The following is a 115,343-nucleotide window of genomic DNA, read 5'->3' as shown; positions in this document are numbered from 1 at the left end:
ACGTGGGGATCGCCGTCGCCCTCGACGGTGGCCTCATCGTCCCCGTCCTGCGGAACGCCGACTCGCTCGGCTTGCGAGAGATCCGCACCGGGAGCGAGGCCCTCGCCCAGGCGGCCCGGAGCAACAAGCTCACGCCGGAGCAGATGTCCGGCGGTACCTTCACGATCAGCAATCTCGGGATGTACGGCGTCAAGCAGTTCGACGCGATCCTGAACCTCCCCGAGGTCGCCATCCTCGCCGTCGGTGCCGCCGAGAAGCGTCCGGTGGTCGTCGGGGATACGCTCACGGTCGGGACGGTGATGACCGTCACGCTCACCGCCGACCACCGCGCCGTCGACGGCGCCCTCGCCGCCGAGTTCGTGCGGACCATCAAGGGGTTCCTCGAAGAACCGACCTCGATGCTGCTCTGAGACCGGTCGCGCGAACAACACACCCGTCGGTCTTCGATCCGTCGAGGGTGTCGAGAGACTCAGGTAATCTTGTTTATCTGTCTCTCTCCACTCCCTCCGCGGATCCTCCCTTTTTTCTCCCAAGGCTCCCATGGCATACGACTACGATATCGTGGTGATTGGCGGCGGTCCGGCGGGATATGCGGGGGCGATCCGGGCCGGGCAACTCGGCAAGCGCGTGCTCTGCGTGGAACGCGACAAGCTCGGTGGGATCTGCCTCAACTGGGGCTGTATCCCGACCAAGGCCCTCCTGACCAACGCCCACCTGGTCGAGTTGGTCAAGAACCACGGCCCGGCGTTCGGCTACAGCGGCGAGGCCAAGTGGGACTTCGCCCAGATGATCGGCCGCAGTCGGGCGGTGGCCGGCAAGCTCAACAAGGGTGTCGAAGGGCTCTTCCGCAAATACAAGGTCGCCTCGAAATTCGGGACCGCCAAAGTCATCGCCCCCCATACGATCCAGGTCGGGAACGAGAAGGTGACGGCCGAGTCGATCGTCATCGCGACCGGCGTCCGTCCCCGTCCTCTCCCCGGCGCCGAGTTCGACGGCAAGGTGATCATCTCTTACAAGGAGGCGATGAGCCTGCCCCAACAGCCCAAGTCGATGGTGATCATCGGCGGGGGCCCGATCGGGCTCGAATTCGGCTACTTCTACAACGCGATCGGCACCAAGGTCACTCTGATCGAGCTGATGGACCGGATCCTCCCCAGCGAGGACGAGGAGGTCTCCAAGGCCCTCCTCGAGAGCCTCACCAAGCGTGGGATGACCATCCACGTCAAGACGAAGACCGGCAAGGTCGAGAAGACCGCCAACGGCGTGAAGCTGGCCGTCGAAACGCCGCAGGGGGCCCTGACGATCGAAGCCGACACGATGCTCGTCTCGATCGGCGTCCTCGGGAATGTCGAGGGCCTTTTCGACGACAAGATGAAGGTCGAGATCGTCAAGAATCACATCAAGGCCGACCCCAAGAACGGTTACAAGACCAACGTCCCGGGCATCTACGCCGTCGGTGACATCATCGGGCCGCCCTGGCTCGCCCACGTGGCGCACCATGAGGCGATCTGCTGCATCGAGCGGCTCTGCGGGCACGCCGACCGCACCGTCGACTACACGACAATCCCGGGCTGCACCTACACCGACCCCGGCGTCGCCAGCGTCGGTCTCACCGAGAAGGCCGCCCGAGAGGCCGGCCACGAGGTGCGCGTCGGACGTTTCCCGTTCTACGCCAGCGGCCGGGCTGTGGCGTCCGACGAGATGGAAGGCTTCGTCAAGCTCGTCTTCGACGCGAAGTACGGCGAGCTCCTCGGCGCACACCTGATCGGGTCGCAGGCCACCGAGCTCATCGCCGAATTGGTCATGGCCAAGAAGCTCGAGGCCACCGAGGAAGAGATCATCCACGCCATGCACCCCCACCCGACCTACTCGGAGGCGGTCATGGAAGCCGCGGGGCAGGGCCTCGGCGAATCGGTCCACATCTGATGGGCCGTGGATCAGCATGGTAATCCCCGTCTCTCTCTCGCGAGGGACGGGGATTTTTCAGCCACGGATTGAACACGGATGAAACACGGATGAGAGAATATATATCTCTAAAATTCAAAGATTGATTTGCTGATTTTCATGTCTTAATCTATGAAAATTTGTGCCATCCGTGGAAAAATTGGTCTTCCCTGATCTGTCTTCTTCCACTCCCCAATCCTCCTCTCGTTCCCCCGTTTCAGTCGGTTTTGAGCTGTGGTGGCTCGGCGGCCGGCCTCACCTCTTGGGCGGGTGCCGGTCTTTGCTTCCCGTCCGTGAAGCGATCCTTGGCGAGTTGCGGGGACTCGGGCGGTTTGCCGACAGGGGTGATAACACGGTCGGTCACGTCGATGAAGTTGAATGGCTCGATCCAGGTCGAGAAGAAACAACGGTCGGGGAGCAGGGGAAGCTCGGCGGCGAATACGGTGTTGAAGAGGACACGGAATGAATTCACGGGAGAGATTCGATCGTAGAGGCGGTCGTATTTCTTCTCGGGGAAATAGTAGGCGTTGAGGATGCTCATCCGCTCCTTGACGTCGCTCCCCTCGAGGCTCTCGGTGTCGAGACCGGAGCCCGAGCCGTGGTCCGACTGGAGGATGATGATCGGGGGCTCGGGCGAGCGGGCCAGGATGTCGTCGATCACCGCCTGGACACGCTTCACCATGTAGGCGGCCTGTTTCCGGTAGCCCGTGATGTAGTTGTTCAGCCCCCCGTAGTGCGCTTTGTAGAGCCGGCCATCACTCAGATAGAACTGGGTCCCGTGCGGGCTGATGTCTTCGCCATCCTCCCCGAAGACGAACGGAGGGTGTGGGCACAGGATATGAGCGAACGTAAATGTGGGGGCGGGGTCTGCGGTGATGTCGGCGATCGTGTCCAGGATGTAGAGCGTTCGTTTCCGGCAGATGAGGTACGAGTCCAGGCCTGCCAGTGGATTGGAGTGGAGCCCCGAGAACGGGGTCATGGTCAGCAGCATGTGGTGGAAACCGCTGATGTAGGGGGTGAGCGACCGGTACTCGTCGGCCGAGGGGTTTTCGGTCTGTTCGAATCCGCTTGAGTAGCTGACCGACTTGTATCCGTAACCTTGGAACGTCTTGCCGACGGCTCCTTTGGCGATCCAGTCGGTGAGCTGGGACGTGTCCTGCGAACTCGGCGGGATGAGGCCTTGGAGGTGGCGTCCATTCAAGGACGACGTCAGCGAGAGCGGGGTCTGGCAGTAGTTTGACGTGCTCCGCCTGGCGACATAGAAACCTTTGCCCTCGAGGTGCTCGAGGAAAGGGTCGAGGTCGTATGCGAACATCTCGCGGAGGATATCACCGCGGGCGAAGCCGTCGAGGATGATGTAGTAAACGTCGGGTCGTTTCCGTGGCGGCGACCCTTGGACGAGTGGCGTAATCGCCAGGTCGGCCTTCTTCGGCTCGTTGGCGACGACCCGGACGATTCGGATCGTCGGGAGCACGATCAGGATGATGGCGAAGATGTTGAGGTAGTGGTTGAGCGCCGTCGGATTCTTGAGCTTGACCAGGGCGAAATAGGCGAAAATCGCGAAGAGGATGCATTCCGGGACCATGACGTACGGCGGCCAGATGTCGAAGAGTTGCCAGACCCAGATTCCACTCAACACGCTCAACACCTCGTTCACCACGCTCGTCGCCTGGTAGATCGTGACGAACAGGATCACGATGATCGAGGTGAGGAGTCCAGCCCTCGCGTTCTCTCGCACGGCGAGTCGGGACGCCATCCAGAGGAGGGCGGTAACGGCGAGGGCCAGCCCGACCGGCCAGATCAACTCGACGGCTCGGGTTTCGATGGCGACCCGCGCGTAGAGTGCGATGATGGGGTAGATCGCGAACACGAACGGGTGGATCACCCACGACCGTTTCATCGGCGGTCCTTCCGTCTCATCAAATAAAGGACACGCCCGCAATCGACGAGCCGTTCCGAGATCTGGATGTGGAAATAGGATTTGAAACTTTGTTCGAACGCCTCTTGGTCGTACGGGTGACGGCCCGAGCTCGACCGGCTTCCCGCGAGCCTCAAGGCCTGGGGATCGTCGGGGGGTACGAACTCGATGACGAGCCACGGCGTCAGCTCGTCGAAGAACGAGGCGATTTCGGGGAGCGGGAGGTTGCCCGAGATCGCCAGATGATGGACCAGCGCGAGGGCCAACACAAGGTCGGCGGGCCCACGTCCCAGGAACGACATCCGTTCGTTATTCCGCCACCCCGAAGCCGGGCTGGGGTTCCTCAGGTCGAGGAGGAGAGGCAAAAGATTCAGATTTTTTGATACGAGTGTTTGTTGGTAATTCAACTCGACGCAGGCGGGATCGAGGTCGAACGAGAGCGTCGGGATCCCTCGCCCGGCCGCGAGCCGGCTGAAGTGGCCGGTGTTCGCCCCCAGGTCCCACAAGGATCTGGGCTCGGTCCGGGCCAGGAACTCGAGGACGAGCCGTTCCTTCTGCGCGAGGGCCTTTGGTGTGTAGAGGTGATCCTGGGTGTAATTGGCCCATTCCGTCCCGGCCGGCTTCCATCGCCGTCGACTGACGGCGCCCCGGAGACTCTCCAGGAGGCCCAGCATGGCCCTCTGGCTGAAACCGGCACGGGCCTGGCCTTGCTTCGAGGGTTGGCCGCCTCGGGACGATTGGAGTCGGGCGTGGGCGTGGAGGTGGAGCGCGAGCCCGAAGTCGAGGAACGATCGTTTCGGCAGCAATCGGCTGGCGAGGTCGAGCGGGACGCCGTCGATATTCGTCCGGCAAAGCTGGTTGAGCCGGATGTCGACCGTGCTCATCAGCGCGAGCGGGGCGAGGAAGTGCTCGCAAAACTGCCGATAGGCCACCCAGGGTTCGCCGGGGCGGTAGGCCTCGAATGAGAGTGTATCGATAAAGATCGGCTTGCCGCCGCGGAATTGCACGTTATAGGCGCTGGCGTCCTTGAGCGACAGCCCGCGCTCGATGGCGCGCCGTTGAATCTCGAGGGTGAGAAGGGCCGCATCCTTGAGCTGCCCGAAGCTCCATTCGTAGGGGTAGGAGACGAAAGGGATGACCTGGGGCCGAAGTACCCTGTAGGCCAGGGGGGCGTCGTAAGGCGCCTCGGAGTCCTCCTCATGAGGGATCAGCAGGTCATCATCGACGAGTGACCGGTAGAGCCCGGAATCGATAAGCCGGTCGTAGTCATCTCGCCCCGAGTGGTTGACCTGCCGGAGCAAGTCCTCGCCACGTCGGAAGATAAAGCCCGCCGGGTCGCGGAACGACCCGGCCGCTTTCAACGGTTCGATCATCGTGTGCCGAGCCCTTGATCCGTCTTCGAGAACGTCCTGAGCGCGTACGCCTTGATCGAGGCGATCGAGGTACGCAGGAAGAACATCCCGCTCAGCAGGCTCGCGATCATGATCTGCAGGAACATGCTGCCCGAACCGGGGTCGAGATAACCCAGGAGCACGGACGGTTCCGTCGTGCCTTGGCCGAGAATCGTCGTCAACTGCGGGAGGAGGTCCAGCGAGTATCCCATGGCGAATCCCTATTCGATGTGATAGCTCCAATGATTGCTACGAGCAGTGAGAGAACCTAGCGTCATCCGGTCTGTGGCCGTCCCCGTTTTTTTGCCGTATTCCCGATCTCGACGAGGACTTTACCAACCCCAACTCCCTCTAACACCGCAGGCGACCCGAGGTATCGCGGTCGATGGAGCGACTCGACTGGGAAATCCGTTTTAAGAAAAGTTTACGAGAAAACGCTTGTGCATTTGAATTCGAAATAACCCTCGACCCTACGCCCCCAATCGAAGAAGTCAAGGCTCACCACCCAATCCTCGTCTCTTGACATGCAGCCAAATGGTTGCATAATGGGGCGATGTCCAACGACGTCGACAAGGTGTTCAAGGCGCTGGCGGATCCGGGGCGTCGACTGCTGCTCGACCGCTTGTTCGCCGAGAACGGCCAGACCCTGGGTCAGCTTTGCGAAGGCCTGGACATGACGCGCCAGGCCGTGACGAAACATCTCAAGGTGCTCGAAGACGCCTCGCTCGTCGTCCCTTTCTGGAAGGGGCGTGAGAAGCTGCACTATCTCAACCCGGTGCCGATTCACGAGGTTGCCGAGCGTTGGATCGGCAAGTTCGAACGAGGGCGACTCCGCGCGCTCGCCGAACTCAAGAAGAAGCTCGAAGGAGAGGATCATGGCTGAATCGCGATTTGTGTATGTCACTTATATCCGCACGACTGCGGAGAAACTCTGGGGGGCCCTCCTCGACCCGGAGTTCACTCGCCAATACTGGGTGGCGACCTGGCAGGACTGCGAATGGACCCCGGGGGCGTCGTGGACCCTCATGCTCCCCGATGGCCGCGTCGCCGATCGCGGCGAGGTCGTCGAGATCGTCCCCCATCGGAAGCTCGTCCTCTCCTGGCGCAACCACCTCAGGGAGGAGCTCAACCAGGAAGGGGTCTCTCGCCTGACCTATGAGCTCGAAACCCAGGGAGAGAACGTCAAACTCACCGTCGTGCATGTGATGGACCGGCCCGAGTCGAAGTTCATCGAAGCCGTCTCGAACGGGTGGCCGATGATCCTCTCGAGCTTGAAGAGCCTGCTCGAGACGGGCGAGTCCCTCGAAGGGACTCGCGAATGGCCGAAAGGTGCGTGAGGACCTCCCGGGGCCCTGCCGCAACGTGACGCAGACCGGGCGAAGGTGCAACCTGCTCTCTTCGCTCGAGTTCTCATGTTTGGAAATTAGCAGATAAATCACAATTATTGTTGGGCGTACCTCGAGAGATACTCCTTCTCGCAGACGACATCCCTCGGGCTATCGAGACGGTCCAGGAAGACGATCCCGCGGAGGTGGTCGTCCTCGTGCTGAAAAACGCGGGCGACGAAGTCGCTGAATTCTCGCTCGACGACCCCCCCGTCGACCGATTGGTATCGGGCACGGATCTGGCGATGTCGGGGGACGAGCCCGCGAAAACCGGGAATGCTGAGGCACCCTTCCCAACCTTCGACCAACTCGTCCGATCGTTCGACGATTTCGGGGTTGATGACGACCTCGGGCTCCATCAGGGGGGCGTTCGGGTATCGTGGGTTCGGGCGAGACGCGACGATGAAGATCGCCGAGGACTGGTAGATCTGGGGGGCGGCGATGCCGACGCCATTCGCGTCGCGCATCGTGGCGATCATGTCCTCGATCAGGATCCGGGTCGCTTCGGGGGCTGGTAACTGCACCGGGTCGACGGCGGCGCGCAGGACGGGGTGTCCGAGTTGGGCGATCTGTCTCAGCAGGGCCATCGTGGTCTTCGTCCTTCTGGCAAATCTTCCAGCGGCCTGGGCCGCAATCCGTTTGGGATCGTAGGCGAGGTTACTCGGCCGGGGACTCCGCGGACTTCGAGGGGGACGCTTCGGCAGCATCCTTCGAGGCGGGGGCCGGAGATGCGGCGGGTGACGCCTTGGGAACCCCCTTTTTCGCCGGCTTCGATTTCGCCTTGGCGGCCTCTTCGCGAGCCCTCTGGACGGCGTCGGCGTAGCCTCGGATCAGGTCGTCCTCGAGATACCGATCGATCAGGGCCTGGACGTCCGCGATCTGAGCTTGTGCCGTTTTGGTCAGGATCGGAGTCTTGTTCTTGGCCTGCTGACGGGCGGCATCTTCCTTGAGCCGGGCCACTCGGTCGGCGAATTTGGATCGAGGGGGCAGGGTCGCGAACTCTTTCAGGGTTTCCTCGACGCCATCCCAATCCTCCCCGTCGCCTCGGGCCTTGAGCCTGGCCTCGAGTCGGGCACGGATGGCGACCAGGTCGAGGATCGAGTCGCGGATGGCGTCGAGCTGGGCCTCGAGCGCCACGGTCTCGGGTTTTGGCTCGAAGGGGATCGTTCGTTCCTCGCCCCCCAGGCCTGGCATCATCGGGAGCTCGACCATCGGCTCGACGTTGCCGGCGAGGAGTCTCAAGGCGACGAGCCCGTCGGCGAACCCGGATTCGAGGGTGATCCGCCCTTCTCGGTCGGTGGTGCCGATCTCTCGAGGAGGACCGTCGGGGATCGTCCGGGCGGTCAGCAGGTAGCCCGCGGCGGGGGCCTTATCCGCCCGGGTGACGAAACGGAGTCGGGTCGGTTGGATCCCCGGCTTGATCCCGAGGGCGACGAGGGACGTCTTGCGGGCGATCCGCTTCGTCAGCGGATCGCGTAAGGCGCTGACGATGGCGCAGCGGGCATACGCACCGTCGATTGCGACGACGCGGAGGTAAGAGAACGGAATGCTGAGGGCCGTGGACTTGCCGTCCTTAAGGACCGTGATTCTCAGCGGCTCGAAGACCGTCCCGGGGATGGCGATGCGCCCGATCGGGCTCGCCGGTTCGAGCGAGGCCCCCTGGATGGTGATCGAGACATCGCCACCGATCGACTCGCCGATTTCCGCCATCGGTGCGAAGAGGTCGAGCGCGAGGTTGAGGAGCGTTCGGGGGAGGTCGTCCACGACGGGTACGGGGGCCCGTCGGATCGGTCCGAGACGCTTCACGCTCGTGTCGAACTCGCGACCCAGGACTTCGAGGGTCGCGCGGTTGCGGCGTATCTGGAGGATCCAGAACTTGTCTGGGCGACCTTCGAGGCTGGCGAACGATTCGACCGTGAGAAGGTCAAGGGGGACGAGGGCCGTCGCGTCGTCCCCCTTGGCGATCGACAGGTCCCAGGGAGCGCCGACGAACCGTTGGACGAGTGTCATCCAGTCGTCGATGAGGGATTGGCGCATCCTCGGGTCGATCCTGGTCTCCGGTTCGATGCCGAGGTGGACCTGGATCTTGTAAGGCCGGCGGTCGAAGGACGTTGTCGACCGGGCCGGCTCCGGCTCCGCAGGGGCCGCGCCGGTCGCCGACGCAGCCAGGGCCAGGACGAGTGCCAGGTGGAGGGTTACCAGGGATCCTTGGCGTACCACGGCGCGATCTCCCAGGACTCGATCCCCGGATAGAGCGACTCCGACACCTCGGAGGGGCCTTTCAGTCGCGTCCGCCAGGCGTAGTGATCTTCCAGTTGCCAGAGGGGGAGGACGGGAAGCTCATCCCGGCTCTCTCCATCGATTTGGGTGGCCAGGGCCTTGGCCGAGGGCCATTCCGGCGCCTGTTCGAGGAGCATGAGGAGGCGGAGGATCTCGGGGCTCGCCACCGCCGCCAGGGCGTCAACGCCCGGTGACGCGTCGAAAGCCGGGCAGAGGAGCTCCCCGGCCTCGAGGATCGGCTCCCGACATTTCCCGACCCTGTAGGCCAGGTCGAATCGACGACCCGCCTTGAGGGCGACCTCGAGGTCGGACTCCGGTCGTTGTACGGCCTCGATCTCCAGGCCGATCAGACGATACGCTTCCACGAGCTTCGGGACGACGATTTGGGCTTCGTGCAACGCGGGGTATTCGAGGGTTAACTTGATGGGCGCACCGCCGAGCTCCTTCCGAGCGGCGGCGACCAGCATCTTGGCGAGGATCGGGTTATACCCCAGCGGTTCGATTCCGACGGCGTCGGCATACGACCCTTTGGCGAACGGGCCGTCGGACGGGAGGTTTTTGGCGTCGATCGGCCGTTTCAAGATCGACTCTTCGAGGAGCGTCTTTCGATCGATCGCATACGAGAGGCCTCGACGCAGCGAGCGGTTGCGGAGGACCGGATTCCGACCGTCGATCGCGATCCGGTGGAGGGCAGGCTGGGCATATCGGCCGACCCGGATCTCGGCGGACCCCGACGCCAGGCCGGCGACCCGGTCCGGAGGAATGTGCTCGACGAGGCTAACTTCGCCGCGACCCAGGGCGGCCAACATCGCCTCGGTGCCGTCGTAACGGGTCTCGCGGATCCGACGGAGCGTCGACGCGGTCGGGGACGACAACGTGAACCGATCCCCTTCGGACGACTCCAGGCGGAATGGCCCGTCGCCTACAAGTTGGCGTCCCTGGTCGGCCGTGATGACTCGACCGTCCCAACTCGCGTGCGCAGGCCCGATTGGCGCGGTGAGCCAGAAGCCGGGCTTGAGGAACGCCCGCGACAACCGGACTTCGACTCGAGAGTCGTCCGGGGTCTCGACCCGCTCGAGGACCCCCGCCCAACGCGCGTTGTAGAGGGGTGAGGATGATTCGGTCCGGTCGGTGAAGAGCCGTGCGACGTCGATCGCGGAGACGGGGCGCGAGCCGTCGGACCACATGACGCCGCCCTTGATCTTGAAGATCAGCTTCCTTCCCACGTCGCTCAGCTCGATCGAGCTGGCGAGCTGCCCCGGAGCCTTGCCCCGGAAGGCGTCCTCGTCGTCGCGGGCCAGAACCGGGACGTATAGAAGTCGGTTCGTACGTTCGTCCGCGGGCGAGTGGACCCAGGGGCCTAATGGGCGAGGGATGTCGGTCACGGCGACGTCGAGAGTGGGCATTGCGGCGAAGGCGATGTTGTACTTCGCCACGGCGTCGTCGAGCTTCGGCCAGACCCGGAGGGCTTCGGTGAGAGAGTCGATGCGCTTCGGAGCGGGTTGGCTCGCGGCAGCCTCAGTTAGGGTCCTTGCCTTGGTTATGAAGAGGTCGCGCGTGCCGATGTAGGCCGAATGGTCGGGGGCGAGGGTCTCGAGCTCGTGGAGGATCGATCGGCCCTTCGCGAATGCGCCGACGTCGAAGGCCTTGCGAGCCCGGGCGCTGTAGGCGGAAGCGAGCTTATCCGCGAGTCCGGGAAACTTGGGCTTGCGCTGGAATAGCTCGCGAAGGAGCCTGAGCCCTTGTTCGCCGTTCCCATCGACCAGGGCCATACTCCCTTCCTCGAAGAGGAACCGGTCGACCCTGGATTCGAGCCCCTCCCAGCCGGGTTGCCGTGTCTGGACACGCAGGAGGCATTCGAAGGCCTTGGTGAAGTCCCGGGAGAGCGTCCGGCGCTCCCCTTCGGCGATGAGCATGTCCTCGAAGTAGTCGACCTTCCTGATGCTCGCTCGTCGGAGTCGAAAGTCGCGCATATCCCCTTCGAGAAGGTGGACGAAGACGTCGGTCGACTCGGGTTTCTCCATCTCGTCGGGCAGGCCGAGCTTCTCGCGTTCGCCGGGCAGGAAGATGTTTCCCTGCCGAGGCACGCTGGCGGGCTTCTGGTTCTTCGGATCCTTCTTCGGGTCGTAGGGGGGGAGCGGCCTCGGGCTGATCGGCTCGACGAGGATGACCTTTCCGTCGATCAGCGTAATCCGATCGAAGGGGGTAGATCGGAGGACATCCATGCCGGTCTTGTCGACCCCCTCCTGGGCCGACGCGAGCCCGGCGGGGATGAGCGCGAGCAAGAACGCGAGCGAGACGAGGCGAGACCCTCGTTCTCCCATACCCTTCCCCAAGTCGGCCATCCGAGGCTCCCAACGATTCCTCACAGCGCTAAAGCCCCTTTAGTTCGAGGGTGACGAGAGGTTGAGGAGCTCGACAGTCCCTCGAGCGACCGGGATGACGAGGTCTCCACCCAAGGTGAGGAGCTCCCCCGTGGGGATGATGCCCAACTCGACACGGTCGAGCGGCGAGCCGTCACTCAGTGATCGTCCTTCGAGGGAGCCGTCCTTCGCGAGGAACCAGGCGGACTGGTCGAGGATCGCGGGAGGGGACACGCTCGAGCCACCTCGAAGCGTCGCGGCCCAGAGTCGCTGCCCGTCGGGGCTGATCGCGACCACGCCCCCGGCGCGGTCGGCGAAGAACGCCCGACCGGAGACGACCGAAGGAGCCGAGGCCAGTGGAGCCTCGAACGGCCAGGCTCCCACCGGGCTCAGGTCACGCGCGACGAGGGAGCGGATCCGATGGTCGTTCGTCAGCACGACGACCGCACCTCCCGTCGAGACGGGGTCGGTCAGAAGCGCCTTCTCGAGCTTCGCTTCCGCGGTCAAGTTGAGACGGGGCCGGGGTTCTTTGGCGAGTGTCAGTCGACGCACTCGCCCCGATTCGTCGACGAGGGCCACGGCATCGCCATCGATCGGGAGGGCGGCCTTCCATTGAGTCTTGTGCTCTCGATCGAACGGGGGGACATAAGGCTCGGCCCGAGACTCGCCCGTGGTCGGGTCGATCAGGTAAGCGCGCCCGTCGGTCCCGGGCAAGAGGAGGTCGCCTGCCCAAAGCAATGGGGCGGCGCCGAACGCGACCGGGAGGTCGACGCGACGGAATTCACCTCCTCGCGTCTTCACGAGCAAGTAACGTTCATTCAATGGTGGGATGAGGATCGTCAATGCGTCGGACTCGAGCCTGCGGAGCGGGCCTTCCGGCAGTCGGAGCGTGCCGGCGCGGGGCAAGGGGGCCTCGACGAAGCCTCCCGACGCGAGGAGGGCACGAGAGAGGACCAAGGGGCTTCCGTCCGCGGCGAGACTCGAGAGGTCTTCGCTCCGCGGAATGGCGTCGAGGTCGACGATCCAGGGGCTGCCGAGCACGGTCTGCCATCGGACCTTGCCGTTCTCCGGGTCGACTCCCCAGAGCATCACACCCGGACGGTCGAGATCCTGCTGCGTCATCACGACGAGCGGATTGGCGAGCTGAATCGGAGCGAGGGAAGGGCCTGCGCCGGCGAGAGCCCAGGCCCGGTTGATTTTGGCTTCCTCGGGATTGAGGTCGTAGCGGCCAGGGCGGCCCGACCCGAGCCAGAGCTCGTTCTCCGAACGTGCGTAACCGAAGGCGGGGCCCGTCGACTTCGCTTCGGGGGTGAGGGTGGCAATCGGCCGGAATGGGGTCTTGGCCTCGTAGGCCCCGACCGCATAGGCGGCGATCCGACCGCGGTCGCCGTCGGCCCAGATGACCGAGCCCGATGTGGCCGGGGTCGCCCATGTCCAGCCCGAGATCGCGACCTCCTGCACCGGCCGGACCCGCGCACCCTGGTCATCCAGGACGCAGATCCTCCAGCGCCCATCCGTCAGCGTGTGGTTTTCGGCGATGACGAGGAATCGACCGAGTCGTGCGGGGGCGCACGGGATCGAGCCTTTGGCGTGGCCGAGGTATTCGACCCCGACGCAACCGAGTGGGTCGCGTGCGAAGATGAACAGGCAATCCCGCTCCCCCAGGACGTACAGGTACTGCCCGGCCTCGTCGCTGACCGCGGGCCTGTTGAGGCGCGTGTGGGCGTCGACCGTCGCCTGGAGCTCACCGGAGGCGATGTCGATCAACAGCAGCTTGCCCGTCGGCGTCGTCTGGATCGCCTGGTTCCCTAGCAACAGAGGAGGGTCATCGACGGCCTCCCCGAGCGGCTGGCGCCAGATAAGGTTCCCGGTCCGCGCGTCGAGTCGGAGCAGTTCGTCGTGGCGGGCGTCGAAGACGAGGGCCCCGGCGCCCCCAGGGATGCTTTGGGGAGGGAAAGGGGACGATTGGCCCACGTCGACCTGCCAGAGGGGGGCACCGGTCGAGCCGTCAACCCCGAGGGCGAACCCCTCGGCGAGTGCAAAGACGACCGTGCCGGTGGGGTTAGGCTTGGCGGACGGCGAGGCGCGGAGCACGAGGCTGGTCGGCGGCCCGAGTGGCCTCGGCAACGGGGTCGTCTCGGCGGGTCGGTGGGAGGTATCGATGCGGATGCCCTTGCGGATCAATTCATTGGCCCGGGTCAGTCGCGCGACGACATCGCGGTCGGTGGCCAGGTCGGCGTACTGGCGGACCAGGTCGTCACGCGAGAGATAGACCTTCGACGACGAGCCGGCCTGGAGCGCCGCGTCCATCGTCGCGAGGGCGGCGGTCCGGATCGAACCCTTGCGGACGGACGCGCGGGCGTCGGCGAGCTTCGAAGGGAGTTTCGACCGCAGGAGATGGGCCTGGGCCGACGATCCTGCCACTCGTGCGTGGAGCGCGAGGGCCGCCTCGGCTTCGCCCAACGTCCGGGCATCGGCGGTGGACTTGGAGCGATCCGCCAGCGCCTCGCCTGTCTTGATGACCTCGTCGGCCAGGTCGGAGCTCGAATCGCGATAGGCGGGTTCCTGCGACACCTTCTCGAGCATCTCCCGCTCGGCCTCGAGGGCGTTCGTCCACGAAGCACCCGTCGACGAGGTGAACTGCCTGACGTTGGCGAGGGCCTTGAGGACTCGAGCCTGGCTCGTCGACTTCGGGTCGTTGGGATTGTACGCGAGGTATTGCTCGAATTGGACGACGGCGTTGCGATAGTCGCCGTTGTCCAGGCTCTCGATCGCGCGCTGGTAGAGTCGCGTGGCGACCGTCTTCGCGATGATCGACTTGAGTACGACCCCGGAGATCACCAGGATCACGAGCGAGGTGACCAGGCCGATCACCAGCGGCGAGGTCAGAATCTTTTCCTGGCCCGGAGCGTCCCGGTTGAAGTTCAGGAAGCCGGGGAGCTTACGCGGGGTCTTCTTGGGACGTCCTTTGGGTTGCTCGGCCTCCGGGGGACGGTCCCAATCCCAGGCTTCGGATCGGGGATCTTCGAGCGAGACCTCGACCGAAGGGGGAGCGACTTCGAGATCCTCGAGGTCGACTGGTTCTTCGCGCCTCCGGCTCCGGTTCCGCTTCCTCGGCTCGGGCGGAGTCTGGTTGAAAACCGGGGCGGGCTGGACGCGGGTCGCGTCGTCCTTGGCCGGGGGGATCGGGTCGTCGGCATACAGCATGAAGATGCGGCAAGGGCCGACGGTGATCTCGTCCCCCTGCCGCAAGCTCGACGACGTCATCTTCGTGCCGTTGATCTCGAGGTATTCGGCGTCCGGGAATGCGTCGGCCTTGTAGCGCGACGACTTCCACCGCAGCCGACCGTGATAGGGGAGGATACCCGGCCCCTCGAGCACGATGTCGCACTTCGGGTTCGAACCGAACAAGACGGCCTGGTCGCGCGAGATTTCGACCCGCGAGACCCTGCCTTCACCGTCGTGGACTTCGAGTGTGGCCATGCGGGCAGAAGGACCTCGAGGAAGAAGAGTACTGATGTCGCACGGGACGTCGGATCTGTCTCGTCAGCAGGCGTGCTTTCCTCGACGATGGATTCGGGACCGCACCGAACAGGCAAGATCGACGATGGGGTTCCGAGACTCTTGCGGTCTCCCGACTCGGACGATGGTGCCGAGGGTCGACCACCGAAAGGACTAGCGAAGCGTCTGTTGCGAGAGGACGACGAATCCATAACCGTCATTCTGAGGGACCACGCTGAATCGGGTCACGCGGATCTCGGCGGGACTTCGCCCTTTGTATTTGACCTCCAACTGGGCGAGCGTGGTCTCGACCTTCTTGGGGTAGAACTGGATGACGATACCGTCCCCCACCTCGACCCCCGCTTTCGCGAGGAGCGCGAGGTCGGCAGCCTTCCGCACTCGTCCTTCCCAGAGGAAATAGAGACGTTCGTCTCCTTGGCCCGAGCCGAACCGCTTGGTCGGGGTGTCGGCGGAGAAGTTCGAGACGTAGGTGAGCTGGTTCTTGCCGGAGATGACCGCGAGCTCGACCCCGAGGCCGTCGAGCTGTCGTGCGTATTCGTCGGGGGTCTGTCCCTGGTCATAGACGATCGTCCAGCGCTGCTCTCGAGGGACACCGCCATCACCGGGGCCCAACCCGAGTCCGGGGCCGCCGGTCCCGAGCTTGGACGCTCGCCGGCCGCTCGCCACGACCCCGCCGCTTGGCATCACGGCCCCGAGATCCACTTCCGCGAGACTCTGCCCAGCCTCGGCGACCGTCTCGAGCATTGCGGCCGGGGTCTCCTGGACTGAGGGCTCCTCGAAGTCGCCGGCGACCTCTTCGTTGTTGGAGGCCTGGGCCGAAACGTCCGCTCCGGCAATATCGATCTTCTCGGTCGAGCCCGGCGTGCCGTCCGGGCTCCCGCCCCCCCCGCCGAACACGTCGACGATTTCCAGGGGGGCCGTGACCCTCGATGCGTATGCCTGGTTCGTCTGGTAGATCAACCAGAGCCAGCCGACGACCAAACCGGCTCCCACGACGAGGGCCATCAGGAACGAGGTGACCTGGTCGTACCGGGATTCGCCCCGGATCGTGGGCTCCGGGGGCTTGGCCGGCGCGGCCTTCGCGGCGGTGGTCGTGGTCATCGATCGCCCCCGGACTTGGGGGCGGGAGGACTGCCCTTGCCGTTCTCGCCGGAATTCTTGGTCGTGTCTTCGCCCCGCCCTTCGACTTCGAGTGGTCGGATGGACTCATACCATTCCTGCCACTTTCGCGCCGCCTCTTTGCGTTGTTCGGGGGTCGAGTGTTCGGGGGGGCCCAAACCTTTGATCTTTCGGCTGAGCAACTGGAGACCGACCTTCGCGGTCGTGACGACATCCTCATCCGGGTCAGAGAGTGCCCCGATCAATCCGGGAACGACGTCGAGGTCGGCCGTCCGGCTCAACGCCCAGGCTGCAACGCGTCGGAGGCCTGGGTCGCGATCGGTGAGGAGCTTCCGGAAACGATCCTTGTACGGTCGGAGGATTGCGGGCCCTTGGGTCTCGTAGCGGGAGACGAGTCCGGCGAGGGCCGACGCGGCATTCTCCGCGCGGGGGTCTTCGAGCACCGCGAGCATCCCCTCGACCGCCCCATTCATCGGGCGGCTCACCACGCGGCCCGCCGCGACGGTCATGGTCGTAAGGTCCTTCGGCAGGAGCCGACCGCCCAGGAGTGTCCCGGCGGCGAGCCGCTTGACCTCGATCCGGCGCAAGGTCTTGGCCGTCGACCGGGTGAGGAAGAAGATCGACCAGACCGTGTTCACCTCCGAGCCATGAGCACTCGTCCACGATCCGTTCGCGCTCTGCGTCGAGTGGATGAACCGCTTGCCTTGCTCGAACCAGTCGATCCGTCCGAGCGTGTCCTTCTCGGCGAGTGCGCCGAGACGCTCGATGCCGTAGAGCGCGTAATACGGCGTCGGGCCGACGGAGGGCGAATTCGAGGCCGAGAAGTTGGACCCGAGCCAGCTCAAGCCCCGCCTGACGGCCTGATCGATCTTGGTCCGCGAGGTCTGGATCTCATATGGGGCCTTGGGCCCTTCGACCGTGAGCGGGATCAACAATGGACTGGGGACCTCGGTCGGCTTCCGATAGTTCCCGAGTTGACGACGGCAGATCAGCAGGCTGCCCACGCCCGCCGCCGTCATCGCGACCGTCTCCTGATAGCTGGGCGTGTCGCGGTGGTAGTTCCAACTCCCCGCCGAGCTTTGGACCGAGAGGAACCACTGTGCGGCGCGGTCCCAAACCCCCGGCGAGATGGGGACCCCTGCATTCTCGCATTCCCAGAGTCCCAAAACGGCATACTGGGAAATCGAGGTATCGCCCTGAATGCGACTGTCGTAGTCCCATGAGCCATTGGGCTTCTGCTTGCTCATGAGATACTGGGCGATCATCCCGAGTTCGGACTGCTTTGCCTGGTCGGGGAAATTGGCGAGCATCATCCCGACGACGGCGGCCTCGTAAACGTCGGCGCCTCCGGTTCGCTCGGGGACATACGAACCGGCGAGTCTGGGGATGACCTTGGCGAGGCAAGCCGCCACCGTGGGGTCTTCGGGCGGGTAGTCCGCCTTCAGGAGGGCCAGGCCGATCAGTGCCGCTTCGCCGACCTGGACACGTCCAGCTTGTCCGCGGAGGAATTGCACGCCACTCTCGACCGCAGGCTCGTTCACGCCGAACGCGATCGAACTCCAGGCGGGCGCGAGAAACGTGGCGACGATGGCGAGGGAGAAAAGTCTGCCGGGACGCGACATGACCTGGAAATCGCTCCGCTGAGGTGTCCGAGAGATGACGACCTTCATTCTATCGGATCGAAGTTGCGGAGGAAATGCCTGGATCCATCCAATCGTTGGCCGACCCGAAACGAAGGTCCGTCGACAATCGTTGACCAATCAAGCGTGAGCCCGATCGGCACGCTCGCAACCGGGAGGGACTGATGTCACGCCCGGTCGACGAGGCACACTCGCGGATGTCCGTCTCCGAAGACTTTGGGACTGGACATCCGGGTTTTTGGGAGCTCATTTCTCGAGCGGTCGGATCTCGATCTTGCGGAAGAAGAGCTCGGCCCCTTCCGACTGGAAGAGGAGTTTGCCCTTCGTGAGGGAGGAGCCGGTGCCCACGTTGACGACGTAGCCGTTGACGAGGTTCGTGATCGTATCGCCGTCGCAGATGACTTCCATCCGATTCCACTCGCCGGTGGGGCTCTCCACGTCTTGTTTCCCGCGGAACCCGATCTCATCCTTCCACGCGAGGTCTCGGCCCCACCAGTTGAAACGCCCGGAGTTATGAGTGACGGGCGTCGCCCCTTTCTCGTAGTAGAACTGCTTGTCCGTGCCGATTCGGGTTTCGCAAGTGAGTTGGGGACGTCCCTTGCCGGCGACCATGATGAAGTCGCCGCAACCCCCTTCGATAATCTGACATTCCTGCGACTCCATCCACCCGCTCCCCGCCGCGCCGTCGGCCCCGACGCAATGGAGCAGGATCCCCGAGTCGCGGGCGGCCTTCACGCGAGGGGGCCAGGTCTTCGTGCCCCAACGCCACTCGACGACCAACTGGTAGTCGTGATACTCCTCCTTGGTCGCGAACCCGCCCCACTCCTCGCCCGAGACTCGGATCTGGCCGTCCTGGACGGTAAAGACCTTCTTGGGATCCTCATACTGGTGATCTTTCGTGTAGACGTAGAACCCCGCCAGGTCCTTGCCGTTGAACTCGAGGACGGGCTTGCCGACCTTCACACGGGGCACCTCCTTCGCGAACGGGGGAGGAGATCCATCGGGCCCGGCCAGGGCCAGGGATGTCGTGCCCATTGTAAAGGCGAGGCAGAGCAGGGAGGGGAAACTTCGGAGACGAATCATCTCGGTTCCTCGAGCATCATTCCAAAAGGAGGGCAAGGAGCGCCGGCGGGTCGTCCCCGACCGAATCGTCGCGAGGGGTGATCCGACCAGGATCTTGACCGAAACGACGGGGCACCAGTCCCGGGATCCTCGAGAGTTTGACGGCGAGGATAACCCGACGCAAGGCTCGACTCCGCCGGGAATCGCTCCATCACAGCGTTATCGAATCACTTCAGTTCCCGATCGCTCGTCCTCCGTACACGCTGAACGCCATGTCGAGGAAATGGGTTCGCTTCCGCAGGCGAGCAAACCGAGCACATCCGGCACTTCAAAGCCGACCGACGCCGTAAACCTAATCTCAATGAACAAGCGTTAAAAATATAGAATTTGTAATAATTTATAAAAAAATAAATGAACGAATTGGTTGCGCTTCGGCGAAATTCGCAAGGGTCCGAGATTCCCATGCACCGAGCAGGGGAAGTCGGCATCGATTCAAGCGATTTCGTCGTCGAGTGATGCGGGATCGATCTTCTTGCTGTCCACGAGGACTTGTGAATCCGCATCGCCCGAGGCGGCGATCCCATAGCCGAACCCGACCGACATGATCAATCCCGGGCAGATGATCACCATCCCCGCTCCACCACTGAAGCCTTCTTGATTCCGACTGACTGCGAGACGTAGGCAGGTGATGATGAGCATCGGCAATAGGATGCACAGGGTTCCCAGGGCGATGCTTCGAGCATCCTTTCGGCTTTGGGCCCCGACGATCAGGAGGGTGAGAAATCCCAGAATCACCGTGCCCACGGTCAATTGAAAAGATAAGAAATCGAGGCTCATCGTTGTTGGGCCCTGGTCGCATATACGAACGAACCTTGTCTCGCTGCGTAACCCATGGCAATCGAGTGTACGAAAGATGGATGTTTGTGAAAACCGGAGGCGATTGCGACCCTCGCGTTACTGGTGAGACGTCCAGGCTACATATTCCGGACCGTTTCAATGGCCGCGGACCACCCTCGGGAAGCTCGAATCGAGCCTCCCGAGGGTGGTCCTCAAGCGTTGATGAGATCCTATGAGCCAAAAAGCGCGAGGGACTCGCCCTCAACGGGAACGCCGGAAGGGGTTTGCCCGGAGCCATTGGCTGCCGACGAAGGCTCTGCTGGAAATGCCGGTTCGCGATGGAACGGGGCCAAAAGTTCCCAGGTAGTCTGCGGGGCGACCTTCGACGTTGGTGAGGGGGTGGCCCTGGATGTCCCTCAGGCCAAAGCGTGACGTGGTGATGATCCGGAACTGCCCGGGTCGTCCGAGGTCAAAGCGGCGGCGCAGGATGAGTGTGACGGCCAACGTGTTGGGGTCGTAGATCGCCCAGCGGACGGGGACTCGGACGTAACGCCCGCCCCCTCGGGGCCCTTGTATGAAGATGGCGACGCGGTAGTTGCGAGGAAAGGATGCGGTCGCGGGGTTGAGTGCACGGTCGAAGTTGACGACGACTCGGGTCGGCCCCGTCATCGTCGGGTTAACGGCCTGGATCGAGATCACATTGGGGCCGATCGTCTCGACAGGCTTCGGGCTAACGACTGCGTTAGCGGTCGAGGTCCCCAGGCGTCCGGTTGGGCCGCGTGTTGTGTCGATCGCCGTGACGGCAATGGCGAAGGAGCCCGGCGACCCATAGTTGTGGGAGCCGATGACCTGGAATCCGCCGGAGGGCAGGGCTGTGACGGTGCCAACCGTCGGGGAGGACCCATCGCCCCAGTTGATCGTCACGGAGTATCGGCTCGCCGTGGCGGTCGGGTCGGCGTCGACGATCGTCCCGACAACCCCAGAAAACGGAGTGCCGACCGTCGTCGTCAGCGGGTTCGCGCTCACAGACAGCGGCCTGGACGCATAGATGTCGGGGACGGTCACGGCGCGGGCCCACAGGAGCGAGACGCCGTCGGTATTCGCCCCGAGGTCGAATGGGATCGCCGAGTCGAACTCGCCGCTCGAGTTGAGCGACCAGGCTTGCGCGTCGCCTGTGGTCGCGTTCTGAAGCAGGATCTCGGCTGAGGGGCCGCCGGTGATGTCGAGGGCCCCGGCGACCTCCCACCCCTTCGGGAGCTTGCCGACGATCCGTTCCGACAACCGCTGCCCCGACGAACCGAGGAGTGTGGCGACGAGCGTCCCGTCGTCCCGCCGCCAGAGGAGGTCGGGGTTGTCGTCGCTATCGATGAGGGCTACGTCAACCAGAGCACCCTGGACATCCGCGGCCGGGAGCGGACTGGTCCGAATCACCTGGTCGCGGTCCATGAACAGGACCTCGACGTTGCCCGTCCTGGTGTTCTGGTAGAAGAGGTCGGAGGAGCCGTTGTGGTCGAGGTCGTTGATCGCGGCGAGCTTCGAACCGGCCGGCACGGGGATGTCCAGGGTCGAGGCGCGGGCGATCCGAGGATTCGCCCCGCCGATCATTTCCCAGAGGATCACACCGCCCGTCGAGTCGTTGGTGAGCAGGACGTCGGGGGTGGCGTCGTCGTTGAACTGGCCGACGCCCGCGACGCGCCAGCCGGGGCCGGGGAGCGTCCCGATTTCGCTCGACCAGAGCCGGCCCGAGTCGTTGCGGTACTGGACGTAGACGTCGCCTGTGGAACGGTCGGTGAGGACAAGGTCGTTGCTCCCATCGTTGTTGAAGTCGGCCGAGCTCGAACCGATCTTCACGCCGTAGTCGGCACCCGTGATCGTGGCCCCCAGCGCATTGAATGTGGCGTCGGTGTTGGCAGCCTGATAGGTGACGCTCATGTTGTTCGCCACATTGTTGACGCCAAGGGAGAGCCGGACGTGGTAGGTGATAGGAGCCCCCGTCTTGTCGAAGACCGGTAGGCTGGCGATGCTGAAAGCGCCCTGGGGCGAGGGTGTCTGGCTCGGCTCGCCCGGGTCGAGGTGATTGTTGTTGTTCAGGTCGACGTAAACGAGCACGCCGACATCGAGGCCCGGATCGGTCGCCTCATCCCATTTGCCGTCTCCGCTGGTATCGAGGAATACGGTCCCCTGGATGACCCCGGTCTCGGAGCCGGCGATGTGGACCCCAATGTCCTGGCCGCCCGAGGGGGTCCCGGAGGTGAGGCCCATGAGGAGGGTGCCGCCGGTGACGTTGTGCCAGGTCACAAGGGTCCCGTCGGCGGTGAGGGTAAGCAGGTCGCTCTGCCCGTCCCGGTCGAGGTCGGCGGCGATTGCACCGACGTTGTTCGAGGTCGCGGTCAGGTACATAACCTGGCCGTTGGCGAGCTGCGCGGAGCTCGAAGAGTAGATCGGGCCGGAGTTGCCAAGCGCCCCTTGCATGCTGAAGAACTGGGTATTGGATGGGACGAGGAAGACGAACGCCTGCCCGGGCGCGAGCTGGTTCAGCGCGACCGGGCCCGAGCCTCCCCAGTCCGGGTCGTTCGCCAGGCCGCCCCTGAGGAGACCTTGCAGGAACCCGTCCGCTCCGGCCCCGACCTTGGGAACGGAGATGGTCGAGCTCGAGAGGTTCACGAGCATTACCTGGTCGAATCCGTCGAACTGGTTGCCTCCCAGGGTCGTGTGCGTGCGGATGAGGGCGGCGAAGGCGCCCAGGGGCTGCCCGCTCGTGGCGATCGAGCTCGGCAGGTTCACGATCCCGTAGGAATAGGCCCCGCCGACCAGTCCGGGGATGGTGGGTACGGAGGGCGCCCCCGAGACGAAGGGGTCGGTCACGCGCACGCCCTCGGTCTGGGTCGTGGTGCCGGTGACGGACCAATCCGACGTCGAGACCGTCGAATTGCTCCCATAGATGAAACGCCCCGCGCCACCGACGGCAGTCGGGTTGCTGTCGCCTCCAGCCCCGCCGGCCGCGTTCACGGTGACGGAATTGACGTCGAGGACCGACCCGGAGATCCAGATGGTTCCTCCGGCGCCGCCACCGCCTGCGCCCCCCTGGCCGCCGGCTTTTCCGGCTCCGCCGGAGCCTCCGGTACCGGCGGTCCCGCCATCGCCGCCGGCGTTGGCCTGATACTTATTCCCGAGGCCGTCGTGACCGATCTGGCCGGGGTGTCCGGCCGTCGGCCCGACCGCTTGCGGTGAGCCGGGCTGACCCGCCGTTTCGTCATTCGGCGCGGTCCCACCGGCCTGGCCCGCCGCGCCCTGGGTGGCGAAGTCGGCCTGCGTGATGTGGACCTCACCGAAGGCGAGGATCTCGAAGGCCCCTCCGCCGCCGCCTCCATTTCCACCGAGACCGCCGGTCCCGCCGTTGCCGCCGTTCCCTCCACTACCGCCGGTCCCGCCGGTCCCTCCGCCGCCTCCGGTGAGGTTCGGCACGGTGGCGCTACTGCCGACCCCGCCGCCGCCACCACCCGCGCCCCCGGCACCGGGACCGCCGCCACCCGAGCCACCGCCGCCTCCACCACCACCCGAGCCGCCCCCGGCCCCGCCGGTCAGGATCAGCCCTGTCACGGCATTGGTGCCGCCGAGGCCGGTTTGACCCGGGGATCCCTGCTGCCCATCCTGGCCGTTGGGGGCCGTCTGCGAGGGGTTGCCTGTATAGCCGGTATAGTGGGTGTTGAGGCCCCACACACCGCCGCCGCCCCCCGTGCCCACGTCGGTGTTCGCCGTCGCTTGTCCGTTGGTCCCAGCTTGACCGTTCTGTCCCGCGGCACCACCCCCCTGGGGGTTGTTGAGACCACCCGAGCCGGCTAGCCCGATGGTCCCCGCGGTGCCGCCTGTCCCCGGTTGGCCACTGCCTGCCGTGTTGCCGCCGTTACCGCCGGTCCCGTTGCTAAAACCGGAGCCGGAGCCGCCTCCTCCACCGCCACCAGTGCCCCCCGCGCCAGAGGCTCCGCCCTGACCTCCCGTCCCACCAGTCTGACCCGCGGCGCCCACTCCTCCCCCTGACCCGGCAGCCTGGCCCGAAGCCGAGACGTCGAAGACGGCACCCGTGGCGACGGTCAGGTTGCCTCCGACGACCAGCCGGACCGGTGCGGCTCCGACCGTGGTGATCCGAGTCGCGGGGACGCTCAGGTCTCCCTGCACGATGAATTCCGCGACACCGTTCACGACGCGTGCAGTGAACGCTTGGCCGAAGATCTCGTGCGGGTTGTCATCGCCGTCGCCCGTGACGGTGAAGTTGGTGGTGTCGATCACGACCGTCGCGTCCACCGACGTTGGTGGTGTTGCCGGTGGTGTCGTTGTTGTCGTAGGTGTTGTGTCGATGGGCTCGGTGATGGTGCCGATCGTGGTCGACGAGCCGAAGCGAGGCCCTTCGACCAGGGCGAAGTTGGGGCCGAACTGCGCGGCCGGGTTGGTGAAGAGGATCACGTCGCTGCCGACGCCGACCAGCACGTCCTGCACGAGGCTTCCGCCCCCTCGCAACGAGGTGGGCATGGCGAAGGCCGGCCCTCCCGACGTCGTGAAGGGAGAGGACGCTTTAAGCGTTGCCGTGCCGTTGAGCAAACCGCCGACGACCACCGTGGAGTGCGTTGCGTCGACCGCGGCGACGTAGGTGATCTGGCTGTAGACGTCTCCAAACAAGTTGCTCACGCTCAATCGAGATTTGGGCGGAGGGGCCGCGACGGAAACGAACTTGGTCGTGAAGGCCGGCCCGAGGTCGATCTGGAGCGTGTTGCCCTGGGTGAAGAGGGCCAGGTCGGTGATGCCGTCGCCGTTGAAGTCGCCCAACGCCATGTCGGTGAGGGCTGGGGGAGCGGTGACGACCTTCGGTGGAGTCGGCTTGCCGGCCGCCGAGTCCCAGGTGAACGAATATACGTTCGTGCCGGAGGCGGAGGTGTCGGCCGAATAAAAAGTGGGGGGACTCGTGCTGTTGTCGACCGAGAGCAGGGTGTCTTTGCCGGCGAACTGCGTCCCGAGGACATGCACGGGTGCCTCGAAGCGACCGAATCCGTCGCTCAGGACGACCACGACGCCGCCGTTGGCCGCGGCCACCAGGTCGACGAGGTGATCGCCGTTGATATCGGCGAGGAGCAGGACGTTCGAGCCGGGAGCCGTCCCCGGTTTGAGCCCCGTCGCGATGCTGGTGACCGTCGACGTGCCGTCGGCCTTGGCCAGGCGGAGGATGATCTTGTCACCGGTGAACACGGCGACGTCGGTCAGGTTGGGATTCCCCTGGAGCGATCCCACGCGGATGTCAACCGATTGTCCCGGTGCGATTCCCAGCGAGCCCAGGTCGAGGGAGGGGACGAACTGCGTGGGCGCGTCGGCCGGCGTCGTCCCCGAGGCGTTGCTGGGGAGGAGCGTCCGCAGGAAGGTGAAATCGGAGGCGCTCGTGAAGTGGAACTCGCCGGGGTTGTTGAGACTTCCGCTGGTCGTGGTCTGCCGCCCGCCGATGCCGGTCAGTTCGACGGTGTAGCCCGGCAAGCCGGGCTCGCCGGGGTCGTGGATCCCGTTGGAATTAAGATCGCTGAAGAGCACGCCGCTGACGCCGGTGCCCGATGGGGTCGCGACGCCCGTGAGGCCGAACGACAGGCCGCCGAAGTCGGTGCGCTGAGACGTATCGACCGAATACGTCGGGGCCGAGTTGGTGACGGCCACTCCGGCCGGTGCATGGACGGCGACCCGGTAAGTGTCCGGTGTCCGGAATTGCGCCGACCAGTACCCCTGGGCGTCGGTGACGACGGAGGTCACGCCGATGACCTGGGAGAAGCTGCTGGTTCCCTGGAGGTAGACGACCTGTGTCCCTTCAGGCGCGGCCGGGTTGCCGGCGGTGAAGGGACTGTTGTTCGAGGAAATACCCGATGTGCTGCTGAAGCTCCATGATGTGCCCGGTGGGGCTTGCTTAAATGTGCCCGGTGCGAGCGTGGGCTGCTCGAAACCTTGGTCGTCGGGGGCGGGGACGATCAGGGCGACGTCGTCGAGGAACGCGGTGTTGTCGCCGCCCGCGTCGTCCAGTCCTTTGAAGGTGATGACGTGCGTCCCGGCCGCGAGGTGCAAGGCGGCGGTGGTGACCGTTTGATACGAGCCGCCCGTCGGCGTCACCTTGTCTGCGACCACGACCCCGTCGATCAACACTTGGAAGTCTTGACGGCTGCCGGCATTGGCACGTTGCGCGGCCTGGAAGCGGAGTTGGTAGATCCCGGCCGCCAGGGTGGTGGTCGTCTGGGTGATGGTGCCTGTGTCCTGGAGGAACGCGACCTGGTCCCCTTCGGGGGCGGGCGGGTTGCCGTTGGTGAACGCGCTGTTGTTCGCGGAGACACCCGAGTGGCCAAGGAAGGTCCACGGGGTGCCGGTCGGATTGTATTGGAAATTGCCGGTCCCGACCGACGGTTGGTCGAAGCCTGCGTCGGACACCACCGTCGCGACGATGGCAATATCGTCGATGAATGCGGTGTTGTCGCCTCCGGCGTCATCCAACCCCTGGAAGGTAATCGTCGGGGTCCCCGCCGGCATTGCGAAGGCGGGAGTGATGTAAGTCTTGTAGGCGGTCCCCGTCGGTGTCACCTTCGCGTCGACGACCGTGCCGTTGACCAGGATCTTGAAATCCTGGTTGCCCCCACCATTCCCGCGCTGGGCGGCCTGGAAGCGGATCTGATACGTCCCGGCCGGGAGTGCCCCGAGTGGCTGGCCAGAGGTTCCCGAGGCGGTCGTGTCGGTGATATTCACCACCACTCCGGGCAGGCCGGGCTCGCCGGGGTCTTGCTGGCCGTTCCCGTTGAGGTCGTCGAACACGACGCCCGAGAGGGTGACCGGATGGATGAGGAGGAAGTCGTCGTCCGTGGCCCAGGGGTTCGCGTGGTCGATCGAGACGGGGAAGCTCGTCGCGGAGTTGGCCGACAGCGCGTCGGGGAGGACGTAGCGGACGGTCGTCTTGTAGGACGCTCCCGGGCTGGGAAAGTTGTAGAGGAACTGGTAACTGCCGTCGGAATTGGTGAGGACGTGCGCCTCACCCGGGTCGTACTTGTTGTTGTTGTTATCGTCGAGGTACACCATCACTCCCGGGATGCCCGGGTCTGCGAGGACGCGCGTCCCTGTCGCGTCGAGGTCGCGGACGACTTGGCCCTGGATCAAGCCGGTCTTCTGATAGGTGAAGAGCTGGTTCTTGTCGTCTCCGGTGATCTCGACATACGTGGTGAGGGAGCCGTCGTCTCCTCGTTGTTGGAGCGCCCCGGTGATGGGGATGAAGCCGGGTTGCTTGTCCCAGATCTTCACCTGATACCATTGCCCCTTGGGCAGGTTGTAAAAGTTGGCGTGGCCATTGGCGTCGGTCAGGAGCGAGACCGGGTTCGCGATTCCCGACGTCACGAAGACGTTGGCGCCGGCGGCCGTCTGGCCCGAGATGGCGGGTTGCGACGGGGCCGTTGCGAAGGTGAACGTCGTGGGGCTGAGGACGGCGACGACGTAATACGTCAGGCCGTCGGCCAGTCCGCTGGTCGCGTCCGCCAAGGACTGGAAGACGAACGCCTGGCCCGGGGCAAGGTTGTGGGGCGACTGGGTCGTGACCACCGAGGTGCGATCGGTCGCCGAGGCCGCGGCGATCGACTTGGCCACGGTCAAGTTCACCGGGGTGGCCGTGATGAGCCAGTTGGGGAGGTCGTTGGCCGTCACCGCAGGCTCGGTCGTCGGATTGACCACGTCGACCTCGGCGATGAGCTCGGGCTGCGGCAGGAGGGCCTGGCTGACATAGGCCGGCGCGGTGGGCGAGTGGGTGCCGTCCGTCGCGACGACGTAAGGATAGACGGCGAAGTCGGGCAGGCCGTTCATATCGAAGGTGACGGTCGCCGTTTGCCAGCCGTCGGCGTCCGCGACCGAGGCGGTGGACAGGTCGGAGGCGCGCACGGTCAGGAACCTCAGGCCATCAGCGCCGGTCTTGTCGTAGTCGTAGGAGAAGTTGAAGAGCGTATTCTTCGGGTCGGTCGTCCGGTACTTGAATGCGAGGGTGACGAGATTCGGGTCGGCGTCCGTGAGGGGCCTTCCCAGAGCGTCGGTCGGCGCGGTGATCGCGTCGACCGCGGCCACCTGGGGAGGCGGCGAGCTGAACGTGGCATGCCAGCCCTGCGTCGGGTCGTTCGGGTCATTCGCCTGCGGCGGTTGACTGACGTCGCTGGTGAGCGTGAATGTGATCGGCTGCATCGGCAACGGGTCGTACGGGTCGAAACCCGAAGAGTCCGGGACGGGGCTCGCCTGGAGGATCAGGTTGTCCGGTTGCGAAAGGTCACCGGAATACGAAAACCTCACGCCCCCGACGTCGACCGAGGAGTCCTTGGCCGTCTTGCTGGTCCAGATGACGGCCGTCTGGCCGTTGACTGTGGCGTAGACGCTCGTGGAGTCGCTGTTGGGGGAGATCGGGAACTGGAATGTGCCCGAGGAGGCCGTACTTTGGTCCTGCCGGACCGCCGTGGCCGCCGGAGCGGGAGGGGTATAGGTGGAGTTGTAGGTGTAGGTTTGCTTGTCCACTCCGGAGGGAGTGTCGTTGATGATTTGCTGGATCGCGTCGGAGCCGAGCAAGGTGAACTTGTTGGCGAGGAAGTCGTACTCGACGCCGACCTCCCAGAACAGGAACTTCGCCCAACCCGCGATGATCTGCGGCCCGGGATTGATCTGGCCCCCGGTGGCGTTCAGGTCGGTGATGGGCGCCCCGCCGGCGGTGGTCGAGAAAGTGAACTCGGTCCCCGCATCATTGACGCTGGTGACGTAGTAGATCTGGGTCGTGTCGAACGTCGATGGGGCCGGCGTGTTCAAGTAGGTGAATTTGAATGGGTCGCCGACCCTCAGATACTCCTTGTCCTTGGTGGTGACCTCGCCCGACTGGATTTTATCGATATCGGGGCGTTCGGTAGTAAGCTCCAGGGCCGCCCCGACTTCACCGAGGTTGTAGCCGCCGATGATGGGGATGAAGTCGGGGACGTTCAGGTCGAGCGTCGCGAGCGCGTCGATCCTCCCCGGCGTGATCAGGGCGCGGATGTGTCCGTCGAGGAAGTCCTGGTAGAACTTCAAGTCGACGTCGATCTGATACCGGCCGATGGCGTAGTTGGCGTCGAGCTGGGCCGAGCCCGACGCGAGGCCCCCGGCCAGGAGCATCGAGCCGGTGATGTCGACGTCCCCGGGGGTGTATTTGCCCTCGGCCGTGACCTGGATCAGCGAGTAGGAGTTGCCCGCGACCTGGATGCTCTCGCCGAACGAGGCGCCGAGGACGGCGTCGATCGAGACGTTGCTCTTGTTGAGGTTCTCGGCGTCCAGGCCGATGTCGGTGATGAAGCCGCCCGTGTCGAGGATCGGGATGCCCGGGTCGAGGCCGCGGAGGTCGACCGCGAACCCCTGCACGATGAAGTTGCCGGCTTCTTCGCCGAGTTCCAGCTTCACCGTGATCCTCGTCCCCTGGAACGAGCCTTCCTTCAAGAGGACGATCGTGCCCCCGACGAGGAGGTCCCAGTCCTGGGCGCTCTTCTCGGAGAACCCGATCGTCACGTCGTCCAGCTCGATCGGGCCGACGACGATCTCGGGGATGACGAGCTTGAAGCCGTCGAGCTCCCAGTGGCCGGTCTTGGTGAAGACCTTCAGGCCGTCGCCGTCGCCGCCTTCGCCCAAGGTGACCGAGACCCCCTTGAGCTGCGGCAGGGTGACCGTCCCACCGATCAGGAAGTAGTCGTCGGAACCGTCCCCGCCCCCCTTGTGGTAGCGGAGCACGAGGTTCTGCGCGGCGAGCTGGAGCGGGCCGATCTGGAACGTGCCGGAGGCGGTGAGCCGCACGTCGGTGTTGTCGGGGAAGGTCAGGCCCTGGTCGGTGATGATCACCCCCCCCTGGGTGAGCGCGACACCGACGAGCGAAACCCCCGACGACCATTTCCCGTTCGAGTCGGGCGTCTGGTCGCCCACGGCGAGCGAGGCATTCCCGGTGACCTGGATTTGCAGGATCGTGCCGTCCGAGTGGAACGAGCCCCGGAGTGTCAGCGCGAAGTCGTGGAGCTTGAGTTTGTCGGCGAAGGTCACGTTGTCGGAAGGTTTGGTCCCAACCTGCGGAGTGACCGTGACTGAGGCCCAGAAGGATTGGACGTGGTAATCGCCCGCGGCGTCTTGCTTCATCACCAGGCCGTCGTGGGTGGACCCGTCGCCCAGCAAGGCCGAGAACTTCGAGCTCCATCCCGCGACCGCCAGGCTCACCCCGCCGTTGATCTTCAGCGTGCCGAGGTGGGTGATAGGATCGAAGGTGTTCGCCACGGCGAGTTGCGACACCGTGAGGTCGACGAAGCTGTCGACGGGCCCTCCGCCGTTGGATTTGCCGAGCTTCAACTCGCCGGTGATGTAGAACGCCCAGTTCGGGATCGTGACGACGCCGCGACTATCCTGGGTGATCTCGATACCGGGGACCGAGCCGTCGGAGGAGCCTAGGATCACCTGAAAGTTTCCGGCGATCGTCGAGCTCGCCGTGAACACGCCTTGAAGTTGGCCCGAGATCTTGAGGTCCCAGCCGTCCTTCGGGTTCGGCAGGGAGCCGGGGGCCCCGGCGTTGAAGGAGAACGTGACCCGGGCATCGCCCGACAGCGAGAAACCGCCGGCCTTCACGGGAGCGCCGGCCGTGACCACGCTCCCACCCGCGTCGGCACTGGCGTCCATCACGGGGACGATCGCGTCGGGGTCGGTGGAGAACTGGAACGTCTTCGAGTCGATCACCTTCTGGACGTAGTACACGACGCCGTTCTGGACGTGCTCGGGATTCACCAATCCCGAGAAGGTGAAGGCCTCGCCCACCGTGAGTCCGTTGTCATTTGTGGTCTTGACCTCGGAAAAGACGACCGGATGGATTGAGGCCACGGCGAAGGTCTGATCGCCACCGAAACCGACGGTGGCGGTCACCGAGTCGGTCCCTGTGGTTTGATTGACGAGCCCAAGCGACCCGGTCTCGTCGATCGTGAGGGCCGTGGCCGCGTTCCCCATGTTGCCGCCGAGGCCGAACCGGAAACTCGATCCCTTGTAGGCGACCGACTGGAAACCCTGGAAGGTCAGCACAGATCGGCTGATCGAGGTCTCGGGGGTCATGGACATGTACGTCGGCGTGAAGGCGGCGCTCAGGCCCGAGCCGCTTCCGTCGGCGACCATGCCGATCGGGAGCGAACTCGTGAGGCTCACATTCGCCGGGGCGTCCTCACTGCCGGGGATGCCGGCCAGGCCGTCCGCCGACATCGAGCCGGCTCCGTTGAGTAACTGGTAGCTCCCTTTGATCGTGTTTCCCGACGACGTGTCATTCCGAATGATGTAGAGCCCGACCGACCATCCGAACGGATCGGCCTGGAGTGCATCCGGGGTGACCGTCACGGCGCCGCGCGCGACGAGTTGAGGTTTGAACGGTTGCCCGGGCGTCTCGAGCCCGATCGCGGTCCAATCGTCCGGGTTCGTCCCGAAGACTTTGCTCTTTCCGTCGTCCGACGCGCTCCAGGTGTTGTTCGAAACGAAGAGGAGATTCCCGAGTTTGGCGGTGCGCTTCGGGTCGGAGGCGCTGGGGAGGGTATGGTCGAATCCTTCGATCCAGCCATCGTCGCCCAGGCCGGCCGTGGGTTGCGGCGTCGGGCTGAGTAGTGTCGATACGGCCGCCGCCCCTCCGGGAGCGTCCAGGACGATCCGGCGTTCCAACCCTTCGAGAAATGGTCGACGACCTCGAGTGACCGGACGGGCCTGCGACGGCGACTTGGCGTGGCGTCGTCGCCGACGATCTTGGCGGCTGCTCATGGTTGGCTTTCTCGACGAGGTGGACTCGTGGTGTCGGCGTCCGGGGACGAGGTCGCATGTTTCGTTTCGACAACGGGGGCATCGCGGCCCCGGGGCGAGGGCGATCGGGCTCCTCGTCGTCGTCGACCCTTCAAACGACGCGGAAACCCCGCCGAGCCGCGTGGCAACGAAATCGTTCGTTGAACAGGTCAAGCGAACTGGGATGCGTTACCCCGGGGAACTCAGCCTTGCGTCTCGCACATAGACATCCGAGAATGACCTCGATGGACTGTCACGTTTTTTGATGTTCCTTCGATGGACGACCGGGTCGGGTGGTATGACCGATCAGGGGAGTGCTGGGGACGAAGAAGAATCGCGCCCGGCGGCGGAATACCTGCCGGTCGTCTATGCGGAGCTGCGCCGCCTGGCCGCCTCGATGGCGGTCCGGCTTCCCCCCGGCCAGACGCTCCAGCCTACGGCCCTCGTCCACGAGGCCTATCTCCGCCTCGTGAGGCATGAAGATCCGGGTTGGAACGGTCGTCGCCACTTCTTCGGGGCCGCCGCGCGGGCGATGAGAGATATCCTGGTTGAGCAGGCGCGCCACAAGGGGGCGCGCAAGCATGGAGGAGGCTCGCGTCGCGTCGAGTTGACCGACGGCCTGGCCGTCATCGAGCCCCCCGCCGACGACCTCCTCGCGGTCGACGAAGCCATTCGGAAGCTCCAGGCGGAGAAGCCTCACCTCGCCGAGATCGTCATGCTTCGATACTTCGCCGGGCTCGGCGTGGAGGAGACGGCCGCCGTCCTCGGGGTCTCGGCGAGCACCCTGGCGCGCGAGTGGCGATTCGCGCGGGCCTGGTTGGCGCGTCGGCTCGGCGATACGACGCTCCGGCCGGGGGAGGGCTGATGGGCGAGGGGACGGAGGACCGCCTCCAGGAACTGTTCGACCAGGCCGTCTCGACTCCGGCTTCCGATCGGGCGAGCTTCCTGGACCTGGCCTGCGAAGGGGATCCAGGCCTTCGGGCCGAGCTCGAAGCCTTGCTCGCCTGTGACGCGGAGTTTGACGATCGAGGTGAAGCCGAGGGGCTCCTCAGGAGTCCTGTCCTCCGACTTCCGCGGACGGAGGTTGGTGAACTGCCGAAGACCTGGAACCCGGCTCCTCCCGTTCGGATCGGGCGATACCGCATCGGCCGCCGGATCGCCGAAGGGGGAATGGGGGCCGTCTACGAGGCGGAGCAGGACAATCCCAGACGGGTGGTTGCCCTCAAGGTGGTCCGACCCAACCTGACCTCGTCCGAGGTCCTCCGGCGGTTTGTCCACGAGGCTCGGATCCTCGCCAAGCTGCACCACCCCGGCATCGCCCAGGTCTACGAAGCGGGACTCGCGGACGATGGGAAGCCATTTTTCGCGATGGAGTTCGTCCGCGGCTTGCCCCTCGATGAGTTCGCCAATCGCAAGGAACTCGACCTTGTCGCCCGAGTCGCTCTCCTGGCGCGTGTTTGCGAGGCGGTGCAGCACGCCCACGATCAAAATGTCATCCACCGCGATCTCAAGCCCGCGAACATCCTGGTGGAGGATTCCGGCCAACCGAAAGTCCTCGACTTCGGCGTGGCCCGCGTGACCGGGGCCGACCCGATGACCGGGGTCGGACTGACACAGACCGGCCAACTCCTCGGCACCCCAAGCTACATGAGCCCGGAGCAGATCGCCGCGGATCCCGCGTCGATCGATCGCCGAGCCGATGTCTACGCCCTGGGCGTCATCCTATTCCAGTTGGTGACCCATCGCCTCCCCTACCGACTGGAGGATCGACCGCTGGTCGAGGTGTCCCGCCTTATCCTCGAGCAGGATCCCCCACGACTCAGCTCGATCGATCGCGCGTTGCGCGGCGACCTGGAGACGATCGTGGCCAAGGCGCTCGAGAAAGATCCCTCGCGTCGCTACCACTCCGCGTTAGCCATGGCGGAGGATCTGCGTCGCTGGCAGGCCAACGAGCCGATCCTGGCGAGACCACCGTCGACTCTCTATCACCTGGGAAGGTTCGCCCGGCGACACACCGCCCTGGTCGGCGGTGTGTTCGCTACCGCCCTGGCCTTGCTGCTGGGAATCATCAGCACCTTGGTTTTTGCGATCGGCGAAGCCCGCCAACGCGGCGAGGCCGAGCAGAACGCACGAGCGGCCCTCGTCGAGAAACGCGAGGCCCTGTTCCAGGCCTATTGCGCCCGGATGGCGGCCGCGGCCGCGGCTTTCTCGGTCCATGACATCGTCGAAGCCGCTCGAGAGCTCGACGCGGCGCCGGTGGATCTGCGAGGTTGGGAGTGGCGTCAACTCCACAGCCGGCTCGACGACAGTACGACGGTCATCCCATTGGCCGATGGTTCGGGCGGGGTCCTCGTCCCTGGCCAGGATCGACTGCGATTCGGCGTCGTGGACGTTACTGGGTTGCGACTCTTCAACATGGGCGGGCGTGAAGAGTTGTCCCTTCGCTTCGAAACACGAAACAAATCGCTCGTGAGTGCCGTGGACGGTCGCCAGGGGCTCCGAACGGCCGTTTGGTCGAAGGAGGAAACGTTCGACCTCTACGACCAGGGCAGCCATCGGAGCGCCCGTATCGACTACCGGGAGCCGATCTCGGTGCGCTCCGCGCTGAGTCCGGATGGCACTCGGCTGGTCCTACCCAGGAACGAGGGTGGTCGGATTCGACTCGGTGTCTACGACGTGGCCTCCGGCCGGGAGATCTCCCGGCTGGACGGACATCCCGCGAACATTTGGGCCTTCGCCTTCAGCGCTGACGGCACCCGGTTGGCGTCGGCCGGCGAGGACCGATTGGCCCGAGTCTGGGATCCGTCCTCGGGCGCATTGATTCAGACCTTCCAGGGGCATGAGAACAAGGTCCTTGGCGTCTCCTTCAGCCCGGACGGCGCGCGACTCCTCACGACCTCGGCCGATGGAACGGTTCGTCAATGGGATGTCGCGACAGGCCGAGAGCTTGAGTCGCCTTACGACCGCCATTCCGGGTATGTGACCGCGGCCTCGTACAGCCCGGATGGTCGACAAGTGGCCTCGACGGGAAGCGACCGTACGGTCCGAGTCTGGCAGGCGAAGGGGCGGCGGGATGTCGCCGTCTTGCTCGGACACACCGGGAACATTACCGACATCGCGTTTGACCCCGATGGCCTCCGGCTCGCCTCGCTCAGCCAACCGTCGATGCTGAACTTCGCCGGAGACCAGACGATTCGCACCTGGCTCGTCGACCCGAACGCGACTCTCCCGGTCCTGCGAGGACATACCGGAGACGTCTACCCCGTGGCCTACAGCCCTGACGGTCGCCGGATCGCCTCGGGAGGCTGGGATCAGACCGTCCGACTCTGGGACGCAACGACAGGAGAACTTTGCGCGACGTTGACCCACCCGGGACCAGTCCATGACCTCGCCTTTGCCCCGAATGGGACGTGGCTCGTGAGCGCGAGCCTCGCCGACAGCCGCCTGAGGATCTGGGATGTCGTGACCGCTCAACTTCGTCGCGAGATCGAACTGCCACCCGGTAGTCTTCGCTTCCTCACGATACGTCCGGACGGTCGAAGGATCGCTGCGACGTTGACACTGCCGAACTCCGAGGAGGCCGTCATGTACGTCTCCGACCTGGAGTCCGGCAGATGCCTCTTCTCTGGCACGATGGTCAGTATCGAATACAGCCCTGATGGTCGCTGGCTGGCCGTTCGAGAGAATGATCCGAAGATCATCTCCCTCCTGGACGGCGAGAGTCACGAAGTGGTCAGGCGACTGACAGGTCATGAGGAACGGATCTCGTCGGCTTCTTTTAGTCCCGATGGACGTCAACTTGCTTCCTGCGGTCACGATCGGACCGTACGCGTTTGGCATCTCGAAGATGGCGGATGCCAGGTGCTCCGAGGACACACCGATGACGTTTTCGCGGCCGCGTTTCACCCCGATGGGACGCGCCTCGCGTCGGGGGGACGCGACCGCGTGATCAGGATCTGGAACCTCTCGCGAGGCCAGGAGGTCGCGCAACTGCAGGGACATACCAGTTATGTTTGGTCCCTGGCATTCAGCCCCGACGGCGCGACCCTGGCCACCGGCTCCGGCGACTTGACCGTCCGGCTCTGGGATACGGCTCCGCTCAAGGTCCGCTATCAGGCTCGCCGAGATGCCGAGCGATTGCGACCCGAGGCCGAAAGGTTGGTCGACGCCTTATGGCGAGAGTCGCCTGATCCTTCCCGAGTCGTGGACGCCATCAAGGCAAATCGCGGACTCGACGAGTTGCGTCGAGATGCCGCGCTACGTGCCGTCTTGAAGCGATGTACGTCGCCCGAATCCATCACGAGTCCTCCCCACTGACCCGCACACCCTTCCAGGACGGCCGCGGAATGGCCAAGACCTTCGGGCTTCTGTTACCATCGAGTCCTACCGTGTCTTGGGGAGGGATCGGTTACCCATGGTTGCGTCGCATTGGATCGTCGTCCTGGCCCTGCTCGGGGGCGACTCGCTCGAACCCTTGGGGCGGCTCGAGCACACTCCGATCCGTGAGGCGTCGGGAATCGTCAAGAGCCGACGACATCCCGGGATTTACTGGGTCCATAACGATTCGGGAAATCCGCCGGCGATTTTCGCCGTGAGGCGCGACGGCACGTTGGTCCGTGAATACTCAGTCGCGGCCCCGAATATCGACTGGGAGGATATCGCGACCGACGACCAGGGCCATCTGTACCTCGGTGAGATTGGCAACAACGGGGGACGTCTCCCGTTGCGGGCGATCCATCGGATCGATGAGCCCGACCCGAAAGTCGCTTCCGACAAGTCGCTCCCGGTCACGCTCACGAGCGTCTACCGATTCTCTCCGAAAGACGAAGGCCCCGGCCGGTTCGACGCCGAGTCGTTGTTCATCGACGGGGGCCGGGCGGTCCTCGTCGCGAAGACCTTCGACGGCCGAGACGCCGAGCTCTTCTCCCTCCCCCTGGAACCTCCCGCGTCCCTCTTGAAGCCCGCGACTCCCGTGCTCGAGGGACGCCTGGAGGGCTTCACGGAGCCGGCGACGGGCGCGGACCTCTCCGCTGACGGTCGACGATTGGCCGTCTGCACGTACCGAGCCGCTCGGGTTTACGAGCGAACGGGCCGAGGCCCGTGGGTGCGGGTCGCCACCGTCTCGTACAACGCGGAAGGAATCGAGGCGATCTGCTGGGATGGAAACGACCTGCTCGTCGCGGGCGAAGGGCGGGGCCTTTTCAAGATTCACGAGGCTGCCTGGCGAACCAAAGGCGCTCCGGCGCATGACGATCCCGCCGGTCCCCGCTAGGCCCGGCCGTCCCTTGCTGAGCATCCATGTCGAACCCTGACGTCATCATCGTCGGCGGCGGAGTTATTGGCCTGTCGATCGCGTACGTACTCGCCCGAGAGGGCGTGCGCTCGACGGTGCTCGACCGTCGCGAGTTGGGACGGGAAGCCTCCTGGGCGGGGGCGGGGTTGATCCCCCCCGAGTCCGAACGTCCCACGACCCTCCCGATGGGAATTCTCCGATCCTGGAGTGCCCGACTGTACCCCGAGTGGTCGTCCGCGCTGAAGGATGAGACCGGGATCGACAACGGCTATCGTCGCACCGGTGGAGTCGATGTCGCATTCACTCCCGAGGAAGACATGGAGCTGAAGACGTCGGCCGGGCGTTGGCGAGTCGAGGGGATCGCGTACGAACGACTCGCGCCGAGTGACTTCGGTCGCGTCGAGTCGGCACTCAGTCCCGAACTTCGCGTCGCCTACTTCCTCCCCGATCGGGCCCAGATCCGCAACCCGAGGCACTTGCGCGCCCTGGCCGCCTCGGTGCTGAAGCGCGGGGTCTCGCTCCGGCCGGGGAAAGCGATCCTTGGGTTCGACGTCGAGGGAGGACGCGTCACGGCCGTGAGGACGGCCGACGGGCCGTTGGCTTGCGGTTACGTGATCCTCGCCGCGGGTGCCTGGTCGGGGCACCTCCTCGAGACGGTCGGCGTACGGGCCCCGACTCCTCCGCTCAAGGGACAAATCGTCCTCCTGCGAAGCCAACGTCCGCTACTCTCGAGGATCGTCGAACACGGCAAGAACTATTTGGTCCCTCGCGACGATGGACGGATCCTCGTCGGGGCGACCGAAGAAGACGCCGGCTACGACTCCAGGACCACGTCGAGTGGCGTCATGGAACTCCTGGGTGAAGCGATTCGACTCTGTCCGAGTCTCGCGGGGGCCGAGGTCGAAACCGCCTGGGCCGGCCTCCGGCCGGGAAGTCTCGACTCCCGCCCTTACGTGGGCCCCGTCCCGGGTCTCGACAACCTGATCGTCGCCACCGGCCACAAACGCGCCGGACTGCAACTCTCCCCCGCCACTGCCGAGGTCGTCGCCGACCTCGTCCTCGGGCGCACTCCTCGTGTCGACCTCTCGCCCTTCCGGCTCGATCGAGAGCCGAGTGAATTCGTGGACGAGGCCTTTCGTTCCTGAGGAGCGTGGCATAATTTTGACTGGCGAAGTCGGACAGAACTCAGGCTTTCGCTCCGCTCTAAGCCTTCGATACGGGAAGGGCCCGATCTGCTTCGGGTGCCTCTTCGTCCGCGCCTTGGAAGCCCGGAAAGCCGGCGACTCGGAAAAGCACGGTTTGGACACGTCAGAACGTCAACTCAAACTGACGTCGAAGTCCATCGAACGTGAATACGCAGTATTTCAATAAGTCTCTACCTATCAATACGTCGAACTCATCGCCCGAGAAATCGCACCCTACCACGGGCAGATTCGCGACCAAGGGGCTACTCGTACTTTCACCGATGACGAGGCAAGCATCATAAGCATTCCGAACGACTGGCGCGACGCCCGTAGTCGGCGTTCGAATCGAGATCCTGCCATGAGACGCAAGCCTGAGTCGACCAACGACCTGAGAGTTAACCGCAGTGCAAGCGGCACCGGTGTCGATCAGTCCGAGGACCCGCTCCGGAGCTGAATATGGGAGGCCCGCCTGCTTTAGGAGGTTGACGCGTTTATTTCCCAGCATGTTCGTAATGCTTAGTATGGCGCCCTGTTTGGTGATCGCTCCATTTATGTTTGGCATCATCGGACTTCGCGGGAGAAATGATTAACTGGCTCCGACTGCTGAATTTTTTTCACCAGGAACGGTTCAAGCCCATACTTGTGATAACCTGCCTCCAACGCGTCTTGATAAGAATCCCACATGCCCAGGATTTCATCCCCTTTGATGACGACGAAACGGCCTTCGCTCGAGAGAATTTCCATGAGATTCGCTTGCTAGGTTGCCATCTCATGTTCGAGTGCCATGTCTCACCTGCCATTTCTGTTGGAACATGTTGAACCTCCCTGTGATGGAGCCGACGCTCAACCTTTGCATCGGCCGAATCTTTCTTTGGCTCTATCTCAATTCTTCAGCATGGTCGTGGTATGCAGGGATCGTATCGCAATTCTAGGCGCGGTTGGTTAACTGGAGGTGGTTGAATCCGCATCCGTTGTCGAGGACCCAACCAACCGATAAATCAAAACAGGTCATGATCTCTTCATGTCGAGACGACTGAGCTCGGATCTCCATCCTGGGAATCCGGGAACTGGCTCGATCCACTTCCCGCTCGACGGCTATTTCAACCATCGTCAGACTTGGCACTTCGTTTTCTCGCGAGCCACCAAACAGAAAAAGATCCGGCCACCTTCTCAGGATGGCCGGATCCATCGTGTGTGCAATTCCTCGGGCCCCAGTCAGACCGAAGCGGTTTCCTTCGCGGGGCGGGAGGCCAATGCTCGCCGCCAGGCCGCCGCGGCGGCGACGGAGAGGACGGCGAGGACGACGGCCCCGACCACGCCCTGAGAGCCACCTTCGACGAAGCCGTAGCTATGGAGGCCGACGCCGAGGACGAAGTTGACGCCGTACCAGGCCATGATGACCGAGAGGAAGCAGGCGACCGAGGCCATCACCAGGCCGAAGGTGTTGACCCAGCCGGCGAATCGGCCGTGGAGTGGGATCAGGTAGATCAGCAGGGTGATGAGCGCCCAGACTTCCTTCGGATCCCAGCCCCAGAACCGGCCCCACGAGTAGTCGGCCCAGATGCCGCCGAGGATTGTGCCGGCGGCGATCAGGAGGACGCCGACTTGCATCGTCCGGTAGATGAAGTTCGAGAGCGGCTTGATCTTCGCGGCCGTGGCCTGCATGGCCAGGCCCCGAGCGTCGAGCTGGGGACGGTTCAACGCGGCGCGAGCCCGGATCTCCGCCACGGTCGGCTTCGTCAGGGTGGCTACGGCTCCCGAGTCCTGCTCACCGATGGTCACCGTCTGAACCGAGGTCGCCGGGGGCGAATAGGAATCCTGGTGGAACCCTTCCGAAGCGACATCAAGGGGTGTCTCGCGGAAGGTCGCCCGACTGACCAACTCTCCCAGGAGCCCCCCCAGGCCGACGATGGAGAGGACGCCGCCGACCGCGGCCAAGGCCGAGGCCACGTAGTAAAGCATCGTCGCGCGATCGTCGGGGAGGTCGACTCCGAATTCGCCATACGAGGCGGCCACCCCGAACGCCCCGATCGCCAACATCGGCAACCCCGGGACCGCGGGAGCTCCGACCTCCACGTAACTCGGCGATCGTCGATAGGTCGCGGTGAGGTAATAGAGGGTCGCGATCATCCCGAGGCCCATCGCCAGGGCGAAGGCCGCGTAGCTCGAGACCTCGGTCAGGACGTGGATCGCGAGCCAGTAGTTGCTCCGCAAGACCGGGGTCAGTGTTCGGATGCCCGGGTCGAGCAGGGGGGTATTCGCCGCGAGGAGCGTCCCGAGCAGCGCGACCCCGGAGCCCGCCAGCGCGGCGAATCGCTTGCGATAGATCAACTCGAAGACGAGTCCGAGAACGGCCGAGACGAGCGAGACCCAGATGACGGTCTCATACATGTTCGTCACGGGGGCCCAACCCGAGATCAGAACACGCATCATGAAGCCCTGGATCTCCAGCCCGATGCCGGCGATCAAGCCCAGCAGCCCCCCCGCATAGATGGCCGTCCCCGACCACCAGAGGGGAGATGGCTTCTTGACGCTCATGAAAAGGAGGCTCACCGAGAGAAAGGCGAGTGCAAGACCGTAACCGTACGGGGCTTTGAAGAATGGGTTGGTCGCGTTGAAGTGGGCCTCGAGGTCCATCGACTCGGTCGTCGGATAGGTCTCCTTGCTGAGCTCGAGACCGAGGCCTCGGGCTTTCGCCAGCAAGTCGTCCGACTTCGCGGCCGCGATGAGGCCAGGGCTGTCCCCTTCGGCCGTCTCGGCATCACGGTACGCGGCGAGGAACTCGGAGGTCGCCTTGGTCGGGAAGCCAGCCTTCTCGAGGTCCTCGGGCTTCGAATCGAGCAAGACCCGCAGCGGGACCCAGACGGAACTCTTGCGGATCCAAGCCATGAAGTTGTCGTCGAATTGCTTGTTCTCTCCCGGCGTCTCCCACTCGTCCGAAGGGAGGTCGTTCAGGTAGCCCCAAAGCAAATTCGCGCTGTCGAGCTCGAGCAAAGTGAGCGACTCGCTCCCTTTCTCTTTCGCCTTCCGGAGGGCGGCAGTCCCGAACTTCAGGAAGCTCGGATTGCTCGGGTGGGGCATGACGAGCAGCGGCTCGATGGAGCGGATCGATCGGTCTCGGACCGCCTGGTAATGGGCGAGGCGGGTGCCGACCTCGATCGCTCGCTTCTCCACGTCGGTGAGCTTCGGGGCGTTCGGGTTGGTGTTCCCTTCGGCTTCGCCCTTCTTGCGGGCGAGGTCACGGAACCAGGTGTCGAACTTCAAACGCTGGCCATCGACGGTGACCTCGGCCGTCTCGAGCTGGCGAGGGGTGAACCACTTGTGCGACTCGGTCAGCATCGCGGCGAGCGACTCGATCGCCTTGCGGTCCTCGTCCGTAACCTTGGACGACGCCAGGAAGCGATCGAGGGCGGCGGGGGAGAGCTTGCGGTCGGAGGCGAGGGCCTTGAGTGCCGCGCGATCGGCTTCGGCGGTCCCCGGCCTCGCCGCGGCCGCGTCGAGCCTGGCCTTGATGACGTCGGCGAGGATCAACCGCTTGAGCGGGAGGTATTCGGTCAGGATGAACGGTTGGTCGTCCCAGAACTCGGGTCGGACGGCCCAGTCGAAGGCCGCGCCGATCGGACCCCAGGCCCCGACGACCTTGTTGGCGTCGTCGTGAAGGGTGATGGTCTCTCGGCCGAAGATCTGCTTGACCTCTTCGCGGGCAACCGTGTCGAACGGCTTCTTCCGGCCCGCGTGCATGACCGGGAGCTTGCCCAGACGCTCGTAGGCCTGGCCGATCCCGACTGTCTTCTTTCCTTCACTCGAGTCGGCCGCCTGCACGGGGAAACCGACCGCCCATGCCAGGGGGAGGCCGAGGAGGAGCCACCCGAATCGTTTCATAAGAATCTCCCGGCTTGCAGAGCCAACGCGGTAAATCTTGGCAGTGGTTTCGGGTCGAGGAGCTTCGGGACGGAGGTCCGTCGCGGCTCGAATGTCAGGCGTATCGGCCCGCGTGGCGAGAGGGGCGGCAACATCGTCGGCCCCTCCTTTGGCGGGCGGTGGCGGGCCTACAACGGCTCGTCCGATTCATTCACGATCGTGACGCCCGAGCCGGGCGGCTCGCCATTGGCCTGGGCATTCTTCCTGGCGAGCTTGGCATCGGCGACCGCCCGCTCACGCTTGCCGCCGTCGCTGAAGAGGCCGGCTCGCATGTAGAATTGAACGAATGCCCCGAGCACGACCAGCAAGCAGCCGAAATACTTGGTCCGCCGACCCGGGTCGTTGCCGACCTGGAAGATCGACTGGAACCGGCCGGTCGGCCGATCGGTGACGGGGTCACGCTCCCGATTGTAGCTCGACTGGTAGAAGGTATAGCCGCGGTGTGTCAGCGGTTCGTTCATCGTGATCGTGTGCGGCCTGTCCTTGATCCCCACCGCGGGATCATTCAGCCGAATGTTGCTGGTATAGCTCGCGGCGTTCTCGGTGCCTGGGTCGAACTCGACCTTGAACTTGTCGAGACCGAGCGTGAAGCCGAGGTCGCTGCGATCGACGTCGTACACGATCTCGTAATCGCCGGTCGGGAAGGAGATCCGCCGGGGGATTTGATCGAGCGTGTGCGAACGCCTAATCCAGAATTCCTTGGTGTTCGGGGTGCCGCCGTCGCCCTTGACCGTCATTTCCACGAGGCTCGCGGCGATCCCCTCGTTCTGCTTGCCCTTGGCCAGGACGATGGGCACGCAGACTTGTTCCTCGCGGCCGGCCGGCAGGTATTCCTCGACCGAGAACTTCACCGTCATCGGCAGGTTGGGGTTACCGCCGAAGGCGACGATTTCCTTGCCACGGTCCAGGGGGCCGGGCGTGGAACGGATCTCACCCAGCCCCTTCGCCCCTCGACCGAAGACGCGGTAGTAGAGCGACCCGTCCGGTGTGCCGAGGACTTCGACGAGGCCGAACCGGCCGTTGGTCTTTGGGTTCAGCTCGGGAGGGACGAAGTAATTGATCGCGAGCAAGGGCTCGACGTTCGGCCTGTCCGGCGAAGCCGAGGGGAGGATGTTCGGGGCCATGGGGAGCGAGCCCCAGCCGTGGTGAAGGACCTCGGGTCCACCCCCCTTGCGCACCTTGAAGTTGGCGACCATGATGCCGGGCTCGTCGAGCATCCTGTCGAGGCCTAACTCTCGAGTCGGGAGCTCGGAATTCCCGTCGTATTTGATGGAGAGGTCGCTGTCGGGCAATTCGATCGTCTTGTCTTTCTGCCCTTCGAGATTCCAGTCGTGGATCCGTTCCTTGCCCGTTCGATCCTTGTAGTGGAGACGAGCGACGCCGTCCGGTCCCGCCCCTTTGGGAGGATTGAGGAAGTCGTCGACGAGTTCGCGACGGTCGACGTACATGAAGGCGAACTGGGCGGGTCCTCGGGACTTCGCCCAACGGAGGAAGCGTTGGTAACGGGGCAACTCGTCGATGGTGGGCGTGAACCAGCGCTCGGACTCTTCGGGAAAGAGGTCCATCTCCTCGCGGGCATTCGGCGGCTTCACCTTGGGCCGGATCTTGGCCATCGGATAACCCCGGCTGTCGGCCTTGTGCGACATGGTCCACATCGACGCCGGGAGGTGAGATTTGACCTTGAAGACGAACGGGTCGTCGCTGCCGGTCAAGACCTCACCGTCGAATGCCTTGTCGGAGCTCCAGGGGTTGACCGCGTTGAGGGCCGACGCGAAGATCGTCCGAGGGCGAGGGCTCCCCGGTCCCCACGCGAAGTTGCCCGGCCGGAACGGGAGCTTGTATTCGTGGTCGCCCACCGGCATCTTCGTGGTCGCGTCGATCGGGCGCACCCGGATCACCGGGTAGTCGAGCCGGACGAGCTCCCCCTTCGTCTCCTTCACCAACATCCCGAGCTGGCCTTCGTCCGAGGACTTGAGGCTCACGAACGACCCGGCCAGCAGGATGAGGAGGCCGGCATGCGTGATCACGAACCCCGTCTGGCGTCGCTTCCAGGGGAAACGAATCAAGGCGGCGCAAAGGATATTCATCCCGAGGAACGCGAGGAGGATCGCGAACCCTTTGGTCTGGTAGATCCACTCCTGGACCGCACTAGGCCCATACCACGACTCGAAGAACGTGGCGTAGGCCAGGACCGCGGCGAGCATGCCCAGGCTGATGACCGCCAACTTTAACGAGGCGAAGAACCGGTAGAGCCCGTCCGCCACACGCAGGAGGCCGCCCAGCAAGGAGGAGCCACCCGTCGTCGCCGACGGGAGACGAGGAGCAGGCGAAGGATTCTTCCTCGTGGCGGTCGCCATGATTTTGCACCTAGCGGGAGGGAGGATGCCGTTGGCTTGGACCAATGGGCGGGGGCGATCGTCCCGACGTTACCTTCCGACTTCGAAGCCATATTGTAGCCGGACCGCGACGACCCAACCAGATGCACGATTCCGTCGGGTCGGCGTGATTCGGTACGTTGGCAAGGCCCCACCCGTTCGATGGCGAGACCTCGGCGTTGCCCTATTCTTGGCGGATCACTCGTCGCGGGCAACCATGATTTCGATGGATTTTTGATTTTTGTTTTACAATTGCTCGAGAAAGGCCCCTCTTCGCCTTCTCGTTCCGTTCGATCAGGTGTACCGAAAGGTGTTGTCCCACTGACGATCGAGCACGCGGAGCGCTTGCTCGAACGAGACCGCGTGGAGATGGCCCGACGGGTCGCGTGAGGCCAGCCCGAGATGGAAGAGCTTGCCGAGTGCGTCGGCGACCTCGAAGTTGATCTCGATGCCCGTCCTCTGCTTGAGGAACTCCTCGATCTGGATGTCGAGTTCGGGGACGGTCCACGCCTTTCCGATCCGTTCCGAACGCCAGAGGAAGAAATAGGCGAGCATCGCCTCCTTGTACTCCTCGTCCTCGGCCGAGTCGACGACGCGCGTCAACACGCTCGCGTTGTTGGCGAGCGAGAGGTAATAGAGTCGATAAATCATCTCGTGAAGATGTTTTTGCTTCGCGCGATGGAAGCCGAAGAATGAGTTTACCCCCGCGCTGATGGGGGCGACGGCCAGCCCCATGAGCGCCCAGGGGCTGAGGGTGATGGCCGCGAACTTCATGACCATGGTCGAGAGCCCGACCATGAGCGGCGAGGCGATCTGTGCCTTGTCGATCCAACGCATCCGGACCTTCGTCCCCTGTTCGGGGAGGTGCATCTCCATGTCGACGTGGGGGACGTCCTTGAACATCCGGAGGTACACGACGTCGGACCGGACGAACGGGCCGAGCTCGAGCCCCGGCTTGAACTTCAAGGCGACCACCAGCCGCTGGTAGGCGTCCAGGCGGACCATGCGCTTCCGGAAGCCGGTCTTCATGGTGCGGCAGCGCCGCGAGATCCGGGTATAGCCCCGGAAGTACACCTTGAGGTGTTCGAACAGGGAGAAGTCGGGGATGTAGGTCAGCCCCAGCTCGTTGGGAGCCGTAATCGCCGCGCGAAGGTGGTCGAGGTCGAGCTCGCTGAAATTGGCCCGGATGAGCATCTGATCGAAGGGTTCGAGGAACTCCTCGTCGGACTGGGAGGTGAGGGGGCGGGTGTGCCCCTTGATGGTGACGTATTCGGAGTCGGGGTCGAGCGGGGCGTAGAGCTCTTTGAGGGTGCGGAGTTGGTCGTAGTATTCGCTGTGGAACGTGGCGCCGAGGATTCTGCTCAACGCGTGGAAGGCTTTCCGGTCGTCGTCGGACAGGTCGGGCTCGGCCGCGAGGAGCCGATTCAGGTCCCCCTGGCGGATCGGCAGGGAACGCTCTCGGTTGTCGATGCCCGCGAGCTGGAACTCGAGGTCGGCAACCTCGTCGATCGGGAGCGCGGAGAGCGAGTCGGGGTCGGGGTCAGCCTCGGGCTCGCAGGGGAGGCTGGCCAACCGTTCGTCCTCGGAGACCGCCGACGGATTGGGTGTCGTCGCCATAAAGGGAACGCTCGGTACGCCATCACCTGGTCGCGGACCCCGCCTCGAAGCGGGCGCTCGAGATCCTCGAGGGTCCATCCCTCGGTTTCCTTTCGGAGTCCGGGCCGCGAATCTTATGGGAATTATACCGAAACGTGACGCGAAGGCCGCGCGGCCGAAGGGATTGGGTCCCCAAGGTGATCCGGGCGGGCGTTCCCGACCGCTTCCGGGAGACCTCGGTTTCGTTTAGGATGCCAGCCGTCGTCGAAGAGGGCGCGCGTCCTACTGGGACGCCGACGCCCCTCGGAACTCGATCGCTTCCCACCCTTCGAGGAATCCCAACGTGCCGTCCGTGAACCGAACGCGACTGCGTCTCGAGACGATCCTCCCGGCCGCATTGGCCCTGGCGCTCGGCGTCGGCTGGGCGGCCCGAGAACTTACCTTCGCCCAGGAAGGGGCCGCGCCGCTCCGGTCGAAAACCGTTGTCCTGGATCAGATCAAGATGGCCGAATACCGGGACCAAGGCAAGGCCGTCGGCCAACTCGGAATCTATCTCGCCGGCGAGACGCCCCGGAGCAGCAAATTCGTGACCGGCCGACTGGTCCTCGACGCGGGCAAGAGCCCGCACCCTCCCCACGTCCATGAAGAGGAAGAGGTGATGGTGATCGAGAGCGGGCACGGCGAGATCGTCTGCGACGGCGAGACGACCAAGGTCGGGCCCGGTTCGGTCATGTACACGACCCCGAATGTTGCCCACGGCATCGTCAACACCGGCGATACGCCGCTGGTCTTCACCTTCGTCAAATGGGCGGAAAAAGCGAAGAAATGATCAAATGGTCCCCGAAGCCCGGCCTCGAGTGGAAGGCCGGGCTTCGGGACGAGGGCCGAGACGCGGCTCAGGCGCCCTTGAACAGGAGGGTGTTCATGCGACGGGTCACCTCGGTGAGCTCCTCGACGGTGCCCGGGGAGACCTCGGCGGTGATCCAGCCTTCATACCCGACTTCGATGAGGGCTTTCCGGACCTCGGCCCAGTTGATTTCCCCTTCGCCGAGCTTGTAGTTGAACCGCTTCTCTTTCTTGTATTCCTTCACGTGAATCTTGAGGATCCGCTTGCCGAGCTCGCGGATCCACTCCTGGGGAAAGCCGTACTCGACGACGTTGCCGACGTCGAAGTAGGCGCCGATCCAGGGGCTCTCGAACTCGTCGATATAGCGGGCGAACTCGATCGGGCTGAGGAGGAACTTGTTCCAGACCTCCTCGATCGCGAGCTTGATCCCGTGCTCCTCGGCGAAGGGCAGCAGCTTGCGGATGTTCGCCTGCGAGCGCTTGTAGGCGTCGCGGTAGGAGACCTCGCTGGTGACGACCGCGGGGACGACGAGCACGGTGGTCCCGCCGTAGTACTTGCAGTCTTCGATCTCTTTTCGGATCGCGCTAAGTCCGCGCTCGACGACCTCGGGATTCGGGTGGGAGAGCGTATCCTGCCAATGCCTCGATCCGCTGACACCGTGGATGATCAGGCCGGTCGCGTCTCGAGCGCGGAGGACTTCCTGGCCGTTGAGATTGTTGGGGCTCAGGAGCTCGACACCTTCGAACCCGGCCGCCTTCAAGTCTTTGAAGTCGCGCTGGACGGGCCCATCCCTCGTGGCGAGCATGAAGGCTTTCTTCCAACGAGGGGCCGAGGGGGCCGGCGCCGCGGGCACTACGCCCGACGTCAGGGTGGCCGCCGCGGCGAGCGAGCCCGTGCTCTTCAGGAACGTCCTGCGGTCGATCATCGTCGTCGTCCCTCGGAACCGAGTGGGGCCGGCGGGGCGGGTTTCGCCCCAGTCCGACCGGATTCTCTCGCAACGCTCAAATCTGTGGAGTGGTCGGCCATGACCTTGCCGGTCTCGAATCTCAGCCCGCGATTTCGGCGAGCTTGACGTCGAGAAGTTCGCCGATCAGGGCCGGGTCGGCCTTGCCGCCGGTCTGCTTCATCACCTGGCCGCGGAGGAAACCCTTGACGGCCTCGGGCTTCTTCTTCCCCCCCTTGAGGTCGTCGAGGGCCTTGGGGTTGGCGGCCAACGCGGCGTCGACGGCGGCGGCGATCGCGTCGCGGTCGGAGACCATCCCGTAGCCCCCCGCCGCGATGACCACATCGGCGGCGTCGCCGGTCTCGATCATCTTCGCCAGGACTTCTCGCCCCTGGTTCGTGTTCAACTCTTTGCGCTTGACTCGATTGATCAGGTCCGCGAGCCCCGCCGGATTGACCGGGAACTCGGCCAGGCTAATCTTCTTCTCCTTGGCCGTGCGGAGCACATCCTGCTGGATCCAGTTGCTTGCCAGTTTCGATTCGCCGGTCGCTTTGACCACCTCGTCGAAGTAATCCGCGACTTCCTGGCCCTGCTCGACGAGGACATTCGCGTCATAGCCGGAGAGCCCATATTCGGCCTCGAACCGCCGTCGGCGGTCGGCGGGGAGTTCGCCAATCGACTCCCTGACCCGGGCGATCCACGCCTCGTCGACGACGACCGGCACGAGGTCGGGCTCGGGGAAATAGCGGTAGTCGGCGGCCGTTTCTTTCTCTCGCTGGACCTTCGTCTCCCCGTCGGCGTCATTCCAGCCCCGCGTTTGCTTGGGGGCGTCCTTGATCGTCTTGCCGGTCTCTTTCCATTCCCGGTACTGGCGCTCGGCCTCGTAATTGATGGCACGCTCGACCGATCGGAAGCTGTTCAAATTTTTGATTTCGACGATCGGAGTGGCGATCGTGCTCCCGTCGTGCTGGATGTGAACATTGACGTTGGCGTCGCAGCGGAGGCTCCCCTCCTGCATCTCGCAGTCGGAGACGCCGAGGTAGCGGAGCGTGAGCCGGAGCTCTTCGAGGCAGGCCTTGGCGTCCTGGGCATTGCGGATCTCGGGCTCCGTGACGATCTCCAGGAGGGGTATCCCCGCACGATTCAGGTCGACTTCCGAGAAGCTCCCCGCGCCGTGGGTCAGTTTCCCGGTATCTTCCTCGAGGTGGACTCGGGTCAGGGTGCAGCGACCGCCGCCCGAGCCGTCTTTCTGGACGGGGATCTCGAGCCAGCCGTGTTGGCTGAACGGGAGGTCGTATTGGCTGATCTGATAGTTCTTGGGGAGGTCAGGATAATAGTAGTTCTTCCGGTCCCACTTCGTGAACGGCGTGATGTCGGCGTGGAGCGCCAGGGCCGTCTTGAGCGCGAGCTCGAACGCCTTGCCGTTCATGACGGGGAGGGTGCCGGGCAGGCCAAGGGAGACGGGGTCGGTCTGGGTATTCGGCGGCAGGCCGAAGTCCGTGCCGCAGGACGAGAACATCTTGCTCTCGGTGAGGAGCTGGACGTGAACTTCGAGGCCGATGATGATCTGATAATCCATGACTCGCCAACCTGGATGGATGGCCCTCCCGAGGCGACTCGGGTGAGTGCGAGAGGGCTCGACGTTGGGTGCCGTTCAGTCTCTCGGGTCCGCGCCCGCGTCCCGATCCGTCGGGTTGGTCAATTCGCCCCTGGCCGCTTGGTGTGCCAGTCGGTGGCCTGCTCGAAGACGCGGGCCGTCCGCAGCAGCCCCTCCTCGGCAAACGCCGGGGCGAGGAGCTGGAGCCCGATCGGCAGCCCCGACTTGGTCAGGCCGCAGGGGATGCTCAGGCCCGGGATCCCGGCGAGGTTCGCGGTGATCGTGTAGATATCCGAGAGGTACATCGCGAGCGGGTCGGCGGTCCGCTCCCCGAGCTTAAACGCCGCCGTCGGTGACGTCGGGCCGAGGAGGACATCGACCTCCTTGAAGGCCGTGTCGAAGTCATTGCGGATGAGTCGACGGACCTTCAACGCCTGGTTGTAATACTGATCGGCGTAGCCTGCGGAAAGGGCGAAGGTCCCGAGCATGATCCGCCGCTTGACCTCGGCGCCGAACCCTTCGGCTCGACTCGCCATCATCATCCGGATCAAAGGGGGGAGCTTCTCTTCGCCGGGATACTTGGCCGAGAAGTCCTCGGCGCGATGGCCGTAGATGGTCCCGTCGTATCGAGACAGGTTGCTCGAGCACTCGGCGGGGGCGACGAGGTAGTAGGCGGGGACCCCGTACTTCGAGTGGGGGAGCGAGACCTCCTTGATCGTCGCACCGGCGGCTTCATAGACCCGGATGGCTTCGCGGACGGCCGCCTCGACCTCGGGGTCGAGCCCTTCGCCGAAGAACTCGCGGACGAGTCCGATCCGGAGGGATTGGGGCGGGGTGTCGAGGCTCGCCGAGTAGTCGGGCACGGGCAGGTCGACACTCGTCGCGTCGCGCGGGTCCTTCCCGGAGATCACCTTGAGCAGGAGTGCGGTGTCTGCCAGGTTGTGCGCGAACGGGCCGATCTGGTCCAGCGAGCTGGCGAAGGCGATGAGGCCGTAGCGGCTGACGCGGCCGTACGTGGGCTTCAATCCGGCGATCCCGCAGACTGCGGCAGGCTGGCGGATCGAGCCGCCGGTGTCCGAGCCGAGGGACAGGGGCGCGAGGTCGGCGGCGACGGCGGCGGCGGAGCCACCCGACGATCCGCCGGGGATCCGTTCCTCGTCCCAGGGGTTCAGGGTCGGGCCGTAGGCGCTGGTTTCGGTGGACGAGCCCATGGCGTACTCGTCCATGTTCGTCTTGCCGAAGAGGATCGCGCCGGCCTTCTTCAGCCGGTCGATCACCGTGGCGTCGTATGGCGGCTTGAACCCCTTGAGCATCCGGCTGCCGCAGGTGGTCGGCTCGCCGTCGACGCAGATCAGGTCCTTGATGGCGACCGGGACGCCGGCCAAGGGGCCGAGCGGTGCGCCCGCCTTGCGTGCGGCGTCGACGGCTTTCGCCTGGTTGAGCACCACGTCGCGGTCGAGGTGGACGAAGACGTTGAGTCGGCCGAGCTCGTCCGCACGTCGGAGGTAGCCGTTGACCACCTCCTCCGAGGTGGTTTTCCCCGAGTCCAACAGGGCAAGCAGTTCGCAGGCGGTCGTGCGAGTCAGGTCCATCGGCATTCGATCCCAGGGGCACTTGGGGAAAGACGGTCGGGGTCGGGGTCGGGTCGTCGAACGTGGCTCATTCCAACACGGCGGGGACGAGGAAGTTCTCGAGGTTTCGCTTCGGCGCGTTCGCCAGGGCCGCCTCGCGGGGCAGGGACTCGCCCCTGACGTCCTCACGGAAGACGTTCCGGACCTCGACCCCGTGCGCCAGCGGCTCGACGTCCGTGGTGTCGAGCTCCTGGAGCTGGGTCACGAAATCGACGATCGAGTTGAGCTGCCCGGTGAAGGTCTCGAGCTCCTCGGGGCTGAGGCGGAGCCGGGCCAAGACGGCCACCTTCGCCACTTCGTCTATCGACAACGCCATGGTTCGACGGGTCCTTCGCTTCGATCGGGTTCACGACGAGGGCGGGCGCATGTCCCGCGACGCCACTCACTGTGTCAGATCCTCTCGGCCGGTTCAAGATGATCGCGCGGGGCGAAACACCGGGGCCAAGGTCCTCCCATGGAGGCGGAGTGAGAGAAGTTTCGCTCGGCGCCCCTCCGGAAGAACACCGAGGTGGGAGGGGGGCCGAAGGTTCGCGAATGGAGGCGGAGCTATCGTGTTTGACGCTGGGCGGTTCGAGCTTCTATGATCGTTCGGGAACTCGAAGTGGGACCGCGTGGCGGTCTCGGTTCCGGGCGACTGGGGCGGGCTCCGAATCATGATCCAAGGTCCTTTGGCGATCATCCTGGCGGCCGGTCACGGGAAGCGGATGAAGTCGGAGAAGGCGAAAGTCCTCCACGAGGTCTGCGGCCGCCCGATGATCCGGTACGTCGTCGAGGCCGCCCGAAGCGCGGGGGCCAAGTCGGTGATCGTGGTTGTCGGCTACGGTGCCGATCAGGTCCGCGCGAGCCTTGCCGACGAGCCGGACCTCCACTTCGTCACCCAGACGCGGCAGCTCGGCACCGGCGACGCCGTGAAGTCGTGCCTTCCGCTCCTCGAAGGGTATGAGGGGCCCGCGCTCGTGCTCGTCGGTGACGAGCCGCTGATCCGACCCCAACCCCTCGCCGACCTCCTCGCCCGACATCGGGATGACAAGGCCGCCTGCTTGCTCGGGACGGCCGTCGTCCCGGATCCGACCGGTTTCGGGCGGATCCTCCGCGACTCGGCCGGGCGGTTCCTCAAGATCGTCGAGGAACGCGACTGCAACGCCGAGGAACGTCGGATCGACGAGGTCAACCCGAGCTGCTACGTCTTCGACCTCCCCGGGCTCTGGGATGCCGTCGACAAGCTCGACACGCGTAATGCGCAAGGCGAATATTATCTGACGGATGCCCCCGCCTGGCTCCAGATGATGGGCCGGAAGGTCGTGGCGCTGTCGGTCCTCGAGTCCGACGACATCCTTGGGGTAAATACTCGACAGCATCTCTCGCAAGCTCACGCGATCATGCAAGAGAGGATCCAGGACCACTGGATGACCGAAGGCGTGAGCGTGGTCGACCCGAGGAATACGTACATCGACGGCCGCGCGACGATCGGGCAGGACACGGTCATTTACCCGTTCTCGGTGATCACGGGCAACGTGGCGATCGGCTCCAAGTGCCGGATCGGGCCCTTCGCCCATGTGCGTGATGGCACGGTCCTCGAGGACGGGGTGGAGGTCGGAGCGTTCGTCGAGGTCAACCGGTCGCACTTCGAGGCCGGCGCGACGGCCAGGCACCTCGCTTACCTCGGCGATGCCCACCTCGGGACGAACGTGAACATCGGGGCGACCGCCGTCACCGCGAACTTCGACGGGCACCAGAAGCACCGGACGAAGATCGGGGCCGGCGTCAAGGTCGGCTCGGGTGCGATCTTCGTCGCCCCGGTCACCGTCGGAGCCGGGGCCACCATCGGGGCGAACTCGGTCGTGACCAAGGGGCGGGATGTCGCGGAGGGGGAGACGGTCGCGGGGATCCCCGCTCGACCCCTTCCCGGCAAGCCCTGAGAGGCTCGACGCCGGCCTCCCCTGAGCGAAAGGGGGAGGCCGAAGCGACGGCTTCAGGATCTGGGCGAACTGTTGAGTGCCCGGTAGACCTCGACGTATCGGGCGAAAAGGTCGTCGTAGACCGCGAAGTTCGCCGGATTCGGCTCCACGAGTCGCTCGAGCGCGACCATCTCGCCGGCGGCTTCGTCGAAATCGCGATACCAGCCGGCCGCGAGCGACGCCGCCATCGCGGCGCCCAGGGCGCTCGATTCGATCTCGCGCGTCAGGTGGATCGGCTTCTTCAAGAGGTCGGCGTGGATCTGGAGCCAGAGCGGAGACTTTGCCCCTCCGCCCCCGATGAAGACACGCCCGACTTCCATGCCGTGGGCCGAGGCATCTTCGAGGATGTGCCGTGTCCCGCACGCCGTCGCCTCATACAAGGCCCGGAAGATGTGGCCGGGGCCGTGCGAGAGCGACAGACCTGAGATCACGCCCCTCGCCTTCGGGTTCTTGTACGGGGAACGGTTCCCTTGCCAGTCGTCGCGGATCACGAGGCCATCGGCGCCAGCCGGCGTCGCGGAAGCCTGCTCATCGAGGACCTGGTAGACATTCACGCCCCGACGTTCGGCCTCGGCCTGCTCGCGTCCGGCGAAGTTGCGTCGATACCAGTCGAGGATCGAGCCGGTCGCTGTCTGACCGGCCTCGATCGTGTAGAGCCCTTCCACCGTGGCATCGGGATAGCATCCGGCAACGCCCGAGCCGAAGACCCCCTGGCTCGTCTGCGCGAGGTGGCAGGTGCTCGATCCGACGATCACCGCGACGTCCCCCGCGCCCGTCGCTCCGAGCCCCAGCATCCCGAGGTAGGCGTCGATCCCCCCCTGCGACACGGGAATCCCTGCTCGCAGGCCGAGGTCGGCCGCGGCCGTCGGCGTCAACGGCGTGTTGCCCTGGCCGAGGGGGACGATTCGGTCGGGCCATTTCGATGGGAGGTCGCCGAGTCCCACTTGCTCGAGGAGGGCGAGGGGCCAACCGCCGTCGGGCCTCGCGTAGTTCCACTTCACGGCAACGTGGTTCAGTGAGAGCGTCCACTCGCCGGTCAGTTGGTGCATCATCCAGTCGGTGCATTCGACCAGACGCTCGGCGCGTGCGTAGGTCTCCGGCTCGTGGCGTTTGAGCCAGAGGGCCTTGGGGAGCATCCATTCGGGCGAGACGCGACCAGAGACGTAGCGCAGGATCGGGTCGCCGGTCGCGCTGATGTCGTCGGCTTCCTGGAATGAGCGCTGGTCCATCCATAGCAGGGCCTTCCGGAGCGGTCGCCCGGACAGGTCGCAGGGCAGGACCGTACACGCGGTGCAGTCGAGGCCGATGCCGTCGACCTGGTCGGGGCCGATGCCCGCTGCCTCAAGAGCCAAGGGGACGGCAATCCGGGCGGCACTCCACCATTCATTCGGATCCTGCTCGGCCCAGGACGGCTGCGGGTAGGTGGTCCCGACCGGAGAGGTCCCAAAGGCCGCGGTCCGCCCATTGCGGTCGACGAGCGCGGCCCGCACGCCCTGCGTGCCGAGGTCGAGGCCCAAGACATAACGATTCTTCGACACAAGTCAGTTCCTGTGAGAACGGTGGAAACGACCGGCATGATTCGCAGGTGGACGCCTCGTCCCTCGCGACGGGCCTTCAATACGTTGGTCGCCGGCCCGTCCTTTTTCAAGGGATCGACTTCGAGGGAGTCCGAGGCCAGTGGTTTGCAGCCCCGAGTCAGAAGGCCTTTCGACTGTCGAGCAGGAAGGTGACCGGCCCGTCGTTGACCAACTCGACCTTCATCATCGCACGAAAGGTCCCCGTGGCGACCTCGAGCCCAAGCTCGGAGAGTTTGTGCGTGAATCGCAGATACAGACGCTCCGCCTCCGCCGGCTCGGCCGCATCGGTGAAGCTCGGCCGTCTCCCGGAGCGGCAGTCCGCCAGGAGGGTGAACTGGCTGACGACCAGGACCCGGCCCCCGGCTTCCGACACGCTCCGGTTCATTTTGCCGTTCTCGTCCTCGAAGGCTCGCAGACCCGCCACCTTCTCGGCCAGACGGTCGGCGTCGCCATCGTCATCACCTTTCGCCACACCGAGCAGCACCAACCATCCGGCCTCGATCGCCCCGACGCACTGCGAGTCGACATCCACCGAGGCTCGGGAGACTCTCTGCAACACGGCCCGCATTCGGCATCTCTCCCGGACGGAATTTATCGGCTGCCATCAGAGTGTTCGATCAAGGAGTGTTCAGATCGCCTCAGTGAAGGGACACGCCTGACTTCTGAACCAGACGCTTCGACTCGACCGTTGTCGACGGAGACGACCAAGGTCGAACGAATACTCGTTTCCAGCCTGGAACCCGCATAGACATCAACCTTACCGAGACACTATGGGGGCCTCAACGGCGACTTTGCCTTTGCCGCAACCGATCTCGCTCCTGTCGAGAGGTGGAGCGTATCGTCAAACTCGTCGCTGTCGCCCTTGTCCTGGCCCTGCGGTCATCTCGTGATGCTGCCAAGTTAAAACGGCGCGAATCTTCGGCGACGGAGCGACGTCCAACAACTGTTAGGAAGTTGGTGGTGACCTGATTTGTCTTCACCGCGATCGGGCCAGGAGACCGTTCCCATGTTCAAGCGGTCGACGCTCTCGATTTTCGTCCTCCTGGTTCTCTTGGCTGTTCAACGATGGACCGTCGCGAGGAGGCCAGACTCGGAAGCCGTCGACCCTCGTGTGACCGAAGCGTTGGATCTTTGGCAGGGGAGTGACACCCAGAAACGACTTAGGGCACTCCAATCCCTGTGCCGGCTGGGACCGCAGGCAGTGGCGGCGGTACCGGCACTGATTACGGGTCTGGTGGATCCTGATGTCGCGATCCGGAGAGAAGTCCCAGTGGTCCTCGGTCGGATCGGTCCGCTCGCCAAGGAGGCCGTGCCGGCGTTGATCGCCGCCCTGAAGGACTCGGACAAGATCGTTCGCAGTCGTGCTGCGCAAAACCTCGTGGCGACGAAGGCCGACCCGAATGTCGCGATCCCGGCTCTTGTCGCGAGCATCCACGCCGAGCTCGATCGTCGGTGTCTGACGTCGGTGGAAGTCCTGGGAAGGCTCGGCGAGACGGCAGTGCCCGCGCTGATCGACTTGCTCAAAGACCGTGATCCTAATCTACGAGAGATGGCCGTTCAGTCGTTGAGAGCGGTCGGGCCCTCGGCGAAGTCCGCGGTCCCTGCCCTGATCGAGTCGTTCCGAGTGTCAGGTCGTGAGGCTCGACAGCGGATTGCCGAGACCTTGTCCGGGATCGGCATCGACGCGGTCCAGCCCTTGTGCCTCGCACTTCGCGACCCCGACCCTAAGGTTCGCGGGGGTGCGGCCTACGCGATCGAGATCTTGGGGCCGGGGGCCGTGGCTGCAATCCCCGCCCTGATCGCCGCTTTGTCCGACTCGAATCCGCCCGACGACCCAAGGCCTCCGCGCAATCCGGGTTTCGAGGAGTGGCACCGGGAAGGTGAGGCCGAGCCATCGGGCTATTATGCCGCCCTCAACGCGATTGGCCCGGCGTCTGTCCCGCTGCTGCTGAAGAGACTCGACAGCCCTGATCGGCGGACCCGAGTCGTTGCCATGAAGGCCCTCGAATTTCTCGGAGATCGGGCGAGGGGAGCGGTCCCTCGGCTGATTGAGTTCTTGAGTGACCCCACGCTGCGGTTCGAGGCCGCCACGAGTCTCGGAGGGTTTTGGTCATCCGCGCGGCCTGCGATCCCGATTTTGATCGCCGGATTGCGGGATCCCGACGCCGGATTCCGGGCCTGTGCTGCGGAGTCGCTCGGTCGGATTGGCTGGTCACGGCAGGCAGGCCAATTCAGCAGCGAGACCGAAACTCGCGGAGCCATTGAACCGTTGGCTGCCGCGACGAAGGACCCCGACCCTCGCGTTCGCGCCGCAGCAGCCCGGGCGTTAGGTGACATCGGCGATGAGGCGTCGATCGCAATACCACAGATCGTCGTTTTGCTTCGCGACCCTATGGCCGACGCCCGACTCGCCGCCCTCCGAGCCATTCTGCGAGTGGGAGACGTTCCAGGGGCCGCCGTCAGGACCATCGAGACTCTGCTGAAAGACGATGACTCTCGAGTTCGGTTGGCGGCCGACACGCTCATTCGTAAGAAGAACCTGGTCTCGGACGTCACCATCGAGGGGCTCTTGGCTGCCCTAAAGGATCCGGATGCGGAGACTCGTGCAGTAGCGGCGTCCAGGCTCGCCCATGTTCGCAAGCATTATCGTGTCGTGTCGACTTCCAGACCGGGCGAGAGCGGAAATGGTGAGGCCCTTGCGACCTCGAAGACGGCCGGACCTGCATTGCGCGCCGCCCTCGATGACACCGATCCACGTGTCCGGGCTACCGTTGCCTACATCCTACCCATCCTCAGTCAGGAGGCAGGGGATTCCGTCCCGATTCTGATAGGTCGGCTTAAAGATGAAAGCATGAGAGTCCGATTGGCCGCGGCCAATGCACTCGAGGCATTCGGCACTGACGCTTCCTCGGCAATTCCAGCGCTATTCGATTTGGTGGACGAAACGCTTGGTATTCAAGGCCACGACGGCGATTCTGTCGCGTTGGCCTCGGCCAAGGCGATTGGAGCGATCAGGCGGAGCGCGGCGTCCTTGATGAACGATCGACTGTTCCTTCTGCTAGCTGATCCAAACCCGGTCATTCGCCGACACGCCGCCGATGTTCTCGTCGAGTTAGGATCAAAGGTCACCGCTCGCCTCACCCGTGCCTTGGCCGATCCGAACACCGTACGCATCGTAAAGGTCGAGGTGATTCGCGTCCTGGTCGTCAAGAACGACGTGAATGTATTCCGCAACGACGGAGATCTGAAGGATACGATTCCGGAACCACAACAGATTACCTCGGTGTTGAGAGTCTTGGCAGACGACGGGGAGGATGAGGTCCGTGCGAACGCACGCTGTCTCCTCGCGTTGATCGAGCCCTCGGGCGACGAAGCGGCGAGATCGCCATTGGGTATAGCGAGGCGTTTGACTCCTCGACATTGGAAAGTGGATAAGGCCATCAGAGCCCTGGAACCTTCTGCGTTCGACGAGATGATTGAGGGCTTGAAAGACCCGGACGAGGAGATTCGGACCTTGGCAGCCAATGCCCTCGCCGCTCTGGCCGAGAAGCTGCCCTGGCCTCAAGACGATCCCGACCAGGAGAGACCCGACGCGTTAAAGATCGAAACGCGCGCACGTACCCAGAAGCTTCGCTTTCGGGCCGCCAACGCCCTCACTGCGGCACTGAAAGATTCTGACACCCAGGTTCGTTGGGCGGTCGCCTGGGCTCTTTCGGCGTTCAGAACCGGCGAGAAGTCCGTAGCAGCTCTCATGGAAATGGTTGCGGATCGGACGACGCGCGTACGCTCGGGGGCCTACATTCGGTTTGTCCGAGGGTCTGGAGGAGTTACACGAGATTTCTGCGAGCACAGAGCGAACGGGGAACTGCTACGGATCGGAGCGATCCAGGCCCTCGTCAACTTCGGTGCTTTGGCAGCGCCGGCGGTCCCCGCTCTGATCGACGCGATTCGGGACAACGACGCGCTGACTAGCGGCTTTGCGGCGACCGCACTCGGGGAAATCGGGCCATCAGCTAAGGCAGCGTTGCCCGAATTAATTAACCTTTTGCGGTCGAAAGAGAGTGTCCCTAAAGCCTCGAGCTCCTCTGGCAGCGTGGGGGGACCGAGAGAACCCGAACGGTTGGCGGTTGTGGCCGCGAAGGCCCTGGGAAAACTCGGGCCCGATGGGATTGCTGCGGTCATCCCACTCACCGAGGCTCTTGCCGATCCCGATGAAGTCTTACGAATCGCCGTCGTCCAGGCTCTCGGGGAGATTGGTCCCGGCGCTATCACCGCCATCCCTGCGCTGGTCAAGGCGTTGGACGATCCAGAATGGTTTGTTGGGGATACGGCGTCGGAGTCGCTTCGTCGATTGGGGCCGTTGGCAGTCCCGGCGCTGACCAAAGTCCTCCAGGAAGCCAAGCCTGACGTACAACGTCGGGCCTTGTGGTCTCTCGGCGGGATCGGACCCCAGGCCGCCAAGGCACTCCCCGAAGTCATTCTCGCCTTGTCCGACCCGGATGAGGAGGTACGCGAGGCCGCCGCCGAGACTATCGGTCTCATCGGTCGCGGTCCCGAGGCCGAGGCCGCGGTCCCTGTTCTCCTCGCAGCGTTAAAGGACTCCGACCGCCTCGTCCGGACGAACGCCGCTCAAGCGCTAGGGAGACTTGGCCTTGGGGTCGATCGGAGCATTCCCGTATTGATCGAGACGATGCACGAAAGCGACCCCGAGGTGAAAGGTGCCGCGATGGACGCACTGGCAAGAATCGGCTTGCCGGCCTTCCCCGCGCTCTGGGCTTTGGTTCGCGAGGGAAACGAGGAGCAGCGAGAAGATGCGACCTTCGCACTCTCACACAGCGCCGATCCCTTCAACAGTGTGGAAGAAGAAACCGACGAGCAGGCACGCACCCGAATCAAGGCGCCACGAGCCGCACTGATTGCTGCGCTCAAGGATCCCGACGAGCGTATTCGTTCGGCGGTTACCCAAGCCCTGGGTTACATCCGCAAGGACGTTGTGCCTGATCTGATCAAAGCTTTAGCCGACCCGTCTCCCATCGTCCGTATCCAGGCAACTCGGGCTTTCGAGTTCATGGGCAGCGATGCAATACCCGCGCTCGGTGCACTTCGTCAGCGGCTTCACGACACCGATCCGGAAGTCCGTCGTGCTGCCAAGGAGAGGATCAATGCCATCTTCGAGTTCGATCAGTAACGAGGCCTCGACCGCATCATCTCGGACCGATCGTGTTTTGGCTGGCCGATTTCGGTGACGAGTGATAGTCTGGTTTTGATGGGGTGGGTTTGGAACCGACCTCGGAGGAATTGCGGGCGAGGCGGGGCGTCGGGGGCGCAAGGGATCGTGTCGAGACACGTTCGACTCCGGGTCGGTGTGATCGGTCTGGGGCGGCTCTGGGAGACTCGGCACAAACCGGCCCTCTTGCAGTTGCGGGATCGGTTCCAGGTCACGGCCGTGTATGACCAGGTCCTCCGCAGGGCTGAGATCGAGGCCAGGCACCTGGGCTGTGCGGCGGTCGAAGGTCTGACCGCACTGGTGAATCGGTCGGATGTCGACGTCGTCTACCTCCTGACACCGCAATGGTTCGGGCTCCATCCGATCGAGCTCGCCTGTGCGGCGGCAAAGCCGATCTATTGCGCCTTGCCGCTCTCGAGCGAGCCCGATGAGCTGGAGCGTCTCGCCGGGCTGGTCGGGTCGAGCGGCGTCCCGTTCATGCCCGAGTTCGCCCGACGGTTTTATCCCGCGACGCTCCGGCTCCGGGAGCTGCTGGCGACCGAGCTCGGGCCGCCTCGGTTGATCCTTGGGCAGAGCCGCCTCTTCGGCTTCGATCGATATGGACAACCCGGCCCGACGACCCAGATGTCGCCTGTCCCGTTGATGATCGACCCCGGGAGTTATCTGCTCGATTGGTGCGGCTTCCTGTTCCAGTCCGACCCGCTGGCCGTGCAAGGGTTTGCGGGAGTGACCCTCCCGCCCCAGGGCGAGGTGGAGGCGGAGCCCGACTTCGAGAGCTTCGTCGCCGACTTTCCCGGGGGGGCGATGGCCCAGATCGCGTTTAGCCGGTATCACTCCACGCCGTGGGGCGAGGCGAGTCGCTTCCTCCCCCAGCCGGGTTTCCAGGTGTACGCCGAGCGCGGGGCCGCCTGGCTCGAGCTCCCCGAGCGGATCCAATGGTCGAACGCCCAAGGGACCCACGAGGAACACCTCCCTCTCGAGCCGACGGTCGGCGAAGTCTTGAACGACCAGTTCCACCGACTTGTTCGAGGCGACCAGTCGCTCGCCCCGACGATCGATGACGCGGTCGCGATCGCCCGGAGGGTGGGTGACCTTTACCGGAGCCGAACCGAACAGCGAAAAATTCCCCGGGATCCGGCGCGTTGACCGGTGCCGCGCGGCCGGTGGATCGAGGAGATCCCATGGGGACGGAGCCCATCCCCACGCCCTCGAGCGAAGGCGTTGATCTCCTCGTCGGGCGTAGGTACGCCGTGGCTGTGGCCCTGGCGGGTCTGGTCGGGCTCGGGTTGATGGCGGACTCGCTTCGCTGGAGCTCGGCGACTTACGACGAAGTCACCTATCTCGAAATCGCCGCCCGTTGGTGGCGCACGGGTGATCAAGCGTTGATCTCGAGGATGGGCTCGCCGCTCCTCTTCTGGAAGATACAGCAGGCCCCCGTACTCTGGGCGCTCGACCACATCGGCCATCGTGACTGGGTCGACGAGCCCGAGCGGTTCCAGGGTCAACTCCTCCCTTGGATACGCCTAGGGTCGCTCTGGACCTGGGCGGTCGCCCTGGCACTCGTCGCCGTCTGGAGCCGCATGCTCTATGGCCCGAGATCCATGGTCCTGGCCGCCTGGCTCTTCGCCCTGAGTCCTAACCTGCTCGCGCACGGCGCCCTTGCGACGATGGAAATGCCGCTCGTCGCCGCGACCACCGGGATCGTCTTCCTCTTCTGGAGATCCTTGCGGGACGACGATCGGCGATACTTCTATGCAAGTGCCGCGGTCGCGGGACTCGCCTGGTCGTTCAAATACACGACCGTCCTCATCCCCCCCATCCTCGGGCTGCTTCTGTGGTCCGACCGCTGGATCCGAGGTTCGCGCGGACCTCTGAGACTGACCATTGACGTCTCGCGAGCGATGCTCGGCTTCCTCCTGGTGATGGGGCTCTCCAACCTCGTCGTCACCGGCTTTGCTCTCTTGCCGATGAGCACCACAGCGGGGGATCATCCCTCGGTCAATCCTCGAATCCCTGGTCCGCTGCGAAGCCTGGCAGGGCGAGCGATGGAAATGCCGATCCCTCAGGAGTTGGTGGGATTCGCGACCCAAGTCATTCATCAACGTTCGGGAGGGCCGAGTTATCTTCTCGGCGAGCGAAGGGAGCGGGGCTGGTGGTATTACTATCTCGTCGCGCTTGGGGTGAAGGTCCCCTTGTCGTTCTGGTTCCTCATGGCGGGACGGATCCTCTGGCGGCGCCGGATTCGATCGTCCGGGCCTGACGCAATCCTGCCTTCGATGATCGTGATCTTCCTGATGGTCGTGTCGCTCGCCTCGTCGCGGAACTATGGGATTCGTTATCTGTTGCCTATGGCTCCTCTCGCGGTCGTCTGGGTCTCGGGGCTGGCGGAGGTCGCATTCCGCGGCCGGTTCGAGGGACCAATAAGACTTGCAAGGCTGGTGGTCGTCGCCGGGCTGCTCGGCCAGGCCGTCGCGGTAGCGGCGATCCATCCTCATGAATTGACGTACTTTCATTTTGCCGTGGGAGGACCCGAAGGGGGGCGCAGGATCCTCGGCGATTCGAACCTCGATTGGGGGCAGGGCCTGCGTTCGCTCGCCAGACTCCAGCGCAAGCGGCCCGAGCTTCGCGACTTGACGTTCTATTACTTCGGGAATGCGGATCCCGCTCGATATGGAGTGGCGAGCGTGACGCATCTGGTCACCGCAGTCTCGGATCCTCGCGAACTCCCCGCCGGGCTATCGGCCGACACGAGGTTCCTGGCCGTCTCGGCGTCGCTCCAGTGGGGTCCCTGGGGGCCCGAGGGCTACTTCCGCGAGCTGAACGAGGTCACGCCGATCTGTCTCACGGATGATCATACGATCGCGATCTACCACGCCTCGGCGATCGGCCGCTGAGGGCGACGCCCTCGGCTCAGTAGAGATCCAGGCCCCTCGACAGGCGTTCTTCGAGTCCGTCGGCCGCCTCGGCGATCCTGCGGACGAGCGCTCCGGCGTCGATCTGGCCGAGCGAGTCGGTGACGAGGTTCTGGCTCACGACGAAATACTCTTCGCCACGAAGAACCTTGATCGCGAAGTGCCACTCGACGCTGCGTGCATTGAGCTTGAGGAGGATCCTCGCGTCGCGGTCGTTCGCCGGCCCGCAGACGGAGACGAGCGAGAGGATCGACCTCCCTTCGCGGTCGGTCCCGGCGTAGCCGAGATACACGGCCTGCTTGCGGTCGAGCTGGAGGGGGACGACCATCCGCCAACCGTGGCTCGACGGGCCGGCTTCATACCCGGAATGCGCGACCAGCTCACGGAGGTTGCGGGTCAAGTCGGGGTCGGCGGGCTCGGGGGCTTCGTAGGGGCCGAGTGCGTCGCTGCCGGCCTCGGCGTCCGGCATCACCGCCCCCATCGGGAGCCCGCACCCGACGCAGAAGCGGCTGGAGTATTGGTTGCTCGTCGTGCAACGGGCACAAGCGATCGTGGTCCAGGCCATGGGAGGTACTACCCCGAGGACGAAGAGACCCGCGACGTTCCCGAGCGGGCCGTTCGCGGCGTCGAAGTCGAGGCGTCGAGGCCCCTCGCGACGACGAGCGGGCCTCGAACGACTTGGGCGACGCTCGATCGAGCGTCTTTTGGAGCAATTCCGAGCGAAGGCGAAAACGTCACTTCGCTTCGGTCTTGATCGTCTTGAGGAGCTCGTCGAAGGCGGGGCGAGCGTCGACCATCGTCTTCTCGGGCCCGACCATCCTCAGGAAATAAGCCGTCTCGTCGGTCTGGACGATTGCACCGAGGAGCCGAAAGTTCGGCTTGTCGTTCTTCTCGGAGCTACCCGGGAAGACGGGGGCGACGTACCGGCCCGAGGTCTCGGCCCGGGTGACCTCGACGTTCTTACCCTTCACGGTCTTCGTCTCGATCTTCGGCGCCTTGCCGGCGTCGTCCTGGAACGAGCTCTGCCAACGCTTGATGTTCGCCTCGGTCGTGCCGGCCCCACCGGGGAAGGCGAAGACGACCATCTCGGCCGCTTCCTCATCGCCCTTGACCGGGTCGACCGACAACTGGGCCCGGCGCATGGCCGGGTTACGGGGCTTGACCGACTTCCAGGTGGCGGGAACCTGGAAGGTCAGGCCGCCGGCGTCGACCGTCCGGGGCGGCTCGTCCGCGCCGAGGCTGATGAGGGCGATCGCGACGGCCCCCAGCGTCAATCGTCGGCTCAGGCTCTGCTTCGTAGACATCGTTCGATCGCTCCTCTTCTCTCGTAACGGTTCTTCGCAAAGCCTCGAGGCTTGCGTGCTTGCGGGCGGTCCAGGCCGCGACTACGATGCGGGCATCGACCACCGAGCATCCTCCGACAACCCGGACCTGTTGGGAGAAACACCCCGTGTTCACGCGACGTCTTCTCTGCGGCACCCTGATGTTGATTCTCTGCGGGATCGGCCCAGCCTGGGCGCAGAAGAAGGCACCGAAGGGCTCCGCCAAGGTCCTGTTGCTTACCGGGGGGGCCCGGAACCATCACGGCTACCGCGACCAGGCATTCTACCTGGCAAGCGCGTTGGAAGACACTGGCCGCCTCGAAGTCACTCTCGCCGAAGATGCCTCGATCCTCGAATCGCCGGCCCTGTCGAAGTACGACCTCCTCATCGTCAACGCCGATCGCCGCGACGACGAGTTCAAATTCACCTCGCCCCAACAGAAGGCGCTCCTCGATTACGTCAAGTCCGGGCATGGCTATGTCTCGATTCACGGGGCCGACAACGCCGCCAAGGATTGGCTGCCCGAATGGAAAGACATGCTGGGCGGGGTCTTCTCCCACTTCGGATTGCCCGACTCGAAGACAAGGAAAGGGACGTTTCAGATCAAGATCGTCAAGGGTGACGACCCAGTCATGAAGGGCCTTGAAGATTTCGAGATCAAGGACGAGCTGTATTACAACCTCCAGATGGTCCCGGGCGTCGTCCCGCTGGCGACGACCGAGTTCGAAGGCAAAACCTGGCCCATCGCCTGGACCCGCACCTACGGCCAAGGCCGAGTCTTCCACACCCCCCTCGGCCACCGCGACTTCGGCCCCGGCAAGGATGACCCCATCCGCCACCCGCAACTCCTGAAAATGGTCATCCAAGGGATCGACTGGGTCGCCGAGGGACGACTGGGTTCGAAATAAAAAAGATATTCATCACAAAGGCACAAAGACACAAAGAAGAAAAGCTTTGAAAATTCTTGACTTTCTTCCGTTTGTGTCTTTGTGCCTTCCTGGTGAATACGTTCCTCATCACCCCAGTGTGATCTCGACCCGCGCGAGCTCGTGCGGCGTGAGGTCGATGAGGGCCACATCGCCGTCGATGGAAACATCAACCAGCAGCTGGTCGTTGAAGTCGACCTGTCGCGCCCAGACGGGGTTGCGGAAGGTCCGGAGGCGGCAGCGGGCGGGACGTCCGGAGGTCTCGAGGAGGTGGACGATGATCCCCCAACCTCGGCCTTCGCCGGATGATTCGGCGTATTCGAGGCGGGTGATCGCCACCGACTTCATGTCGAGGTCGACGAGCCAGCCGACCGGGCCCGCGGAGGGGGGACCCGCCTCGGTTGGGACCACGTAAGCGGGCGTGACGAAGTCGAACGAGGCGTGGAAGGGGTTCTCCAAGTCCAGGGCGACCCCGACGCGGAAGGTGCGTTCGGTCTCCGCGCCCGCGACGAGCAACGTGTCGAGCATCCGTCCGCCATGGCGACGGTGGTGGGCCAGGCCTCCGAAGAGCAGGGCGGTGCGCTGCTTTCGGGTCGAGATGTCGAGGGCGTCGGGGGTCTCTGGTCGGTCGGCCTCGGTGAGCTCGGGTGAGAGCAAGCAGAGACGCCGGAGCATCGAGCTCGGGTCGGGCCAGGCCCAGCGGCAGGCGATCGCGTGGGACCACGGGTCGTTCTGGGCGGCGTTCAGCGTCCACTCGGTGTCGATGTCGGAGAGAGTGACTTCGACTTCGAGCAAGGGCCGACCGCTCCAGAGGCGAAACCGTTGTCGGAACGACGCGAGGCGTCGGCCGTTGCTCGGGTCGAAGATCCGGCCTTTGGAGACCGCCTGAACCAGCGCCGGGCCGCCGTAGTCGACCTCGACGCCTTCGCAAGTCATCCGCGAGGAGACTGGCGTCCCATCCTGACCGACGAGGCCCGTCACGGCGAGCTGTTGACCGATCCTCGCCGTCTGTTCGCTGGGCGAATGGAGGCTCCGGATACCCCCCGTCTCCGGGTCGATCGAGACAACCATCGACTCGTTGCGGAGCACCTTGTCTCGGGCGGAGAGCGCCCCGGAGGTGGCCGGAGGGACTTCGAGGTTGGCGTTTCGAGGGACCCAGGCGTACCCGAACGCCGGGAGCTCGACGACGGCCCAGACCCCCTCGTCGGTGAACTGGGCCGCTCGGAGCGGGCCCTCAGGGCGGAGGTCGAGGGCGGCGTCGGGTAGGAGGACGGCCACGCGCCTCGCGACGCCGAGCGGGTTCAGGACGAGATAACCGGGTCTCCCGTCGGTGTTTGATCCGACGACCCCTCGGGTCAAGTTCGCGGCCCAGATTGGTTCGAGGCTCTCGAGATGAATTCGGGTCTCGAGATATCGACCAGATTCGACGTTTCGTTCGAGGTCGGAGGGCGTGGGTCCGTCTGGCTCGACGTTGGCGGGGAAGACCGAGAGGGCTTGGGCCAAGGCTCGGACGGCCCCGAGCGCGTCGAGGCGGGCGCGGAGGGCGGCGTGTTCGACCCTTCCGGAGATCGGTTTCGGGTCGCGCCTCGCGACCGCCTGGTCGAGGTAGGGGGTGACGTAATCGTCCGGACCCGGTCGGAACTGCTCGAACGGGCGATCGGTGAGGTGGAAATAGTCGTTCAGCGTGACCCATCGCGCGAGGACCGGCGAGTATCCGGCGACTCGCCGAAGGTCGCGATACCAGCCCGCCACCTGGTCCGGCCAATGGACGAAGGACATGGTCGCGACGTGGTCATCCTTCATCGTCCTCGCGAGGTGCCAGGGGGCGTGCGCCCCTTGAGACGCGCGATCCGCCCCCAGCGGGACGCGGGTCAGCGTCTCCAGGCCGGAACCGTCGGGCCCTTCCCAGAGCCGCTTGGCCTCGTGTCGGATCGGGAAACGACCGGCGTCGAAGGCTAGGTGCATCGCGAAGCGGAAGCCGAAGCGCTTGGCGATCTGCGGGAGTTGAGGGTAGAGCGCGAATCGACGCCGGGCGACCGTCTCGACGTTGCGCTCGTCCAGTAGTCGGCGGTAGGTCAGCCCCCCCTGGCGGAATTGCCAGAGGATCGACTCGACGGGGAGCAAAGGTTCGTCGGACTCGGTCTCGGTGCCGCCCACAACGTCGAGCCAGCCTTCGGAGACAGAATCTCGAATGCCGGCGAGGGTTGCCCCATCGTCTCGCTCGAGGTTCTCGATCGCACGTGCGGGGGCGACCAGGGTGACGGGAACATGCGCGGCAAGGGTGTCGGCCAGCGCTTTCGCGGGTGTCGAGGGATCGACCAAACAGAGGTCGAGGATGTAAGAGTCGAGCGGGTAGAACCGCTCGCGGGCCTCCGTCAAAAGCTCGAAGGCGGCGCGAAGACGATTCGTGGCCGTCGCGGCGTCCCCCTCGCGCCAGGCTTGAGCACCGGCGAGGGTTTCACGAGTCAGGCTCTCGACGTCCAGGCAGTCGCCATGGCCCATCGCGATCGTCAGGTCGCGGAGCAACCAACGAGCCGTCCCCAGGGCGAGATAGTCGAGCGCGACGGTGGCGAGGGCTTCGTTGGCAGTCGCCTCGGCCGAAGCCTCGAGCCCGAGCCGCCTCTGGATCGCACCGACCATGCCGTCGCGGTCGCCCATGCCTTCGACGATGAGGGAACCGATTTCCTCGACCCGAGCTCGGTAGTCGGGCGGGAGTCGGTCGAGACAACCGTCGGCGATGATCCGGACCTCACCAGTCGATGGCGAGGAAGGGGAGGCCACGTTCTCGATCCGGGGCAATTCGGGGGCCGTCGCGAGCAGCGAGGGATGCCAGACGGCCGAAATCGCCGACCACGCCCCTTTGGCCTCGCGTTCCGAGAGGTGGACGGAGGGCTCGACCCCGTCGAAGCCGATCAGGACGACGAACGAGGACCGTGCCGCTTGCGTTTGGGCCGGTGTCGGGATTTCGGGAACGGACTCGGAGGTCTCTTCGGAAGGCTGGCTCATTCGATCAAGCTCCGAGCGCCGATTTCAATTCGCGAACCTCGGTCGAGAGGGCCTCGACGGTCATGCGTAACGACTCGATCTCTGCCCGAAGGGCGGCCGCTTCGGCCGTCCACGCGGGGCCGGACGACTCGGCGCGGGGGCTCGAAGCACGGACCGGGCGGTCTTCGGCCTCATCCACTTCAGGTGCCTGGACGAACCCCTGGCGGACCTTCTCGAGCTCCTTCGGAGAATACAGGCCGTGGGTGACCACGACCCCACGCTTGGTGCCGGTCGGCGAAAGGTAAATGACGAGTTCCCGGGTTGCCAGGGCCTCGAGTACGGTCTGGAGCGAAGCGAGGTCGGGGAAGGGCTCCATCCGGCTCGCCCGAGAGCGGAGATCACCCTCGGTCTGGGGGCCTCGGAGCATCAACTCGGCGAGGACGGCCAGCTCGACCTTGGTGACCTTGAGCCAGTCGTAGAGGGTGTGCTTCCAGCGGACGACCCGGCCGCTCCCCTCGATCATCACCGTCGCGCCCTTCTGGCGGAGGTCCTGGAGCACTTCCTCGACGTCGTCGGCGTCGAAGTTCGTGACCGGGTCGCGGTTCGACTTCTGGTTGCTCCCCGTCACGATCGCGGCGACCGTCAGGGGATAGTATTCGGGCGTCGTCTTCGCCTTCTCGACCAGGACTCCGAGGACTCGGCGCTCTCGAGAAGACAGGGGGACCCACGATCGCTCCGCGACCGGCGAACTCATGATAATACCTCAAAATATACCTGTGGCGGGCGTGGGAGAGGATCGGGGAACGTCCAGCGTTCGCCCCTCGCCGATGTCGTCGGATTCGACCCTCCAGTCGGAAGGGTGAGACGTCCGACCGCCGATTTGCGTGCCAGCCGAAGCTTCGGGACGCTCGCGAGAGCGACCTCTCACGGAAGCTCCATCTTGAGCGTCTCGGTCACCCGGTTCGTGAAGTTGGCGATCCCTACGGTCATCGCGAGCTCGACGACGGCCCGCTCCGAGAGCGCTTCGTGGAGCCGTTTGAAGAGCTCCTCGCCGACATCGACCGACCGGGTGACCTCCTCGGCGTAGCGCATGACGTCGCGTTGGAGTTCGTCGTAGGCGTCGCTCGTCTCGAAATGCCCGACCTCCTGGACCTGCCTTTCCGAGAGCCCGGCCTTTCGGCCGTTCACCGCGTGGTGATGGAGGCAGTAGTCGCAGGAATTGATCTGAGACGTCTTGATGTACGCGAGTTCGCGAAGCTTGCCGTCGAGCTCGGTCGTCGCGAGCGTCGCGTTCAGTCCGAGAAACGCCTTGAGCATCTCGGGGCTGTGGGCCATCGCCCTGAAGACGTTGGGCACCACTCCGAGCGTCTTCTCCATGCCCTCGAAAATCGGACGGATGGCCTCGGCCGCTTCGTCCTTCGAGACGTAAGTCACGAGTGCCATCGCGGTTGCTCCTCTTGCTCGGCGACTCATGGGACCTCGAATATCGGGAAACCCCATGGTATCCGCCTCCCCTCGACGGCTTCAAGCATCCGACCGCGCATGGATCAGGTTTCCGCCCCATTTCCAAAGCTGCGTCACCTCCTAGGCTCGAAATGGGGGTCGGACCCCCGATTCGCTCGCACAGGGCGGCCCGCTTCACCCTCGAGAGAGGCTGCTTGCGGAGGATTCTCGTCGACAGTGTCCATCCGTCGCGCTTAGCAAAGCGGAGGAAATACAACCGTTCCTCAAGCGAGGCACAGCGGATCTTCCTTCGACGCTCCGGGGTCTTGAGAAGCGATCCGTCATGAGCGATCCTTCGCAGGATGATCGAGAGGGACGGCCGAATCGCCAGGATTCGCGCGTCAATACGACGAGTGATTTGGTTCTGGAACGATGACGTACAGGAGTCAAGCCAATGATCCGCATGAGACGATTTCAGCTAAGCGTGGTCGCGATCCTCGCCTCGATCCCGGCCTGGAGTCGGCCGATCGAGGCCCACGAACCGGCGAAGGTCCATCATAAGACCGCCAAGGTCGGGGACCTCGAGATCTTCTATAGAGAGGCCGGGCCGTCCGATGCGCCGACGATCTTGCTGTTGCACGGGTTCCCGACCAGCTCGCAGATGTTCCGGAACCTGATCCCCATCCTGGCCGAGTCTTACCATGTGATCGCGCCCGACTATCCCGGATACGGCCACAGCTCGATGCCGGCTCGCGAGACTTATCACTACACGTTCGACAACCTGGCCAAGACCATCGGCGAGTTCGTCGCGGAACTCGGCCTCACGCGCTACGCCTTATACGTCCAGGACTATGGAGCACCGGTCGGTTACCGGCTTGCGACGGCCCATCCGGAACGCGTCACCGGGATCGTGGTGCAGAATGGCAACGCCTACGACGAGGGGCTCGATAACGATTTCTGGAAGCCGATCAAGGCTTACTGGAAACAGCCGGGCAGCACGGAGAAACGGGACGCCCTCCGTCCCCTCCTGACCTACGACGCGACCCGCTGGCAATACACCCACGGCCTGTCGAAAGAACAGGTTGAGCTGGTTAGCCCGGACGGCCCGGCCCACGACCAGTTCCTCCTCGACCGGAAGGGGAACGACGAGATCCAGCTCGACCTCTTCCTCAGCTACGGCAGCAATCCTCCGTTGTATCCCAAGTGGCAGGCCTATTTCCGAGAGTACCAGCCACCGATGCTGATCGTCTGGGGCAAGAATGATCCAATCTTTCCAGGCGCCGGCGCGGAGCCGTACAAGCGCGACCTGAAAAACCTCGAATATCACCTCCTCGACGCCGGCCATTTCGCCCTGGAATCGAACGGCGGGGAGATCGCCCGCCACATCCGCGCATTCCTCGACCGGCTTCCGGTCAAGAAGTGAATTGATGGGTTCCTTACGCCTTGAGCGTTTAACCTTCGAGTGGCATCACCCCGAATACACGTCCGAGGGGCGAGCGAGTGAAGCGTCCAGCAAACGATCGAGGAAGATTCACTTGCTTGCGCTTCGGGCGTGTCGGTCGTCTTTCGGCGGGAACCTTCCACTCGATGCAACTCGAGCGAGAACCGCTCCGTACTTCGAGGTCGGGGCGAAGAAATCTCAGAGTCGACTCAAACTGGTGGAAAGCGCCGAGAACTGGGGGCCGGGATCTCGGTTCGGGTCGGGCCAGATTGTGAGGAAACCTCGATAGCTGATCTCTTCGAGGGCGCCGAAATACTCCTCCCAGTCGAGAGAACCGGGCGGGAATCCATGCCGGGAAGGGTCCGCGACGAGGGTCGTCCGGCCGAGGGTGGACGCGTCGCTCGCGTAGGCGTGGGCAACCCACTCGCCGAGCCCACGCGTTGCCGCGATCGGGTCGTGGCCGTGCTGGAGCAGGGCACCCGGGTCGAGGCTCGCGGCCAGGCCGAGGGTCCCGATCTCATCGAGGATCGGGCGAAGGAGTTGGCCGGGATCGGTGCCGGTCTCGATCGCGAGTCGAGTCCCCCGATGATCAGCCCGCCTCCCAAGCTCAGCGACGGCGCCTTTCCAGACCTCTCGGCGGGCAGCTTCGGCTTCGGTCTCGGGGGGGATCCCGCCGACTCGGGCCAGGACGAGAGGCGTTCCCAACTCATAGGCGAGGCTGAAGGCGGTTTCGGCTTTGCGGAGCCGGTCGTCGAGCTGGTCGATCGTGTCGAACGGCCGGCGAGTCGGCAGGTGCACGGCGACTAGCGCCAGTTCCACGGATCGCAAAAGATGTCGGAGCTCGCGACGGCCGGTCTCGGAGAGTCGGTCGGGCGCGAGGTCTCCAACCGCGTCGACCACGACCCCCTTCGCCCCGAGCCGGGCGGCCTCGCGAATCTGGTCGCGGACTGGCCGGGAGGGATTGAGGCGGAGGCCCAGCGGTGATCGGATCATGTCAGGAGCGCCCTCGTGCCGAAACCAAGAGTCGGGAAGATTGGATCGTGACCAGAATTCTGGACGGTCGACCATTTAAGATGATCGGTCTCGACCCCGGCCGCAAGCGAGGCCTTGGGGCGGTCCGCGGAGCCCCTGTGGCCCTGCTCGGGAACTTGTCGCACTTGACCCCCCCTCGGAATTATGACAAAACTCGACCTGAGTTTTAGATTCCACCGAGCCTTGGCGTCAACGCGCAGGGGTACCCGCGATCAGTCGCACCTCCATGGAAGGAGAAGACTGGATGGATAGGGAAGTATCGCGGACCGATCGGGTCCGCGCAGGGTTACCTCCGCACCGGTGGACGAAGGTTGACGACCCGAGTGCCGTCTCCGTAGTCGCGTCCTTCGACACAGTCATCGCAGGTGGTGGTCCGGCCGGACTCACCGCTGCGTTCGAGCTGACCAAGCACGGGCATCGCAGCGTCACCCTCGAAGCCGACCCGGTCATGGTCGGCGGGATCAGCCGGACCGACGAGTACAAAGGTTACCGCTTCGACATCGGTGGCCACCGGTTCTTTTCGAAGAGCGACGAAGTCAACCGAATCTGGCGCGAGATCCTCGGCGATCAGTTCATTACCCGCCCTCGACTAAGCCGGATCTACTACGACCGCAAGTTCTTCCACTACCCCCTCAAGCCCGTCGACGCCCTCCTGAAACTCGGGATCGGCCGCTCGATCTTGATCCTCCTCAGCTACTTCAAGGCCAGGGTCAAGCCGATCCAGCCGGAGCGGAGCTTCGAGGATTGGGTCGTCAACCGATTCGGCCGCCGCCTCTTCCAGATCTTCTTCAAGACCTACACCGAGAAGGTCTGGGGAATGCCGACGAATGAGATCTCGGCGGACTGGGCGGCCCAGCGAATCAAGGGGTTGAGCCTGGTGAACGCGGTGACAAGTGCCCTCTTCGGCAAGCGAAAGAGCAAGAAGGGCGAGGTCATCAAGACGCTGATCGACAGCTTCCAGTACCCTCGCCTCGGCCCCGGCCAGATGTGGGAAGCCGCGCGGGACAAAGTCCGAATGGGTGGCGGTTCCGTCCACCACGACCGCCGGGTGGTCAGAATCGACCACGACGGTACCACGGTCAATGCCTTCGTCACCCGAGACGTCCAGGGGAAGCTGACCGAGTATCGCGGCCAGAATTTCCTCTCGACCTTGCCGATCCGAGAGCTGATCCGGTGCATGAACCCGCAGCCTCCACGCGAAGTTGTCGAGGCGGCCGAGTCGCTGAAGTACCGCGACTTCCTCACCGTGGTCCTGATCGTCGACAAGCCCGAGACCTTTCCGGATAACTGGATCTACATCCACGAGCCGGATGTCCGTCTTGGCCGGATCCAAAACTTTAAGAACTGGTCCCCGGACCTCGTCCCGGACGCCTCCAAGTCGAGCCTCGGCCTCGAATACTTCTGCTTCGAGGGGGACGACCTCTGGTCCATGTCCGACGCCGACCTCATCGCCCTCGGCCGTCGCGAGATCGACGCCATCGGGCTCGTCTCCGCCTCCGAGGTCGTCGACGGCTGCGTCGTCCGGATGCCCAAGGCCTACCCGGTCTACGATGACGTCTACCAGGACCACCTCGCCGTGATCCGATCGTGGCTCGCCACGCTCCCGAACTTGGAGTTGGCCGGCCGCAATGGTATGCATAAGTACAACAATCAAGATCACTCCATGATGACGGCATTCCTCGCCGCGAGGAACATCCTCGGGCTGGGCAAGTTCGACACCTGGAAGGTCAACACCGACGCCGAATACCACGAAGGCGCCGCCGAGCCCGACTTGCAGAAAGGCCGGGCCGTCCCCCAGCGCATCGGCGCCGACTGACCTCTCAATTTTTCTTTCGAGATCAAACTCTCGTCCCCACGCGCCCCCTCGCGTGGGGACTTTTATTTCGAAACCCGCCAAACCTCTCCGAAACCCGCTTTCTACCGAGAAACCGGGATTCTGATCCAGCCAACTTCCGACAACCCCTCGCGGCTCAACCAGCGTCGAGTCACGACCGACTTGTCCTCATTGAATCTGCTGAACTTTCAAATTCATCAAACATACAGGCCCGAAGCGCAAGCGAGTGAATCTCTTCCATGAATTGGAAAAATTCACTCGCTTGCGCTTCGGGCTTGTATCGAACAGGTGTGGCTCTGAGCTCGGCACCTCTTCATCCGTCCCGGTCGCCATCTACTTCGCTTCGGGCGTCACGGCCTTCGCGAAGAGCTCGAGGTTGTGGTTCAATCGGGAGTGGACCTTTCCCCCTTCGAGGCTGCCCCAGTTGGCGTCGGCGGCGACGACGATCGCGTTGCGGCTCGGGAGGATGGCGGAGCAATTCCCTCGGGCACCGACGGACATGATCAACTCCTCGGGGGCATCGGGCCAGGTCCTCAGGTTGGGATGATCTCGGCCTGTGGCGTTGAACCACCAGTTGAAGCCGTAGGTCCCGCGGCCGCACTTGGCGAAATGGTCCGAGCCGCCGCCATAGGTGCCGATTCCAAGGTAGTCGTCCGTCTCGGCCGGCCTGGTCGACGGCAAGGTCTTGGGCACCTGGGGACGCATGTTTTCCTCGAAGTACTCGCGGGGGAGGATGGTCTTTCCCTCCCACTCCCCTCCATTCAGCCAAAACCAGGCGATCCGTGCGAAATCTCGGACGGACGCGCTGATCCGCCGATTCGACTTCCGGAACGAGAGCCCGTCCTCGAGGCCAATGGCACCGAAGCGTGTGGCGTGATTCGCGACCGCTTCCGGGTCGCCCTGGAAGACTCGGTCGAAGAGCGTCTTTTGATACAATTGAATGGCGAAGTCGTTATAAGACCAGGCTTCTCCCGGCTTCTCCGGACGGGCGTAGCCGCTCGTCATGCTCGCGAGGTGCCGAAACGTCATGCCCTGGTCTTTCGGCTTCAAGGCCCAGCCGAATTCGGCGATCGGTTGGTCGGGGCTTTTCACCTTCCCTTCGCGCATCGCAAACATCAACAACGTGCTCAGGACTGGTTTCGCCGACGAGAACCAGTCTCGCTTCTCCGCCTGCGATCCCCAGGTTTTCACCACATATCCATCCTTGACGATGCATCCCTGCCCGCCGAGCGAATTCGCGAGTGCATCGAGCGTCGCGGGGTCGAGTCCGAGGCTGGCCGGGTCACGCGTTTCCCAGCCCTTGCCGGGGAAATGCTGGGCGCGTTCCGCGCCTGAGGTCGCGGATGACGTGGCCTTGGGCGTCTGATCCCGCTCGAGCAGAATCGCCCAGTCCTCGACATCGGGACCGCCTGGGGGGACTCCCAAGGGCACCCATCCGCCCGCGTTGACGACCGTCCGCTCGCCCTGGAACTCGCCCGTCCTCGGGTTGTACCAGCGGAGAGAAAAACGCCCCTCGACTCCCGAGAGGTTGATTTCACCCGACGCGAGCGACTTGGGCAGATAGACTGCGTAGACGTATCCCGTTTTCGCGAAGACCTGAGCCCCGAGCGTCGCCGACTTCCCTTTCCCGACCCCGACTTCGAGCGTCGAGGCACCGCGGACGAGGCCGTCGTCGGGGGTCATCTCCCAGAACGGGAGAGCCTCGATAAACCTGCGAGCGAACCAGGTCTCGTCCCAGAGTCTTTGAAGTGGCGGGGTCTTGAAGTTGTCGACGTCGAGCAACGCCTCGAGGATGAACTCGATGGAACCTCCGGAGAGGTAGGTCGGCCAAAGTTTTTGCTTCCGGAGCGCGTCGATGTCGTCGACGGGTTGGGCGGGGCGGTTCTTGCCCGTGTCAACCGTGAACTCGTCCATGAAAACCGGCAAGGGGCGACCGCTAGCGGCGGTCTCCTTCCGAAAGGCCTCGGTCAACTCGTCGATCCGACGGTGGCCGAGTTGGATCGACGTCGCATCGAAGTCCGGATTCCCGAAGGTAAACCGGAGGGCCTTGATTGGGTCGCCCGCCGAGTGGACGGTGATCGGATGGTCGTACGGGTCGAGCTCGCGGATCTTCTTGGCGAACGCAGATACCCGCTCTGCGCCAAGGTCGAAGGCGAGGTTGTATTCCTCGCAAAGGTTCCACTGCAACGCCGGATGGTGCCCGAATCGTGCGATCATCTCGCGATAATAAAGTGTGCGTTCGACGCCCAGTTCCCCATCATCGAGCTCGCGCTTGTTGGCCCGCTCGGCTTCGTTGAACACGACATGGAGGACGATCCCGAGGCGCTGGGCGTGCTCGAAGACGAGGTTCCATTGGGCGAGTTTGCTGACGTCGAAGTGGAGGTTGTCGTCACCGGGGGATCCTTTTCTCTCGGGTGCCCTGGCCCACGGCCAGACGTCTTTCCCATCGCCGCCGACATTCATCGTAAGGAAGTAGATGCTGTTGACATGTCGAGAGCTGAGGTAATTGAGGGCCCCGATGATCGCCTTCCCTTTTCCTCCGCCCCAGTCGGGGTCGCCGGGCCGCCAGTCGTCGACATGGGCCTCATAAGCATGGCTGGGCACGGTGTCGTCGAAACCGCGATAGGCCAGGAAATTCTCGGGCTCGTCCGTCCCCCCCTTGATCCAGTAGGGGCCGTCCGCGAATTTCAGGTAAAACGTCCCCGAGTATGCCAGCCGACCCCATTTCCAGACCCCGGGCGCCTCCGGATCGACGTCATCGACGTGGAACTCGCCCGATGTCCCGTCAATCGAGGCGGGCTTGCCCGCGTCGGGCGATCGCTCGAGCGCGACCTTTGACCCGACGCGGAAGGTCGCGCGATACCGCCAATGTCCCGGGCGATCCGGCGTGAACCGCACCCGCCAGACGACGCCTCGGTGCCCACCCCGGCCGTCAACATCGAAGAATCCCGGGACGTCATAGACGCGGCCTTCCGGGCCCGAAAAACTCACCTGGAGTCGACAATCGAGGAAGGGATTCGGCGCGTCATCCCCCTCGCCGGCCTCAGGGCCTTGGAAGCTCAGGGACATCGGATGCCACGCCTTGAGCGTCCCTTCGATCAAGGGTTCCGCCGCCGATGCGACTCTCGGGGTCTGGACGAATAAGGATCCGATGAGAATGAACGATGTGAGTGCCCCTCGCACGCCAACACCCCTTCCGAGTCGCCAAAGTTTGAACCCAGGGATGAGCCCGTCGACCCTCGCCGATCCCTCGAAGATGTCCGTGTAAATTAAGCCTCCCAATCAAGAGTTGCAACCGTCGAATGCCTCGAGACCGATTCCGACCTAGGGCAGGAGCTTCGCCCAGAATTCGATCGACCGTCCGAGGCGAAGGATTGCACGAGCTCTGGTCTCGCCGAATCGGAGAACCGTCGTCATGATCGACCCCTGCCTGGAGTCATTCGACCGGTCCTGCGTTGGACGATGCACCCAGGAGCGGATGTCGGTCGGGCAGGGTAGGGCAGGGGCTGCCCTGGCTCTGAGGGCCGAGATTTGAAGATGCCCTGGATTCATTCGATTTGGAGAAAGCCATGGGACGGACACTTTTGACGTTGGCGCTCATGCTTTGTGCTGCCGAGTCGGCGCGGGCTCAGGCAGCCGCGGCGTACCTGGTCTACCCGATCATTCCCGGAGTTGGCGGTGCGGTGCCAGTCCCGAAAGCCGCCGAGCCACCTCGTAGTGGGACCAAGGTGGTTTTCGATATCACGTCCGACTCCAAGCCGGTTGATCTCAACAAAGGGCTGGAGCGGGTCGCTCGGCTCCTCAACGTCTACGGCGCTGCGGGGCTGAAGGCGTCGGATGTGAAGGTCGCCCTCGTCCTGCATGGCGACGCCACGAAATCGGTCCTGTCGGAGATGGCCTACAAGGGGAAGTTCGGCGGTGCCAAGAATCCAAACCTGGCCGTGATCGACGCCCTTCGCGGGGCCGGCGTCGAAGTCTTCGTCTGCGGCCAGGCGCTGGCGTACAAGGGGTATGTCGAATCGGAGGTTCATGACGGGATTAAGGTCGCTTCGGCCGCCCTCACGGTGCTCATCAACAAGCAATCCGATGGTTATGCCTATATCCCCGCACACTGAGCGGGACGTGATCCGTCGAGAGTCGCCGGCGGTCCGGCACGAGGTCGAGCGGAGTTGCCGTGTCAGGATTGCCCGTTCGGTAGAATGCTGGAAAATGGCCTCCGGGGCATTCGGCAATCCGTTTTGGAGAGCGAGTCATGGCAAAGGTTGTGCGGATCCACGAGGTTGGTGGACCGGATGTCCTCCGCTGGGAGGACGCCGAGATCGGCGAGCCAGGCGAGGGACAGGCCAGGGTCCGGCACACGGCAATCGGGGTCAACTATATCGACACGTACCATCGTTCCGGGCTTTACCCGCTCCCGCTCCCTACGGGGCTGGGGAGCGAGGCGGCTGGGGTCGTGGAGGCGGTCGGGCCGGGCGTTACGGTCGTCAAACCCGGCGACCGGGTCGCGTATGCGGGCGGGCCCCCCGGTTCCTACTCCCAGGCTCGATTGATCCCTGCCGGACTCCTGGTCCCGATCCCCGACGGGGTCACCGACCAGACTGCGGCCGCCATCATGCTCAAGGGCATGACCGCGCAATATCTGATCCGCCGGACCTACCCCGTGAAAGCCGGCGAGACCGTCCTGTTTCACGCGGCCGCCGGAGGCGTCGGGCTGATTGCCTGCCAGTGGCTGAAGTCGCTGGGTGCGACGGTCATCGGGACCGTAGGCTCCGACGAGAAGGCCGAAGTCGCAAGGGCCCACGGCTGCGAGCACGTCGTGATCTCGACCCGGGAGGATATCTCCAAACGGGTACGCGAAATCACCGGCGGGGCGGGCGTTCCCGTCGTCTACGATTCGGTCGGCAAGGACACTTTCCAGGCCTCGATCGACAGTCTTCGCCCACTCGGCCTCTTCGTGAGCTTCGGGAACTCCTCCGGAAAGGTGGCCCCGTTCGACATCGGGATCCTTTCCTTGAAGGGTTCGCTCTACATGACCCGTCCGACCTTGGCGACGTACACCGCAAACCGAGCCGACCTCGAAGCCACCGCCCGCGAGGTTTTCGAAGTACTCGGCGACGGGAGGGTGAAGGTCGAGGTCCGGCATTCCTATCCTCTCTCCGACGTCCAACAAGTCCATCGCGACCTGGAAGGGCGGCGCACCGTCGGGTCCATCGTGATGACCCCCTGATTTCGTGGCACCTATCGTATTTCAAGGCAGAGCCCGACGGCCTCCCTGCGTCGGGCTGCTTTCCGCAACCTACTCACAGGATAATAGCTTAGGACGTTCGTAAACACGGAACACCATGAAATCCCAGATTCGATCATGGCGACAAGGTCGAGGATCCTGCGGGGCAAAGACTTGAGCGGATAATTCGACATTTGACGCGCGGGAGTTTTTTAGCGCCGGACGTGACAGGTGGAAGACCTCGACAATAGTATGGCTTCCGAAGGATATGGACGTAATCGGCTTGCGCATAACAACTTGGATGTGCAAAGCGGGGCCCGGAAGGGCACCCATCCAGGCTCAATCCCGAGGGTTTCTTCGCAAGTCTCATTTGAGAAAGGATTTGCGACAAGTCTTGGTTTTTCACTCTCGCGAGTTTCCTCAACGGACGTTGCCGTCCGGCCACGAATAGTACGGGATAAAACCGATCCAGGGGTTATCAATCGGTGGATCGATCGATGTCCGGAATGTATCGTACAAACGGCGTAACTTCTTAATCCTCAAGGAAATAGGATTTGGTACGTCGGCAGATTATTCGACCGTGAGAGAAATAGGCTTCGGTCGAGATTTGCGAGCTTGACGTCGAATCTCGGTCAACTACAATACACTGAACGTGATTTGAGGATTGCGCCCTGGGTTAGCCTTTAAATCTCCATTCTTTAATGGGACATGGCGGCGAATGGCTTACTGGCCAACAATCACCACTGTTGGTAAGTCTGAGATTCAAGACCCTAGCCGTCTTCTGCGTGCTCAGGTCATCGTGGGTGTTTCCCTTCTCTTTTGCCTTTCTTTCGTTCCCTTTGCGTTTATTCCCACGTCCGTTAATTCTCGCGTGCCGCGGGCCCTTGAATTTGCCACGTTGCTCAGGCACAATATCTCCGATCTCGTGATCGTGCCTTCCCACGATGGTGAGATTCCGGATACGCCTTGGCTTCTGGCAGGTGACTTATGCGTCTTCGTGGAGTTCGAGGATATTAATCCTTTCGAGGAATATCCTGGGGGTCCCCAGACGTTTCCCGAAGCAAGTCACATCGCTCTCGGCGATCTCTCCACCCACGACTCTCCTCGGGCACCTTTCCTGCCGGCTTTTGCGATTCACGGTTTGATGAGCAGGCGCTTCTAAACGACAGGACCGGAATCGTCATCCGCCTTCTCCGCGGAAGAACTCGCCGTATGAGTTCTTTTCCCCGTTCGTTTTTCAGCCGATGGCCGGTTGAGACGACTTTCGTCCCTGCGGACGCGTTCTGCGCACAGCATTCCCCCCCCTCCCCCCCACACCGTTGATCCAGAACACAATTCTGAACATCTGAATGATCGCCGACAGGAGGGAATTGCATATCATGAATCCCATCCGTTTTGCCATGCGACGTCCGATCACGACTCTTTTACTCGTGGTCGTGCTCGCGAGCGGCACCGTCTTCGGCTTGTCGGAGGCGGGCGTTGTGAACCTCGGCCCCGAGAACCGCGCGTATCTCCAGAAGATCGGGGCGAGCGCCAAGCATGCCAAGGGATACGTCGTCACCAAGTATACGGAGTACTTCCACAAGAAGCATGAGGAGCACCACGAGGCGCATCACAAGGTCGTGGTGACGAGCCCCGAATCCAAGTCCGTCACCATCACCCAGCAGTATGTATGTCAGATCCACTCCCAGAAGCATATCAACGTCCGAGCCTTGGAGAACGGCTACCTCAAGTCGATCTCGATCAAAGAAGGACAGGCCGTCAAGCAGGACGACGTGCTGTTCGAGATCGTGCCGATCCTCTACAAGACTCGGTTTGATTCGGAATCCGCCGAGGCCGAAATCGCGAGACTGAAATGGGCGCAGGCGGAGAAGCTGCACAGGGACAAGGTGGTTTCCGAACAGGACGTGAAACTGCATGAGGCCGAGTACAACAAGGCCAACGCCAAGGCCCAGATGGCCAAGGCCGAGCTCGAGTTTGCCAAGCTCAAGGCGCCGTTCGACGGCATCGTCGACCGCCTCCTCGAGCGAGAAGGCAGCCTGGTCGAAGAAGGGGACATCCTCACGACCCTGTCCGACAACAGCTTGATGTGGGTCTACTTCAATGTGCCCGAGGCCGACTACCTCGAGTACATGGAAGCCCTCGGGGAGAACAAGGAAGACCGAAAGGTCGAGCTGATCCTGGCGAACGGCCACAAGTTCAGCCAAGACGGGATCATCGGTGCCATCGAGGCCAAGTTCAACAACGAAACGGGCAACATCCCCTTCCGTGCGGATTTCCAAAATCCGCAGCGGCTCCTCCGCCATGGTCAGACCGGCACCGTGCTGCTCCACCGTATCGTGACCGATGCGGTCGTGATCCCGCAGCGAGCGGTCTTCGAGATCCTCGACAAGCGCTTTGTCTTCGTCGTCGACAAGGACGGTATGGTGCACCAGCGCGAGATCCTGCCCCAGTACGAGATGGACGACATCTTCGTCATCAAGAAGGGGCTTGCGGTCGGCGACCGCATCGTCCTCGAAGGGATCCGCGAGGTTCACGACGGCGAGAAGGTTGAGTTCGAGTTTCGTCCCCCCCAACAAGTCCTGGCCGCGCTCAAGAACAGGGCGGAATAAGGACGTCTTGCTGGTACGGATACCAACATTTCTTGTTGGTCTGGATGAAGCCACCCCAACCCCGATTGCCTAGAACCGAACCATGTTCGCAAAGATCCTCTACAGACCGGCATTGGCGATCGTCATCTCCGTGATCATCCTGTTCCTGGGAACATTGGCGATTAATACGTTGCCAATTTCCCAGTTTCCCTCGGTCGCGCCGCCGAGCGTGGTGGTCACGGTCGCCTACCCAGGCGCCAGTGCCAACGTCTTGGTCGACTCCGTGCTCATCCCACTCGAGCAGGCCATCAACGGCGTACAGGACATGCGTTACATGGCGTCGGCCGCGACCAGCGCGGGCGAGGCGACCATCCAGATCATCTTCGAGCCGGGCACGGATCCCAACGTGGCCGTCTTGAACGTGAACAACCGGATCGCGACCGTCAAGAATCGACTCCCTCCCCTGGTCGAGCGGGAGGGAATCATCGTCATGCAGGCCATGACGAGTATGCTGATGTACGTGAACGTCTTCAGCACCGAGAAGGGGGTCGACCAGAACTTCCTCTACAACTACGTGTTCGTGAACCTGCTGCCCGAAATCAAGCGAATTCGAGGTGTCGGCAGCGCGACGATTCTTGGCAGCCGCCAGTACGCGATGCGCGTCTGGCTGAAGCTCGACCGCATGCGGGCCTACAATTTGTCCTCCGCCGACATCATGAAGGCCCTGGGGCAGCAGAGCATGATCGGCTCGCCGGGGCGACTCGGCCAGGCGACCGGGCGTACATCGCAGACGGTCGAGTATGTGTTGACCTATGTCGGGCGATATAACAAGCCCGATCAATACCGAGATATTATCCTCAAGGCGAATCCCAACGGCGAAATCCTCCGCCTGAAGGACGTGGCCGACGTCGAGCTTGGTGCCGCGTACTACAACCTCTACTCGGACATCGACGGGTTTCCCTCGGCGGCCATCGTCCTCAAACAGAACCCCGGCTCCAACGCCGCCGTGGTCATCGAGGAGGTCAAGAAGAAGCTCGAGGAGATCAAGGAACAGTCCTTCCCGCCCGGGATGGAATTCCAGGTCAGCTATGACGTCTCGAGCTTCCTGGAAGCCTCGATCGAGAAGGTGCTCCATACCCTCTTCGAAGCCTTCATACTGGTGGCCCTCGTCGTCTTCCTCTTCCTGGGCGACTGGCGATCGACCTTGATCCCGACGCTCGCGGTCCCGGTGTCGTTGATCGGCACGTTCTTCTTCATGCTCCTGCTCGGGCTCTCGATCAACCTGATCACCCTCTTCGCGCTCGTGCTGGCGATTGGTGTCGTCGTCGACGACGCCATCGTGGTCGTCGAGGCTGTGCATGCGAAGATGCACGAGAAACATTTGTCACCGTATCGGGCGACGATGGAGGTGGTCCACGAGATCAGCGGTGCGATCATCGCCATCACATTGGTGATGACGGCGGTCTTCGTGCCGGTGACCTTCATGACCGGGCCCGTCGGTACGTTCTATCGCCAGTTCGGCATCACGATGGCCACGTCGATCGTCCTCTCGGGCGTCGTCGCGTTGACCCTCACGCCGGTGCTCTGTGCGATGATCCTCAAACCTCACTCGGGTCCCAAGAAGATTCGAGGGCCCCTCGCGCTCTTCCTGCACGTCTTCGATCGAGGCGTGGAGAAGATTACCGGGGGTTATGCGGCCGTCCTGCGACGTATCGTGACGCTGCGCTTCATGACCCTGCTCGTCATCTCCGGCTTCGTGACCGCGATCTACCTGGTGAACACACAACTCCCGTCCGGGTTCATCCCGCTCGAGGACCAGGGGATGATCTATGGGATCATCCAGACCCCTCCGGGTTCTACGCTCGAGTACACCAACTCGAAGTCTCACGAACTGCAGATGATCGCCAAGACCATCGATGGCGTGAACTCGGTCTCGTCCTTGGCCGGTTACGAGGTCCTCACGGAGGGCCGAGGATCGAACGCGGGAACGTGCCTCATCAACCTGAAGACCTGGGCCGACCGGAAGATGACCTCCCGCGAGATCATCATGGAGTTGGAACGGAAATGCCAGGTCATGTCGAACGTGAAGCTCGAGTTCTTCGAGCCTCCCGCGGTCCCTGGCTTCGGTGCGGCCGGCGGCTTCTCGATGCGTCTTCTCGATAAGACGAATTCCAACAATTACAAACGGCTGGGCGAAGTCACGGATAAATTCCTCGCCGATTTGAAGAAGCGCAAGGAGGTGAAAGGCCTCTTCACCTTCTTCGCGAGCAACTACCCGCAATACGAAGTCGTCATCAACAACGACGTGGCCATGCAGAAGGGGGTCTCGATCGCGGACGCGATGGACAACCTATCTATTGTCATCGGCAGTACTTGGGAACAGGGCTTCATCCTCTTCGGTCAGTTTTTCAAGGTCTTCGTCCAGGCCGCCCCGGAGTTCCGGCGCTACCCGGAGGACCTGGATAACATGTTCGTCAAGAACGAAACCGGAGAAATGGTCCCCTATTCTTCGTTTATGCAGATCAAGAAGCAGCAAGGTCTCAACGAGATTAACCGATACAACCTGTATCCTTCAGCAGCCATCCAGGGGGCACCGGCCACCGGGTTCAGCAGCGGCCAGGCCATCGAGGCGATCAAGGAAGTCGCCCAGAGCCTACCTCGCGGCTACGATGTCGGCTGGGAAGGGTTGTCATACGACGAAGCCTCCAAGGGGAACTTGGCCGTCTTCATCTTCTTGGTCGTCGTCGTCTTCGTGTATCTGGTCTTGGTCGGACAGTACGAGAGCTTCCTGTTGCCCCTCGCGGTAATCCTCTCACTGCCCGTCGGGATCTTCGGGGCCTTCTTCCTCTTGCAGATTACGGGACTTTCCAATGACGTCTATGCCCAGATCGGTCTGGTCATGCTGGTCGGTCTGCTCGGCAAAAACGCGATCCTCATCGTCGAGTTCGCCGTTCAACGGCGCATCGAGGGCCTAAGCCTCGTGGAGGCCGCCATCGAAGGAGGAAAGTTGCGGTTCCGGCCCATCTTGATGACCTCCTTCGCCTTCATCGCGGGTCTACTTCCCTTGGTCGTCGCCACCGGCCCCGGGGCGATTGGAAACCGGACCATCGGCACCGCCTCTGTCGGAGGCATGCTGGTGGGTACTCTGATCGGGGTCTTGGTAATTCCTGGCCTGTATTACTTGTTCGGTAGGATTGCCGACAAGCGGTCACTCCTCAAGGATGAGGCGGATGAACCACTCAGCGAGACTTTCGCTCACAAAGCATAGGAAGCCGGCCCTGGCGTTTGTCGTCGCTCTCGGCCTCCTTCCGATCATGACGTCCTGCGGTATTCCCTCCCTCCGTGCGCCGGAACCCGGGCCGCCCGTTCCGCCGAGCTTTAACGGCGTGACGACTCCGGACAACTCGGCCCAGATCGGGATCGAAGAATTCTTCAACGATTCCACCCTCATCGGCCTGATCGAGCAGGCTCTCGTCGGTAACCAGGAGTTGAAGATCCTGGCCGAGGATATCCAGATCGCCAGCAACGTCGTGCTGGCGAATCGGGGGGCATATTTGCCCTTCCTCAGCCTCGGGGGTGGGATCGGTGCGGATAAACCGAGCCGGTATACTCGCGACGGGGCCATCGACAACCAACTGAACATCCTGCCCGGGCAGATGTTCCCCAACCCGCTCCCAAGCTTCCTGATGGCCGCCAACATCTCGTGGCAGGTCGACATCTGGCGGGCGTTGCGGAATGCCAGGGATGCGTCATCGCTGCGGTACCTCGGCACGATCGACGGGCGGACCTACGTCGTGACCCGGCTGGTGGCCGAGATCGCGGAAAACTATTACGGCCTGATGGCCCTCGACAAGCGGATCGAGAACCTGGATCGGACGATCGAGCTCCAGGAACAGAGCCTGAGATTCGCTCTCGCAAATAAGGCCCAGGCCCGCGGCACCGAACTGGCCGTCCAGCGATTCACGGCCGAAGTCCGCAGGAACCAGAGCGAGAAGCTGATCATTCGACAGGAGATCATCGAGGTCGAAAACCGGATCAATTTCCTCTCCGGGCGCTTCCCGATGCCGGTCGAACGGATGTCGGATCGGTTCTTCGATATGGAGCTCCACAGGCTCAGTCTCGGTGTCCCTTCGCAACTCTTGCAGTTCCGCCCCGACATCCGCCAGGCCGAGCGGGAGCTCGAGGCCGCCGGCCTCGACATCAAGATCGCCCGAGCCCGCTTCTTCCCGGCGTTCGTCATCACCGGGGGTGTCGGCTACTCGGCCTTCAATCCCAGGTATTTGCTGATCACTCCGGAAGCCCTCATCGCGAACATCGCGGGTGACCTGGTCGCCCCGTTGATCAACAAGAAAGCGATCCGAGCCGACTACCTCACTGCGAACTCTCGTCAGTTGCAGGCCGTCTACAACTATCAACGTGTCATTATTAACGCCTTTACCGAAGTGATCAACCGCGTGTCGGGGGTCGAGAACTATCGCCAGAGCATCGAGATCAAGAAGCTGCAGTTGAGGGCCCTCGAAGAATCGGTGAATGTCGCCACAAAACTCTTCCAGAATGCCCGAGCCGAGTATATCGACGTGCTCTTCGCCCAGCGTGACTTGATGGATGCGAGGATGGTCCTCATCGATACCAAGCGCAGGCAGTTGTCTGCCGTTGTCAACACCTATCAAGCGCTCGGCGGTGGTGTGTTCATTCGCTGAAATGCGACCGATTCTCCCTCGGACCGATCTCAAATCGAGCCATTCTGAATCCCTCCTCGGAAGCTCGGGACGACAGGACGAAACCTCGGCCGGGTCCTGTCAAGTTCGCAGATTGAGGCAAGACGACGAGGCTCTGGGCGGCCCCCTTCACGCCCAGGGACCTATCGTCGTCCCGGCTGCCCCCCTTCAATCGTCCCACCCTAAAAGCTCCCTCCCACGAACTCCAGCACCGACCAGATTCGCTCTCCACGCGAACCTTGCGCCCCAGCTTCGATCTCATGTCTTTGGATTTCAATTCCTCGTACTATTCGATTTCCTGATGCGTCTAACTTGAGGCCAGTTGGTCTCGAACTATCAGTAAAATCCGATGCAGCATGCCCTTCGCTTTCAAGCGACGGTCGAAGTTGGACGCGGTGATGACAGGCGCAGGGTCCGGGGTATTTGAGTCCGCTCGGTGCTCATTACGTGAGGGAGATCGCGATCGGGATCCTGTTTGACAGACATCGAATGTCGAACATTGCCCCGTCGCGGGGTAGAAGAACGAAAAGCCCTTCGCGATCTCATGGATTGCGAGGGGCGTTGGTCCCTCAATTGTTGGGCTGACATTTCCCAAGACGGCGGCAGCTTCGTATCCCTTGCAAGGCCTTTGCCATTTGCTTAACTTTAGATCGAAAGCATTCTTGCGAGATTGTTCCGAGGCAGAGGGACGCACCATGGGATTCTCGATTGCATGGAGAGAAAGGGGGCTTTCGGGACGCGCGTTCCTCGGGATCGGTTTGTTGGTCGTCTTCGGGACGGCGGGTTGCCGTCGCCAAGTTACCGACACTGCCCCCTCGGATCACCGCGAAGGGCCACTGACCGGACCTGCTCGGGGGCGCGAGATCTTCCTCCGCGAGTGGAGCCCTGGGTTTGTCCCGGACTCTGGGGGCGACGGCTTAGGACCGGTCTATAACGACACTTCGTGCGTCGCCTGCCACAACGCAGGCGCCTCCGGAGGGGCGGGGCCTGCGAGCAAGAACGTCGAGATCCTCACCGCCTTGCCAGTCAGCGGTGACCTCGAGGGCGGATCAGGTCAGGGTGATCCGTCGCAAGGGCAACCTGCGGGCGTCGCAGCCGCAGGCGACGGTGCTGGCGGTTCGAGTTCGGGCCCTGCGATCCCGCCGTCGCCAGAATTTGAGGCTTTGGCGAAGCGCCATAGTGGATTCCGTTCCGCCTCGAGCGTCGTCCTCCACCGGTTCGGCACCGACCCCAATTTTCGGGCCTGGCGGTCGAATCTCCTGGGCGATGACAGGAATCTCCCACAACGCGTCTCTGATGCGAAGTCGAGTCGACCGGATCCCGACGAACGGGCGAAGGCCGAGATCGAGGGCCTCGTCGAGCGAATCCGGCAACGCGGCACGGTCGAGGTCGGGACGTTCAGGGACGGCAAGATCTCTTTGCTCCTCACCGAAAGGAACACTCCGCCACTTTTCGGCACCGGTTTGATCGACGCAATCCCCGGTGAGGTTTTGAAAGCAGCCGCCCGGAAAGGCCACCCTGGGTTCCCTGAGATCAAGGGGCGTGTCTCCTACAACAAGGGGGCGAGGATCGGCCGATTCGGCTGGAAAGCTCAGATCGCCAGCCTGGAGGAGTTCGTCCTGACAGCGTGTTCGGTCGAACTGGGCCTGGAGGTCCCGGGCCATTCGCAGGCTGCCGTGCCCAATGCCCCCGGCTACAAAGCACCTGGCTTCGACCTGGAGAAAGCCGAAAGCGAGGACCTCATCGGGTTCGTCCGCAGCCTACCGGCACCCGAGGTGGCGATGGCGTCGGGCGATCTCGAATCCCGGTTCCGTCGTGAGGGGCGGGATTTCTTCGAGGCGATCGGCTGCGCGACCTGCCACACGCCCACTATCGGCGCTGCCTCGGGGATTTACAGCGACCTCTTGTTGCACGACATGGGGCAGGATTTGGGCGATTCCGGCGTCTACGGATCCTCAGCACCGGATTCGGTCGAGCTCGCGACCGTAGGGCCGGCGCCACCCATCGACCTGAAGAACCTGACCGGCGACATGCCGAGCGCCCGTCCGAAGGGGGAGGAGGTCATCGTCGGTGCGAAACGCGTCGAGTGGCGAACACCTCCGTTATGGGGTTTCCGCGACTCCGGACCCTACCTGCACGACGGACGGGCCGAGACGCTGGAGGAGGCCGTGGCCTTGCACGGGGGTGAGGCGACGATGACTTCCGAGCGATTCTTCCGACTCCCGCACCGTTCGAGGCTTCAGATCGAGGCTTTCCTCAAGTCACTGATTGCGCCGACGCCTCACGCCTCGACCGTATTGCGCTGAACCTAGTCTCACATCCTAATCACGGCGAGGGGAGAGCAACGGCCATGCGACGGCTCTGCGACGCACGGGCGATACTGTTGGTTGGCCTCGTCATCCTGACCCTGCCAGGCTGCGGCGATCGGGCGCCATCGACCGATGTCCCTACGCTGAAGGCCGCCGAGACGAAGTTTCCCAACCTTCGCCCTCGAATCAAGGTCGATCCCAACCTGCCGCACGCCATGACGATCTCGCCTGACGGAACCCGACTCGTCAGTGACACCACCCTCGGACCAGCCAGCCGGCGAGACGCGGGCGATGATGGGCATCGGCGAGAAATCACTGCCGTCGTATTTTCGCCTGACGGTAAGGATCTGGCGACAGCCGACGCCGACGGCGTGGTCAAACGCTGGGATGTCGCGGAAGGGACGCTCCGGGCCACATACCAGGACGGGATGGGCCTGATCCGCGCTCTCCGCTTCGTCGATGGCGGGATGACCTTGGTTTCCGCCGGGGACGAAGCGATCTTCGTCTTCCGCGATCTCAAATCGGGACAAGCATCGCATGTCCCAAGCGGACACACCGCCGAGGTCTCTCGCCTCGTGCTCTCGCCCGACGGCAAGATCCTTGCCTCGAGCGGCATGGACGGGACCGTGCGGCTCTGGGACGTCCGATCGAGGAGCCTCCGTTCCTGCCTTAAGGATCATTCGATGGGCGTCCGTGCTCTGTCCTTCTCACTCGACGGACGGACACTCTCCGGTGTGAATCGAGACGGCCAACAGGTCGAGTGGGATACGGAAACAGGCCGTCGCAACATTGAACCACGGGCCGAAGGATCGGTTACGGATTTCTCGATGCTGGCTTCCTCGCCCGATGGGAGTCAACTGGCACTCTCCGCATCCGGCGAGCTCCTCGTCCGCGGCCGTGCCGATCGAGAGGCTCACCGCCTCGACAGCCCCGGGGAGGTGACCTGCGCCTCATTCTCCCCGGATGGGTCCACCTTCGCCGCCGGTTGTTTGGTGGAGCGCCCGGGCAGCGAGCCCCTTGGGATGATCGTGCTCTGGAAGGTGGCGACCTGGAGCAAGTCGGCGAGTTTCATCGGGCATGCCGGCGCGGTCCGCGACGTGGCCTTCTCGCCGGACGGCAATCTCCTGGCAACCGCCGGCGAGGATCGTGTGGCCCGCGTCTGGGATGTCTCCTCGTCGATCCTGAAGGAGGAGCTCGACGACTCGGTCTCGCGCGGTGGAATCGCGGGACCGTTTCTGGCGCAACCGGATGTGATCCGGAGCGTGGCCTTCTCGCCGGACGGGCGGTCCGTCGCCACGGCCGGCGATGACGGCGTCGTCCGACTCGGAGATACTTCCTCCGGGCAAGTGGCTCGCGTGCTCAACGGCGTCGTCGGCAAGCTGGTAACGGTCGCCTTCGGTCCCGATGGTCGTCCCGTGGCGGCCGCCGGAGACGGGGGAGTCATTCGACTCTGGGACTCGGAGAACGGGCGGGATCTTGGGACGCTCACAGCAGGCCCCGAAGCCGTCCGTTCGGTTGCATTTTCCCCGGACGGGAAGTCGCTGGCCGCGTCGAGCGACGACGGGTCGGTGGGGGTGTGGGACCTGTCGACAAAAAAGAAATCGGCCACTTTGCCGAGGCACACGAGCGCGGCACGTGCGGTGGCCTTCTCTCCGGACGGCCGGATGCTCGGATCGGGGGGCGACGACTTTGCGGTGAAGCTTGGCGATGCCGCCGGTCTCTCGCGGGTCCGCACTCTGGAGGGCCATCGAGGGGCCATCGCCGATATCGCCTTCGCGCCGGACGGTCGGACGCTCGCCTCGGGCGGCGAGGACGGCGAAGCGATCCTCTGGGATGCGGTCTCGGGGGCGGTCCGATATCGGCTCCCGGGCCTGGACCTCTTCCCGCTTCTTGTTGTGCGATTCTCGCCGGACGGCGCCCTCCTGCTGACGGGTGACGAGGTGGGCACGCTGAAGGTCTGGGACGCGGCGACGGGTCGCTTGGTTGCTTCTCGAGTCCAGGCACATCTGGGCGCGATCCACTCCCTGGCATTCTCGCCCGACGGGAAGACCTTGGCGAGCGGAGGGGCTGATCGCCGCCTGCGATTCTGGAAGACGGCCGAGCTCTCGACGCCTCGTCCGTTCGTGGGGCACCCCTCGAAGATCCTGTCGGTGGCCTACTCGCCGGACGGTACCAAGCTCGCCACGGGGGGAAGTGGCGACCGCCTCGTCAAAATCTGGGACGTCGCTACCGGCCGTGAGCTTGCCTGCCTGGTCGGACATACGGGAAGGATCTTGGCCCTGGAGTTTTCACCGGACGGCTCGACGTTGGCTACCGCGTCTGACGGGCGCGAGGTCGACTGGAACGGCCTCCCCCAGGATGGGTCGGACGGCGAGGTCAAGCTCTGGGACGTCGCCACCGGCAAGGCGTTGCCCCCCCCGGCCGAGCCCTACTCGGGGACGCAGGCGATCGCCTTTTCCCCGGACGGTCAAGCCCTCGCCGCGGGGGGCGTATCCTCGGGGATTCGCGTCTGGGACCTAGTGACGCGGAAGCCCCGTTCGTACAGCGTGGTCATGGGCGAGGAGAGGACCACGATCCATAATCCGTACGGGAGAGTCCGCGCCTTGGCCTTCACGCCGGACGGCCTCAAACTCATCAGCGGCCACGACAACCACAGTACGGTCGTCTGGGATGCGATGACAGGATTCGTCTTGAATCCCCTGGGAATTCATCGCGAAGCGGTGACCGCATTGGCGATCTCGGGGGACGGTCGGAAGCTTGTCACGGGTAGCTTCGACAGGAGGATTGTGCTTTGGGACGCACCGCGAACCTCCGTGGAGCGGTGGCAGCCGAAGGTTGCCTTTACAGGCTTTCGAAGACCGATACGGTCCGTGGCGCTTTCCCCCGATGCCCGGACCATCGCCGCCACGGCGTTCAGAGCACGGCCCATTTACTTGTGGGATCCAGGCCGAGTCGAGCCTCGTTTTCGCCTGGCCATTCCCTCGGGTGTTCCGAGGCTGGGGTTCGAAGGTTTGGCCTTCTCCCCCAACGGCAAGGTTCTGGTCGTGGGTGGTGATCGGACCCTCCTCACCTGGGATGTGACCTCCGGAAGCCGGCACCTTCAGGCCCAACCGGCTGCGCGGCATGATGAGACAGCGACCCTAATCGGCCATGAGGACTCCATCCGCGAGCTATTCTTGTCCGACGATGGGCGGACCTTGGCCTGTCTCGGCAATTCTGGCGCGGTCAGGGTCTGGGATGTACCGAAACGAATCGAACAGAAGAAAGGCAGCCGGAGCGCCTCCTTCGTTCAGATCATCACGCTCTCACGCGACGGTTCGAAGCTGGCGATTGGGACGTCGGGCTTCGGTGTTGAAGATAACAAAAGAACAGTCCACTCGGGCGTCCAGATCTGGGAGACGCGAACAGGCAAGCATTTCGAGGCGCCCAAGGTCCATTCGGACGTCATGAAGGCCGTGGAGTTCACGCCCGACGGTTCGACTCTGATTACCGCCAGCCGCGATGGGGACATCCGGTTCTGGGATTCGACGGCGCTGACGCCGAAGCCCGAAATCCTGAAGAACGAGCAAGGGGTTGAATCCCTGAGGATCTCGCCTGACGGCAAGCTCATGGCCGTGGCCGCCCATATGGGGTCAATCGCCCTCTGGGATATCGCCTCGAGGAGTCGTCTCTCAACCTTCACCCATCCCGGCCATATTCGGGACGTGCGTTTCTCGCCCGATGGCCGGACCCTGGCCGTCGGCGGCGGTGCGAGGCACGACGAACCGGGCGGCTCGGCGAGGATGCCGGGCGCTTTGACCCTTTGGGACGTGCCCGAGGGTCGGCCTCGATTTCCCCCCCTGGGACAAAAGGGATGGATTAACAGCCTGGCCTTCTCTCCAGACGGCCAGGTCCTCGGCGCCTCCAGCGAGGGCAACCAGGTCATCCTCTGGGACGTGACCTCGGGGGAGGCGAAGACCATTCTCCGAGGTCATACCGACGCGGTCCAGGCCATAGCTTTCTCCCCGGACGGCAAGCTCGTCGCCTCGGGCGGCCGAGACTTGTCGCTCAAACTCTGGAACTCTCGATCGGGAGAACTCCGAGCCACGCTCCAGGGACACGAAGCCGACATCGCGGATCTTAAATTCTTGCCCGATAGCTCGACGATCGTGACGGCCGGGTACGACGCCACGATCAAACTATGGAATGTTAGGGACATCCCGACCAGCGAGGCGCAGAAGAAGTAAATCAATGAGATCCGCGAACGTCCCTGGCCACAAGGTACGCTCGCCATGTCTTTACAATCCCGAAGCGCCAGCGAGTGGATCTCTTCGCGAGAAATCAGGGAAGATTCACTCGCTGGCGCCGCGGGCTTGTATCAAAGAGGTGCCACTCAAATGCCAATCGCTAACGAAGGCGACTTGCCTACGTTGTTTCGCGAAATTAAAAACAAGACATTTTGATGTTTATGTTGTCGGTTGAAATATGCATGGGTCGCGGAACGGGTCCTCGGGAAGGAACCGGTCTCGGGGCGGACGCTCAGCCGGTGCTTGTGGCGGGGGGGCCGCACGACTGCCGGACGATCAACTCGCCCGCGAGCATCACCTGACGAGGGGGCAACGAAGGGTTCGCCAGCCGATCGAGCAGAGTGTGTAGAGCGACCGTCGCCAGGAGTTGGCAAGGCTGGTGGATCGTCGTCAGGGATGGCCGCAAGAGCTTTGCATACCGCAGGTCATCGACGCCCACGACTCGAATGTCCCGCGGGACGACCAGGCGCAGGTCCGCCAGGGTCTGCATCAGCAGAGCGGCGGTCTTGTCGTTCGCGCAGACCACCGCATCCGGCCGACCAGCCTCCAACCACCCCCGCACGAACGAGACGTCGTCTGCGTCGCCCCAGTGGACCCATTCGGCGTCGGGTGTGACGCCGTGCTCCCAGAGCGCGGCCAGAAACCCGGCGACCCTCATCCGGACTGTCGGGGCCGACGCTCGCCGCCCCAGGAAGTGGACGACGCGGCTTCCCCGCGCCAGGAGATGCCGGGCCAGGAGATAGCCCGCCCGGTGATTGTCGACGCCGACCAGGTCGTAGGGGCTGCGGGCGGGCGGCTCGACGAAGTCGCGGTCCAGCAGCACGATCGGGATCTTCGCCTCGTCGAGCATCCGGACGGCCCGACGGCTGGCCCGATCCTTGTCGGCGGAGAACTCCAAAGGAGAAAAGACCACCCCGGCCACCCCGGCCCGCACGTAGTCCTCGCACAGTCGTAGAGTCGGGGCTTCCAACGCGACCCCCGGCTCGCCGGGCAGGTCGCCCCAGAGCAGTGTGTGTCCCAGCGACTGGGCGTGCCGAGCGAGCGCCACGCACACCGGCTCGAAGATCTCTCCGTCCGCGAGCCCGGGCACAAGCAGCCCGAACGTCCGGCCCCCCGACGAGGCCGGTCCGCTCCCCGCATCCGGCCGGACGTACGTTCCGGACCCGACCCGACGGTCGATCATCCCGACGGCCTGGAGCTCCCGGAGGGCGCGGATGACGGTCGGCCGCGACGCCTCGAACTGCCGCACGAGGGCCGCTTCCGACGGCAGCTTTTGCCCGGCCTTGTAACGTCCGGCGTGGATCGCCGAGCGGAGGTACGCGACGATCTTGCGATACTTCACGTCTTTCATGGCGGGATCCAGACCTGCGGTCGGGAGGGCAGGACGGCGGATTCTCGGCAAGATGATAATACAACTTCGGCGAAGTTGTGAAGCGTACTTTCTTGACGTCATTGTTCGGCGATCGCTAGGATCTCCCCACCGTCGACCGCCCTCGTTCCGTCGGAACAGGCGGCCGTGAGCCTCTTCCCGTTCGAGGCACGATCGCCATGAAACGTCGCGAGCTCATCGTCGCTCCATTCGTTTCGATGCTCGCCGGAGCGGCCCTGGGCCTGTCCGGTTGTGGCGGTGCGAAGGGGCCGACCGGCTCGACCCCACCGAGCGTCACCGCGGCGTCGCACCGGGCAGGGGACCACGGCACCATCGGCGTCTCGCTCCTGACGCTGAGCAACCCGTTCTTCAAGGAAATGGGCGACGCCATGACGGCGGCCGCGGCGGCCGAGGGCTACTCGGTCAAAGTCGTGTCCGCCGAGATGGACCCCGCCCGGCAGCGGGACCAGGTGCGAGACTTCCTCGCCGCCGACATGGTCGCCATGATCCTCACCCCGGCCGACAGCAAGGCCATCGGGACGGCCATCCAAGAGGCGAATGCCAAGAATGTCCCCGTGTTTACCGCCGACATCGCCAGCCTTGCCGGCGACGCCAAGGTGGTCGGTCACGTCGCCACGGACAACTACGGCGGCGGCGTGCAGGCCGGCGAAGCCGCCGTGGAAGCCCTCAGAGGAAATGGCAAGGTCGCCATCGTCGACCACCCCGAGGTCGAGAGCGGGATGCTCCGCGTCAAGGGGTTCGAGGAGGTGATGTCCAAGAATCCCGGCATCTCCGTCGTCGCCAAGTTGCCGGGCCTCGGGCAGCGCGACCGCTCGTTCCGGGTGGCCCAGGACATCCTCCAGGCCCACCCGGATGTGGATCTGATCTTCGCCGTCAACGACCCGACGGCGCTCGGCGTGGTGGCCGCCCTCGAGACGGCTGGCAAGGTCGGACGGGTCAAGGTCATCGGGTTCGACGGCCAACCGGAGGCAAAGGCCGCCATCAAGAGCGGGAAGATCTACGCCGACGCCGTCCAGTACCCGGACCGCATCGGCAAGCTGGCGGTCGAGCGGGTCGTCAAATACCTGGCCGGCGAGGCCGTCCCGCCGGTCACGCTCATCCCGACGGGCCTCTACCGCAAAGCCGATGCGGACGCCGAATCGGCCAAGCCGTGATGGTCTATCTCACCAGAATTGTTCACTTGGCCAGACGTGCCCCAATCCGCGACGCCATGGCCCATGCGGGCAAGGCGATCTCGAAGATCCGTTCCGGCCGGCCCGATGTCCTCGAGAGGAGCGACCGCACCCTCGTGATGCTCGTCGTGCGAATCCGAGGCGAGTTCGACAACACCGACCCCCAGGCGCCTGTGACCTGGGAGCAAGTCCTGCGATTGGCGGTCCCCCGACCATGAGCCGAACCTTACCGACCTGGATCCTCGACCGGCTGGCAGGCCGCTACGGCATGGCCGCCGTCCTGGTGTTGCTGTCGGCGATCCTGTGCGTCGTCACGATCGAGGACCAACATCCCAGGGGGGCCGACGCCGGGAATCGGGCCGCGGCCGGTATCGTCGCGGGCGAGCGCGTGCTGATCGTCGCTCCAGACGACGACGACGGCCGGGCGTTCGCCGGCGCCGTCCGGGCACGACTGGAGAAGGTCGGCGCGACCTTGATCGGCGTGGCTGGCGGCACCCCTCCCGAGGTCCGCAAGGCCGTCGAGGCGGCCGGGGCCGATCGGCTCCTCGTCATCGCCACCCCGAAGGCGGCCCGCTCCCCGGTCCTCACCGGCCGGCCCGGGCTGCGGATCTCCACCGCCGAGTCGTACCGCTGGCCGGTCTTCCTCAAGGCCGAGAACCTGCTCAACGTCGGCAGCCAGGTGGTGGTCATCGCACTGCTGGCGGCCGGGATGACGCTGGTGATCGTGACCGGGGGGATCGACCTCTCGGTAGGCAGCCTCGTCGCTTTGTCGGCCGTCGTCACGGCAATGACCATCCGCGCCGTCGGTGGTGTCGGGGCCGGTCCAAGTGGTATCGCGCTGGGGGTGTGCGCGGGGGTCGGGGCGGGGGCCGTGGCGGGCCTGGCGAGTGCGTTCTTCGTCACGGCGTGCCGACTCCCGCCGTTCATCGCCACGCTCGGCATGATGCAGGTCACGAGCGGCCTGGCGTATCTCCTGGCCGGCGGGCAATCGATCGACGACATCCCGGAAGGCTTCACCTGGCTTGGCCGCGGCAGCACGTTCGGGATGCCCAACGCCGTCGGCCTTATGCTGAGCGTCTACCTCTTCGGCCACGTGGTGATGACTCGCACCGTCATCGGCCGTTACTTATATGCGGTCGGAGGGAACGCCGAGGCGGCCCGGCTGAGCGGGGTCCGGGTGCCCCTCGTTTTGTCGTTCGCATACGTCGTCAGCGGGAGCCTCTCGGGCGTCGGAGGAGTCGTCGTCGCCTCGCAACTCAAGGCCGGCGGGCCGACCTACGGCCAGATGTACGAGCTCTACGCGATCGCCGCCGTGGTCGTCGGCGGATCCTCGCTGACTGGCGGTTCCGGCCGCATCCTCGGCACACTGATTGGGGTGCTGATCATCTCCGTCATCCAGAACGGGATGAACCTGACCGGCGTCGAGAGCTACTTGCAGAAGGTCGTCCTCGGGCTGGTCATCCTTGCCGCGGTGACGCTCGACACGGCGCGCCAGGACGGCCGAATTCAGACGGCCCTGGGCCGCTTTTCTCGTCGCCGGGTCGGCCATCCCTACGCCTCGACCTCGAACGCGGTCGAGTCCGAGGAAAATGAAGAGTGGCAGACCGTCGCCGCGCGGGTGGTCTCCGGGCACGGCGTCGCGTCGGGCCGCAACGGCAACCCCCGATATCCCGGCGGCACCCTCCGGATGCAGGTCGAACCGTTCCGGGAGCGAGGGATCGACCTTGCCGCATTCCACTTCGGCACGGTCAACATCAGCATCGCGCCCCAGACCTATCACGTCCTCGCCCCGAAATGCACGGTCCGCCAGTTGAAGTGGCACCCCACCGACCCGGCCGAGGACTTCTCGTTTTTCGATGTCCGCCTCACGGCCCCGGACGGGGTCGCCGTCGATGGCCTCGTCTATCACCCGCACCCGGACACCAAGCCGGCCCACTTCCAGCGCCCGGACGTGCTGGAACTGCTCCTGCCGTTCGTGGAGTCGCTCGGCTCCGGCGCCGAAGTGCAACTGGCCGTCCGCCGCGATCAACTGCGGATCGAGCCGGCATCCCCGCGTCACATCCCCGACTCCGACGGCTAACCCGAGGCTCCCGATGCGAAGACTCCTTGCCTTCCTGGTTTTGCTCGACGCCTTGTCCGCATCCCTCGCCGTCGCGGCCGAAGACATCCCGATCGGCGTCTTCAAGAGCTCAACCTACGACGGCTGGACGGCCGAGGGCAAGGCCTTCGAGCCCGGCCCCGTGTCGGGGGAGCTGCTCAATACGCTCGAGATCGAAAACGCGGAAGAGGGTGCTGGCGTTGCCTCGAGCGAGGTTGACGGCGACAGTCCAACCGGCACGCTCACGTCGCCCGAGTTCAAGATCGAGCGGAAGTTCATCGAGCTCACGATCGCCGGCGGTAACTACGAACGCCATACCTGCGTCAACCTGCTCGTGGGCGGCAAGATCGTCCGCAGCGCCACCGGCTGGCGGAGCGATCGACTGATGCCGACCTGTTGGGACGTGTCGACGTTCGCCGGCCAGCCGGCTCGCGTCGAGCTGGTGGACCGAGCCAGCGGCCACTGGGGCCACATCAACGTCGGCCGCGTCGTCCAGACCGACGCTCCGAGGTCGATTCCACCGACGGTCACGCCGCTCTACAAAGAATCCTTGCGCCCGCAATTCCACTTCACCGCCCGCCAGTGGACGATGAATCGTCTCAACCCGAGGGAACGGGAAGAGGGCTGGCTGAACGACCTGAACGGGCTGATTTTCTACGAGGGCGAGTATCACCTCTTCGCCCAGCGTTGGAACAAGTGCTGGATCCACGCGGTCAGCAAGGATCTCGTCCGCTGGACCGAGCTGGAGCCCGCGTTCTGGGAAGATAAGCTGGACGCCGCGGTCCAATCCGGGACCTGCGTCATCGACTACGAGAACACGTCCGGCCTTTCGCCGGATCGCTCGAAACCGGCGATGATCGCGTTCTACTCGGGCAACGACAACCGGAGCCAGTGCCTCGCATACAGCCTCGACCGGGGCCGGACCTGGACGCAACACGCCCAGAATCCGATCCTCGACTTCCCCGAGCGCGACCCGAAGGTTTTCTGGTACGCCCCGGCGAAGCACTGGGTCATGATGCTCTACGGCAACAGCCGCTACCATGTCCTCACGTCGAGCGACCTGCTGCACTGGAAGGACGAGAAGACGCCGATCCGCGATGGCTTCGAGTGCCCGGACTTCTTCGAGCTGCCGGTCGACGGCGACCCGAAAATCAAGAAGTGGGTACTCATCCAGGGCAACGGTAAGTACTCAGTCGGCACGTTCGACGGCATCGCGTACAAGGAAGAAACTCCCCGATTCCCCTGCGACGTCGGCGACTTCTACGCCACCCAATCCTGGCACAACACCGACACCGGCGACGGCCGCCGGGTCCAGGCGGCCTGGATGCGGTTCTCCCACGCCCCAGACATGCCGTTCAACCAGCAGGTCACCTTCCCTTGCGAGCTGACCCTGCGGACGACCCCCGACGGACTGCGAGTGTTCCGCGAACCCATCCGCGAGATCGCCACCCTGCACGTCGGCCGCCCCGAGACCTGGACCGATCGCGAACTGCGGGCCGGGCAGACCCTGCCCCTGATGCCGTCGGGCCGGCAGTTCCATGTCTCGGCCGAAGTTGACATCCCCGCCGGGGCGAAGCTGACCCTAAACGTCCGGGGCATCCCCGTGACACTGACCTCAACCACGCTGTCGTCCGACCGCCGTTCCGCCACGGTGCGAGACCGGGTCAAGTCTTTCGAAATGCTCATCGACACGACGTCCATCGAGACCTTCGTGAACCGGGGCGAGCTGTCGTTCACCAAGTTCGTCCTGCCCTACGAGAACGGCCTCTCCATTCGGGCCGAAGGCGGCCCCATTCTGATCCGGTCGCTGACCGTCCATCCGCTCCGCTCCGCGTGGCCAGACTCACCTCCGAGTTGACGGCCCGTTCAGGACCGAAAACTCGGACTCGTCCACCGCGATCGACTTCACTACCACCCCTGGACGCTAACCCGCCTAGGCATCACAGACGGATTCCGATCCGTGAACATCCCCAAACGGCGTCAGGTGGGCGATCCAACGAACTCCGACATGGCCTGGAGAATCAGGCTCACCGAGACAGCCCCAGGGTCGGCGTGCCCTTGCGATCGGTCGCCCAGGGCCTTCGCCTTGCCCAGGCGAGCTACCAACGCCCTCGCTGCCACCTCTCCCTGACAGGACGCTTGCGCGACGGCCGCGAGAGCCTCATCCAGCGAGGCTGCCGTAAGCTCCGCCGCGCGGCGTGCCGCGGGTTCCAGGGCATCGACCATCGTCTTGTCACCGAGCCGAGCCTTGCCGCGCTCCTGCACCGCCTGTAACCCGTCGTTGAGAAATCGGGCGAGCGATTGGGCATCGAACACTCGATCGTCGGCGAGATGCCGGGCTCCGCCGCGGAAGAGCGTCCCGAAGATCGCCCCGGAAGCGCCTCCCCCCTGAGACAGGAACGCTCCACCAATCTCCTTCAGCATTTCAACCAGGTCTGTGTAAGTATGGCCTTCCAGTTGTTGCTGCACAGCCTCGAAGCCCCGGGCCATGGTACAGCCATGGTCCCCGTCCCCAATCTCGCGGTCGGCCTGGGAGAGTTCGTCTTTCTTGTCGATCAACACCCCGGCAACGTGCAGAAACATTTGCCGGGCCTCGTCCGTCGTTAGCAAGTTTTTGCCCATGTCTTTACCCTTTCACGAAGGCCAATGAGCGGGCGGGCATCTCGTAGTAGCGCCGCAACTCCTCGTCGAGCTTCATCAGCGTCAGCGAAAAACCTGCCATCTCCTGACACGTGCAGAAGCTGCCGACCGTCGTGTCCTGGACCGCGATCCCTCGGTCTCTCAAGAGGCGATGCGCCTGGCGAGTCACGATCAACAGTTCCATCCAGGTCGTCGAGCCCAGGTTGTTCACGAGCAGACAGACGTCGTCGCCGGCCCGGAACGGCAAGTCGGCGAGGATCCGGCTCATCATGTCCTCGACCACCTCGTCGGCAGGACGTAGCTTCCCGCGGACGACGCCCCGTTCGCCGTGAAGTCCCATCCCGACCTCGATTTCGTCATCACCCAACTCGAAGGTCGGCTCGCCTGTCTCCGGAATCGAGCCGGCAGACAGCGCCACGCCCATCGTCCGAGTCCAGTCACGGGCCTTCGCCGTCACCCTGACGACCTCGTCCAGATCCTCCAACTGGGACGCCGCCGCACCGGCCACCTTGACGACCAACAGGTCACCCGCAATGCCACGGCGGTCGTCCAACCGATTCGAGGGAGCCGAGGCCACGTCGTCCCAGACCCGGACCGTGCGCGTGACGATTCCCTCTTCCGCGGCCAATTCCGCGGCCATGTCGAAGTTCATATTGTCGCCGGCGTAGTTTCCGTAGAGGTAAAGAACGCCGTTGCCCCGGTTCACCGCTCGCGTGGTCGCGAGGATGACATCCGGCGACGGTGCGGCGAAAACATGGCCGCAGGCGGCACCGTCGGCCATACCTTCGCCAACCAGGCCGGGGAAGAGCGGTTCATGGCCGCTCCCACCGCCAATGAGCAAGGCGACCTTCCCTTGTGGAATCGCCGTCCTCACCACCGCCGTTGTCGCCTCCACCAGGGCTAGACGCCCGTGGGACGCGGCGACCACTCCCTCTAATAGCTCCGGCACGACCCGCCGGGGGTCGTTGAAGATCTTCTTCGCCTTGCGCATGATCCTGTCATCCTCAGCCGAAGCGACCCAGCGCGGCATTGTTTCGACCACGGCCAACCGAAATCCCCGAGCCGTCGAACCCGCCGGTCTAGAAAAATTCTATAAATAAAACATGTGATAGATACTAGCAGTTTCCCAGGGTTGGTTGCTGCTCGAGATCGGCACCATTTTGACGCCTAATGAGCACTTTGCCAACGCTGCATGAAAATCAGCGAGAAGTTCATCCGCCTGGACCGCGTCCAGGAAACGAAGGCTGACGTTACCGGCAAAAGACCCGGTAGGATGTACGGGATAAATGGGAAGTTTAGAAAATTTCGCTCGCAAGTATTTCTAAAACCGAGACTTGCGGTGCGAACCTCTTCGCCTCCGACCATTTTTTCTTCCCGGAGATATGTACTGACGTTCAGTTTTGTCGGTCACGTCAATTATTGAACAAGTCAACGACTTTTAGTGTGTCTGTCGTAAAGGGTGGGGTGCGAGTGCAACCGCCGCGTGACCGTGATGAGACGCACCGCGTCGATCCTAGGGCTGGAGCCGAGCTCGCGGCCAGGGGAGAGGCCGCAAAAGTATTCCCTTTCCGCCGATGAGGACGATCCTGTCTCTTCCTCGAACATAGCATCGGATCAACAAAAAAAAGGCCAGTCGCGATGAAATCATCGCGACGGGCCTAGGAGTGGAGGCGGCGGGAATTGCACCCGCGATCGAGTTCCCGCAAGTCGCTATGCAGCATAAGAGTTGCGCCGATACTCAGGCGGGTTGTCTGCACACTGTCTGCACCGACCTGGCACTACGTGAGTTGGTCGCTAAGTGGCTCTCCCTGGCCCCGTCTGTCAGAACAAAGATCATCGGATTGATGAGGGAGTCTGAGGCAAGCAGCCAGGCTCCTGAGGTGGGTCAATGAATCACATCCAGCGAATGCGAACTTTCGCGCCCGCTCAGATGCTGAGGCCGTTGAGGTCCACTGCCTCTAACGGGCCCTGTCGGAGGGGACGGCATTCTGGCGATCGTGGTCGCGTAATTGCTCCCGAAGGCAGTGGCTTATCTCTCGGTAGACCATTAGTCCGACCAGGACGATGGAAAGTCCGCTGAGCGTGAAGGCCATCCGCTCATTGGTTGTGGCCGCGGCCATGTTCTGAACCTGGCTGGCGGCGTTGAGTGTCGTCGCTATCGCGCTCATAGGGATTCGCCGTCATAAGTGGGCTGGCGGCCTGCCAGCCTCGTCGGATCAGGCGTACATGCCTCCACGGTTCGAGCTTTACGGATTCGGACTCGTTGGACCCTCACCTCCCCGGCCGAACGCGTACGAATGTCCCAGAAGATAAGCGATCCAGAATTTCATTTATCACACATTACCGGAGGCATCTACATCGCATTTGAATGGAGTTACGATTCCCAATTTGAACCATCGAGGGCGGAATTTGCGTGGGCCTGAGTTCAACCGCCCGCCTGCGGTTCGCTGGGCTCGCACCTGCCAATCTCCTGCATCACTGACTCGACCTCGTCCGGATTCTCCAGGACCAGTTGCTGACGCTTCGGTACTGCGTCGGCCGGAGCGAAATCCAGGCCGAGCTGACGGAGGAAATAGAATGCCATGCAGACACGCATGGACGTCTTGAGCCGTCCATCATCCATGCCGTAGTCGAGTTCAACAGCTCGACGGTTGCCCGCTTTCAAAGCCGGGTGCGGGATCAGGATGAGCGTCACATGGCGCTCCCAGCCGGCATCGCCGGCAGGGTCGACGTCTCCCGGCCGGGCCTCGGCGATCTCGAGGATCCGAGACAGGACGAAATCTCGGAACTCCTTCCGTTCGTAGCACCATGCGCGGGCATGCCAACGGAATCCGTCGAATCCCAAGGAGTGGGGCGAGAGCCAGCGCCAACTCGGTTTCTCGCTGGACATCGACTGGTAGTGCACCTTGACCGAGGTACGGGTGCGGATCGCCCCGAGCACGCGGCGCAACGTCTCGGGATCGAGTGGGCGGCGAAGGATCGGGACGATGGAGTAGGACGGGAGGCGGACGGCCCATGAGTCCTCGTCCGTGAGCAACCCGGCCTGGATGAGCCTGAGCTGGGCGAGGTATTGCCCGGCGGATGGTTCGAAGAACACGGGCTTGAAGTGCGGGCCCGCCACGTAGGCCTTGCGGGTCTTGTCATAAACTGCGTTTCCCTCCGCCCCCTCCTGGTATTGGGTCAGGTCCGATGATGCCTGCGGCACCGAAACCCCGAAGTGGTCGATGATATCGGATCGATTGACGTGCCCTTCCCAGTACAAGCGGAAGTCGATGAATTCGAGCCGCTGCTCGACCGACCATCGCGTTTTCTTGTTGCGTTTCGTCACACGGCTTGCCCTCGACGCGGAAGGTGCGTATACTTTCTAGATGGGTCAAGTTTGGCTTCCCAGCGACTTACTATTCTCACAAATTGGCGGCACCGCGTAAAGGGAGTGGTTGTCGACGCTGCTTGCCACGAAGCCTGCAGTGGCAGGACTCGACCGCATCACCGGGGGCGTTCGAGGCAATTAGGGACCACATTGGCCCGCGTAAATCCGATCTGCGACCGCGGCGAACGCGGTCGCGAATCATTACTCTGAACTCATCTGTCGTCGCGATCGGGACGTTCAATCCGCTAGCTGGAGGCTTTGTGATGTCGGAGCAGAATCCCGAATCTCGCCCGAAGAGCGAGATCCGCATACACATCGATCGGGTGGCGTACAAGTCCCCCAATCCCACCGACGGGGAGTCGCTTTACGAGCTCGGGAAGGTCCGGGCGGGCTTCGAGCTTTATCTGGAGGTGCAGGGCAACGAGGAAGATCGTCTGATCTCTAGGGACCATGAGAAGGTCCGTCTCGAGGAGGACGAGCATTTCTACAGCGCGAATTCGCACAAGAAGGTCTTCACGATCTTCGTCAACGGCCGGGAGAAGGAAGTGAGCGGGAAGGTACAGTCCTTCGCCGAGATTGTCGCCTTGGCTAACTTGCCCGCCGACCCGAACACCATCTTCACCGTCACCTTCAAGAAAGGCCGCCGCAACCAAGAGGGCGCCCTGGTCGAGGGCGACACCGTCAAGGTCAAGGATGGGATGATTTTCAATGTCACGCCAACTAGTAAGTCGTAGTGCCGACCTCAAGCGGCTGCGGGACGAGGGCTACGACATCGAAGTGAGGTCGAATCACCTCCTGGTGAAGGACGTCCCATACGTCGATTCCCAAAGGGCCGTCAGGCGCGGCATCCTCGTCTCCGAGCTCACGCTCGCGGGCGAGGTGACGGCCGCGCCCGGCACCCATGTCGCGCTCTTCATCGGGGAGCATCCCTGCGGGAGGGATGGGACCCTGATTTCACAGATCCAGCACCAGAGCGGCGACCAGGATCTCGGTAACGGACTCGTGGCCAAGCATTCTTTTTCCAACAAGCCGAGCGACGGCTACAAGGACTACTACGAAAAGGTCACGAGATACGTCGACATCATCTCGCATCCCGCGATGTCGCTCGAGCCCGGGGTGACGGCCAAGACGTTCCCGGCCGTGGAGGACAAGGAGGGCGAGTCGCCCTTCCACTACGTCGACACCGCCTCGAGCCGAGCCGGTATCACCGCCGTCACGGGCAAGCTGGCGTTGCGACGGCTGGCGATCGTGGGGGTGGGTGGGACCGGATCCTATGTCCTCGACCTGGTGGCCAAGACCCCGGTGCAGGAGATCCACATCTTCGACGGGGACCGGATGTTGAATCACAACGCCTTCCGGTCGCCCGGCGCGCCGTCCCTCGATCAGCTGGGGCAGCGCCTGTTGAAGGTGGATTACTTCGGGGAGATCTACTCTCGGATGCACCGCGGCATCGTCTCCCACGATTCCTACGTCGACGCCACGAACCTCGATCAGTTACAAGGGTTGGACTTCGTCTTCGTCTGCCTCGACAGGGGCGCGGCCAAGCGACTGATCGTCGAGCGGCTGATCGAATGGAGCATCCCGTTCATAGACGTCGGCATGGGGATCGAGCTGGTTGACGGAATGCTGGGCGGCGTCCTTCGCGTCACGACCGTGACGCCGGAGCAACACGACCATGTTTCGCGCCGCATCTCGTTCGCCGATGGCGAGGACGATTACGCCAGCAACATCCAGATCGCCGATCTCAACGCCCTGAACGCGACGCTCGCCGTGATCCGGTGGAAGAAGCTCTTCGGGTACTATCGCGATTTCGAGAAAGAGCACCAAAACACGTTCACTACGGATTGCAACATGTTGCTCGGCGAGGACAAGCAATGAGGCCCGAAGTCGCCCTCACGCATGAATTCGTCCGGGCCATTCCGGATGAATTGCAGGAACACACCATCTACGTGTCGATCGATTTCGCCACGGCCGCCCACAAATGCTGCTGTGGTTGCGGCCGAGAAGTGGTCACGCCCCTCAGTCCGACGGATTGGAGATTGATCTTCGACGGGGAGACGGTCTCCCTCGAGCCCTCCGTCGGCAGCTGGAATCTCCCTTGCCAGTCCCATTACTGGATAAAGCACGACAAGGTGCAGTGGTCGCGCCAATGGTCGAGGGAGCAGGTTGCGGCCGAGCGAGCGGCGGATGCTCGGGCAAAGGCCCGGTATTATGGGAAGGAAATCGCCGAGGATCTGCCCCCCATAAGCGTCCCATCCCCATCTGTTCCGGCTACCGCATCGGGTACAGGCCATCCGGTCGAGGCCAAACCGGCGGCAAGCATGATGCGGCGGATCAAGAAATGGCTATTCGGCGACTGATCAGACCTGGGGATCTTGGCGCGTGAGGATCGATCGCATCCGGGCCAGGTCTCGGCGAATGCACGGGACACGCTGTGGGTATGTTGGGTCCCCTCCCCGCATTGCGCCGAGCGGGAGCATGCCATGGCGGGCCGGAGAATTCCACGATTGGCCTGGAACCGCGATGATAGCAATGCCGACGAGATTACAGGCTTAAACTCGTAGACACTCGAATTTCATCGCTTTAAATTTCTCATTGACCGGCTATTGATATTCGTGTCGGATACGGAGTTCTACACGCTCATTCTGCCTCATTCTCCAGCGGGAGTGCTCTCGACCCTGCTGCGTCGGCTTACAACTCATCCAGGACCTCCCCTGTGGTAGACTTCAAGAAACGCCTTACTGGACGCACCTCTGACAAGCAGATTGATCCGGTCAAGCTTTACGACACGCTGGATCGCGCCCACGATAAGGGGCCGCTGAGACCGGCTCAGGTCGCTGTCCTCGCTGAATGGTTTGCGAATCACCAGGGCACGCGGGACAACATCGTCAAGCTCCACACCGGCCAGGGTAAGACGCTGATCGGGCTGCTCATGCTCCAGGCCCGGTTAAATGCCGGCAAGGGCCCTTCACTCTATCTTTGCCCCGATAACTATCTGATCGACCAGACATGTGACCAGGCGAGGCAGTTCGGGATCGCCACGTGTAAAGCCAGCCCGGAACTGCCGGAAGAATTCCTCAACAGCAACACAATCCTGGTCGCTTCCGTCCAGAAGCTCTTCAACGGCCTGACGAAATTCGGCCTGAATCGGCAGTCTGTGGCCGTTGGGTCGATGCTGCTCGACGACGCCCATGCATGCTCCGACATCATACGCGAGGCATGCCGCATTCGCATCCCGCGGGAAGAACCCGCCTATCACGCCCTACGGACGCTCTTCGCCAGCGATCTGGAAGCCCAAGGGGTCGGCACGTTCGCGGACCTGTGCAACCATCAGCGCGATGCCTTGCTCCCGGTGCCCTATTGGGCGTGGCTTCCTCGCGAGTCTGAGGTCGCTCGCATCTTGTCGGAGCACTCAAAGCGAGACTCGGTGAAGTTTGCCTGGCCTCTGCTCAAAGACATATTGGGTCATTGCCAATGCGTCTTTTCGGGCACCGCACTAGAGATCGAGCCATACATCGCGCCGCTATCGGCTTTTGGCTCCTATTGGGAGTCCAGTCACAGGATCTTCATGTCGGCAACCGTTACGGATGATGCGTTCCTCGTGAAGGGATTGCAGCTGAAGCCGGAGACCATCACCCGACCGCTGAGCTACGCTAAGGAGACATGGTCGGGCGAGAAGATGGTCCTGCTCCCGTCACTCATCCACGAATCGCTAGACCGCGAGACGATCGTCAAGGGATTTGCCGGACCCATGCCGAAGCGGCGGAATGGGCTCGTCTGCCTGGCGCCGAGCTTCAATCGGACGCGCGATTGGGTCGGCTACGGTGCTAGCGCGACGGATAAGGACACGGTCTCCGGGGCGATCGACAGCTTGAAGAAGGGCCATTATGAGAAGGCCGTCGTTTTGGTCAATCGGTACGACGGCATCGATCTCCCCGACGAATCGTGCCGAATCCTGGTCTTCGACTCGAAGCCGTATTCCGAAAGCCTGATCGATCTCTACCAGGAGTTGTGCCGCCCGGATAGCGACGCCACGCTCATGCGAACGATCCGCACCGTCGAGCAAGGGATGGGCCGGAGCGTGCGGGGCGAGAAGGATTACTCGGCGATCGTCATTATAGGGCCCGATATCATCAGGTTAGTTCGAGAAAAATCGACGCGACGCTATCTTTCGCCTCAGACGGCCGCCCAAATTGAAATCGGCCTGGACATTGCAGACATGGCGAGGCAGGAAATCGACGCGGGTAGGGCGCCGGCTGATGCCTTCAACGGCGTGCTGAACCAGTGCCTCGGGCGGGACGACGGCTGGAAGGCGTTCTATGTCGAGCAGATGGATAAGGTCACGCCAGCCGGCGCCAATGCGGTTATCTTGAATCTTTACGCGACGGAACTCGTTGCTGAACAGGCATATAATGCTGGGGACTATGCTACAGCAGGCAAGACGATCCAGTCGATGCTCGACGGCGGCACGGTAAACCAGGCTGATAAGGGCTGGTATCTTCAAGAAATGGCCCGCTACTACTATCAGGCTGATCGCCAGGAATCGCAAAGGCTCCAGGTCGCCGCCCACAAGAACAATCACATGCTTCTTCGCCCACCGTCTGGCGTCACTGTCGCGAAACTGACGGTGATCAGCCAAGGACGCGTCGAACGAATCGCAGAATGGGTCCGTGAGTTGGGCACCTATTCCGACCTCGATATCCGCATCACCGATATCCTGAACTCCCTCGTCTTCGGCACCAAGGCTGACAAGTTCGAACACGCATTGGACGAGCTCAGCAGGGCGCTCGGGTTCGCGGGCGAGAGGCCGGACAAGCAATGGAAAGAGGGACCCGATAATCTCTGGGCAATGGATGACACCCAATACCTCCTCTGGGAATGCAAGAGCGAGGTCGATGTTACTCGCGCCGAGATCGATAAGCGCGAGGCGGAGCAGATGAATCGTTCGAGCGCCTGGTTCGAGAAACACTACCAGGGTCTGAACGTGAAACGCATCCTGATCCATCCCTCGAACACCGTTCAGAGTGCCGCCGCCTTCACGCACGAGGTCGAGGCGACCCGCGTAGCAGAACTCCGGTCTATCGTGAAATCGGTACGGGAATTCTTCAAGTCATTCGAAACGCAAAATTTCAAGGATTTGTCGGCAAGACATGTTCAGCAAATGATCGATGCTCACCGGCTTACGGTCGAGGATTTCCTGAAAAACTATTCGAAGAAACTACGGCATTTGAAATAAATACAAAGGCATAAGGCCAAGAATGTCCCTGCTTGCTTGCCCTTGGGATTTTTATTTACAACGGGTCATTCCACCAAATGTTTGGCAGGTGGTTCCAAAACTATCCTTGAGCTGCTGCTGACGCATCATCTCCGTCTGTTCTTGCAACAATTCTAGTTTTCGCTGCTCGTAATATGCTTGAGGGTTAATAGCCTTCATTCGCTCGTCGTTCTGGCATTTCATAGGGTTAGGGCTAGCTATGCAGGCCAAGGCGATGCGATTGGTCTCGGCCTGACCACGTCCTTTGGATTGAACCGCTTGCGTGGTGTAGTCGTTGAATTCAAGCCCGAGCGCCGCTGCTCCTTCCGAATACTTGGCAAAAGACATTTTGCGATTATCATAATCCTCTGCAAGCAATGTCAGTTTCGCCCTATGCAATTCCCACGCATTTAGAAAGTCGGGCGCATAGAATGCCCACACCGGACGCTGCTGCTCTGTGATGCAGTGTATTATCGGCTCCAGAGTTCCCCTTTTAGGCTTCGACTGCCCGGACCCATCTTTGGATAGACTTTCTTCGGCGAGCGTCCCGCATTGGTTTGCTGCCGTGTTTAGCGCTGCCTGGAAGGGAATATTCCTGTGGCCGTCCTGGCAACCGAATAACAACAAAACTGGTCCTACGACCCACCTCTTTGAAACCATAATCTCTATCTCAGATATTGCATTATTTGAGTTTTACGGAAATTTCGCCCTTTAGCGGGCACCCACTTCAAGGGATATGCTCGATCTCAACATTCCCCCAGCGGTTCTTTAGGTATTCAGCGACGAGTCGGCGGTGGCAGTGGTGGGGTTTCTCTTCGCTGCAAAGCAGGCATCCGCCGTCCAGCTGATCGGGCGTGAGTGCCTCCTCGATCTTCCTGTCTTCCATCAGTTTCAAGAATTGCCGCTCGTAGACGCCCCAGTCTCCCTTGTTCGTCTTGTAGGCGGTCAGGATGTCCTGGGTTGGAGCCAGGACGGGCAGGTGGAGGTAGTCGATTTTGCAGATTTGGTCGGTGAAGTATTTCAGGTCGTTCTTCTTTGTGAAGCCCGCGAGCTGCGAAACGTTGTTCAGGCGGACGTCGATGAGCGTCCGCGCGCCGGAGTTCTTGATCCTGGTAAAGAACGTCTCTGCTGACTTCTTGGTGAATCCGATCGTGAACAATTTCATCCTGCGACTCCTCTGCCGTCCCCATGCGCCGGCGCGTCGATTTGATAAGCGATCCGGTCGGCCTGGATACGGTAGGCGTCCGAAACGGCCAGCTCCCTCGTGCTGAACATGTCGTCCGCCGAGAGCTTAAGCAGCCGGATCAATCGCGACAAGACCTTCGAATGGCTCTCGATCCTGCCGTCGGCGTGGATGTGCTGAACGTCGAATCCCAGCTCCTCGAGGCTCTTCGAGACAAGGATGGTTCGGTGGCATTCCAGCGGTTCCTTCTCGGCGCACATCAGTGCAAGACGATATGTCTCCGAGCCCTTTCGGACGCGCTCCAGGCCCGCTCGGAAGAGTTCCGTTTTGGCTAACCGGTCGTATTGCACCTTGCCGTGCTCGTAGCAGGCGTGGTCCTCGCTCCTCGCCCCCAGCTCCTTGCCGAGGAACACGTAGGAGATGCCGTGCTCGCGGAGCGACTTCTTGAGCGACTCCCGATTGAACTGCGGGTTGAATTGGCTGTAAGGCTTCGATCGCACATCGCAGAGGGCGGTGACGCCGTGCATCTCCAGCAGTGCGGCAAACTGCTCCATCCGATGATTGGAATGGCCAATGGTGAAAACCGTCCGTGTCATGGCCACTCCTTTACAATGGTTGCCTTGCGAACAGCGCCGCCACGAGCTTGAAGCAGTCGCCGTCGCTGTACGGCTCGCTCAGGCTGATGGCCAGGAAGGCTTCCGCGACCGGGTATTCGGCATCTGGCCTTGCGAGCAGCGTCTGCTCGACGATCGGATCCGTGATGATGAGGCTGTAGTATTCGCCATCGTGGTGGAACATCGCGCGAACCCGGCGCCGCGCAGGGCCCGAGAACTGGCTCTCCGCGCTGACTCGGATACGCAGGTTTTGCGGCCGGATGAGCAGCAGGGAGCCTCTCACCTGGGCTACGGCCGTCGCACCCACCTTGTCGTTATGGCCGTGGAAGGTCGAATTCCCGTTAGTCCAGAGCGTGGTCGGCTGATCGAGCATCCGGCCGAGATCGGCCCATGTCGCCGTGCCCACCTTCTCCCAATAATAATCGGCGTCGATCAGCACGTTTTCGGTCTGATGTCCCATCGGCCTGGGCGCGATGAGGGGGACCGTGATCACGTCCAGCAGTTGAGGCATCGTGCCGTCCTGGAAACGCCTCTCCTCTTCGGAGATTTCATGCGAGGGGCGCACGCTGACCGGCCGGACCCATCTCCCAAATCCGCCTCCCGCACTTTCCTTGCCGGCGATGCAACGCCCGGAAGGCGGCTTTCGGGAATTGGCCAAGCAGACGATGGTCACAATGTCATTCATGATTACAATTTATAAACGTAAACGAAGGTTTGCTCTACAAGTATTTGGCCACCCTCCTCCGGGTTGCGTCAGGGCGTATCCGATTCTACATCGGCGGAAACCCCGGTGCCCCATCAAGGAAATCTTCGGAAACACCGTTTTCCATCTGGAAAGATTTCATGCCGCCTTGCATGAAATCATGCAAGGCGGCATGAATGAAATGTGATCCGGGAGCGACCTAACCTGCCGATTCGACGAGCACGTAATGCGTGCTCCTTCCCCCCGCCGGCTCCTTCTCCAAGACGCCGCGTTTGACCAGCTCCATGATGTCGCGGTGGGCGGTGTCCTGGGAGCATTTCGCGAGCTTCGCCCATTTGGACGAGGTGAGATGGCCTTCGAACCCATCCTGCAAGCGGTTGAGGATCTTGCGTTGCCGGTCGTTGAACGACTCCCCTGCGTGTCCCTCCCAGAAACGGGCCTTCTTCAATACCCGGGCCAGGGTCGCCTCCGCCCCCCCGAACGCCCGGTCGAGGCATGCTAGGAACCAATCCATCCAGGCGGTGACGTCGAGCGTTCCCTTCTGGGTGCCTTCCAGGATGCGGTAGTAGTCGCTCCGTTCGGCGCGGATCTGGGCCGACATGCTGTAGAAACGGCTGGGACTGCCTTCCGAGCGCGCCAGCGACATGTCGGCGATCGCGCGGGCGATGCGTCCGTTGCCGTCGTCGAACGGGTGGATGGTCACGAACCACAGATGGGCCAAGGCGGCCTTCAGGACCGGGTCGGCGCCCGTCGTGGAGTTGAACCAGTCGAGGAATGCGGCCATCTCGCGGCCGATGTTGGCGGCCGCCGGGGCCTCGAAATGGACTTTCTCCTTGCTGATCGCCCCCGACACGACTTGCATCGGGCCTGAGCTGTCGTCCCGCCATTCGCCGACCTTGATCCGGTGCATGCCGCTACGGCCGGTCGGGAATAAGGCGGCATGCCAGCCGAAGAGGCGATCTTCGGTCAGGGGCATGTCGTGGTGTTGCGTGGCGTCCAGCATCATCTCGACTACCCCTTCCACGTCGCGGTCGGCGGGCGTGAGGGCGCCGACGTCCATGCCCATTCGGCGGGCGATGGAGGATCGGACCTGGTCCCGGTCGAGGATTTCCCCTTCGATCTCGCTCGACTTCAGGACATCCTGGGTTAGGGTGTCGAGGACGGCCTCCTCACGCAGCCGGAAGCCCAATGCTTCCATGCGTCCGATGAGCCGCCCCTGGCGATGACGCACCGCCGCGAGAGGGACCGAGACCTTTTCCTGGTCCCAACGGAATTGTGGCCAGTCTTTTTGGTGATGGATGTACACGCTCATTCTCCGCATCTCGTGCGGAGATAATACCCCGTTTTCGCCGCACGGGCAAACGGTTTCTCCGCAGGTCATGCGGAGATTAGCTGGGACAATCTCCGCGTCCCCTCACCTTTCACTCGACTTTTTCAGGATTTTCTGTTTTAAGATAACGACTTAACCCTTTACCTAGAGACAGGATAGATGGCGAGCAAGTTAGAAGCGGGCGGAGGACCAGCCGACGTGGTGACGGCTCACGAAATCGCGACGTTCGTTTACTGCCCTGAGCAGTGGCGGCTGGAATACGGGCTTGGCCTCGAACCGGGAAATCAGGCGTCGTTGAGGGCGGGGACGCTCCATCACGAACGAAAGGCGTCCGCCGAGCGCAGGGCGAGCAAGCTCTTGAGCATCGGGGGGAAAATCGTCACCGCCGCCCTAATCCTCCTATTCGTCCGCTGGATCTTGGACCGATGACCCACTACCAGTCGGACCCGACCTTATGGTTTGCCGCGGGGGTGCTCCTCGCAGGCGTGGTCCTGGTGCTTTCTGCCCGCAGGATGCGGCGGGTCCGGGGCCTCTCCTCGGGGCAGACCCTGGCGCTCGACGACGTGACGCTCTATTCCCCTTACCTTGGTCTCAAGGGCCGTCCCGACCGGATCGTGCGTACCGGCGGCACGGTAATCCCCGAGGAATGGAAATCGGCGAAACGACTTTGGCCGGGCCACATCGCTCAGATGGGGGTCTATTTCCTGATCATCGAGGAGCGATACGGCGTCCGGCCCCCTTACGGCTATGTGATCCTCGGGAGCGGCGAGCGGAAGAAGATCGCCAACGACGATAAGCTCAGGGCTTGGGTGCTGGAATTGGCCGGACAGATCCGGGACGCGAGGAGGAAGCTACACGTCCCCACCGATCCTCGGCCACGCCCTGCGCAGTGCCACGCGTGCGGCCAGAGGGAGAATTGTACAAAGCGGGTCGGCTGAGTGGCGGGCCTGGCGGAATCGGAAGTCACCTTCCGGTCGCGAGCTATTTCCCCAGCATTTCTTCGCAGATGTGCTGCGCCCGGGCCGCGTGCTGGGCGAATTGCTCTCCACCGTCCTGCTTTTTCGTGAGGATCATAGACGCGCACTCACGCTGGAGCCGAACTTTCTCCGCAGTGGCGTCGGGGCCCGCGTCCGCCAGAGCATCCATTCTCCCGCAGAGGTCTTTCATGTCTTGTACCCGCGGGTCGAGGTAGTGGCTATTATGGGCACGCAGCCGGATTGAGGCCCCAGCCGGGATCGAGGACCGCTGCGGCCATTCCGCCTCGTTCAGGCAGGCCACGCGAAGGATTTCCTTTCTCTCGGAGGCATCGACCGTTTCCAACCTCTGATCGAGCGTCTGCGGCGGGGCGGAAGTGCAGGCACCGGTAAAGAGGATGATCGTCAGCATGCGGGCAGGTCGTCTCATCAGTGATTCTCCATCAAAGGGGGTGACTCTCCCGGCTTGTCGAGGACGTGACGAGCTAGGTTGAGGCGTTTGTAAAGGGCGGGCAACACCAGCAGCGTCAGGATGGTGGCCGTGACCAGCCCCCCGATAACCACGGTCGCCAGGGGCTTCTGGACTTCCGCGCCCGCGCCGGTGGCGATGGCCATCGGTACGAATCCGAGGCTTGCCACGAGCGCCGTCATCAGTACGGGCCGAAGGCGGGAAAGTGCGCCTTCTATGACCGCCTCGTCCGGATCCTCGCCCTCGCGGATGAGTTGGTTGATGCGGTTGATCATCACCAGCCCGTTGAGAACGGCCACGCCCGAGAGGGCGATGAAGCCCACGGCCGCCGAGATGGAGAATGGCAGGCCGCGCATCCAGAGCGCGAGGATGCCGCCGGTGAGCGCCAGCGGGACGCCCGAGAACACCAGCAGGGCCTGCCCGACCGAACCGAGCGCGGTGAACAGCAAGAGGAAGATCATGAAGAAGCAGGCGGGGACCACGACCGACAGCCTCGCCTTGGCCTCCTGCAGGTTCTTGAACTGCCCGCCCCACTCCAGCCAGTAGCCGGATGGGAGCTTCACCTGGGAATCGATCGTCGCCTGTGCATCGGCCACGAAGGAGCCGATGTCGCGCCCGCGCACGTTCGCTTGCACGACCACGCGGCGCTTCCCGTTCTCGCGGCTGATCTGGTTGGGCCCGTCGCTGATCTCGAATCTCGCCACCTGCTTGAGGGGGATGTAGGTCGGGCGGTCATGCCGCTGGCCGGCAGCCCGGGTGGCGGCATCGGGGTCGTCCACGGGGAGTTGGATCGGCAGGTTCTCAAGCATCTTCAAGTCACGCCGGGAAGCGTCGGGCAGGCGAACCACAATGGCGAAACGGCGATCGCCCTCGAACACCAACCCCGCCTCGCGGCCGCCGACGGCGAGGGACAGTACGTCGAGTACGTCGCTGACGTTCAGGCCGTAGCGAGCGATCGCCGTGCGGTCGAGCTTGGCCTCCAACATCGGGAGGCCGGAAGTCTGCTCGACCTTCACGTCGGCGGCGCCCTTAATGCCCTTGAGGGCTTGCGAGAGCTTGGCGGCCGTCTGCTCCATCAGGGGGAATTCATCGCCGTAGACCTTCACCGCCACGTCGGAGCGAATCCCGGAGATCAGCTCGTTGAATCGCATCTGGATGGGCTGCGTGAATTCGTAATTGTTCCCGGGCACGTCCGCGACGGCATCGGAGATCTTCTTGATGATCTCGGCCTTGGTCGAATCCGCGTCAGGCCAGTCCTTCTTGTCCTTCAGGATGATGAACGTGTCGGAGGCATTGGGAGGCATGGGGTCGGAGGCCATTTCGGCCGTACCGGTCTTCGAGAACACGAACGCCACTTCGGGAGTCCCGCTGACGGCCTTCTCCACCGCGAACTGCAGCTCCTGGGATTCGGAAAGCGACGTGGAGGGGATCCGCACCGCGCTCATGGCGATGTCCTTCTCGTCGAGGGTGGGGATGAATTCCTGGCCGAGGGTCGAGAACATGACCAGTGACATCAAGAATACGCCGGCCACCGCGCCCACCAATTTCAAGGGCGAGCGCAGGGACGACACAAGCGCGGGCGCGTACCAGGACTTGGCCATTCGCACGATGCGGCCATCCTTCTCCTCGACCCTGTCCTTGACGAAGATCGCGATCATGGCGGGCACGAACGTCATCG

75 protein-coding genes (2 of these 75 cut by a window edge) are annotated in these 115,343 nt (G+C 63.5%); 34 read left to right on the top strand and 41 right to left on the bottom strand.

The genetic code is table 11. The features are described from left to right. Positions 1–410 carry the end of a dihydrolipoamide acetyltransferase family protein gene (locus tag ACYOEI_RS06055; protein ID WP_462848448.1) on the top strand. It extends 856 nt beyond the left edge of the window, so 410 of the gene's 1,266 nt are visible here — the last part of the coding sequence; the start codon falls outside the window, past its left edge; the stop codon is at positions 408–410. Between the two features lie 130 nt (positions 411–540). Continuing rightward, positions 541–1,926 (top strand): dihydrolipoyl dehydrogenase, encoded by a 1,386-nt coding sequence (gene lpdA / locus ACYOEI_RS06050; RefSeq protein WP_462848447.1) that lies wholly within the window; start codon positions 541–543, stop codon positions 1,924–1,926. A gap of 235 nt (positions 1,927–2,161) precedes the next feature. Here lpdA and ACYOEI_RS06045 read toward each other — a convergent pair whose 3' ends face one another. The 3 genes from ACYOEI_RS06045 to ACYOEI_RS06035 are packed head-to-tail and all read right to left on the bottom strand — an operon-like array spanning position 2,162 to position 5,465. Then, positions 2,162–3,844, bottom strand: coding sequence for a hypothetical protein (locus ACYOEI_RS06045; RefSeq protein WP_462848446.1), 1,683 nt, complete (start codon positions 3,842–3,844; stop codon positions 2,162–2,164). Continuing rightward, a complete protein-coding gene (locus tag ACYOEI_RS06040; RefSeq protein ID WP_462848445.1) occupies positions 3,841–5,235 on the bottom strand; it encodes an SAM-dependent methyltransferase in 1,395 nt (464 codons plus the stop codon). Before ACYOEI_RS06040 ends, ACYOEI_RS06045 begins: the two co-directional genes overlap by 4 nt. Next, positions 5,232–5,465: a hypothetical protein gene (locus ACYOEI_RS06035; RefSeq protein WP_462848444.1), complete on the bottom strand. Its 234-nt coding sequence runs from the start codon at positions 5,463–5,465 to the stop codon at positions 5,232–5,234. The genes ACYOEI_RS06040 and ACYOEI_RS06035 overlap by 4 nt, the downstream gene beginning before the upstream one ends. A 341-nt stretch (positions 5,466–5,806) precedes the next feature. Between ACYOEI_RS06035 and ACYOEI_RS06030 the strand changes: the two genes are divergently transcribed. After that, positions 5,807–6,136 carry an ArsR/SmtB family transcription factor gene (locus ACYOEI_RS06030; protein WP_462848443.1) on the top strand — a complete coding sequence of 110 codons (330 nt, stop codon included), beginning with the start codon at positions 5,807–5,809 and terminating at the stop codon, positions 6,134–6,136. Beyond that, positions 6,129–6,590, top strand: a complete 462-nt coding sequence (locus ACYOEI_RS06025) for an SRPBCC family protein (RefSeq protein ID WP_462848442.1) — start codon at positions 6,129–6,131, stop codon at positions 6,588–6,590. Before ACYOEI_RS06030 ends, ACYOEI_RS06025 begins: the two co-directional genes overlap by 8 nt. Before the next feature lie 104 nt (positions 6,591–6,694). Here ACYOEI_RS06025 and def read toward each other — a convergent pair whose 3' ends face one another. The 9 genes from def to ACYOEI_RS05980 all read right to left on the bottom strand — a co-directional run bounded on the left by def (position 6,695) and on the right by ACYOEI_RS05980 (position 31,278). After that, complete coding sequence (gene def / locus ACYOEI_RS06020; protein ID WP_462848441.1) at positions 6,695–7,225, bottom strand: peptide deformylase; 531 nt, start codon at positions 7,223–7,225, stop codon at positions 6,695–6,697. A 70-nt stretch (positions 7,226–7,295) separates the two neighbouring features. Next, on the bottom strand, positions 7,296–8,858 hold the full coding sequence (locus ACYOEI_RS06015; protein ID WP_462848440.1) for a hypothetical protein: 1,563 nt from the start codon (positions 8,856–8,858) through the stop codon (positions 7,296–7,298). Continuing rightward, positions 8,834–11,263, bottom strand: a complete 2,430-nt coding sequence (locus ACYOEI_RS06010) for an ABC transporter substrate-binding protein (RefSeq protein ID WP_462848439.1) — start codon at positions 11,261–11,263, stop codon at positions 8,834–8,836. The genes ACYOEI_RS06015 and ACYOEI_RS06010 overlap by 25 nt, the downstream gene beginning before the upstream one ends. Before the next feature lie 39 nt (positions 11,264–11,302). Further along, the gene (locus tag ACYOEI_RS06005) at positions 11,303–14,764 is read right to left on the bottom strand and encodes an outer membrane protein assembly factor BamB family protein (protein ID WP_462848438.1); all 3,462 of its coding nucleotides are present in this window, start codon (positions 14,762–14,764) and stop codon (positions 11,303–11,305) included. Between the two features lie 192 nt (positions 14,765–14,956). Further along, positions 14,957–15,904, bottom strand: a complete 948-nt coding sequence (locus ACYOEI_RS06000; protein ID WP_462848437.1) for a hypothetical protein — start codon at positions 15,902–15,904, stop codon at positions 14,957–14,959. After that, the gene (locus ACYOEI_RS05995; protein WP_462848436.1) at positions 15,901–17,544 is read right to left on the bottom strand and encodes a HEAT repeat domain-containing protein; all 1,644 of its coding nucleotides are present in this window, start codon (positions 17,542–17,544) and stop codon (positions 15,901–15,903) included. Before ACYOEI_RS05995 ends, ACYOEI_RS06000 begins: the two co-directional genes overlap by 4 nt. A 264-nt stretch (positions 17,545–17,808) precedes the next feature. Then, a complete protein-coding gene (locus ACYOEI_RS05990; RefSeq protein ID WP_462848435.1) occupies positions 17,809–18,645 on the bottom strand; it encodes a 3-keto-disaccharide hydrolase in 837 nt (278 codons plus the stop codon). Positions 18,646–19,116: 471 nt separating this feature from the next. Then, positions 19,117–19,461, bottom strand: coding sequence for a hypothetical protein (locus ACYOEI_RS05985; RefSeq protein WP_462848434.1), 345 nt, complete (start codon positions 19,459–19,461; stop codon positions 19,117–19,119). 261 nt (positions 19,462–19,722) lie between these two features. After that, positions 19,723–31,278 carry a hypothetical protein gene (locus tag ACYOEI_RS05980; RefSeq protein WP_462848433.1) on the bottom strand — a complete coding sequence of 3,852 codons (11,556 nt, stop codon included), beginning with the start codon at positions 31,276–31,278 and terminating at the stop codon, positions 19,723–19,725. Positions 31,279–31,561: 283 nt separating this feature from the next. On the opposite strand from ACYOEI_RS05980, the gene ACYOEI_RS05975 reads away from it, so the two are divergent. The 4 genes from ACYOEI_RS05975 to thiO all read left to right on the top strand — a co-directional run bounded on the left by ACYOEI_RS05975 (position 31,562) and on the right by thiO (position 37,734). Beyond that, positions 31,562–32,161 (top strand): ECF-type sigma factor, encoded by a 600-nt coding sequence (locus ACYOEI_RS05975; protein ID WP_462848432.1) that lies wholly within the window; start codon positions 31,562–31,564, stop codon positions 32,159–32,161. Further along, positions 32,161–35,613: a protein kinase domain-containing protein gene (locus tag ACYOEI_RS05970; protein WP_462848431.1), complete on the top strand. Its 3,453-nt coding sequence runs from the start codon at positions 32,161–32,163 to the stop codon at positions 35,611–35,613. Before ACYOEI_RS05975 ends, ACYOEI_RS05970 begins: the two co-directional genes overlap by 1 nt. A 97-nt stretch (positions 35,614–35,710) precedes the next feature. Then, on the top strand, positions 35,711–36,568 hold the full coding sequence (locus ACYOEI_RS05965; protein ID WP_462848430.1) for a hypothetical protein: 858 nt from the start codon (positions 35,711–35,713) through the stop codon (positions 36,566–36,568). 26 nt (positions 36,569–36,594) lie between these two features. Then, complete coding sequence (gene thiO, locus ACYOEI_RS05960; RefSeq protein ID WP_462848429.1) at positions 36,595–37,734, top strand: glycine oxidase ThiO; 1,140 nt, start codon at positions 36,595–36,597, stop codon at positions 37,732–37,734. 600 nt (positions 37,735–38,334) lie between these two features. Here the strand turns inward: thiO and ACYOEI_RS05955 are convergent. The 4 genes from ACYOEI_RS05955 to ACYOEI_RS05940 form a co-directional block, all read right to left on the bottom strand. Then, positions 38,335–38,517, bottom strand: coding sequence for a hypothetical protein (locus ACYOEI_RS05955; RefSeq protein WP_462848428.1), 183 nt, complete (start codon positions 38,515–38,517; stop codon positions 38,335–38,337). Between the two features lie 471 nt (positions 38,518–38,988). Next, a complete protein-coding gene (locus ACYOEI_RS05950; RefSeq protein ID WP_462848536.1) occupies positions 38,989–40,164 on the bottom strand; it encodes a cytochrome c biogenesis protein in 1,176 nt (391 codons plus the stop codon). A 1,658-nt stretch (positions 40,165–41,822) separates the two neighbouring features. After that, complete coding sequence (locus ACYOEI_RS05945; protein ID WP_462848427.1) at positions 41,823–44,051, bottom strand: cytochrome c biogenesis ResB family protein; 2,229 nt, start codon at positions 44,049–44,051, stop codon at positions 41,823–41,825. Between the two features lie 312 nt (positions 44,052–44,363). Beyond that, positions 44,364–45,686: a DUF3754 domain-containing protein gene (locus tag ACYOEI_RS05940; RefSeq protein WP_462848426.1), complete on the bottom strand. Its 1,323-nt coding sequence runs from the start codon at positions 45,684–45,686 to the stop codon at positions 44,364–44,366. A gap of 322 nt (positions 45,687–46,008) precedes the next feature. Between ACYOEI_RS05940 and ACYOEI_RS05935 the strand changes: the two genes are divergently transcribed. Beyond that, on the top strand, positions 46,009–46,494 hold the full coding sequence (locus tag ACYOEI_RS05935; protein ID WP_462848425.1) for a cupin domain-containing protein: 486 nt from the start codon (positions 46,009–46,011) through the stop codon (positions 46,492–46,494). 67 nt (positions 46,495–46,561) lie between these two features. On the opposite strand, the gene ACYOEI_RS05930 is transcribed toward ACYOEI_RS05935, so the two are convergent. The 4 genes from ACYOEI_RS05930 to gatC all read right to left on the bottom strand — a co-directional run bounded on the left by ACYOEI_RS05930 (position 46,562) and on the right by gatC (position 50,999). Beyond that, positions 46,562–47,437, bottom strand: coding sequence for a TIM barrel protein (locus ACYOEI_RS05930; protein WP_462848424.1), 876 nt, complete (start codon positions 47,435–47,437; stop codon positions 46,562–46,564). A 121-nt stretch (positions 47,438–47,558) separates the two neighbouring features. Continuing rightward, a complete protein-coding gene (gene gatB, locus ACYOEI_RS05925) occupies positions 47,559–49,034 on the bottom strand; it encodes an Asp-tRNA(Asn)/Glu-tRNA(Gln) amidotransferase subunit GatB (RefSeq protein WP_462848423.1) in 1,476 nt (491 codons plus the stop codon). Positions 49,035–49,153: 119 nt separating this feature from the next. Then, the gene (gene gatA, locus ACYOEI_RS05920; RefSeq protein WP_462848422.1) at positions 49,154–50,644 is read right to left on the bottom strand and encodes an Asp-tRNA(Asn)/Glu-tRNA(Gln) amidotransferase subunit GatA; all 1,491 of its coding nucleotides are present in this window, start codon (positions 50,642–50,644) and stop codon (positions 49,154–49,156) included. Positions 50,645–50,711: 67 nt separating this feature from the next. Next, positions 50,712–50,999, bottom strand: coding sequence for an Asp-tRNA(Asn)/Glu-tRNA(Gln) amidotransferase subunit GatC (gatC, locus tag ACYOEI_RS05915; protein ID WP_462848421.1), 288 nt, complete (start codon positions 50,997–50,999; stop codon positions 50,712–50,714). A gap of 337 nt (positions 51,000–51,336) precedes the next feature. On the opposite strand from gatC, the gene ACYOEI_RS05910 reads away from it, so the two are divergent. Then, complete coding sequence (locus ACYOEI_RS05910) at positions 51,337–52,602, top strand: bifunctional UDP-N-acetylglucosamine diphosphorylase/glucosamine-1-phosphate N-acetyltransferase GlmU (protein ID WP_462848419.1); 1,266 nt, start codon at positions 51,337–51,339, stop codon at positions 52,600–52,602. A 53-nt stretch (positions 52,603–52,655) separates the two neighbouring features. On the opposite strand, the gene ACYOEI_RS05905 is transcribed toward ACYOEI_RS05910, so the two are convergent. Together ACYOEI_RS05905 and dtd are read right to left on the bottom strand one after the other, a co-directional pair. Next, on the bottom strand, positions 52,656–54,179 hold the full coding sequence (locus ACYOEI_RS05905) for an FGGY-family carbohydrate kinase (protein WP_462848418.1): 1,524 nt from the start codon (positions 54,177–54,179) through the stop codon (positions 52,656–52,658). Between the two features lie 157 nt (positions 54,180–54,336). Beyond that, positions 54,337–54,786, bottom strand: coding sequence for a D-aminoacyl-tRNA deacylase (gene dtd / locus ACYOEI_RS05900; protein ID WP_462848417.1), 450 nt, complete (start codon positions 54,784–54,786; stop codon positions 54,337–54,339). A 438-nt stretch (positions 54,787–55,224) separates the two neighbouring features. On the opposite strand from dtd, the gene ACYOEI_RS05895 reads away from it, so the two are divergent. The 3 genes from ACYOEI_RS05895 (at position 55,225) to ACYOEI_RS05885 (ending at position 62,339) form a co-directional block, all read left to right on the top strand. Then, the gene (locus tag ACYOEI_RS05895; RefSeq protein WP_462848416.1) at positions 55,225–59,406 is read left to right on the top strand and encodes a HEAT repeat domain-containing protein; all 4,182 of its coding nucleotides are present in this window, start codon (positions 55,225–55,227) and stop codon (positions 59,404–59,406) included. Between the two features lie 147 nt (positions 59,407–59,553). After that, the gene (locus ACYOEI_RS05890) at positions 59,554–60,591 is read left to right on the top strand and encodes a Gfo/Idh/MocA family protein (RefSeq protein WP_462848415.1); all 1,038 of its coding nucleotides are present in this window, start codon (positions 59,554–59,556) and stop codon (positions 60,589–60,591) included. A 35-nt stretch (positions 60,592–60,626) separates the two neighbouring features. Then, positions 60,627–62,339 (top strand): ArnT family glycosyltransferase, encoded by a 1,713-nt coding sequence (locus ACYOEI_RS05885; protein ID WP_462848414.1) that lies wholly within the window; start codon positions 60,627–60,629, stop codon positions 62,337–62,339. Between the two features lie 16 nt (positions 62,340–62,355). Here the strand turns inward: ACYOEI_RS05885 and ACYOEI_RS05880 are convergent, their stop codons facing one another. Both ACYOEI_RS05880 and ACYOEI_RS05875 read right to left on the bottom strand, forming a co-directional pair. Continuing rightward, positions 62,356–62,922, bottom strand: coding sequence for a hypothetical protein (locus ACYOEI_RS05880; RefSeq protein ID WP_462848413.1), 567 nt, complete (start codon positions 62,920–62,922; stop codon positions 62,356–62,358). 169 nt (positions 62,923–63,091) lie between these two features. After that, positions 63,092–63,661: a hypothetical protein gene (locus ACYOEI_RS05875; RefSeq protein ID WP_462848412.1), complete on the bottom strand. Its 570-nt coding sequence runs from the start codon at positions 63,659–63,661 to the stop codon at positions 63,092–63,094. A gap of 146 nt (positions 63,662–63,807) precedes the next feature. Between ACYOEI_RS05875 and ACYOEI_RS05870 the strand changes: the two genes are divergently transcribed. Beyond that, positions 63,808–64,587 (top strand): ThuA domain-containing protein, encoded by a 780-nt coding sequence (locus ACYOEI_RS05870; RefSeq protein WP_462848411.1) that lies wholly within the window; start codon positions 63,808–63,810, stop codon positions 64,585–64,587. Positions 64,588–64,695: 108 nt separating this feature from the next. Here ACYOEI_RS05870 and ACYOEI_RS05865 read toward each other — a convergent pair whose 3' ends face one another. The 3 genes from ACYOEI_RS05865 to ACYOEI_RS05855 form a co-directional block, all read right to left on the bottom strand. After that, on the bottom strand, positions 64,696–67,611 hold the full coding sequence (locus ACYOEI_RS05865; protein WP_462848410.1) for a glycosyl hydrolase family 38: 2,916 nt from the start codon (positions 67,609–67,611) through the stop codon (positions 64,696–64,698). A 4-nt stretch (positions 67,612–67,615) separates the two neighbouring features. Next, positions 67,616–68,344, bottom strand: a complete 729-nt coding sequence (locus tag ACYOEI_RS05860; RefSeq protein ID WP_462848409.1) for a YceH family protein — start codon at positions 68,342–68,344, stop codon at positions 67,616–67,618. Between the two features lie 170 nt (positions 68,345–68,514). Beyond that, positions 68,515–69,033: a carboxymuconolactone decarboxylase family protein gene (locus ACYOEI_RS05855; protein ID WP_462848408.1), complete on the bottom strand. Its 519-nt coding sequence runs from the start codon at positions 69,031–69,033 to the stop codon at positions 68,515–68,517. Positions 69,034–69,496: 463 nt separating this feature from the next. Between ACYOEI_RS05855 and ACYOEI_RS05850 the strand changes: the two genes are divergently transcribed. Next, a complete protein-coding gene (locus ACYOEI_RS05850) occupies positions 69,497–70,456 on the top strand; it encodes an alpha/beta fold hydrolase (protein ID WP_462848535.1) in 960 nt (319 codons plus the stop codon). A 216-nt stretch (positions 70,457–70,672) separates the two neighbouring features. Here ACYOEI_RS05850 and ACYOEI_RS05845 read toward each other — a convergent pair whose 3' ends face one another. Then, the gene (locus ACYOEI_RS05845; protein ID WP_462848407.1) at positions 70,673–71,467 is read right to left on the bottom strand and encodes a sugar phosphate isomerase/epimerase family protein; all 795 of its coding nucleotides are present in this window, start codon (positions 71,465–71,467) and stop codon (positions 70,673–70,675) included. Between the two features lie 283 nt (positions 71,468–71,750). Between ACYOEI_RS05845 and ACYOEI_RS05840 the strand changes: the two genes are divergently transcribed. Beyond that, on the top strand, positions 71,751–73,322 hold the full coding sequence (locus ACYOEI_RS05840; RefSeq protein ID WP_462848406.1) for an NAD(P)/FAD-dependent oxidoreductase: 1,572 nt from the start codon (positions 71,751–71,753) through the stop codon (positions 73,320–73,322). 351 nt (positions 73,323–73,673) lie between these two features. On the opposite strand, the gene ACYOEI_RS05835 is transcribed toward ACYOEI_RS05840, so the two are convergent. Next, positions 73,674–76,523, bottom strand: a complete 2,850-nt coding sequence (locus ACYOEI_RS05835) for a DUF5060 domain-containing protein (RefSeq protein ID WP_462848405.1) — start codon at positions 76,521–76,523, stop codon at positions 73,674–73,676. A gap of 386 nt (positions 76,524–76,909) precedes the next feature. On the opposite strand from ACYOEI_RS05835, the gene ACYOEI_RS05830 reads away from it, so the two are divergent. The 8 genes from ACYOEI_RS05830 (at position 76,910) to ACYOEI_RS05795 (ending at position 92,408) form a co-directional block, all read left to right on the top strand. Beyond that, the gene (locus ACYOEI_RS05830) at positions 76,910–77,455 is read left to right on the top strand and encodes a DsrE family protein (protein WP_462848404.1); all 546 of its coding nucleotides are present in this window, start codon (positions 76,910–76,912) and stop codon (positions 77,453–77,455) included. A gap of 137 nt (positions 77,456–77,592) precedes the next feature. Next, the gene (locus ACYOEI_RS05825) at positions 77,593–78,567 is read left to right on the top strand and encodes a quinone oxidoreductase family protein (protein WP_462848403.1); all 975 of its coding nucleotides are present in this window, start codon (positions 77,593–77,595) and stop codon (positions 78,565–78,567) included. Positions 78,568–79,282: 715 nt separating this feature from the next. Beyond that, entirely contained in the window at positions 79,283–79,726 is a 444-nt protein-coding gene (locus tag ACYOEI_RS05820; RefSeq protein WP_462848402.1) for a hypothetical protein, read from the top strand. Positions 79,727–79,943: 217 nt separating this feature from the next. Further along, positions 79,944–81,176 carry an efflux RND transporter periplasmic adaptor subunit gene (locus ACYOEI_RS05815; RefSeq protein WP_462848401.1) on the top strand — a complete coding sequence of 411 codons (1,233 nt, stop codon included), beginning with the start codon at positions 79,944–79,946 and terminating at the stop codon, positions 81,174–81,176. Positions 81,177–81,258: 82 nt separating this feature from the next. Then, on the top strand, positions 81,259–84,423 hold the full coding sequence (locus ACYOEI_RS05810) for an efflux RND transporter permease subunit (protein ID WP_462848399.1): 3,165 nt from the start codon (positions 81,259–81,261) through the stop codon (positions 84,421–84,423). Positions 84,424–84,541: 118 nt separating this feature from the next. Then, positions 84,542–85,855 carry a TolC family protein gene (locus ACYOEI_RS05805; protein WP_462848398.1) on the top strand — a complete coding sequence of 438 codons (1,314 nt, stop codon included), beginning with the start codon at positions 84,542–84,544 and terminating at the stop codon, positions 85,853–85,855. Between the two features lie 1,181 nt (positions 85,856–87,036). Then, positions 87,037–88,179 (top strand): di-heme oxidoredictase family protein, encoded by a 1,143-nt coding sequence (locus ACYOEI_RS05800; protein WP_462848397.1) that lies wholly within the window; start codon positions 87,037–87,039, stop codon positions 88,177–88,179. A 44-nt stretch (positions 88,180–88,223) separates the two neighbouring features. Then, a complete protein-coding gene (locus ACYOEI_RS05795) occupies positions 88,224–92,408 on the top strand; it encodes a WD40 repeat domain-containing protein (RefSeq protein ID WP_462848396.1) in 4,185 nt (1,394 codons plus the stop codon). A 292-nt stretch (positions 92,409–92,700) separates the two neighbouring features. Here ACYOEI_RS05795 and ACYOEI_RS05790 read toward each other — a convergent pair whose 3' ends face one another. Next, positions 92,701–93,819 (bottom strand): GntR family transcriptional regulator, encoded by a 1,119-nt coding sequence (locus ACYOEI_RS05790; RefSeq protein ID WP_462848395.1) that lies wholly within the window; start codon positions 93,817–93,819, stop codon positions 92,701–92,703. A gap of 197 nt (positions 93,820–94,016) precedes the next feature. On the opposite strand from ACYOEI_RS05790, the gene ACYOEI_RS05785 reads away from it, so the two are divergent. From ACYOEI_RS05785 to ACYOEI_RS05770, 4 genes are read left to right on the top strand one after another with little or no spacing between them, the layout of a single operon-like run. Then, entirely contained in the window at positions 94,017–95,012 is a 996-nt protein-coding gene (locus tag ACYOEI_RS05785; RefSeq protein ID WP_462848394.1) for a substrate-binding domain-containing protein, read from the top strand. A 26-nt stretch (positions 95,013–95,038) separates the two neighbouring features. Continuing rightward, the gene (locus ACYOEI_RS05780; RefSeq protein WP_462848393.1) at positions 95,039–95,248 is read left to right on the top strand and encodes a hypothetical protein; all 210 of its coding nucleotides are present in this window, start codon (positions 95,039–95,041) and stop codon (positions 95,246–95,248) included. Then, entirely contained in the window at positions 95,245–97,110 is a 1,866-nt protein-coding gene (locus tag ACYOEI_RS05775) for an ABC transporter permease (RefSeq protein WP_462848392.1), read from the top strand. Before ACYOEI_RS05780 ends, ACYOEI_RS05775 begins: the two co-directional genes overlap by 4 nt. 13 nt (positions 97,111–97,123) lie before the next feature. After that, positions 97,124–98,986 carry a glycoside hydrolase family 32 protein gene (locus tag ACYOEI_RS05770; RefSeq protein WP_462848391.1) on the top strand — a complete coding sequence of 621 codons (1,863 nt, stop codon included), beginning with the start codon at positions 97,124–97,126 and terminating at the stop codon, positions 98,984–98,986. A gap of 122 nt (positions 98,987–99,108) precedes the next feature. Here the strand turns inward: ACYOEI_RS05770 and dhaL are convergent, their stop codons facing one another. The 4 genes from dhaL to ACYOEI_RS05750 all read right to left on the bottom strand — a co-directional run bounded on the left by dhaL (position 99,109) and on the right by ACYOEI_RS05750 (position 103,096). After that, a complete protein-coding gene (gene dhaL / locus ACYOEI_RS05765) occupies positions 99,109–99,711 on the bottom strand; it encodes a dihydroxyacetone kinase subunit DhaL (RefSeq protein ID WP_462848390.1) in 603 nt (200 codons plus the stop codon). A 43-nt stretch (positions 99,712–99,754) separates the two neighbouring features. Then, positions 99,755–100,759, bottom strand: a complete 1,005-nt coding sequence (locus ACYOEI_RS05760) for a dihydroxyacetone kinase subunit DhaK (protein ID WP_462848389.1) — start codon at positions 100,757–100,759, stop codon at positions 99,755–99,757. 967 nt (positions 100,760–101,726) lie between these two features. Continuing rightward, positions 101,727–101,936 (bottom strand): hypothetical protein, encoded by a 210-nt coding sequence (locus ACYOEI_RS05755; RefSeq protein WP_462848388.1) that lies wholly within the window; start codon positions 101,934–101,936, stop codon positions 101,727–101,729. A gap of 257 nt (positions 101,937–102,193) precedes the next feature. Then, on the bottom strand, positions 102,194–103,096 hold the full coding sequence (locus ACYOEI_RS05750) for a helix-turn-helix transcriptional regulator (RefSeq protein ID WP_462848387.1): 903 nt from the start codon (positions 103,094–103,096) through the stop codon (positions 102,194–102,196). A gap of 305 nt (positions 103,097–103,401) precedes the next feature. On the opposite strand from ACYOEI_RS05750, the gene ACYOEI_RS05745 reads away from it, so the two are divergent. The 4 genes from ACYOEI_RS05745 (at position 103,402) to ACYOEI_RS05730 (ending at position 108,374) form a co-directional block, all read left to right on the top strand. Further along, positions 103,402–103,872: a multiubiquitin domain-containing protein gene (locus tag ACYOEI_RS05745; protein ID WP_462848386.1), complete on the top strand. Its 471-nt coding sequence runs from the start codon at positions 103,402–103,404 to the stop codon at positions 103,870–103,872. Beyond that, complete coding sequence (locus ACYOEI_RS05740) at positions 103,847–105,016, top strand: ThiF family adenylyltransferase (RefSeq protein ID WP_462848385.1); 1,170 nt, start codon at positions 103,847–103,849, stop codon at positions 105,014–105,016. Before ACYOEI_RS05745 ends, ACYOEI_RS05740 begins: the two co-directional genes overlap by 26 nt. Next, entirely contained in the window at positions 105,013–105,498 is a 486-nt protein-coding gene (locus ACYOEI_RS05735; RefSeq protein ID WP_462848383.1) for a ubiquitination-like system serine protease family protein, read from the top strand. Before ACYOEI_RS05740 ends, ACYOEI_RS05735 begins: the two co-directional genes overlap by 4 nt. A gap of 356 nt (positions 105,499–105,854) precedes the next feature. Beyond that, positions 105,855–108,374, top strand: a complete 2,520-nt coding sequence (locus ACYOEI_RS05730) for a DEAD/DEAH box helicase family protein (RefSeq protein ID WP_462848382.1) — start codon at positions 105,855–105,857, stop codon at positions 108,372–108,374. A 51-nt stretch (positions 108,375–108,425) separates the two neighbouring features. On the opposite strand, the gene ACYOEI_RS05725 is transcribed toward ACYOEI_RS05730, so the two are convergent. The 5 genes from ACYOEI_RS05725 to ACYOEI_RS05705 form a co-directional block, all read right to left on the bottom strand. Beyond that, on the bottom strand, positions 108,426–109,016 hold the full coding sequence (locus ACYOEI_RS05725; RefSeq protein ID WP_462848381.1) for a hypothetical protein: 591 nt from the start codon (positions 109,014–109,016) through the stop codon (positions 108,426–108,428). A gap of 103 nt (positions 109,017–109,119) precedes the next feature. After that, positions 109,120–109,557: a DUF488 domain-containing protein gene (locus ACYOEI_RS05720; RefSeq protein ID WP_462848380.1), complete on the bottom strand. Its 438-nt coding sequence runs from the start codon at positions 109,555–109,557 to the stop codon at positions 109,120–109,122. Further along, positions 109,554–110,171 (bottom strand): DUF488 domain-containing protein, encoded by a 618-nt coding sequence (locus tag ACYOEI_RS05715; protein ID WP_462848379.1) that lies wholly within the window; start codon positions 110,169–110,171, stop codon positions 109,554–109,556. Before ACYOEI_RS05715 ends, ACYOEI_RS05720 begins: the two co-directional genes overlap by 4 nt. Positions 110,172–110,181: 10 nt before the next feature. Next, positions 110,182–110,874: a dual OB domain-containing protein gene (locus ACYOEI_RS05710; protein WP_462848378.1), complete on the bottom strand. Its 693-nt coding sequence runs from the start codon at positions 110,872–110,874 to the stop codon at positions 110,182–110,184. A 217-nt stretch (positions 110,875–111,091) separates the two neighbouring features. Next, the gene (locus ACYOEI_RS05705) at positions 111,092–112,204 is read right to left on the bottom strand and encodes a Fic family protein (protein WP_462848377.1); all 1,113 of its coding nucleotides are present in this window, start codon (positions 112,202–112,204) and stop codon (positions 111,092–111,094) included. 216 nt (positions 112,205–112,420) lie between these two features. Here ACYOEI_RS05705 and ACYOEI_RS05700 point away from each other — a divergent pair, with 216 nt between their 5' ends. Beyond that, entirely contained in the window at positions 112,421–112,651 is a 231-nt protein-coding gene (locus ACYOEI_RS05700; protein WP_462848376.1) for a hypothetical protein, read from the top strand. Then, on the top strand, positions 112,648–113,160 hold the full coding sequence (locus ACYOEI_RS05695) for a CRISPR-associated protein Cas4 (protein ID WP_462848375.1): 513 nt from the start codon (positions 112,648–112,650) through the stop codon (positions 113,158–113,160). Before ACYOEI_RS05700 ends, ACYOEI_RS05695 begins: the two co-directional genes overlap by 4 nt. A 43-nt stretch (positions 113,161–113,203) precedes the next feature. Here the strand turns inward: ACYOEI_RS05695 and ACYOEI_RS05690 are convergent, their stop codons facing one another. Together ACYOEI_RS05690 and ACYOEI_RS05685 are read right to left on the bottom strand one after the other, a co-directional pair. Next, a complete protein-coding gene (locus ACYOEI_RS05690) occupies positions 113,204–113,626 on the bottom strand; it encodes a hypothetical protein (RefSeq protein WP_462848374.1) in 423 nt (140 codons plus the stop codon). Beyond that, positions 113,626–115,343, bottom strand: partial view of an efflux RND transporter permease subunit gene (locus tag ACYOEI_RS05685; protein WP_462848373.1) — the 3' portion only. It continues 1,555 nt past the right edge of the window; the window shows 1,718 of its 3,273 coding nt (coding positions 1,556–3,273); the start codon falls outside the window, past its right edge — the gene reads right to left on this strand; it ends in the stop codon at positions 113,626–113,628. The genes ACYOEI_RS05690 and ACYOEI_RS05685 overlap by 1 nt, the downstream gene beginning before the upstream one ends.

The sequence above is a fragment of the Singulisphaera rosea genome (assembly GCF_054877945.1).
This window is presented reverse-complemented; position numbering and strand designations above follow the sequence as displayed.

What these genes read in the sequence shown, in the direction of transcription:
- ACYOEI_RS05930 (WP_462848424.1), bottom strand. Translation starts at nt 47,437, where the DNA reads ATGATCGACCGCAGGACGTTCCTGAAGAGCACGGGCTCGCTCGCCGCG.
- ACYOEI_RS05795 (WP_462848396.1), top strand. Translation starts at nt 88,224, where the DNA reads ATGCGACGGCTCTGCGACGCACGGGCGATACTGTTGGTTGGCCTCGTC.
- ACYOEI_RS06010 (WP_462848439.1), bottom strand. Translation starts at nt 11,263, where the DNA reads ATGGCCGACTTGGGGAAGGGTATGGGAGAACGAGGGTCTCGCCTCGTC.
- ACYOEI_RS05980 (WP_462848433.1), bottom strand. Translation starts at nt 31,278, where the DNA reads ATGAGCAGCCGCCAAGATCGTCGGCGACGACGCCACGCCAAGTCGCCG.
- ACYOEI_RS05705 (WP_462848377.1), bottom strand. Translation starts at nt 112,204, where the DNA reads ATGAGCGTGTACATCCATCACCAAAAAGACTGGCCACAATTCCGTTGG.
- gatB (WP_462848423.1), bottom strand. Translation starts at nt 49,034, where the DNA reads ATGGATTATCAGATCATCATCGGCCTCGAAGTTCACGTCCAGCTCCTC.
- ACYOEI_RS05815 (WP_462848401.1), top strand. Translation starts at nt 79,944, where the DNA reads ATGAATCCCATCCGTTTTGCCATGCGACGTCCGATCACGACTCTTTTA.
- ACYOEI_RS05755 (WP_462848388.1), bottom strand. Translation starts at nt 101,936, where the DNA reads ATGAGCGCGATAGCGACGACACTCAACGCCGCCAGCCAGGTTCAGAAC.
- ACYOEI_RS05850 (WP_462848535.1), top strand. Translation starts at nt 69,497, where the DNA reads ATGAGACGATTTCAGCTAAGCGTGGTCGCGATCCTCGCCTCGATCCCG.
- gatC (WP_462848421.1), bottom strand. Translation starts at nt 50,999, where the DNA reads ATGGCGTTGTCGATAGACGAAGTGGCGAAGGTGGCCGTCTTGGCCCGG.
- ACYOEI_RS05775 (WP_462848392.1), top strand. Translation starts at nt 95,245, where the DNA reads ATGAGCCGAACCTTACCGACCTGGATCCTCGACCGGCTGGCAGGCCGC.
- gatA (WP_462848422.1), bottom strand. Translation starts at nt 50,644, where the DNA reads ATGGACCTGACTCGCACGACCGCCTGCGAACTGCTTGCCCTGTTGGAC.
- def (WP_462848441.1), bottom strand. Translation starts at nt 7,225, where the DNA reads ATGGCCCTGCTGAGACAGATCGCCCAACTCGGACACCCCGTCCTGCGC.
- ACYOEI_RS05720 (WP_462848380.1), bottom strand. Translation starts at nt 109,557, where the DNA reads ATGAAATTGTTCACGATCGGATTCACCAAGAAGTCAGCAGAGACGTTC.
- ACYOEI_RS05895 (WP_462848416.1), top strand. Translation starts at nt 55,225, where the DNA reads ATGTTCAAGCGGTCGACGCTCTCGATTTTCGTCCTCCTGGTTCTCTTG.
- dhaL (WP_462848390.1), bottom strand. Translation starts at nt 99,711, where the DNA reads ATGTTTCTGCACGTTGCCGGGGTGTTGATCGACAAGAAAGACGAACTC.
- ACYOEI_RS05865 (WP_462848410.1), bottom strand. Translation starts at nt 67,611, where the DNA reads ATGAGCCAGCCTTCCGAAGAGACCTCCGAGTCCGTTCCCGAAATCCCG.
- lpdA (WP_462848447.1), top strand. Translation starts at nt 541, where the DNA reads ATGGCATACGACTACGATATCGTGGTGATTGGCGGCGGTCCGGCGGGA.
- ACYOEI_RS05975 (WP_462848432.1), top strand. Translation starts at nt 31,562, where the DNA reads ATGTTCCTTCGATGGACGACCGGGTCGGGTGGTATGACCGATCAGGGG.
- ACYOEI_RS05825 (WP_462848403.1), top strand. Translation starts at nt 77,593, where the DNA reads ATGGCAAAGGTTGTGCGGATCCACGAGGTTGGTGGACCGGATGTCCTC.
- ACYOEI_RS05770 (WP_462848391.1), top strand. Translation starts at nt 97,124, where the DNA reads ATGCGAAGACTCCTTGCCTTCCTGGTTTTGCTCGACGCCTTGTCCGCA.
- ACYOEI_RS05855 (WP_462848408.1), bottom strand. Translation starts at nt 69,033, where the DNA reads ATGGCACTCGTGACTTACGTCTCGAAGGACGAAGCGGCCGAGGCCATC.
- ACYOEI_RS06035 (WP_462848444.1), bottom strand. Translation starts at nt 5,465, where the DNA reads ATGGGATACTCGCTGGACCTCCTCCCGCAGTTGACGACGATTCTCGGC.
- ACYOEI_RS05760 (WP_462848389.1), bottom strand. Translation starts at nt 100,759, where the DNA reads ATGCGCAAGGCGAAGAAGATCTTCAACGACCCCCGGCGGGTCGTGCCG.
- ACYOEI_RS05710 (WP_462848378.1), bottom strand. Translation starts at nt 110,874, where the DNA reads ATGAATGACATTGTGACCATCGTCTGCTTGGCCAATTCCCGAAAGCCG.
- ACYOEI_RS05735 (WP_462848383.1), top strand. Translation starts at nt 105,013, where the DNA reads ATGAGGCCCGAAGTCGCCCTCACGCATGAATTCGTCCGGGCCATTCCG.
- ACYOEI_RS05995 (WP_462848436.1), bottom strand. Translation starts at nt 17,544, where the DNA reads ATGTCGCGTCCCGGCAGACTTTTCTCCCTCGCCATCGTCGCCACGTTT.
- ACYOEI_RS05965 (WP_462848430.1), top strand. Translation starts at nt 35,711, where the DNA reads ATGGTTGCGTCGCATTGGATCGTCGTCCTGGCCCTGCTCGGGGGCGAC.
- ACYOEI_RS05945 (WP_462848427.1), bottom strand. Translation starts at nt 44,051, where the DNA reads ATGGCGACCGCCACGAGGAAGAATCCTTCGCCTGCTCCTCGTCTCCCG.
- dtd (WP_462848417.1), bottom strand. Translation starts at nt 54,786, where the DNA reads ATGCGGGCCGTGTTGCAGAGAGTCTCCCGAGCCTCGGTGGATGTCGAC.
- ACYOEI_RS05970 (WP_462848431.1), top strand. Translation starts at nt 32,161, where the DNA reads ATGGGCGAGGGGACGGAGGACCGCCTCCAGGAACTGTTCGACCAGGCC.
- ACYOEI_RS06045 (WP_462848446.1), bottom strand. Translation starts at nt 3,844, where the DNA reads ATGAAACGGTCGTGGGTGATCCACCCGTTCGTGTTCGCGATCTACCCC.
- ACYOEI_RS05715 (WP_462848379.1), bottom strand. Translation starts at nt 110,171, where the DNA reads ATGACACGGACGGTTTTCACCATTGGCCATTCCAATCATCGGATGGAG.
- ACYOEI_RS05875 (WP_462848412.1), bottom strand. Translation starts at nt 63,661, where the DNA reads ATGTCTACGAAGCAGAGCCTGAGCCGACGATTGACGCTGGGGGCCGTC.
- ACYOEI_RS05885 (WP_462848414.1), top strand. Translation starts at nt 60,627, where the DNA reads ATGGGGACGGAGCCCATCCCCACGCCCTCGAGCGAAGGCGTTGATCTC.
- ACYOEI_RS05860 (WP_462848409.1), bottom strand. Translation starts at nt 68,344, where the DNA reads ATGAGTTCGCCGGTCGCGGAGCGATCGTGGGTCCCCCTGTCTTCTCGA.
- ACYOEI_RS05940 (WP_462848426.1), bottom strand. Translation starts at nt 45,686, where the DNA reads ATGGCGACGACACCCAATCCGTCGGCGGTCTCCGAGGACGAACGGTTG.
- ACYOEI_RS05695 (WP_462848375.1), top strand. Translation starts at nt 112,648, where the DNA reads ATGACCCACTACCAGTCGGACCCGACCTTATGGTTTGCCGCGGGGGTG.
- ACYOEI_RS06000 (WP_462848437.1), bottom strand. Translation starts at nt 15,904, where the DNA reads ATGACCACGACCACCGCCGCGAAGGCCGCGCCGGCCAAGCCCCCGGAG.
- ACYOEI_RS05840 (WP_462848406.1), top strand. Translation starts at nt 71,751, where the DNA reads ATGGATAGGGAAGTATCGCGGACCGATCGGGTCCGCGCAGGGTTACCT.
- ACYOEI_RS05785 (WP_462848394.1), top strand. Translation starts at nt 94,017, where the DNA reads ATGAAACGTCGCGAGCTCATCGTCGCTCCATTCGTTTCGATGCTCGCC.
- ACYOEI_RS06005 (WP_462848438.1), bottom strand. Translation starts at nt 14,764, where the DNA reads ATGGCCACACTCGAAGTCCACGACGGTGAAGGCAGGGTCTCGCGGGTC.
- ACYOEI_RS05990 (WP_462848435.1), bottom strand. Translation starts at nt 18,645, where the DNA reads ATGATTCGTCTCCGAAGTTTCCCCTCCCTGCTCTGCCTCGCCTTTACA.
- ACYOEI_RS05745 (WP_462848386.1), top strand. Translation starts at nt 103,402, where the DNA reads ATGTCGGAGCAGAATCCCGAATCTCGCCCGAAGAGCGAGATCCGCATA.
- ACYOEI_RS05955 (WP_462848428.1), bottom strand. Translation starts at nt 38,517, where the DNA reads ATGGAAATTCTCTCGAGCGAAGGCCGTTTCGTCGTCATCAAAGGGGAT.
- ACYOEI_RS05740 (WP_462848385.1), top strand. Translation starts at nt 103,847, where the DNA reads ATGTCACGCCAACTAGTAAGTCGTAGTGCCGACCTCAAGCGGCTGCGG.
- ACYOEI_RS05985 (WP_462848434.1), bottom strand. Translation starts at nt 19,461, where the DNA reads ATGAGCCTCGATTTCTTATCTTTTCAATTGACCGTGGGCACGGTGATT.
- ACYOEI_RS05910 (WP_462848419.1), top strand. Translation starts at nt 51,337, where the DNA reads ATGATCCAAGGTCCTTTGGCGATCATCCTGGCGGCCGGTCACGGGAAG.
- ACYOEI_RS05690 (WP_462848374.1), bottom strand. Translation starts at nt 113,626, where the DNA reads ATGAGACGACCTGCCCGCATGCTGACGATCATCCTCTTTACCGGTGCC.
- ACYOEI_RS06030 (WP_462848443.1), top strand. Translation starts at nt 5,807, where the DNA reads ATGTCCAACGACGTCGACAAGGTGTTCAAGGCGCTGGCGGATCCGGGG.
- ACYOEI_RS05820 (WP_462848402.1), top strand. Translation starts at nt 79,283, where the DNA reads ATGGCTTACTGGCCAACAATCACCACTGTTGGTAAGTCTGAGATTCAA.
- ACYOEI_RS06040 (WP_462848445.1), bottom strand. Translation starts at nt 5,235, where the DNA reads ATGATCGAACCGTTGAAAGCGGCCGGGTCGTTCCGCGACCCGGCGGGC.
- ACYOEI_RS05790 (WP_462848395.1), bottom strand. Translation starts at nt 93,819, where the DNA reads ATGAAAGACGTGAAGTATCGCAAGATCGTCGCGTACCTCCGCTCGGCG.
- ACYOEI_RS06025 (WP_462848442.1), top strand. Translation starts at nt 6,129, where the DNA reads ATGGCTGAATCGCGATTTGTGTATGTCACTTATATCCGCACGACTGCG.
- ACYOEI_RS05830 (WP_462848404.1), top strand. Translation starts at nt 76,910, where the DNA reads ATGGGACGGACACTTTTGACGTTGGCGCTCATGCTTTGTGCTGCCGAG.
- ACYOEI_RS05950 (WP_462848536.1), bottom strand. Translation starts at nt 40,164, where the DNA reads ATGTATGAGACCGTCATCTGGGTCTCGCTCGTCTCGGCCGTTCTCGGA.
- ACYOEI_RS05845 (WP_462848407.1), bottom strand. Translation starts at nt 71,467, where the DNA reads ATGATCCGATCACCGCTGGGCCTCCGCCTCAATCCCTCCCGGCCAGTC.
- thiO (WP_462848429.1), top strand. Translation starts at nt 36,595, where the DNA reads ATGTCGAACCCTGACGTCATCATCGTCGGCGGCGGAGTTATTGGCCTG.
- ACYOEI_RS05810 (WP_462848399.1), top strand. Translation starts at nt 81,259, where the DNA reads ATGTTCGCAAAGATCCTCTACAGACCGGCATTGGCGATCGTCATCTCC.
- ACYOEI_RS05880 (WP_462848413.1), bottom strand. Translation starts at nt 62,922, where the DNA reads ATGGCCTGGACCACGATCGCTTGTGCCCGTTGCACGACGAGCAACCAA.